This window comes from Brevundimonas aurantiaca, from assembly GCF_904830995.1.
GTDB classification, from domain to species: Bacteria; Pseudomonadota; Alphaproteobacteria; order Caulobacterales; family Caulobacteraceae; genus Brevundimonas; species Brevundimonas aurantiaca.
The window spans coordinates 2,178,693-2,290,605 of record NZ_CAJGVD010000001.1; the positions used below are offsets into that span (position 1 = coordinate 2,178,693).

A 111,913-nucleotide genomic window follows, 5' to 3' on the forward strand; every position below is an offset into this window, starting at 1 on the left:
GGGCGGAACGCCCCGCGACCGGGAACGTTGATCCACCGACGGACGAACGGCTGCGAGGCCGCCGTCGGAAACATCAACGCAGGAGAGCTAAACCCATGATTCGCTGGGCAATTATCTTCCTGGTCGTGGCTTTGATCGCAGCCGTTCTCGGCTTCGGCGGCATCGCGAACTTCTCGTTCGAGATCGCCAAATTCATCGCCGTGATCGCCATCATCCTGTTCGTCATCGCCCTTGTGGCCGGCGGACTTCGCGGACGCGGCGCGCCTCGATTGTAAAGGGCGTCGAGCTTCAAAACGGAAAGGGCCGGAACGCGAGTTCCGGCCCTTTCTTCATGCCGAGGTCCTTATGGGCCGTGGCCGAGATGGAAAGGCGGCGTCAGACCGCCGCCTTTTCCAGCATGCCCGGCGCGTTCGGATCGGGCGCCGTCGCCGCGCGGCGGGTGTCTTGGCGACGCGGAAGCCTCCACACCTGATGCGGCCTGTAGGCCGCGCCGTCCCAGGCCAGGGCGGTGACCGTGATGGTCTTGGCGTCCCACTCCACCTGATTGAAGCCGGGCGGCGATCCCCGCTCCCGATGCGACAAGGTTCCGCAACCCACCGCATAGGAACAGCGATCCGCCAGGTCGATCGCCAGGGCGAAGGGCACATGGACATGGCCCGTCATGATCAGATCCACGCCCGCCTCGGCGAAGATCAGCGCCGCCTCGTCCCCGCGCTTGACCTCACCGGTCATCGGCGCCCCGATCATCTCGATCAGCGGATGGTGACAGGCGAGGATGCGCAGCGCCCCGATCGGCGCCTGCCGCAGGGCCTCGGCCGCGCGCCGGGTCTGGTCCAGATCGATGACCCCCTTTGACCAGTTGGGCCGAGCTTGCCAGCCGCGCGCCGTGACGACGCCGCGCACCATGACGGTCTCATTGCAGAACTGGCCGTCGTGGGCCGGAAACCCGGTCGCCGTCTCGAACGCTTTCCAGGGATGGAACAGCCTTGCGACCGCGTCCCAGTAGGGGACGTCGTGGTTGCCGACGATGACGAAGCGCGGCTCGGGCATGGCGCGCATCCAGCGACCCGCCGCCGCGAACTCCTTGGGATAGCCCTTCTGGGTGATGTCGCCTGTGATCAGGACCAGGTCGTTGGGCGTGGCGTGGGCGTATTCCAGGGCGGCGGCGACCGCCCCCTTGTGCTCACATCCGAAATGAACATCGGAAAACTGGAGAATACGCCCCATTACAGACTGTCCTCGGCGGCGGGGGGTTTGGGCGCCAGGGCGCGAAACGCCTTGGGAATGAACCGCACCGTCGCCTCGGGGCTCAGAAGAAGGGGTTCGCCGTCGATCACGGCGGGAATCTTGGACCGGGCGCGGACGTCGATCCGCTTGGCGGGGCGGGTCGAGACCGCGGGATCATGGCGCCAGTCGCTGAACAGGGCCGTCGCCGCCAGACGGAAGGCCTGGGTGGCGTCCGACGGATCCAGCGCCGCCGCCTCCAGCCCCGTCGGCTCCTCCATCGCCTTGGAGATCATCGGACTGATCAACACCAGGGCTTCGGCGCGGCGACGGCCGCCGCCGTCCAGGCTGAACCTCAATCGGCCGGAAAAGGCTCGCTTCAGCGCCCGTCGAGCATAGGCCCAGGCCAGTCTCAGCTTTCCGGTCCGCATCGCCTCCCGCGCCGGGGCCCACAGGGCCGGCGACCCCAGGATGGCCGCGCAGTAGAAATATTCCCCGCCGACCTCGCCGCCGGACACCGTCTGGGGCTCGCCCTCCTCCAGGGCGTGGCGCAAGGCCGCCTTCCAATCGCCGGTGCCGTAAAGCGCCTTGGGCAACATGTTCATGGTGCCGCCGGGCAGGGGGGCGATCATCGGACCGTCCGGCCTGGCCTTGGCCGCCACCGAACGGGCCGTGCCGTCCCCGGCAAGAACGAAGATGACGTCGGGCGTTGCGGCGAAGGCGTCGGCGATGGCCTGGTCGAAGCCGCCGCCTTGCAACAGCACGACCTGGCTCTCCACCTCATAGTCGGCCAGGATCGCCTCGACCTCTGCGACGGCGCGCGGTCCGACGCCGCCTGACAGCGGATTCACCAGAATGACCAACCGCTTCAGCGACGCATGAGGCGTCAGGACGCGGCCCGCGTCCGGGCGCTGCCCGCCCGCCCCTGTGTCGGGCTCAGAGCTCAGGATGTCGGTCATGTCGGGCCGAACGCCTGCCAAGCCGAGCCGTTCCCCTCAGTGTGGTGCGGACGTCGCTTTGACGCTTCAGCGGCTGGGGCTGGGCGTTCGGTCGATCAAGGCCTGCCCGTGGGCCCAGGCGGTCGCGATCCATCCGTCCATGGTCCGGCCGGCGGTCTCGACTGAACCCGCCCTGATCGACAGAACCAGCGTCAGGGCGCCGATCAGGGCCAGCAGAACCAGAAGGGTGTTGACCAGGGACGCCGCCGAGACTCTGCGTTTGCGTTTGCGAGGCCGCGACCAGATCGGTCCCTCGGCGCCGGTCGAAGCCCGCGTGAGTGTGGAAAATCGCATCGTCCTGCCCCCATAAGCTTGACTGCCGTGCGGCGATTTTAGCCGCTTCAGCGGAACAGTGATAGACAAGGGAACCGGTGCGGGAGTCCAGCGTTCTCGTATTCGGGGCGAACCCAGGATAAAGGAATTCACCATGAACAAGGCCATCATCGCCATAGCCGGCGCCGGTCTTCTGGCTTCGGCCTGCGCCAGCGATCCTTACGGCGGCACCAACCAGACGGTGCGCCAGGGCGCCATCGGCGCGGGCCTCGGCGCCGTGGCGGGCGCGGTCATCGGCAACAATGTCGGCGGCGGCAATGCGGCCACCGGCGCCCTGATCGGCGGCGCCCTGGGCGGTGCGGCCGGCGCGGTGCGCGGCTCTCAGGCGGACCGCAACAACCAGCAGCGTTATCGCGACAGCCAAGGTCGCTACTACTACTGCTACGACAACCGCCAGGACGAATGCTACTGGGACAATGGCCAACGGCGCTATTGAGCCTCTGGGTTTCTGAACGGACGTGAGACGGTTCGCGTCCGTTCAACCGGGCGGCTCGTCGGCGACGGGCCGCCCTTTTTGCGTCTGCAGACGCACAACCGAGGGGGACGGTATGAGATATCTGACGATTTCGGCATTGGGTTTGGCTGCGGCCGTGTCGGCCTGCGCCACCGCGCCTTCGCGAGACGCAATCGTGACGGGGGAATCTCCGTGCGCGCCGGTGCGGTTCGACATCTATTTCCGTGAAGGCGAGGCTCGGCTTACGCCTGCGGCCGATCAGGCGATCACGGCGGCGGCGAATGTGCTGAAGACCTGCGACGTTCGGCGGGTCCAGGTGCTGGGCCTCGCGGACGCCACGGGCGGGTCTGCGGCCAACCTCAGCCTCTCTCAACAGAGGGCGCGGTCCGTGGCCCAGGCCTTGAACACCGCCGGCCTGCCCGCCCCCGTCTTCGATGTCGCAGCCGCGGGGGACGCCGGGGCGATCACCGCCGGAGGCGCAGCCGAGCCCCTGCGCCGACGCACCGAGGTGGTGATCGACGCCCGTCCCCGCTGATACCGCAAAGGCGCCCTGACAGCGGCGGTCTCCCGGCCTAAAAGGCCGATCATGCGCCTTCTTTTCTCCATCCTGTTCAAGGCCGGCCGGCCCCGCGACGGCTTCCAGGTCGCCATGCGCCTGCTGCTGGTCTTGAACCTCGGCCTGCTGCTGGGCCTGGCCGGTCCGGCCCTGGCCCAGGTCCGAAGCCAAGCCCCCGTCGAGACGGGCGCTCAGGGCGCGCAGAACATCCGGGCGGAACTCATTCCTCTGACGCGCTGGGCGGCGCCGGGCTCCACCGCCGTGGTGGCGGTGCGACAGCAGATCGCCGAGGGGTGGCACACCTATTGGCGCAACCCCGGCGATTCCGGGGGCCCCACCACCCTGAACTGGCGCCTTCCGCCGGGGGTCGAGGCCGGCGAGATCGTCTGGCCCCTGCCGACCCGCCAGCGGCTGATGAGCCTGGTCAACTACGGCTATTCGGACGAGGTCTATCTGCCCGTGCCGATCGAGATCCCCGCCTCGGCCCGACCCGGGACCACCCTGCCCCTGGTCGCCGACGCCCTGTTCCTGGTGTGCAGCGACCAGATGTGCGTGCCGGTGCAGATGAGCCTGAGGCTGGACCTGCCGATCCGCGAGGGCGCGCCGCCGCTGGACCCGGATCACGGCCGGGCGCTCCAGGCCGTGCTCGAGGCCGCGCCCCGCCCCGCCGGGATCGAGGCCCGCGCCGCGCTCGAGAACGGCGTCCTGACCCTGTCGGCGGCGGGCGGACCGCTGGCGGAGATCATGGCTGGAAAGCCGGGCGTGACCCAGGCCTATTTCTATCCCTACGACAGCAGCGTGATCGACCATGCGGCGGCCCAGTCGGGCCAGGCCGGCCCCCGGGGGCTGAGCCTGACCCTGACTCCCGGCGCCGGTCTGAAGGCCCAGGGACTGACCCGGCCGGTGTCCGGCGTCCTGGCCACCGACGCCGGCGCCTGGGAGATCACGGCCCGGCCCGGTCCCCCCCTGCCCGGAACGGCCGGCGGCGCGGCCCTCAGCGGCGAGGTCGTCCCCCCCGCCGAAGGGACCGGCGCGGGCCTGATCCTGCAGTCGATCCTGTTCGCCTTAGTCGGCGGACTGATCCTGAACCTGATGCCCTGCGTCTTCCCCATACTGGCGATGAAGGCCGCCGCCCTGGCCGCCTCGGCCCATCAGGCCGGCGAGGCCCGGCGCGACGGCCTGCTGTTCCTGGCCGGGGTCCTGTCCAGCTTCCTGGTTCTGGCGGGCGCCCTGCTGATCCTGCGCGCGGGCGGCGAGGCCATAGGCTGGGGCTTCCAGCTTCAGTCGCCGGCGGTGATCGCGGGCCTGGCCCTGCTGATGCTGGGCGTCGGCCTGAACCTGTCGGGCGTCTTCCATGTCGGGGCGGGGCTGCAGGGGGCCGGCGCCGGTCCCCTGTCGCGGCTGCCCGGCGGCGTGGGGGCCTTCTTCACCGGGGTGCTGGCCGTGGTCGTCGCCGCCCCCTGCACCGCCCCCTTCATGGCCGCCGCCCTGGGCGCAGCCCTCCTGGCGCCCTGGCCCGCGGCCCTGGCGATCTTCCTGATGCTGGGCCTGGGCCTGGGCCTGCCCTATGTGGCGATCAGCCTGTCGCCCGGCCTGTTGCGACGCTTCCCCCGGCCGGGGCCGTGGATGGAGCGGCTGAAGGCCCTGCTGGCCTTCCCCATGTACGGCGCGGCCCTATGGCTGGTCTGGGTCTTTTCGCGCCAGACGGGGCCCGACGCCCTGGCCCTGGTCCTCGCTGCGGGCCTGACGCTGGCCTTCGGCCTGTGGCTGTCCGGCGTGAACCAGGCGCGCCGGGCCCAGGGCGGGACCGCCCTGGTCAGCGCCGTCGCCGCCGCCCTGGCCCTGCTCCTCGCCGTCGGTTTCGCCGCTCTGGCCGCCACCCGGCCGCCTTCTGCGGCGGCGGCCGAGACCGGTTCCCTCACAGCCGCCCCCTGGTCGGCCGAGGCCATCCGCGCCGCCCAGGCGGCCGGCCGCCCGGTCCTGGTGAACTTCACCGCCGACTGGTGCGTCACCTGCAAGATCAACGAGCGCGCCGCCCTGTCCTCGCCCCGCGTCGCCGAGGCCCTGAAGGCGTCGAACGCCCTCTATCTGGTCGGCGACTGGACCCGCCGCGACGACGCCATCAGCCGTGAACTGGAGCGTCACGGCCGCTCGGGCGTGCCCCTGTATCTGTTCTATCCCGCCGCCGGCGGCGAACCCCGCATCCTGCCGCAGTTGTTGACCGAGGGTGTGGTGGTCGAAGCGCTGACGGGACGGTGAAGACGCGGCGAGCGTCGGATGCGGCGGCTCAGTGGCGGATGACCAGCGTCCTCCGGATCTCGACCGCCTCCAGGCGGTCGATGCCCTTCAGCACCACGATCCACGACTGGCCGTCCGGAGGCGTGCTGTCGAAATGGACCTCGGCCTCGGGCCAGCGGTCGTCGACGACCGGCTGCATCTTTCGAACCCGCACCCGGCCCTCGGTCGGCTCTTCCTGATAGACGGTGTTCTTCAGCCGAACGCCCAGCAGCCGATCCAGCGGCAGGTCGGCCAGGGCGCGTCGCGGATCAGCGCAATCTTCCGGCTTGTCCGAACGACACGACAGGGCGAACCCCAGTTCGTCGGGGCCGGCGGCCCGCGCCATCGCCCGCGTCAGCCGGTCGAGCATTCGCAGGGTCGGTTCAAGCTCGCGCTCCGGGGCGCCGATCCAGCCGCCCTCTGACAGACACCCCGCATCAGAGGCGAGGTTCGGATAGGTCGGGGCGTAAAAGACGACGGTCTGAAAAGGCGTCAGCGCCAGCGGCGTGTCGTCGGCCGCCTCCTCCTCGCCCACGCGCGGCGCCCCGGCCGAGGCGACGTGGGAGGTGCGGCGGCACAGGCCGTCCGAATGGACGCTCGGGCGCTCGTCGAAGCGAATGAAATAGCTCTGACCCGGAAGCCACTGTCGCCGGACGAAGCCGCCCTCGATCCGCGCCGCCGTCTCCGGCGGCAGTATCCGCTGCGCCAGGGCGACCGGCTCGGCCCCGCGCACCGCGCCGAGCGGAACGGTCGCGGATTCGACCATTGACGCGGCCATTGATGCGGCAACGGCGATCAGGGGCGCAAGACCAGCCATGGGGACTCCGGAAACGGTTTCCCCCAGCCTGCACCCGCACCGTCACCCCCGCAACCCGCAACCCGCAGAGGTCGGGGTTTCGCTCGCTAGACCTCAGGCTGAGGCGGGGCGGTGATCACTTCGACATTGTCGTTCAGCAGATAGGACAGGTCCGACAGGGCTTCGGCGCGGGCGGCGGGGGGGGCGGCGGCCTGAACCGCCTCAACCTTTTTCGGCATGTCCTCGGAAATGCCGCGCAGGATGCATTTCAGGTCCCCGTCCGTGCCGCGTTCCTTCAGGATCAGATGGCCCTGCATGTCCAGGGCCGCCAGCTGTTCGGCCTGGGCCTTGAAGCCGGCGAAGGCCTGGCTGGTGAAGAAGCCGGCCTCGTCCGCAGCCTTTGACGCCGCCCAGCCGTCGACCATCGCCTTCAGCCTCCCGGACCGGGCCACGATATCGGCGAACAGGGGCTCGGCCGCCACGGACACGGGGGCGCCGGCGGCCGCAGGGGGCTGATCGGCCGCCAGGGCCACGGCGGGATTGGACAGGGTCAGGGCGATCGTGAGAGCAAGGCCGCAGGACATGGGTGACTTCCTGTTTCAGCGTCGGCTAGGACGTTGAACCGGCATACGCTCGACCCGTAAACGAGTGTTTACCTTCCTTGTCTTCCCAAGACTTCCGCTCCCCAGACTTCGCCTCCCGAGGACGACCGATGACCCGCAAAGACGCCTGGACCGCCTTCGACGCCGCCGCCGCAACGGCGGGCAAAGCCCGTATCGTGGACCAGTTCGCCGCCGATCCCGGTCGTCTGGCGCGAATGTCGGTCGAGGCGGCGGGTCTCTATCTGGATCTGTCGAAACAGAGCTGGACCGGGGAAGCCTTCGAGGCCTGTCTCAACCTGGCCCGCGCCTGCGACGTCGAGGGCCGTCGCGCCCCCCTGTTCGCCGGCGAGGCGGTGAACCTGACCGAGGGCCGGGCCGTGCTGCATCCGGCCCTGCGGGCCCCGGCCGGCGCGGACTTCAAGGCCCTGGGCGAGCCGGTCTCGGCCGAGGTGGACGCGGTGCGCGCCGACATGAAGACCTATGCCGAGGCCGTGCGCTCGGGCGCCGAGGCAGGGGCGACGGGCCGCAAGTTCGAGGCCATCGTCCATGTCGGCATCGGCGGCTCGGACCTGGGTCCGCGCCTGGTTTGGGACGCCCTGCGGCCGCTGGAGCCGTCCATCGACCTGCGTTTCGTCGCCAATATCGACCCGCGCGACATGGCCGAGGCCCTGACCGGGCTCGATCCCGAGACCACCCTGGTCGTGGTGGTGTCCAAGACCTTCACCACCCAGGAAACCCTGGCCAACGCCGAGGCGGCCAAGGCCTGGCTGGCGGCCGCCCTGCCGGCCGAAGGCATGACGAAACACTTCATCGGGGTGACGGCGGCGCCGGACAAGGCGGCGGCCTTCGGCTGCGGCCGCACCTTCGCGTTCCGGGACTGGGTCGGCGGGCGCTATTCGCTGTGGTCGGCGGTCAGCCTGTCGTGCGCCATCGCCCTGGGCTGGGAGGTGTTCGAGGCCATGCTGGCCGGGGCTGCGGCCATGGACGATCACTTCGTCTCGGCCCCGCTGGAGCAGAACGCCCCTATCCTTCTGGCCCTGGCCCAGGTGTTCAACGTCGACGGCCTGAACCGGCCCGCCCGCACCGTGGCCCCCTACGCCCACGCCCTGCGTCGCCTGCCGTCGTTCCTCCAGCAGCTGGAGATGGAGTCGAACGGCAAGCGGGTGCATCGCGACGGCGCGCCCGTGACGCGCCAGACCTGCCCCGTCGTCTTCGGCGAGCCCGGCACCAACGGCCAGCACGCCTTCTTCCAGCAGATCCACCAGGGTCCCCAGATCGTCCCGGCCGAGTTCGTCATCGTGGCCAAGACCCATGGAGACGCGCCGGAATCGCCGCTCTGGTCCAACGCCCTGGCCCAGGGTCAGGCCCTGATGCTGGGCAAGACCACCGAAGCCGCCAAGGCGGAAGGCCTGGCCCAGGGCCTGTCGGAAGAAGAGGCGACCCGTTTGGCGACCCACCGGACCTTCACCGGAAACCGCCCCTCGACCGCCATACTGATGGACCGTCTGACGCCCCAGACCCTGGGCGCCCTTCTGGCCCTCTATGAGCACAAGACCTTCGTCGAGGGCGTGATCTGGGACATCAACAGCTTCGACCAATGGGGCGTGGAGCTGGGCAAGGTCCTGGCCAAGGCGATCCTGAAGGACGTCCACGCCGGCGGCCCCTCCGCCGATCTGGACCCTTCGACCGCCGGCCTGATGACGCGGTTGATGGGCTGACGCTCACGCCGGCGCGGCGTCGATCGTCAGGACGCGCCGGGGGGTGCGTCTCCCGGCCGGCGGCGAGCGGTGCAGGACCACCGGCAAGTCCGGCCAGGCCTCCCAGCCCGGCGCCGTGCCCTTCATGACGGCGACGTCGCCAGGGTGAAGGGTGCGGACCCGACGACGCGTGCCGATCAGGCGCCCGTCCAGATCCTCACCGATCTCGCCGGCGAAGGCCCATTCCGGCCCCGGCCCCTCATAGGCGACGATCAGGCGCACCGGCACGGCGTCCTGATGAAACCGCGGACAGGCGCGGCGGGTCACGGTCTCACAACGCGCCCGCCAGGCCTCGCATCCGCTGATCGTCGCCACGATCTCCGCCAATCGTTCGATGTCCTGGAGAAACCACTCGGGCGCCGCGCCCGATAGGGCGATCCAGCGCCCGTCGCAGTCGGCGGTGAAGTCCGGCGGGGGCAAGGCGTCCGGCGGCATGGGACTGGGCCGCGACCAGATCGCCATCCGCACCTGCGGCTCGAACAGGGTGGTGAAGACCGTGGGCGCCTGCCCCTGGACGACTGCGCCGACCGCCATGGAAAACCTTGCTGACTATGCATGTTATAATATAACGTAACTCTCACAGTCGCCGGGCTGTGGTCAAGCTCGGCGCAGCAGCCGTGGAGCGCCGTCATGTCCGAGTTCAAGACCCTGCCCGTCACCGTCCTGTCCGGCTTCCTCGGAGCCGGCAAGACGACCCTGCTGAACCACGTCCTGGCGAACCGCGACGGGCTGCGGGTCGCGGTCATCGTCAACGACATGAGCGAGGTGAACATAGACGCCGCCCTGGTGCGCGACGGGGGCGGGGCGGACCTGTCGCGGACCGAGGAACGGCTGGTGGAGATGTCCAACGGCTGTATCTGCTGCACCCTGCGCGAGGATCTGCTGATCGAGGTCGGCAAGCTGGCGCGCGAGGGGCGGTTCGACTGTCTGCTGATCGAGTCGACCGGAATCTCCGAACCCATGCCGGTCGCCGCCACCTTCGACTTCCGCGACGAGGACGGTTTCAGCCTGTCGGACCTGGCCCGGATCGACACCATGGTGACGGTGGTGGACGCCTTCAACTTCCACCGCGACTATCCCTCGACCGACCGGCTGAAGACTCGCGGCGAACATCTGGGCGAGGACGACGAACGCACGATCGCCAATCTGCTGATCGACCAGATCGAGTTCGCCGACGTCATCGTGCTGAACAAGTGCGATCTGCTCGATGCGACCCAACTCGGGACGCTGAAGGCGATGATGGCCCAGTTCAATCCGCGCGCCCGGATCATCCAGGCAGTGCGCGGCGCCGTGCCCCTGGATCAGGTCGTCGGCACGGGCCTGTTCGACATGGAAAGGGCGGAACAGGCGGCCGGCTGGTCCCAGGCCCTGCGCGGCGAGGTGACGCCCGAGACCGAGGAATACGGCGTCTCAACCTTCGTCTATCGGGCGCGCAGACCCTTTCATCCCCGACGCTTCTACGACCTGCTGCAGCGCGAATGGCCCGGCGTCTGGCGCTCCAAGGGCTTCTTCTGGCTGGCCAGCCGGATGGACTATGTCGGTTCCTGGAGCCAGGCCGGGGCCGTGACCGAACATGAATGGGGCGGACTGTGGTGGGCTTCGGCGCCGCGCGAGCGCTGGCCCGACGACAACGCCGAATGGCTGAAGGCGATCGAGGCCGTCTGGCGACAACCCTATGGCGACCGTCGTCAGGAGATCGTCCTGATCGGCAAGGACATGAACCGCGATCTGCTGACCTCGATGTTCGACGCCGCCCTCTTGACCCGGTTCGAGATGGAGCGCGGGCCCAAGGGCTGGGCCAGGCTGGAGGATCCCTTCCCGCATTGGGGCCCGCGTCGGGACGCGGCATGACAAAAGGGGCGTCTTGATAAGGCGCCCCTTCTGCATTTCACGTCCGCAGTCTACCAGCGGCGATCGTAGCGATAGTCGCGGCGCTCGTCGCGCCGGTCATAGCGCTGGTCGCGGCGCCAGTCGCGATAATCACGGCGCTGCTCCCAGCGCGGATCGCGGCTGTTGATGCCGTGTTCGCGCTCCCAGTGACCCTGGTTCCGGTAGCAGCGGCCGCCGCGGTAATAGCCGCAGTCCGATCCGCGATTGGACGAGGCTGCCGCGCCCAGGGCCGCGCCGGCCAAGGCGCCGCCCGCAATATAGGTTCCGTCGCCATTGCCGTAGACGGCGCCCGCCAGTCCGCCGACGGCGGCGCCGATCAGGGCGTTGCGGGCGGTGTCGTCGCGGTCACGCGACTGGGCCGAAGCCGGGGCGGCGGTCAAGGCCAGGGCGGCGGCGGGGGCGACGACGGCGGCGGTGATTTTCAACAGCTTGGACATGGTCCGTCTCCTCTGAATCGCCTCGCGTCTTCCGGGGATCGCGAGCGTTGAGGTGGTTTTAGCGCGCGCCGTTTGAACGGGTTCGGAGGCCGTGGTTCATCGCGCGTTCATCCGTCGCGGAAGTTTCACACGCGGCGGCGCTTGACGCCCCGCCGCCCTCTGACTAACTCCCGCTCGCGTTAGCACTCTCCGTGGTCGGCTGCTAAAACGGCGGTCGCGGAGAGGCTGACCCATTGTTCAAATCGCCCCATTCGGGGGATCAAGGGAGACAACCGATGGCGTTTCGTCCGCTCGGCGACCGCGTGCTGGTCAAGCGCGTTGAAGAAGAATCCAAGACCAAGGGCGGGATCATCATCCCCGACACCGCCAAGGAAAAGCCCCAGGAAGGCGAAGTCGTCGCCGTCGGCCCCGGCGCCCGCGACGACTCGGGCAAGGTCAACGCCCTGGAGCTGAAGGCCGGCGACCGCATCCTGTTCGGCAAGTGGTCGGGCACGGAAGTGAAGATCGACGGCGAAGACCTGATCATCATGAAAGAGTCGGACGTGCTTGGAGTGCTGAGCTAAGGCTCAGCCCTCAGTGGCGAGTGATCAGTGGCGAGTGGCGAGCAGGTTTCCGGACGAAACCGCCGTCGTCGCCTCAATCTCAGATCCTCGCCACTCGCCACTAACCACTCGCCACTCACACAAAAGGAGCTGCCCGCATGGCCGCTAAAATCGTACAGTTCAACACCGACGCGCGCGACAAGATGCTGCGCGGCGTCAACGTCCTCGCCAACGCCGTCAAGGTGACCCTGGGTCCGAAGGGCCGCAACGTCGTGATCCAGAAGTCCTTCGGCGCCCCGCGCTCGACCAAGGACGGCGTCTCGGTCGCCAAGGAAATCGAGCTGGAAGACGCCTTCGAGAACATGGGCGCCCAGATGATCCGCGAAGTCGCTTCGAAGACGAACGACAAGGCGGGCGACGGCACCACCACCGCGACCGTTCTGGCTCAAGCCATCGTGCAAGAGGGCCTGAAGGCCGTCGCCGCCGGCATGAACCCGATGGATCTGAAGCGCGGCATCGACAAGGCCGTCGGCCTGGTCCTGGAAGAGGTCAAGACCAACTCCAAGCCCGTCTCCAACAACTCGGAAATCGCCCAGGTCGGCACCATTTCGGCCAACGGCGACTCCGAAATCGGCGAGCTGATCGCCCAGGCCATGGCCAAGGTCGGAAATGAAGGCGTGATCACCGTCGAAGAAGCCAAGACCGCCGACACCACCGTCGACGTCGTCGAAGGCATGCAGTTCGACCGCGGCTATCTGAGCCCCTACTTCATCACCAACGCCGACAAGATGGAGGCCGTTCTCGAAGAGCCGCTGATCCTGCTGTTCGAGAAGAAGCTGACCTCGCTGCAGGCCATGCTGCCGATCCTGGAAGCCGTGGTGCAGTCGGGCCGTCCGCTGCTGATCATCGCCGAGGACATCGAAGGCGAAGCCCTGGCCACCCTGGTGGTCAACAAGCTGCGCGGCGGCCTGCGCGTCGCCGCCGTCAAGGCGCCGGGCTTCGGCGACCGCCGCAAGGCCATGCTGGAAGACATCGCCATCCTGACGGGCGGCCAAGTCATCTCGGAAGACCTGGGCATCAAGCTGGAGAGCGTCACGCTCGACATGCTCGGCAAGGCCAAGAAGGTCTCGATCACCAAGGACGACACCACCATCGTCGAAGGCGTGGGTGAGAAGGCCGACATCGAAGCCCGCGTGGCCCAGATCAAGCGCCAGATCGAAGACACCACCTCCGACTACGACAAGGAAAAGCTGCAGGAACGTCTGGCCAAGCTGGCCGGCGGCGTCGCGGTTCTCCGCGTCGGCGGCTCGACCGAAGTCGAAGTGAAGGAAAAGAAGGACCGCGTCGACGACGCCCTGAACGCCACCCGCGCTGCGGCTGACGAAGGCATCGTTCCCGGCGGCGGCATCGCCCTGTTGAAGGCCTCCAAGATCCTGGCCGACGTCAAGGGCGACAACGCCGACCAGAACGCCGGCATCGCCATCATCCGTCGCGCCCTGCAGGCCCCGATCCGTCAGATCGCCGAAAACGCCGGCGTCGAAGGCTCGATCGTGGTCGGCAAGGTGCTGGAGAACAACGACGCCTCCTTCGGCTTCAACGCCCAGACGGAAGAGTACGGCGACCTGGTCAAGATGGGCGTCATCGACCCCGCCAAGGTCGTCCGCACGGCCCTGCAAGACGCCGCTTCGGTGGCCGGCATCCTGATCACCACGGAAGCCGCCGTCGCCGACGCCCCCAAGAAGTCGGGCGGCGCCGCCGCTCCTGACATGGGCGGCATGGGCGGCATGGGTGGCATGGACTTCTAAGTCCAAGCCTTCCGACGCTGAAATGCAGAAGGGCGGGACCGCGAGGTCCCGCCCTTTTCTATTGTCGCGCCCGTTCTGTGAGCGTCTGGATTATCGCGCTCAGAATTCGGAGATCGCCCCCGGCCGGCGCGACCGGCTCTTCAGCCACATGACGCCCAAGAGATCGGCGAAGGCGACCTTCAGCCGGCCCCAGTTGGTGTATTTCGACCGGCCGGTTTCGCGGTGGCGGTGATCGACGTCCAGATACTGGTTTCGGTAACCCTCGCGGATCATCAGGGCCGGCAGATAGCGGTGGATGTGATCGAAATAGGGAAGCCGCAGGAAGACGTCGCGGCGAAAGGCCTTCAGCCCGCAGCCGGTGTCGTCGGCGTCGTCGCCCAGCAGCCGACGACGGATGCGGTTCGCCCAGACCGAGGCCTGGCGTTTGGCGGCGCTGTCCTGGCGCTTGGCCCGTCGCCCGCCGATCAGACCGACGTCTGCGGGGGCCGCAAGCAGGGCGTCCACCAGCCGGGGCGCATCGGCCGGCGGGTTCTGACCGTCGCCGTCCATCGTCACCACCACCGATCCCCGCGCCGCCAGCACCCCGGTGCGCACCGCCCGGCTCTGGCCCGCATTGGTTCCGTGGGCCAGAACCCGCAAGGTCGGCAGTTCGGCCATGGCCGCCTTCAGCTCGGCCAAGGTCGCGTCCCTGGAGGCGTCGTCGACGAAGATCATTTCATAGGACCGGCCGGCGAAGGCGGCCGCGATTTCACGCGCCAGGGGCACGGCGGCGCCGGCCTCGTCGTGAACGGGAACCACGACGGAGATCTGGGGCGCGTCAGGAGCGATTTGGGCGGTCATGCCGCTCCATAGACGAGATCGACGGCTTAGGGGAGACGGCTGACGCCGGCCCGGTCCCCGTGTAAGGAGTCTCTCATGAAGAGCTTCGATCTGGATCGCCGCATCGCCGGCTGGAGAGGCCCCCTGCTGGCGGCCCTGTTGACGCTGGTCGCCGGCCTGCCGGGCCTGCTGCTCCTGCCGCCGCTGGATCGGGACGAAAGCCGCTTCGCCCAGGCCACCGTCCAGATGCTGGAGAGCGGCGACTATGTGGACATCCGCTTCCAAGACGAGCCGCGCTGGAAGAAGCCGGTCGGCATCTATTGGCTGCAGGCCGCCGCCGTCGCCCTGACCTCGGACCCCGAGGATCGCGAGATCGCCCCCTATCGGATCCCCTCTCTCCTGGGGGCCATGCTGGCCGCCTGGGCTGTCGCCTGGGCGGGTTCGGCCCTGCTGGGCGCGCGCGTCGGCTTCTTCGGCGGCGCGATCATGGGGGCGACCTTCCTTCTGTCCACCGAGGCCGGGATCGCCAAGACGGACGCCATGCTGTGCGGCGCCACCACCCTGGCCATGGCCGCCCTGGCGCGAATCTATATGGCGACCCGAGCCGGGGAACGACCGATCCGGCCCCACAAGCTTCTGTTCTGGCTGGGCCTGGGGCTGTCGATCCTGATCAAGGGGCCGATCGGCCTTCTGGTCGTGGCCCTGGCGATCCTGGCCCTGTCGATCTGGGACCGCGACGTCCGCTGGCTGGGCCGGCTGGGCTGGGGCTGGGGCCTGCCGCTGGTGGCCCTGATGGTCGGCCCCTGGGCGATCGCCATCACCATCGCCACCGACGGGGGCTTCTGGCGGGAAGCCATCGGCGGCGACCTGGCGCCCAAGATCGCCGGGGCCCATGAAAGCCATTCCGGCTTCCGGGGGATGTATGTGCTTCTCGCGCCCCTGCTGTTCTTCCCCTCCACCCTGCTGCTGCCTGCCGCCGTCGCGACCGGCTGGTCCCGTCGGGCCGAGCCGGCCATTCGCTTCCTGGTCTGCTGGCTGGTTCCCGGCTGGCTGATGTTCGAACTGGCCCCGACCAAGCTGTGGCACTACACCCTGCCGACCTTCGGCGCCCTGGCCCTGTTGGCCGCCGCCGCCCTGGCCCGGCCGATCGGCAAGGTCTCGCGGATCACCGGCGCGGCCCTGGCGGTATTCGCCGCCGTCCTGATCTGCGGCATCACCGTCTATGGCTTGACCGTCTACGGCACCTCGACGGCCCAGACCTGGGCGGCTCTGACGGTCGGATCGACCCTGGCGGCGGCGGCTGTCGGCGGCTTCCTGCTGTTGAACCGGGCGCCGGCGGCGGCGCTGGTCGCGTCCCTGGCCTTTGGAATCGTGGCCCACGCCGCCTTGTCGGGCACCATCCGCCAACTGCGCCCCCTGGCCATCGCACCGAGACTGGAGAAAACCCTTGAGGCGGCGGACCTGCATCCCCGCCAGGGCCGCACCCCTGGACCGGTCGCCATCACCGGCTTCCATGAGCCGAGCTTCGTCTTCCTGACGGGCCGCGACACTGAACTGACCGACGCCCAAGGCGCGGCCGACGCCCTGGCCGAAGGACGGCCGGCCATCGTCGAGGGACGCGACGCCGACGCCTTCCGCGCCGCCGCCGGGCGGCTGGGTGTGGCGGGCCGGGCGGTCGGCGTGGTGCGGGGCTACAACTATTCCGCCGGAGACGAGGTGAGCCTGACCGTCTATGCGCCTCCGCCCCGCACGGCGGAGCCTGCGACGCAAGCCGCCCCCGCGACGGCGGCGACGCGATGAGCCGCCTCATCCAGATCGTCGAGGTCGGGCCCCGTGACGGGCTTCAAAACGAAAAGGCCGTGCTGGACCCCGCCGTCCGCGCCGAGCTGGTGCGGCGGCTGGAGGCGGCCGGAGCCCGGCGGATCGAGGCCGTCTCCTTCGTCCATCCTAAATATGTGCCGCAGATGGCCGGGGCGGAAACGGTGATGGCGGCCCTGCCTCACGAAGCCGGACGCAGCCGCATCGGTCTGGTGCTGAACGGCCGAGGCTATGATCGCGCCCTGACCACGGCCGTGGACGAGGTCAATGTCTCGCTTTCCGCCACCGACGGCTTCGGCCTGAAGAACCAGGGCCTGGCCGTCAAGGACCAGCTGGCTATGCTGGGCGAGATCGTCGCCCGCCGTCACAACAGCCAGACGTCCGACGTTGTCCCCTCTCTGTCGGCGACCCTGTCATGCGTCTGGGGCTGTCCGTTTGACGGAGAAGTCTCGGTTCAGCAGGTCGGCGACCTTGTGGGGGCGATCGGCGCCTTGGGCGTCGGTGAAATCGCCCTGGCCGACACCATCGGCGCCGGAGATCCCTGGGCGGTGACGCGCAAGGTCGAGGCCGCCCGCCGGGCGGCGCCGGAGGCGCGCCTGCGCCTGCATTTCCACGACACGCGCAACACCGGCCTGGCCAACGCCTATGCCGGCGTGGAGGCGGGGGTGGACGTGTTGGACGCCTCGGTCGGCGGCATCGGCGGCTGTCCCTTCGCGCCCGGCGCCACCGGAAACATCGCCACCGAAGATCTGGTCTATATGCTGGAGCGCGCGGGTTTTCAGACCGGCTATGATCTGGACGCCCTGATCGAAACGGCGCGCTGGATCGGTGCGGTGCTCGGCCGCCCCGCCCCGTCCGCCCTTAGCCGGGCAGGCGGCTTTCCCCGCAGGTGACGAACGGAGGCAATAGGGTTAATCAGACTTAAGAAGCGCAGCCGTTGCGCCGGGGAGAGGAGCCGCCATGCTGATCGCCATACCCCTGCTGCTGATCCCGGTGGTCCTCTACAATATCGTCGTGCTGTTCGGCGCAGACGGAAACGGCGGCATGAGCCAGGCCGACGCCCTGCTGCGTGATCCGCTGTTCTCCATTCCCATGGCGTCAGGGGCCCAGTGGAATGTGGGCTCGGGCGACCTGATCCTGTTCGTCGGCCTGATCCTGCTGTTCTTCGAACTGGTGAAATCGACGTCGAGCCAGAGGGTGGCCATCGTCAATCACGCCCTGTCGATGGTCCTGTTCATCATCGTCCTGGTCGAATTCCTGCTGATCCGCGGCTTCGCCACCTCGACCTTCTTCCTGATCGTGGTGATGATCCTGCTGGACGTGCTGGCCGGCTTCATCGTGACCATCATCGCGTCGCGCAAGGATTTCGACCTAGCCAACTGACGGCCGGTGCGCGGGGCGGCGAAAAGACGATTTAGGAAAAGGCGGTGAAGATCAGCGCCACGACGGCGACGTCGAAGACCTTGGCGGCGAGGCTGAGGGCGGCGGGCATGGCGTGTCCTGGCGGAGGCGTTTCGATACGCCTTCAGCAAGTTCCGTGCCGCCCGACGCCTAACGCCCGATCAGACGTCGGTCTTGGACGCGCGCCCGACCGGCGGCCGTCGCTCGGCCTCGCCCGAATACTCAGCCCCCAAATAGGCGGCGCGCGCGGCGTTCAGAACCGGAGGACCGCCCTTCAGGCCGCGCCTTTGCCCCTTCTGGCCCATCTGCTGGGCCACAAAGGCCGCCGCGCCGGGTTCGCCGGCCGTATGGACGGCAGGTCTTGCCGAGGACCCCGTTGCAGTCTCGGTCAGCGGCGCCGGGACCAGGGCCTTCGCCGCCGCCTGCTGAGCGCGCCGTTCACGCTCGCGCCTTTCGCCTTCGCGGCGATCCACGCGCTCAGGTCCGCTGACCGCCTGGATCCGATCGGTCATTTCGGCTTGGACCCGGCGAGACGGTCGATCTGGGCGCGCATTTCGTCCATCTGGCGGCGCATCTCCTCCAGGGCGTCGCTGTCTGCGGCCGCCTTGGTTTCCGCCGCCGGCGGGGCGGCCGGCTCGCTTCGGCCATAGCCGAAGCCGGGGAACATCTGCATCGCCCGTTCGAACACGGCCATATTGGTCTTGGCCGCCTCCTCGATCAGGGTCGCGCCGGCGCCGGCGCCGAAGGCCCGGCTCATCTGACTGGCGAACTGCTCCTGCTGACGGCTGAAGTTGGTCAGGGACATTTCCAGATAGGAGGGCAGAACGCCCTGCATCGAGCCGCCGTAGAAGCCGATCAGCTGACGCAGGAACTGGACCGGCAGCAGGGCCTCGCCCCGGCTTTCCTCTTCGAAGATGATCTGCGTCAGGATCTGGCGCGTCAGGTCGTCGTTGGTCTTGGCGTCATAGACGACGAACTCGGTCCCCTCGCGCACCATGGCGGCAAGGTCGTCCAAGGTCACGTAGGTGCTGCTGCGCGTATTGTAGAGACGCCGGTTCGCATACTTTTTGATGACGACCTGATCGCCTTCGCCGGTCTTTCCGCCCTTGGTGTTTTCGTCAGCCACGCTTGTTCTCGCGATTTTGCAACGCACCACTATCGTCCGTTGCGGCGCGAAGCGCTAGAGGCTGATCTCAAGGGCGACGGAAGGCCTCAGTGGCTCATGGCCGGAGCCAGGACGACGCCGACCAGGACGGCCGTCCAATGCACCGTCGCCCCGGTGACGACGAAACCGTGCCAGATGGCGCGGCGGAACCGCACCTTCGGGCTGATGAAGACCAGAACCCCCGCCGTATAGATCAACCCGCCCAGAACCAGCAGGGCCAGGGCGACGGGGTGGACCGTCTCCACCATCGGCTTCAGAGCCGCGACGGCCAGCCAGCCGAAAACGACATAGACCGCGCTCCAGAACCGGTCGGATATGCGCGGCGCGAACAGCTTCACCCCGGCGCCCACGAAGGCCAGGGTCCAGATCAGGGCGGTGAAGCCGATCGACCAGAGACCTTCGAACCTCTGGGTGGTGAAGGGGGTGTAGCTGCCGGCGATCATCAGGAAGATGGCCGCCTCGTCCAGGCGACGCAGCACCGGACGGGCCGCGCACGGGTTGGTCCAGTTATACAGGGTCGAGGCGGTCAGCATGCCGATCAGGCACAGGGCGTAGATGGCCGTGGCCAGAACGCCTCCAACCCCCGTATAGACGCCCGCCAGACCCGCTAGAACGACGCCGCCGACGGCCGCCAGCATCAGACCCACCGCATGGACCCAGAGGTCCGCCAGCCTTTCGGCGCGGGTCTGATAGTGCTCGATCATGTCCAGCTCGTCCGGCGTGCAGACATGGGTGACAAGGCGTTTCAGCGTTCCCAGCATGGCCAATCAAATCCAAGATCGTCCCTATCGTTCCGACACAATGCGCCGTCAGGATGACGAAGGACTGAATCCGAGGCGGTGTTTCCTCCGACAGGTGACGAAGCCGCCCATATGCGGCAAAAGAGCCACTCGATAATTCCGCAGAGAGTGAAATCCCATGACCGAGGTCGTCATCGTCTCCGCCGCCCGCACCCCCGTCGGGTCGTTCCTCGGCGCCCTGTCGTCCTTGCCCGCCTCCAAGCTGGGCGAGATCGCCATCAAGGCGGCGCTGGAGCGGGCCGGGGTCGCGGGTGATGAGGTGGACGAGGTGATCCTGGGCCATGTGCTTCAGGCTGCGGCCGGCCAGGGCCCGGCGCGTCAGGCGGCGGTCGGCGCCGGCGTGCGCCAGTCCGCCCCGGCATGGAGCCTGAACCAGATCTGCGGTTCCGGCCTGCGGGCCGTCGCCGTCGCCGCCCAGCAGATCGCCCTGGGCGACGCCGGGATCGTGGTCGCCGGCGGACAGGAGAGCATGAGCCAGGCGCCCCACGCCCAGCAGCTGCGCACGGGCCACAAGATGGGCGACGTCGCCCTGATCGACACCATGATCAAGGACGGGCTGTGGGACGCCTTCAACGGCTATCACATGGGCCAGACCGCCGAGAACATCGCCGACAAATGGGGCATCACCCGCGAGGCCCAGGACGAGTTCGCCCTGGCCAGCCAGCACAAGGCCGAGGCGGCGCAGAAGGCCGGCAGGTTCGCGGAGGAGATCACCCCGGTCGTCATCCCCGGCAAGAAGGGCGACGTGGTCGTGGACCAGGACGAATACATCCGCCAAGGCGCCACCCTGGAGCTGATGCAGAAGCTGCGGCCCGCCTTCGCCAAGGACGGCAGCGTCACCGCCGCCCACGCCTCAGGCCTGAACGACGGCGCCGCCGCCCTGGTGCTGATGAGCGCCGAAGAGGCGAAGGCGCGCGGGCTTGAGCCCCTGGCCCGCATCGCCGCCTCCGCCACCGCCGGGGTCGACCCGTCGATCATGGGCACGGGGCCGATCCCCGCCTCGAAGAAGGCGCTGGAAAAGGCGGGTTGGACGGTCGCGGATTTGGACCTGATCGAATCCAACGAGGCCTTCGCCGCCCAGAGCCTGTGCGTGGTCAAGGAGCTGGGCCTCGACCCGGCCAAGGTCAACGTCAACGGCGGCGCCATCGCCATCGGCCATCCCATCGGCGCCTCGGGCGCCCGCATCCTGACCACGCTTCTGTTCGAGATGAAGCGGTCCGGCGCGAAGAAGGGCCTCGCCACCCTGTGCATCGGCGGGGGAATGGGCGTGGCGATGTGCGTGGAGCGGGCGTGACCTGAAACTTCCTTCTCCCGTTGGGAGAAGGTGGCCGCGAAGCGGACGGATGAGGGCCGGACGGTGGGACAGTCGCACCGCCGCAACCCTCTCCCTTTCGCGCGAGACCGATCGCTACGCTCTCGGGCGCTCAAGCCCTCTCCCAATGGGAGAGGGGATCCGCTTATCAGTCCGCCGGATATTCGTACGGGTCCGTCGGCGTCGGCTCGGTCGGCAGGGGCATGCGCGGCAGGGGCTCGTCGCGGTTGGCCGCGTTCAGCAGGAAGCTGGCCAGGATAATCGCCGCCTGACGCATGTCCTCCGGCTTCAGGTGGTCATAGCTGTCGATACTGGTGTGGTGCAGGCGACTGGAATAGTCGAGCGGATCCTGAATGAACTGATACCCCGGCACGCCGACCGTCTGCATATAGACGTGGTCGGTGCCGCCCGAAGGGCGCAGGGACACGGTGGTCGCCCCCATGCTGGCGAAGGGCGCAAGCCATTCCTGGAAGATCGGGACTGCGGCCACATTGCCCTCGGCGTTGATGCCCCGGATCTTGCCCGAGCCGTTGTCCAGGTTGAAATAGGCGACCAGATCCCGATAGCCTTCGCGCGGCTGGATCGGCCAGCGGCTGCGCCAGGTTCGGTTGTTCGGCAGGTTCGCCAACGCTGGATCGTTCGAGGGCGCGCGAGTGGCCAGATGCCTGTCGACATAGGCCAAAGAGCCCAGGATGCCCTGTTCCTCGCCGCTCCACAGGGCGAAACGGATGGTGCGTTTGGGCCTCACGTTCAGGGTCTTCAGGATGCGTGCGGCCTCCATGACCACTGCGCTGCCGGCGGCGTTGTCCACCGCTCCGTCCGAAGCGACCCAGCTGTCCAGATGGGCGCCCGCCATGACGTATTCGCTGGTTCCCCCGCTGCCGGGGATGTCGGCCAGGATGTTGTAGGCGTTGACGTCCTCGTCATGGAACTGGACCTCGCTCATCAGTTCCAGCGTGGGCGGCGTATCGGTCAGGGCCAGCCGCGCCAGACGACGATAGTCCTCAGCCGCCAGCTCCATGCCCGCCAGCTTGGGCGTCGCGCCGACCTGATAGGTATAGCCCGTGCCGTGCAGCAGGCCGCCGTCCCGCTGGGAAATCCTCACCCAGGCCAGGGCGCCCTGTTCGACCAGGAAGGCGTCGAGCCGCGCCGCGAAATCGGCCGTCTTCAGCTGACGCTCGATCGCAGCGGGCGAATACTGGGGTTGGACATAGGTGTTGCGCTCGGCCAGCTCGGCGCTGGTCCAGCGTTTGAAGGCCGGCTCGGTCGGTTCGGACCCCGTGCCGGGCTGGGACAGCATGACGATCTTGCCCGACAGCTTGCCCCGCCATTTGTCGAAATCCTCGACCTTGGAGATCGGCGCCACGATGACGCCGCCGCTGATCACCCCGTTGGTCGAAGGGGTCCAGGCCACCGGAATGGCCCGCAGGTCCAGCGGTCGCGGCGCCGTCATGCGGGCGCTGGAGCGGACGATGGACCAGCCCCGCCCGAACTCGAACCCTTCGGCCCGGACGTTCGACAGGCCCCAGTCGCGGAACTGCTGTTGGGTCCAGCGTTCCGCCTCGCGCATCTGCGGCGAATTGGTCATTCGCCCGCCGATCCGATCCGTCAAATAGGCGGCCGTCTGCATCACCTGGCTGTGGTTCAGCCCCTGGTCGATGATGCCGTTGACGGTGGTCCGGTTGACGGACTGGGCCGCGACCGGCGTGGCCAGAAGAGCGGCGGCGGAAACGAAGGCGAGCAGACGCGACATAGGACCCCCTGATTGGCTTAGTTTGCTATCTGACGGAATCCTCGACTGAAGTGCAAATCCAAAAGGCCCGGCGCGACGCTCAACCCCAGGGACCGCGCGGTTCGGCCGGCGTGGCGGGCACGCCTGTCGTCAGGCGCCGATGCGTCGCGGGGACCGCCGAGATCGGAACCGCCGGGGCGGACGCGGGCGCCGCCTGGCGCGGCCGCATCCCCATCTTCGCGCCCAGTTCCACCAGAGCCCGAACGCGATTTCCGGTCGCCGGGTGGGTCGAGAACAGATTGTCCGCCCCGCGCCCGGCCAGGGGGTTGATGATGAACAGCTGTCCGGAGGCGGGATTGCGCTCGGCCGTCGGATTGTGGATCCGCTTGGCGTAGGCCTCGATCTTCTGCAGGGCGGAGGCCAGGGCGTGAGGGTCATTGGCGATCTCCGCCCCGACGCGATCGGCCTCATATTCGCGGCTGCGCGAGATCGCCATCTGCACCAGGCCGGCGGCCATGGGCGCCAGGATCATCAGGGCCAGGGTTCCGATAAGGCCGCCCGAACCGCTTTCCTGGCGCTCGCGGTCGTCGCCGCCCTGGAAGAACAGGGCGAAATTGGCCAGGGCGGCGATGGCCCCGGCGATGGTGGCCGTCACCGTCATGATCAGGGTGTCGCGGTTCTTCACATGGGCCAGCTCGTGCGCCATCACGCCGCGCACCTCGTCGCGGGTCAGCATGTCCAGAAGACCGGTGGTGGCGCAGACGGCGGCGCGTTCAGGGTTCCGGCCGGTGGCGAAGGCGTTGGGCTGGTCGCTGGGGATGATCGCGACCTGGGGCTGGGGCAGGCCGGCGTCGCGCGCCATCTGGCGCACGTCGGCGACATAGTTGCGGACCACCGCATTGGGATGCTGCTCATCGACCGGCTGGGCCCGGTACATCTTCATGACGATCTTGTCGGCGTTCCAATAGCTGAACAGATTCATGCCGCCGGCGAAGACCAGGGCGATCGCCATGCCGGTCGCGCCGCCGATCAGATAGCCGAGCCCCGCGAAAAGGGCGGTGAGGGCGGCCAGAAGAATGAAGGTCTTCAGATGGTTCATCGTCGTTCCGGGACCGTCGGCGGCTTTTTGTGGCGTCGCGGCTTTGATCGACTATTTGAGGCCATGAGCCGCCGTCCTCAAGGGAGCCGACCTGTGACCGAACATCCCACCCCCGATCCGGCCGAAGCTGCGGCGGAGGATGGGGAAACCCCCGCCTTCAACCAGGACGTCCCCCACGCCACGCCCGAAAGACCGCTGAGCACGGTCGCCCGCCGCGCCCTGCTGGAGGCGGCCGAACGCCGCATGGCCGAGGAGGGCGCGGCGGCCGCAACCGAATACGGCGGTCCGACGGGGCCTGAACCGACCCGCTACGGCGATTGGGAGAAAAAGGGTCTGGCCGTCGATTTCTGACGGGCGCCGACGGCGCGACAATTGCCGAGACAAGACTCAAGTCAAGGAGTCTGTCCCGCAATGACACAGCCCATCATCGCCGCCGCGTCTGCGGTCCTCCTGCTTTCCGCCGCACCCGCTCTGGCGGGCGGTCCTTCAGGCGCTCACGGCGGCGGCTGTGGAGGCTGCGGCGGCGGGCATCAGGGCGGACACCCCGGCGGCGGTCATTACGGCGGCGGCCACAACAGCAACGTCAATGTGAACGTGAATGCGAATGCGGGGGCCAACGCCTCGGCCTACGCCGGAGCTTCGGCCTATTCGGCGATCAACGCCCGCGCCTATTCCCAGTCGTCCAGCTTCAGCCGTCACGGCGGAGGCGGGGGCGGGGTTGTCTATGTCGGCGGCGGCTATGCCGAGGGCGGCGCCGTCGGCGGGAGCTATGCGTCCGCCCCGGCGGTGGTCTTCGTGGGGCCTGCGCCCGTCAGCGCCCCTGTCGGCTATCCGGTCTATGGCTTCGGTCGCGACTATATCGGCTGGCGCCCCTATCGGCCTCAGCCGCCGATCGACTGCGGCTGCCGCCCGCCGTATCCCGGTCACCACCGCGAGATGCGCTACGAGGATCGGCGCGACCTGAGCCGCCGAGACGCCTATGAGGCGCACGTCTACGAAGAGCGCGCCTATGAAGAGCGGGCCTATGAGGCGGGCGGCTATTATAGGGAGGAAGGGTCCGTTCCGGCGCCGACGCCCTATGTCGAACACCCGCCGATCTACAGGGAGCCTGAACCCCTGCCGCCGCCGCCGCCGCCGCCGCCGACGGACTATTACGGCGACCTGCCGCCGCCCGGCAATGTTCCGCCGCAAGCCCCGCCCCGCCAGTATTACGCCCAGGAACCGGGCGAGCGCGGCTGATCAGATCAGGGCGATGCTTTCGGCGACGGCCAGGGCGGCGGCGCGGGGGTCGGCCGCCGCCGTGATCGGCCGGCCGATCACCAGATGGGTGGCGCCGGCCTGAAGCGCAGCCTCGGGCGTGGCGGCGCGGGCTTGATCGTCCAGGGCCGACCCCGCAGGCCGCACGCCGGGCGTCACGATCAGAAAGTCGGGCCGGCCGGCGGCCTGTGCGACCTCGCGCACCCGGGCCGCCTCCTGCGGGCTGGAGACCACCCCGTCGATCCCCGCCTCGAGCGCCTGCCGCACACGCAGCTCCACCAGTTCGGCCGGCGACAGACTGTGGTCGTCCGCCGCCAGATCCTCGGCCGTCAGGCTGGTCAGAACGGTCACGCCCAAAACCTTGAGCCCTGATCCGGCCACGCCCCGCGCCGCCGCCGCCATGACCTGGGGCCGGGCGTGGACGGTCAGGAGGTCGCAACCCGAGGCCGCCAGATTGGCCGCCGCCTTTTCGACCGTCGCGCCGATGTCGTGCAGCTTCCAGTCCAGAAACACCTTGCGGCCCTCGGCCTTCAGGTCGCGCGCCAGCTCCATGCCGCCGACGGCGAACAGCTGCAGCCCGATCTTGTAGAAGCCCGCCGCATCCTGAACCCGCCCGACCAGGGCGGCGGCCTCTGCGACCGTCGGCACGTCCAGGGCGCAGATGATCCGTTCGTCGGGACCGCGATTGGGGGCGACGGTTTGGACCTGGGTCATCGACGGACTCGCGCTGAGCGGCTATGCCGGGACGCTGAAGGTGCGTCGGCGCGGCCGGCGTGTTGAATTTCAAGAGCGAGGCGAGGCGATGAACGCGGTCGATCTGGGTGTCAACCTGTTCGTGACCCTGTTCGCCCTGTTGGACCCGATCGGCAATCTGCCGATCTTCGCCGCCGCCACCGCCGGGGCCACCCTGCGTCAGCGGATCTCGGTCTCGGCCCTGATCTGCCTGTTCGCCATGCTGTTCCTCAGCTTCTTCCTGTTCACGGGCTTGGGCCTGCTGCAGTTCTTCGGCATTTCCCTGGCGGCCTTCCGCATCGCCGGGGGCATTTTGCTGCTGTTCCTGGGGCTGGACATGGCGCGCGGGGACTTCCTGGCGATGTTCGCCGACAAGGACGCCTTGAGCGACAGCAAGGATGTGCGCGGCTACGCCCGCCGGCGGTTCCAGCGTCTGGTCGTGCCCTTCGCCATCCCGCTGATGATCGGTCCGGGCGCCATCTCGGCCGTGATCATCAATGCGGGCGAGGCCGCTCAACTGGGTTACGCCGGCATGGCGGGCTCGGTCGTCGCCATCGCCGCCGCCTGCGTCGTCTCCTGCATCTGTTTCGCCCTCACCGGCTATCTGAGCCGGGTGCTGGGCGAGGTCGGCATGGCCATCATCGTCAAGGTGCTGGGCCTGATCCTGTGCGCCCTGGCCATCCAGTTCATCCTGCTGGGCCTGGGCGAAGCCATCCCCGGCATGATCTCCGGCGCCGTGACCACCCCCTATCCCGCCGCCTCCTGAAGCTTCAGTCGGCGGCGTCCTCGATGGCGTGGATGTCGTCGTCGGACAGGCCGAAATGGTGGCCGATCTCGTGGATCAGGACATGGGCGATCAGCTCGGCCAGGCCCACGTCGCCGCGCTCGCACCATTCGTCCAGTATGGGGCGGCGATACAGGAAGATCCGCGAGGGCTCGGGCGCCGGCCCCAGGCTGTCGCGCCGCCCGATGTCCACCCCGTAGTAGAGGCCGGTCAGTTCGAAGGGGTCTTCGATCTCCATCTCGGCCAGGGTCTGTTCGTCGGCGAAGTCGTCGATGCGGAACACCACCTCCCCCGCCGCCGCCCTGAACTCGGCCGGCAGGGCGTCGAAGGCCTGACGGGCCAGACGCGCGAAATCGTCCAGGGAGGGGGCGAAAAGGTCGGGAGCGGGCTCTGTCATCCGTCCGCTATCGCCGCGGTCGGCGGGGCGCGCAACGGGGCGCGATGACGCGATCGGAGAGTCTGACTTTTTCGTGCTGCATTGAGGTATGGTAAAGGCGAATCAGGGCGCGGGACTCAAGGACAAGAATGGCCGAGGCCGACATCGCCTATGTCGCCACTGCAGGCGCAGCCGGACTGGCCTTGGGCGTCAGCGCCTGGGCCTTGCGGCTGCGCGCGCGTCTGAGCGCCGCCGTCGCCGCCGCCGAGCGGGACCGTGACGCCGCCCAGGCCGATCTAAGCCGCCACGACAGCATGTTGCGCGCCTTCGACGACGTGAGCCTGGCCTTGACGGCCGAAGGCGAGGCGAGCGGCGCGCCCATCGGCCCCGCCGAACTGATCGCCCGACTGACCGCCTCGGACGCCGCCGCGGGGTCGGGCATGGATCAAGGCGAGGCGGGCGAGGCCATACTGACGCGGCTGAGGTTGAGCCATGCGGTTTCGATCGACGCCCTGGTCGAGGCCGGAAAGGCGTTCGAGAGCTTGATCGATCTCGGCGACGTCGAGCCTTGGCGCGTCGAAGGCCGGGTCGCCGGCGGGGTGGCCTGGCTGCGCCTATCGCCGGCGTCGCGCGTGGTCCTGACCGGAGCCGATGCGACCGAGAGCGGCCTGTCTCTGCTGGGCGACGCCTCGCCGATTCCGACCTGGATCGTGGACGGCGCCGGACGACTGGCCTGGGCCAACCGCGCCTGGTTGAGCGAGATCGGCGCCCAGACGGTGGATGAGGCGCTGGACAAGGGCCTGTCGTTCGACCGCGGGGCCGACGCCCTGATCGCCGAGGCGGGCCGGCTGGGGCTGCGTCAGGAAGGGTTCCGCTGGACGACCGGCGGCGGTCATCGCCGGGCCTGGCGGATCATCGCCGAACCGGCGGCGGGCGGCGCCGTGACCGCCTTCGCCATCGAGGTGACGGAAGCCGAAGAGACCCGCGACACCCTGCGTCGCCATGTCGACGCCCACGACGAGACGCTGAACCACCTCGCCGACGCGGTCGCCATCTTCGGACCCTCCAAGCGGTTGGCCTTTCACAACACCGCCTTCCAGACCCTGTTCGATCTGGACCCGGCCTGGCTGGACGAACGGCCGACCCATGCCGAGCTGCTGGACCGGCTGCGCCAGCGCCGCCGCCTGCCGGAGGTGGTGGACTACGCCGGATGGAAGGCCCGCGAACTGGAATTCTACGGCGCGTCCCAGGCCGCGCCGGACGACAGCTGGTCCCTGCCCGACGGGCGGACGCTCCGGGTCGTGCGCCAGCCCCATCCGCTGGGCGGCATATTGCTGATCTTCTCGGACATCACCGACGAACTGAATCTGCGCAGCCGGTTCAACGCCCAGATCCAGGTGCAAAGGGCGACGCTCGACAAGCTGAACGACGCCGTCGCCGTCTTCGGCTCGGACGGGCGGCTGCGGCTGCACAATGAAGCCTTCGAGACCTTCTGGCGCCTGCCCAGCGATCGGATCGCCGCCTCGATCGACTTCGACGCCCTGGCCGAACTGTGCAAGGCCGTCCTGCCGGACCCGGCCCTGTGGCTGGGACTGAAGGCCCGGGTCGCCGATCCGGACCCCGAAAGCCGCATCGCCATCTCGGGCGAGGGACGCACGATCGACGGCCGCATCGCCGCCTGGCAGACCCGCCCCCTGCCGGACGGCGCCACCCTGGTCGCCTTTTCCGACGTCACGGCCCGTCGGGGCCTGGAACAGGCCCTGGTTCAGCGCGAACAGGCCTTGGAGGAAAGCCAGGCCTTGAAGCGCGAGTTCGTGGGCAATGTCTCCTATGAACTCCGCACGCCTTTGACGACGATCGTCGGCTATTCCGAACTGCTGGAGACGATGGGCGATCTGCCCGAGCGCAGCCGCCAGCATGCGGGCGCCATCCGCGTCGCCGCCGTCCAGCTGGCCCGCTCGATCGACGACGTTCTGGACATGGCCCAGATCGACGCCGGCGAGATGGAGCTGTCGCTGGGCGACGTCCGGGTCTGCGACCTGCTGAACGAGGCGGCCGAAAAGGTCCGGCCCAAGGTCGAGGGGCGCGGCGCCGTCCTGACCGTCGCCTGCGCCGCCGATCTCAGCCCCATTCGGGCCGACGAGCACCGGATCGGCCAGGCCCTGGATCATCTGCTGGAAAACGCCGCCCGCGCCGTTTCCGAAGGCGGGGCCGTCACCCTGACGGCCGAGGCCGGCGCGTCGGAGGTACGGCTGACCGTCTCCGATACGGGGCGCGGCATCCCCTATCATTTGCAAGCCCATGTGTTCGATCGCTTCGTCCGGCGCGAGCGGGGCGGACCGGGCGTCGGCCTGGCCCTGGTCAAGGCCCTGGTCGAACTGCACGGCGGCTGGGCCGAGGTGGAAAGCGAACCCGGAAAGGGCGCCGCCTTCATCCTGCATCTGCCCTATGGCGCGGCCACCACCGCCGCCCCGCCCGAACTGCAGCTGGATCAGCCCCAAGCCGCCGAGGCGGCCGGCTGAGCCGGAGCCGTCTCTCAGCCCTTCGACCCCAACCAGTCGAGCAGGCCGCGCGCCGCCGCGACGCCTGAGGCGAAACTGGCCTGAAGCAGATAGCCGCCGGTCGGCGCCTCCCAGTCCAGCATCTCGCCCGCGACGAAGACGCCCGGCCTGGCGATCAACATCGAGCGGGCGTCCACCACCTCCAGCGCCACCCCGCCCGCCGTGGAGATGGCCCGGTCCAGCCCTTGGAACCCTGTCAACCGAACGGGCGCGGCCTTGATGCGCTGGGCCAGGCTGAGCGGATCGGCCGGCAGGGAACCGGTCTCGCGCAGGAGGGCGACGGCCGATGGGTCCAGTTTCACCGTCTTACGCAGGTGGGTGGCCAGACTGGCCTTGAACCGGGGCCGCGCCAGACGCTCCGTCAGCTGTTCGACCGTCAGGCCGGGCTTCAGATCAAGGTGGATGTCGACCTGACCGTCGGCCTCGATCGCCTCACGCAGGGCCGCGGACAGGGCGTAGATCGCCCCGCCTTCCAGTCCATAGCGCGTGAGCATGACCTCGCCCGGGACCGTCCGATCCTTCAGGCGGACCGAGACAGGCTTCAGGGGCCGCCCGGCGAACCGCGCGCGAAAGGCGACGGACCAATCCACGTCAAAGCCGACATTGGCGGGGCGGAAGGGGGCGACGGTCACACCCTCGGCCTCCAGCCAAGGCTTCCAGTCGCCGTCCGACCCCAGGCGCGGCCAGCTGGCGCCGCCCAGGGCCAGGACGACGGCGTCAGGCCGCTCTCGCCGCTCGCCGTCAGGCGTTTCGAACACTAGATCCGCCCCCGACCAGCCGATCCAGCGCGACCGGGTGCGGATTTCGACGCCCAGCCCTTCCAGACGCGCCAGCCAGGCGCGGAGCAGGGGCGAGGCCTTCATGGCGCGCGGGAAGACGCGCCCGCTGGAGCCGACGAAGGTCGGCTGGCCCAGGCCCTCGACCCAGGCGATCAGATCATCCGGCCCGAAGTCGGCGATCCAGGCCCTCGCTGTTTCAGCCGCCGGGCCGTACCGGCCCAGAAAACGCTCCATCGGCTCCGAATGGGTCAGGTTCAGACCGCCGCGCCCCGCCATCAGCAGTTTTCGCGCCGGAGACGGCCTCTGTTCATGCACCACCACCTTCAATCCCGCCTGGGCCAGGCGTTCGGCGGCCGTCAGGCCGGCCGGTCCGGCGCCGACCACATGGATCGCGGGCTCGGCTTGACGGTCGGATTGGGTCATCGCCCCGCTTTGCCCGCTCGCCGCGACGCTGGCTATAGGGGACGGGATGGTTATGTTCGGCCGATGAGCGTCGCCTTCACCCGAGAAGAAGATCTGGAAGCCACCGCCGCCGACCTGGCGGACCGGCCGATCTCGCCCCACCCCAATCTGGTCACGGCCGAAGGCCTGGCCCAAATCGAGGCCGAACTGGCCTCCGCGCGCGCCGCCTACGCCGCAGCCCAGATCAAGGGGTCGATCGAAAGCGATCGGACCGCCATGGCCCGCGCCACCCGCGATCTGCGCTACTGGTCGGCCCGCAGGGCGTCGGCCCAGCTGGTGGAGCCGGGCGAGACCGACGGGCGCGTTCGTTTCGGCGGTTCGGTCTGCATCGAGCGCGACGACGGGCGATCCCAGACCTGGCGCATCGTCGGCGAGGACGAGGCCGATCCCGCGAAGGGTTCGGTCAGCCATGTGTCGCCGCTGGCCCGCGCCGTTCTGGGCCGGCGCATCGGCGACGAGGTGGTGGTGGCGGGCCGGACGGTGGAGATCACGGCCGTCGGCTGACCGCCTTCAGCTCGGCTTTTCGGCGGCGTCTCCCAGCATCTCGCGGATCATGTCCAGGATCAGCTTCTGATTTCGCAGGGGCAGATGCGGCGCCAGACGGGCGATTTCGACACTGTGTTTGGTCATCCGGGGCTCGTGGTCGAAGGCGGGCGCCTCCTCCTCGCCCACGCCGGCCTGGGCCACGCGAAAGCCCGAAAAGAAGTAGGGAATCTCCACCTTCATGAAGTCGGCCATTTCGAACAGTTTCGAGGCCGAGACGCGGTTCGTGCCCTTCTCGTACTTCTGAACCTGCTGGAAACTGACGCCCAAGGCGCGCGCCAGGGCGCTTTGGGTCAAACCCAGGCCCAGACGCTTCTCCTGAACGCGGCGGCCGACGTGGATATCGACGGGATGGGGCTCCTCGAGTTTTTCGCGCGCCATCCCGATTCCCCTCGTCCCGCTGTCAGCCCCTAAGGCGAAGCCTAGTGGGAGAGGTCAACGGCCACAAGCCGGGACGGCGGCCGGCGAAAAGGGAAATCGCCAGGGCGGCCAGAAGACCCGCGAAAAAGAACGCGTCGCCCCATCGGCCGTAGGGGGTCACCGCCGTCGGGCGCGGCAAGGGCGCATCGATCACCCCGGCGACACCGGGATCAAGCCTTTGATTCTGAACGATCCGGCCCCAGGGATCGATCATGGCCGAGATTCCCGTCGGCGTGGCTCGCGCGATGGGCAGGCCGGTCTCGATGGCGCGATAGCTGGCCAGGTTCAAATGCTGGCGCGGCCCGGAGGTCGCGCCGAACCAGGCGTCGTTCGAGGCGTTGACGATCCAGTCGGGACGCCCGACCGCCCCCGGCGTGAAACCGGGATAAAGGCTTTCATAACAGATCAGCGGCTGGACCGGCGGAACGCCCGGGATGTGGATGGGCGCAGGGATGGGCCCGGCGGAGAAATCGCTCGGCATGTGAACGAGGCTGCGAAGCCCGACCGCCGTCATGATCGAACCCAGCGGCAGATATTCGCCGAACGGCACCAGCCGATGCTTGTCATAGACGGCGGCGATCCGCAGGCCCGGCCCGGCTTCGTCCACCAGGGCGAACAGGCTGTTGTAATAGCGGGCGCCCTCTGGGGCCGTTGGATCAGGTTCGCCCCGCGCCAGCCCCATCATCAAGGTTTGCCCCGGCCGCACGGCGCCGGCGATGGCGGCCGCATCCGCCGAGGCGAAGACGTCATTGGCCGAGGCCGGCAGGGCGCCCTCAGGCCAGACCACCACGTCGGGCGTTCGGGCGGCCGGCTGTCCCGTCAGGGCGACATAGCGATCGACGATGGAGCGATAGGCCTCGGGCGACCACTTGGTTTCCTGTTTAACGTCGGCCTGGACCAGGCGAACCACGGTGTCGGTGACCCGCAACTCGGCCTGGGCCAGCCGCACGGCGCCGAAGAGGCCGACGGCGGCCAGAACCAGAAGGCCCGACCCTGCCGAGATCAGGCGGCCGCGCGCCGCGCCGGGTCCGATCAAGGGCGCCAGGGCGGCGGTCGAGGCCACTGTGATCAGACTCAATCCATAGACCCCGACCACCGAGGCGAACTGGGACATGCCCCCGCCCGCCCGCCAGGTCGCGCCCGCCGGGTTCCAGGGAAAGCCGGTCAGCACATGGCCGCGCAACCACTCGGCGGCGCAGAACAGGGCGGCGAACAACAGAACCCGCACGACGCCTATGGGTGCGAACCGGCGATAGAGGGCGCAGGCGACGCCCCAGAAGAGCCCCAGGCCCGCCGGCAGCAGGCTGGCGGCGAAGGGCGCCATCCAGGCCTGTTCCGGATTGACGAAGAAGGCCTCCGCCACCCACCAGCAGCCGATGAAGAAATAGGCGAAGCCCGCCAGCCACCCCATCCAGAAGGCGCCGCGCGGGGTGTCCGACCGTTCCGACAGGATCATCAGCAGCGGATAGCCCAGGAGGCCGACCAGCACCCCGAACGGCGGATGGGCCAGGGCCGTCCCCGCCCCGGCCGACAAGGCCAGACCGATGCGGATCAGACGCCAGGTCCAGGCGCGACGCTTCTCGGAAAGGGCGCGAACGCGGGCGGCGAAACGGTCGAGCGCGGCGTCGGGAAACATAGTGTCAGTCCTGCCCCTCTACAGAGACATCAGCGGCATAGGGGTCAGCGACGCCCAGTTCGGCCAGGATCTCGCGCTCCTCGGCCTCCATCGCCTCGGCCTCGGCCTCGTCCTCGTGATCGCGGCCCAACAGGTGCAGCACCCCATGGACGACCAGATGGCTCAGATGGTCCGACAGGCTCTTGCCCTGAACGTTCGCCTCGGTCGCGCAGACGCCATAGGCCAGGACGATGTCGCCCAGGTGGGGCGCGGCGTTCTCGGGCGCGGGAAAGGACAGGACATTGGTCGGCTTGTCCTTGTCTCGGAATCGGGCGTTCAGCGCCCGCACAGCCTCGTCGTCGGTCAGCAGGACGACGACGTCGCCCGCCACGGCGCCCAGGGCCGCCGCTGCGGCCCGTTCCGCCACGGCTTCCGCGTCAGGCAGGGCGGCGCTCCAGGCCTCGGCCTCGATTTCGATGTCGATCATTCGGCGTCTTCAAGGTCCGGGGTCGGTCGGGACCGGGCGGCGTCGGCGTCATAGGCGCGCACGATCCGCTCGACCATGGCGTGGCGCACCACGTCCTCGGCCGCGAACCTCAGGATGCCGACGCCCTGGACCCCGTCCAGGATCCGCAGGGCATGGGCCAGGCCGGAATCGCGGGGGTTCAGCAGGTCGATCTGGGACGGGTCGCCCGTCACCACCATCCGCGCCCCCTCGCCGAGACGCGTCAGGACCATCTTCATCTGCAGACGCGAGGTGTTCTGGGCCTCGTCGACGATGACGAAGGCGTGGCTGAGGGTGCGGCCGCGCATGAAGGCGATGGGGGCGGCCTCGATCTCGCCCTTGTCGCGACGGCGCTGCACGTCCTCGGCGCCGAGAATGTCGTTCAGCGCCTCCCAGATCGGAGCCAGATAGGGATCGACCTTTTCGTTCAGGTCTCCGGGCAGAAAGCCCAGCTTCTCGCCCGCCTCGACCGCCGGGCGGGTGATGACCAGCCGGTCCACCTGGCCCCGTCGCAGCAGGGAGGCGCCGTAGGCGGCTGCCAGGAAGGTCTTGCCCGTGCCGGCCGGACCGACCCCGAAGCTGAGCTCGCAACGGCCCAGCATGTCGACATAGGCGGCCTGGGCCTTGGTCTTGGGCACGATGGGGCCGCGCTTGCCGCCCGGCAGGGAGACGCCCGCCGCCGCCAGACCCGGCGCGCCCTTGCCGCCCCGCGCCTGACCCAGGGCGGCGCGCACATCGGCCTCGGTGACCTCGGCGCCGAGGGCGGCGCGCTTGGCCAGATCCTCAATGACGCGGCGGGCGTCGGCCCGGTCGCGCGTACCCCCGTTGACGGAGACCCCGCCGCCGGGCGCCTCGACCAGAACCTTGAAGGCGTCCTCGATCAGGGCGACGTGACGGCTGTTGGGTCCGATCACCGCCCTCAGTTCGGCGTCATTCAGGGGAACGAACTCGGACTCTCTCGCCACTAGGCCGCCTTTTCCTTTTCCGCCGCCCCTGGGGCGACAAGCCGGCCCGTCAGACTGTTCTGCTGACCGGAAATGATTTCGACCGGAACGATCTGGCCGATCAGATGATCCGCGTCGTCGACATGGACCGACTGGAGATAGGGCGAGCGACCGATGGCCTGGCGGCGATCGGGATGGCGGCCCTTGCGGTCGAACAGGACATTCAGGGTCCGGCCCGCCTGGGCCTTGTTGAAGGCCGTCTGCTGTTCGGTCACCAGTTCGATCAGCCGGTGCAGCCGTTCCTTGGCCACTTCGGGCTCGATCTGTCGGCCCATGCCGGCGGCCGGCGTGCCGGGCCGGGGCGAATACATGAAGGCGAAGGCCGAGGCGTATCGGACCTGGCGCACCAGATCGAGCGTCTCCTCGAACTCGCGATCCGTCTCTCCGGGGAAGCCGACGATGAAGTCGCCCGACAGGGCCATGTCGGGCCGGGCTTCACGGATGCGGGCGATCAGATCGAGGTAGGTCTGGCGGCCGTGCTTACGGTTCATCAGCCGCAGGATGCGGTCCGAGCCCGCCTGAACCGGCAGGTGGAGATAGGGCATCAGGGCGTCCAGATCGCCGTGGGCGGCGATCAGCGCGTCCGACATGTCGTTGGGGTGGCTGGTCGTATAGCGGATCCGGTCTAGTCCGGGGATCTCCGCCAGGGCGTAGGCCAGTTCGGCCCGGCTGGACTTGCGCCCGTCCGGCCGTTCGCCGTCATAGGCGTTGACGTTCTGGCCCAGCAGGGTGACCTCGCGCACGCCGCGCCCGGCCAAGGCCCGCGCCTCGTCCAGCACCGCGGCCAGGGGCCGCGACCATTCTGCGCCGCGCGTATAGGGCACCACGCAGAAGGTGCAGAACTTGTCGCAGCCTTCCTGCACCGTCAGGAAGGCGGTCGGCCCCTCGGTGAAACGGGCGGCCGGCAGGGCGTCGAACTTGTCGTCCGGGGCGAAGTCGGCGCCGATCCGTTCGCCCCGGGCCCGGGCCGTGCGGGTCAGAAGCTCGGGCAGCTGGTGATAGGCCTGGGGGCCGACGACGATGTCGACCGCCGGCTGGCGTTTGATGATCTCCTCGCCCTCGGCCTGGGCGACGCAACCGGCGACGGCGATGGTCATGTCGCCGCCCGTCTGGCGCTTGAGGTCGCGCAGTTCGCGGATCTTGCCGAGCTCGGAATAGATCTTCTCGGCCGCCTTCTCGCGGATGTGGCAGGTGTTCAGGATGACGAAGTCGGCCGCCTCGACCTCCTCCGTCACGGCATAGCCCAGCGGCCGCAGCACATCGGCCATGCGCTCGCTGTCATAGACATTCATCTGACAGCCGTAGGTCTTGATGAACAGCCGCTTGGACGGCGTGTTCTGCGCGGCCTCGGCTTTGGGAACCAGGGTCTCGGTCATGTCGGGCTTATGATCGCCCGAACCGGCGAGAACAAGACCGGGTTTCAGCCCGCATCCACGTCTTCGGGCGCCACGCGCGCGGCATGGCGTTTGAAGATGAGCCCTTCACGCTTGGACGGTTCGGCGCCGTCGATCGGCACGCCGTACAGTTCCAGCTTGTGGCCGATCAGTTCGAAGCCCAGCCGTTCGGCGATCTCGGACTTCAGCTTTTCGATCTCGGCGTCGAAGAATTCGATCACCTCGCCGGTCTTGGTGTCGATCAAGTGATCGTGATGGTCGTCGCCGGCCTCTTCATAGCGGCTGCGGCCGTCCCCGAAGTCGTGCTTCTCGACCACGCCCGCCTCTTCGAACAGGCGCACGGTGCGATAGACGGTGGCGATCGAAATATGCGGGTCGATCGAGGAGGCGCGGCGGTACAGCTCCTCCACATCGGGGTGGTCTTCCGCCGAGGAGAGCACCCGGGCGATCACCCGGCGCTGTTCGGTCATACGCATGCCGCGGTCGGCGCAGAGTTTTTCAATCCGGTCCATAGGCCTAGAATAGGGGCTCAGGCCGCTTCAGGGAAGCGGCGCCGTGTCCGGATTCATCGCAAGATCGCGTCCCAGCACCAGGGCGTCGGTTCGACCGCCGTCGGGCCGCGCATAATAGGCCTTGCGTCGCCCGATCGGGCGGAAGCCGGCGCGGTCGTAAAGGGCGCGGGCGGCCGCATTGTCCTCGGCCACCTCCAGAAACAGGCGCACGGCCCCGGCCTGGGCGGCGGCGACGGCCGCCTGACCGACCAGTCTCCCGCCTAGGCCGGCCCGCCGCGCCTCGGGCCGCACCGCCAGGGTCAGGATCTCGGCCTCATCCAGCACGACCCGGATCAGGATGAAGCCGTCCGGTTCGACCACCGCTAAGACGCCGGGCTGGGCCAGCAGGGCGGCGAACTCGTCCCGGCTCCAGGGCGCCGGAAAGGCTCGCGCATGGACGGCGGCCAAGGCGGCGGGATCGGGACGGATCATGGCGCGGTCTGGCGGGGCTGTCCCGGCAGACGGGTGGGCGGCGCCGCATCGGGCGCGCGCAGATACAGGGGCCGGGGCGGATGGGCGGCGGGATCGACTGACCGGGTCAGCCGAGCCAGGGCCGTCGGCGCGGGGGCGACGACGGGATCGGCCGAGGCCAGGCTCAGCTCAGGATAGGCTTCGCTCAGAAGACCGGCCCCGCTGCCGACGGCCTGAACCTTCGTCCCAAGAGCGGCGATGCGGTCGGCGGCCGCCTCCAAGGGCAGGGCCTCTTCCGGGCCGAGGGTCCGGCCGTCCGAGAAGAATTTGGCGTAGACCTGACCCCGCCGGGCGTCGATCAGGGCCGCGACCGGGACGCCCGCCGTCGCCAGGGAATCAGCCAGGGGATCAGCCAGGGCGTCCAGCGTGGACACCCCCACGACCGGCCGCCCCAGGGCGGCGCCCAGACCCTGGGCGAAGGCCAGGCCCACTCTCAAACCAGTGAAGGAGCCCGGCCCGACCGTGACGCCGATCCGATCAAGACGATCGAAACCGCCCCCCGCCTCGGTCATGACGTCGCGCACCAGACCGCCCAGCCGTTCCTGGTGGCCCTTGGCCATCGGTTCGAACCGCACCGACAGGGGCCGGTCGTCCTCAAAAACCGCCGCCGTACAGGCGCCCAGCGCCGTATCAATGACCAAGAGTCTCATGCCGGCCTTCTAGAGGCTGACAGGCGGATGGGAAATCGCTTTGCGGCCTCAACCCGCCCTCAGCCGCCGCTCAGACCGTGCGTCAGGCCGCGCGCGACAGAACCTCGACCAGCTGCGTCAGGGCCTGTCTTACGGAACGGTCCTCAATGGCGGCGAAGCCGGCGGCCATGGCCAGGCCTTCCGGCGTGGCGGCGAGGGTTCGCATGATCGAGAGGTCGGTCGGCTCGCCGGCCTCCGCCCGCGCCGGAAAGAAGGCGCTGATCGGCATGGACAGGGCGATCGCCAGATTGTGCAGCCGGGCGGCCGATATCCGGTTCTGCCCGCCTTCGTACTTCTGCACCTGCTGGCAGCTGACCCCCACCATCTCGCCCAGCGCCGTCTGAGACAGCCCCAGGGCCTGACGCCGAGCGGCGATCCGCGCCCCCACATGCAGGTCCACAGCCTCGACTGAGCGGGCGTTCCGACGGGGAGCGGCGGGGCGGCTGTTCATGGCTCGAAGATGGCGCAACCTGTCCGGGTATGCAACCTTTTCGTTTCATGGCTCGTGGCGCGCCGTGACGAGGCAGAGCTGCGCCACCCGGCTAGGGTCGATGACTTCCTTCCCTTCCAGACGGCCGGCGCCCCGCACGTGCAGGCCGTCGGCGGCCGAGCGATCAAAAATGCGCGCCAGCCGCCGGCCGTCGGTCGTCAGGATTACGCAGCCCTGCCCCGGTCGCGGGCGACCTGGCCGATATTCCAGAACGACGCCGCGATCCGCCCAGGGCGACAGGGCGTCGTCGGCCACTTCAAGCCGATGGGTCCGGGGAATGGACGCGCCGGAGAAGGCGCGACCCCGCGCTTCGAGACCGGCCGCCGGACCGGTCGCCGCCGCGTCCGGACCGCCGGCCGCCAGCAGAGCCAGGGCCTCGGGCGTGGAATCCAGGGCGCCGGTCAAACGCCTCTGGACATCCGGCCGAAACAGGCCCGGCCGACGACCGGCCTCGTACAGGCCCCAACCCTGGCTGGTCATCTCCAGTCGAGCGCCGGCCTCGGCCTGGGACAGGCCGCGTTGGCGACGCAGGGCGGCGAGCGCCTCGCCGAGACGAAGAACATGAGGATCAGGGACGAAGCGCGCCATCAGAAGTTAAAGATGGCGCCTCCTTGCACGTCTGGCGATAATTTAAAGCGGGATCGCCCTAGATCGTCTGCTCGACCCGCGTCACCTCAGGCACATAGTGGCGCATCATCTGTTCGACCCCCGCCTTCAGGGTGGCGGAGGACGACGGACAACCCGAACAGGCGCCGCGCATCCGCAAGGACAGGACGCCGGTGGCCTCGTCGAAGGAATCGAACAGGATGTCGCCGCCGTCCTGGGCCACCGCCGGGCGGATGCGGCTGTCCAGCAGGGCCTTGATCTCGGCGACGATCTCGCTGTCGGCCTCGGCGTTCTGATCGGCTTCGCCAGCCTGACCGCGCGTCAGGGGCGCGCCCGAGACGAAATGGTCCATGATGACGCCCAGGATCGGCGCCTTCATCTCCGACCAGTCCGGCCCCGAGACGCTGCGAACGACGGAAATATGGTCCGCGCCGAACAGGACGGCCTCCACCCCCTCCAGCTCGAACAGGGCTTCGGCGAGCGGCGAGGCGGTCGCCTCGTCGATCGTCCGGTATTCCAGCGTGGCCGACGGCGAGACCTCCCGGCCGGGCAGGAACTTCAACGCATTGGGATTGGGCGTGGGCTCGGTCTGGATGAACATGGGCCGGAGATGCGCATGACGCCGACGGCTTGCAAGTCTTAAACGCTAACGCCGACGCAGGCTTCCCAGAACGCCGCGCAGCAGTTCGCGGGTCAGGGTCGATCCGGCCGTGCGCAGCACGGACTTGGTCAGGGCCTCCATCGGGGTCTGCCGATTGGATGTTCGCTTGCGCGGCGCCGATCGGACGCCGTCCCCGTCGCGGTCCTGGTCGGCCCCTGCTTCCCGCTTGACCCGGCCTTGCGGCTTCGAATTCGCCTGCGCCTGAGCCTGCCGTTCGGCGGCGGCGTGGCGGGCGGCGAGGACTTCTTCAGCGGATTCGCGGTCCAGGACCGGCTCATACCGGCCCTGGACCGGGCTGGCGGCGATTACGGCGGCGCGTTCGGCCTCGGTCGCCGGCCCCAGCCGCGAGGCGGGCGGCCGGATCCTTGTGCGGGCCACGACCGTGGGCGCGCCCTTGTCGTCCAGAACCGACACCAGGGCCTCGCCGACCCCCAGGGCCTGGATGGCTTCGGCCGTGTCGAAGGCGGGGTTGGGGCGGAAACTCTGGGCCGCAGCCTTCAGCCCCTTCTGTTCGGACGGCGTATAGGCGCGCAGGGCGTGCTGGATGCGATTGCCCAGCTGCGCCAGGACGCTGTCGGGAATATCGGCCGGATTCTGGGTGACGAAATAGACGCCGACCCCCTTGGACCGGATCAGCCGCACCACCTGTTCGACCTTCTCCAGCAGGGCGCGCGGCGCGTCGTTGAACAACAGGTGGGCCTCATCGAAGAAGAAGACCAGACGCGGCTTCTCCGGATCCCCGACCTCCGGCAGCTGTTCGAACAGTTCCGACAGCAGCCACAGCAGGAAGGCCGCATACAGACGCGGACTGTTCATCAGCCGGGTGGAATCCAGCACATTGACCTGGCCCCGGCCGTCCAGGCCGACGCGGATGACGTCCTCCAGCTTCAAGGCCGGCTCGCCGAAGAAGGCCGCGCCCCCCTGCTGTTCCAGCTGAAGAATCGCCCGTTGAACGGCGGCGATCGAGGCTGGGGCGACATGGCCGACCTCGCGTCCGATCCGCTCGGCGTTCTCCCCGACATAGGCCAGAAGGCTGCGCAGATCGTCGATGTCCAGAAGCAGCAGCCCCTCCTGATCGGCGACGTGGAAGACCACCGTCAGCACGCCCTCCTGGACCTCGTTCAGGTCCAGCATCCGCGCCATAAGCACCGGGCCGATCTCGGAGACCGTCGTGCGGATCGGATGGCCCTTTTGACCATAAAGATCCCAGAACACCGTGGGCGCCGCGGACGGGGTCAGGGCCAGGCCCATGTCGGCGGCGCGGGCCAGCAGCTTTTCGTTCGGCGTCCCGATCTGGGAAATCCCCGACAGGTCGCCCTTCACATCGGCGCAGAAGACCGGGACGCCCGCGTCCGAAAAGCCCTGGGCCAGGATCTGCAGCGTCACCGTCTTGCCGGTTCCCGTCGCCCCGGCGACCACGCCGTGGCGGTTCGCCCGATGGAACAGAAGGGCCTGGTCCTGGCCTTCGTCGGACTGGCCAAGGAAAAGACCGGCGGGGGTGTCGGACATCGAAAGGTCTCCAGAAGCGGGACGAAGGTCTAGCGCAGTCGCGAGCGGGTCGGAACCGCCGCCTTCAAGGCCGGTTGACGGCGTTCTTCGCCCCACCGACAAGGGTGGCCATGAAGAGCCCCATCACCATGCAGTCTTCGGCCGTCTCGCGAAACGCCCTGGTCTTGATCGCCACCGTCGCGGCCGGTGCGGCCCTCTACTGGCTGCGCGACATACTGACGCCCCTGGCCATGGCCGTTTTCCTGTTGATCATGATAGACGGGGTCAAGCGGTCCGTGGCGGCGCGCACTCCTTTGAACGACCGCTGGGCGGGGACAGCGGCCCTGCTGCTGGTGGTCCTGGCCTTCTTCGCCTCCATCGCCATCATCGTGAACGGCGCCGCCGGATTCTTCGGCGAGGCGTCGGGCGTGTCGCAGAACATCGGGCCGCGCATCGACCAGATCATCCGCGACGTCTACGCCCTGATCCGGCTGAACAATCCCCCCACGGCCCAGGACCTGATCAACGGCGTCGATCTGCGCGGCTATCTGACCTCCGTGGCCTTTCAGGTGCAGGGCATCGCCTCGGGCGCCTTCTTCGTCCTGGTCTATCTCGGTTTTCTTCTGGCCTCGCAGATCGGCTTCCGGCGCAAGATCATCGCCATGTTCCCCCACCGGCATCAGCGCGACGAAGCGATCGCCGTGTTCAACCGCGTCCGCGGCGGGGTCGAGGGCTATCTGTGGGTCCAGACCGTGACCGGGGCCCTGATCTGCGCCGCCGCCTGGATATTGATGCGGGCCGTCGGGCTTCAGAACGCGGAGTTCTGGACCTTCGTCATCTTCATCGTCGGCTTCATCCCGGTTCTGGGCGGGGCTGTGGCGGGTCTGGCCCCGCCCCTGTTCGCCCTGGTGCAGTTCCCCAGCTATTGGCCGGCGCTGATCCTGCTGGTGGGGCTTCAGACCATTCTGTTCATCGTGGGCAATCTGGTCCAGCCGCGCATGCAGGGCGACAACCAGAACATCGACCCGGTGGTGGTCCTGCTGGCCCTGGCCTTCTGGGGCAAGCTGTGGGGCGTGGTCGGCATGTTCCTGTCGACCCCGCTGGCCGTGATGGCCATGGCGATCCTGGCCGAGTTCAAGGGTTCGCGCTGGATGGCCGTCCTGCTGTCGGGCGACGGCGAACCCTATGCGGACGAACACAAGACGGCGCATCACAGGCGGGGCTCATTCTCCAAGGACGACGCTGACGAAGCCTGAAGCCGCCGTGCGGCGTCAGGCCGCAGAGAAACCTGTGACGCCGGCCTCTTGAAACCCGCCCCGGACCGCCCATCTCAGCCTCAACGCCGCGGCCATCCCCCCTCCGACCGCGGCCGAGCGAGGCCGACGCCCCTCCCCTCCCCATGCGTCGGTCCGCGCAGGCCGCCGAGTTCCCCCACTCGGCGGCCTTCTCGTTTGCGGCGCCGCACAACCGTTCCAACGTGAACGCTGTTCATGAGAATCTTCGCCCCTCAGGGGCTTCCCGAGCGATCAGTCCTGGCCTAGTCAGCGGTGTGGCGCTGCGTCGCGCCAGCCCCCAGCGGCCCCGGCCGCGTCGCCCGAGACTGGAAGTCCATGACCGCCCTCGATCCGCGCTCTGCAACGGTTCAGCCGATCACCCCGGCCCTGCTGGAAGCTTCATTCGCGCGGATTCTGGGAACCAGCCCGGGCGAGGCGGAGCGCTCCTTCCTGGCTCAGGCGCACGAGGACTACGCCGCCGACGAAACGCCGGAGCTGGACGGCGAGGATCTGGCCGCCCTGCTCGCCGCCTCCTGGCGCGCCGCCGGCGACTATCCGGCCGGCTCCCCGCCCCTGATCACCGTGGGGCCGTTGTCGGGCGCCGACGGCCAGGCCCTGGACTATGACCTGGTCCGCATCGTCCAGAACGACGCCCCCTTCCTGGTGGACAGCGTCATGGGCGTCCTGGCCGAGGCCGGGGTCTCTGTGCGCGCCCTCTTCCACCCCGTCGTCGCGCTGGACGGACGCCGACTGTCGGTCATCATCCTGGTCATCGATCCCGTGCCCCAGGAACGCCGCGACGCCCTGGGCGAGGGCCTGGCCCAGAGCCTGAGCGACGTCCACGCCGCGGTCGAGGACCACGAGGCGATGGCCGCCCTGATGCGCCAGGCCGTGCAGAGGTTGGAAACCACTCCGCCCGCGGTCGATCCGGCCATACTGGAAGAAAACATCGCCTTCCTGAAATGGCTGAAGAGCGACCATTTCGTCTTCCTGGGCGCACGCGACTACGACTATCCGCGCGGGGCCGACGGCGACTATGAGGCCGAGGCCCCCCTGAGCCAGTCGGGCGCTGGCCTGGGCATTCTGGCCGATCCGGAACGCACCGTTCTGCGCCGCGCCTCCGAACCGGCCGTCCTGACGCGCCAGATGCGCCGCCAGCTGGACTTCAGCGACCCCGTCACCGTGGCCAAGGCCAACGCCCGTTCGCGGGTCCACCGCCGGGCCTATATGGATTATGTCGGGGTCAAGCGGTACGGGCCGGACGGCAAGGCGACCGGCGAAACCCGGTTCGTGGGCCTGTTCACCTCTGAGGCCTATGACCGTCTGGCGACCGAGACCCCGCTGATCCGCCGCAAGGTGGCCAATGTCCTGTCGCGCGCCGACAAGGCGCCGGGCAGCCACAATGAGAAGCGGCTGAAGAACATCCTCGACAACTATCCGCGCGACGAGCTGTTCCAGATCAGCGAGGACGAGCTGCTGTCGATCGCCCTGGGCATCCTGCACCTGTACGACCGCCCCCGCATCCGCCTGTTCACGCGCCAGGATCCGTTCGACCGCTTCGTCTCAGTGCTGTGCTTCATTCCGCGCGAGAAGTTCGACGCCTCCGTGCGCGAGCGGATCGGCCAGATCGTCGCCCGCGCCTGGGGCGGGCGCGTCTCCGCCTGGTATCCTCAGCTTTCGGACGCGCCCCTGGTTCGGGTCCATTTCATCATCGGCGTGACGCCCGGCGAACATCCGGTTCCCGACGCGGCCCAGCTGGAACAGGATGTGGCCGAGGCCGGTCGCAGCTGGATCGAACGGTTCGAAGCCGCCCTGCGGCGGGCCGAGGTGGCTGATGTCGAGGTCGGCCCGCTCAGCGCACGCTGGGCTCGCGCCTTCGGGGCCGCCTATCGCGACCGCTATGACGCCGATGAGGCGGCGGTCGATCTGCGTGAGATGGATCGGCTGAACGCCACCGGCCAGGTCGGCGCCGGCGAGCCCGTGGCGGTCCGGGCCTTCCGCAATCTCGACGACAGCCCGCTTCAGTTCCGTTTCAAACTCTACCGCCGGGGCCCCTCCGTCCCCCTGTCCGACGTCCTGCCGATCATGACAGACATGGGTCTGAAGACGCTGGAGGAATACGGCTATTCCATCCGGCCGATGGGCGAGGAAGAGATTCACGTCCATGAATTCCTGATGGAGGATCCGCGCGGCGAGGATCTGGTCTTTGCGGACGTCAAGGGGCCGTTCGAGCGCGCCTTCGCCGCCGTCTGGAGCGGCCTGACCGAGAGCGACGGCTTCAACCGACTGGTGATCGAACTGGGGATGGAGTGGCGCGAGGCCGCCCTGATCCGCACCCTGGCCCGTTATCGTCAGCAGACGGGTCTGGACCCGTCCCAGGCCGTGCAGGAAGAGGCCCTGCGCGAATATCCCGAGGTGTCGCGCGCCCTGCTGGCCCTGTTCAAGGCCAAGTTCGAGCCGAACGGCGCCGCCGTGGAGACGCGCCAGGAGACCGTCGACGCCTTGGCGGCCCAGATCACCGCCCTTCTTCAGGCGGTGAAGAGCCTGGACCACGACCGCGCCCTGCGTCGCATCGCCGCCCTGATCGGCGCGATCAAGCGCACCAACTACTTCCAGCAGGACGCTGACGGCCTGCCCAAGCGGCACATCTCGATCAAGATCGCCTCCAGCGAGCTGGAAGACCTGCCCCTGCCCAAGCCCTATCGCGAAATCTTCGTCTGGGCGCCGCACGTCGAGGGCGTGCACCTGCGCTTCGGCCCGGTCGCGCGCGGGGGCCTGCGCTGGTCGGACCGTCGCGACGACTTCCGCACCGAGGTCCTGGGCCTGGTCAAGGCGCAGCAGGTCAAGAACGCCGTCATCGTGCCGGTCGGCTCCAAGGGCGGCTTCTATCCGAAGCAACTGCCCCGCACGACCGACCGAGAGGCTGTTCAGGGCGAGGCCATCCGCGCCTATCGCACCTTCCTGTCGGGCCTTCTGGACATCACCGACAACATCGCCGCCGACGGCGCGGTGACCCGTCCGGCCCATGTGGTCGCCTGGGAGCAGGACGATCCCTATCTGGTCGTCGCGGCCGACAAGGGCACGGCGACCTTCTCGGACATCGCCAACGGCGTCTCGGCGTCCTACGGCTTCTGGCTGGGCGACGCCTTCGCCAGCGGCGGTTCGATCGGCTATGACCACAAGGCCATGGGCATCACCGCCCGCGGCGCCTGGGAGGCGGTGAAGCGCCACTTCCGCGAACTGGGCAAGGACATCCAGACCCAGCCCTTCACAATGGTCGGCGTCGGCGACATGTCCGGCGACGTCTTCGGCAACGGGGCCCTGCTGTCGAAGGCGACCAAGCTGGTCGCCGCCTTCGACCATCGCGACATCTTCATCGACCCGGATCCGAACCCCGAAGTCAGCTGGGCGGAGCGCAAACGCCTGTTCGACCTGCCGCGCTCGTCCTGGCAGGACTATGACAAGGGCCTGATCTCGGCCGGCGGCGGCGTCTTCTCCCGCTCGGCCAAGTCGATCCAGCTGACGCCTGAGATCAAGGCGGTTCTGGACATCGCCGAGGACGCGCTGGACCCGGTCAGCCTGATCCGCGCCATACTGAAGGCGCCGGCCGAGCTGCTGTATCTGGGCGGGATCGGCACCTATGTGAAGTCCGCCGCCGAGACCGACGCCCAGGTGGGGGACAAGGGCACCGACGCCCTGCGGATCAACGCCGACGAACTCAGGGTCAAGGTGGTGGGCGAGGGGGCCAATCTGGGCTTCACCCAGGCCGGGCGGATCGTCTTCGGTCAGAACGGCGGGCGCATCAACACCGACGCCATCGACAATTCGGCGGGCGTGGACACCTCGGACCATGAGGTCAACATCAAGATCCTGGTCGGCTCGGCCGTGACCAACGGCGTCCTTCCGGCCGAGGAGCGGACCCCGCTGCTCGCCTCCATGACCGAAGAGGTCGGGCGCAAGGTTCTGGCCCACAACTACGACCAGACCCTGGCCCTGACCCTGCAACAGGCGGAAGGGGCCGGCGCCCTGGACGCCCAGCAGCGGTTCATGCAGAGCCTGTCGGCGCGCGGCAAGCTGGACCGCAAGGTCGAGGGCCTGCCCTCCGACGCCCGCATCAAGGAGATGATGGCCTCGGGGATTCCTCTGGCGCGGCCCGAGCTGGCGGTCCTGACCGCCTACGCCAAGCTGGAACTGTCCGAAGAGATCGTGGCGTCCCAGGCGCCCGAGGATCCCTTCTTCGAGCAGATTCTGGTGCGCTACTTCCCCGACGCCCTGGCCCGGTTCGAACCGCAGATGAAGAGCCACCGTCTGCGGCGCGAGATCATCGCCACGGTCCTGTCGAACGAAGTGGTCAATATGTGCGGCCCGACCTTCCCGGACCGCCTGCGCGGCTCGGCGGAATGCGACACCACCGCCCTGATCATCGCCTTCGAGGCGGCGCGGCGCATCTTCCGGCTGGATGAGGCCTGGGACGCCGTCTCGAACCTGGATCTCAAGATTTCCGCCGAGGCGCAGACGGCCCTCTATCGTGAGATCGCCGTGGTCCTGCGCCGCCAGACCTTCTGGCTGGCGCGCCGCGCCAAGAACGGCGCTTCGGTCCAGGCGCTGATCGACCGCTATCGCCCCGTCGCCGACGCGCTCCAGGCCGAGGGCGCGCCGGTCCTGTCCCGTTTCGAACAGGGACGACTGGACGAACGGGTCAAGACCTTCGCCGACCACGGGGCGCCGGAGGATCTGACCCGGCGGATCGGCGTGATGCGGCCCCTGGTCGCCGCCGCCGACATCGGCGACATCGCTCAGGAGACGGGCTGGCCGGTCGCCGCCATGGCCCGGCTCTACCACCAGGTGGGCGCCGCCTTCGATTTCGACCGGCTGCGCGCGGCCGCCGGCTCGATCCCGTCGGTCGATCATTTCGATCGCCTGGCCGTTCGCCGCCTGATCGAGGATCTGATGACCGAACAGGCGACGCTGACGCGCGCCGTGGCGCGGGCGTCGGACGCTTCGGTGGGGATCAGCGAAGACGCCGCCGAGGGGGCCGTCGACGCGTGGATCGGCTCGAAACTGGCGGTGGTCGAGGGGGTTCGCGCCTCGGTGGACGAGATCGAACAGTCGGGCGCAGGCTGGACCTTCGCCAAGCTGACGATCGCCAACGCCACCATTCGCGACCTGGCCTCTGCGGCCGGCAAGGGCTGAACCGGCTGCGGCCGAGACTTGACGAGGGGGCCGCATCCCGGCCTCCTCCGTCAGGGAAAACCGGCTGGGGAGGCCGTCATGCCGAGAAAGTTCCTGGTCGTCGTCGACGACAGTCCTGAGTTCGAAGCCGCCCTGCGCTTCGCCTGCCGGCGGGCCAAATCCACCGGCGGGCGAGTGGTCATGCTGCGTGTCCTGGCGTCCCACAGCGACGCCCACTGGTCCGGCGCGCGCGAGGAGATCGAGCGCCAGCAGCGCGAAGAGGCCGAGGCCCTGCTGAACCGGCTGGGCGAGGAGGCGATGGAGCGATCGGGCGCGCCGCCGGTCTTCCTGATCGAGAAGGGCGAGCCCCAGGCGGCGATCAAGAAGGTCGTGGGCGACGATCCGGACATCAAGATCCTGGTCCTGGCGGCGGGATCGGGCTCGCGCGGGCCCGGCCCCCTGGTCTCCGCCATATTGAAACAGGGCGCCCATGTGGGGGGCCGCAAACTGCCCGTCACCATCGTCCCCGGCGAACTGACCGAGGCGGAGATCGAGGACCTAGCCTAGCGCCAATCTTGGAGAAGCGCCTCGGACGTTGAAGACTATTCCATTGAGTGTCGGTCTTCGTTCCCGCGTCAGCGGAAGGGACACGTCTGGCGGCGGAACGCCGATTGAGGGCGGGTTCATCACAACGTGCACGACGAGGTCACGGCGGTCACGGCGAGTTCCGACGGCGTCGTGACCGCTGTGAATCCGCCGTGCTCGCCGTGATGAACCCGGTCGCCGCATTAAGGCCCTCTGACGCGGGAAGAGCGGCCTGACCGCAGTAGGCTGAATGTCGATTGAACCTGGAGCCTGATCGGCGCGATTTCCGCCTCAAGGCCGCACCAATTCAGAGACTTGCAGATCCGATCGAGGATCTGCCTGGCGCCCCTTCAGCCGCGCCTATAATGGCGCGTCGGTCTTTGACATCGCCAAGAGGGCAGAGCGCGTCCGACGCCGGACAGTCCGGTCGGTGTCCGACAGTTTCTTCATGGAAATCAAAGGCCGTCGGACAGATCGGACACATCGGACACCTTTTTTCGACCCGACGGACCGCCCAGGCCGAAGCGCGGCGTCCTCAGCCCTTGGGGATCAGCCGCCACATATGCAGGGGATGGCGCACCGTCCCGGCCTCGGCGCCGGCGGCGTCTCCACGACCCATATAGAGGTCGGCCCGCACCGGGCCGCGAATGGCCGACCCCGTATCCAGGGCCATGGCCAGACCGCGATAGGAGGTCGTGGCGCCGCGCAGATTTCCGCCGTCCGCCTCCAGCCAAACCAGGTCGCCGTAGCGCCACTGGGACGGATCGACCGCCACCGCCCGGCGCTCGATCAGGGGCAGGCCCGCCGCCCCGGCGGGATGGCCGTCGTCGTCAGGGTTCAGCCGGAAGAAGATGTAGCGGGGGTTCAGGGCCATGACGGCCTGGGCCTCGGGCCCGCGATGGACGGCCAGCCAGGCGCGGATCGCCTCTCCGGACGTGCCGTTCTCCGGCAGCAGGCCTTGACGCGCCATCGGCCGGGCGATGCCGACGAAGGGCCGGCCGTTGTCGCCGGCGTAGGCCGCGCGGGCGCGGGTTCCGTCCTCGAAGGTCAGATAGCCGGAGCCCTGGATCTGGAGGAAGAAGAGGTCCTCGGCCCGCATCCAGGCCAGGGCCTGGTCGGGGCGGGCGTCGGCCTCGACGGCCGCCCGGTCGCCGGCGGCGCGGGGATCGGCCGGCTTGGGCAGGACAGGCGCCGAGAACTCCGCGTCCGGGGCGCGGCGCGCCGAATATTCCGGAGCGAAATAGGCGGTCAAAAGGCCGGGACGCCCGTCTGAGGTCTGAGCCGGGACCGCGCTGAAATGGGCTTCGAAAAAGGCTCGCGCGTCGGACGGAGTGACGGGAGCGGCCGCCATGGCCTGAGCGCGGCTGCAGACGGCGCGACCGGCCACATCCCGCGCGGCGGCGCAGCCGCCGACATAGGCGCGAAAGGCCGCCAGATGATCCTCGTCGTTCCAGCCGGGCAGCACCGCCGGGCTGACGCCGTCGGCGGGACTGGGCGTGGGCAGATAGGGGCGGGGGGCCGCCTCGGTATCGGGGGGCCGGGGCGCCGGCGGCGTCTGAGGAAGAGGCGGGGTGATCGCCGGCCCCGTGGAGCAGGCGGCCACCGCCAGCAGGGGCCACAGACGCGCCGTCCGCCGGCCGAGCCGGCGCGACACCAACATCAGGCGCTGGCCGGCTCGACGCGGGCCAGGACCCAGTTCGGATCGGCGGCGCCCAGGCTGCGTTCGAAGGTCCAGTGTTCGGCGGTGCGGCGTTCCTCGACCAGGGGCTCGCCGGTCACGGAATCGGCGGTCTCGCCCGAGGCCTTGGTCACGCGGCTGCGCAGTTCGGCCAGGAAACGGACCTTGGCCACGGCCTTGTCGCCCTGGACCGTGGCGCCTTCAAGATCGGCGCGGGGCGGGAAGAGGAATTCGACCGTCTCCGTCTCGCCCCGGGTTTCCCGCGCCGCGATGCCGGCCTCGAACGAGGCCATGACGGTCGGCGTCAGAAGGGGCTTCAAGGCGGCGCGATCGCCGGCGGCGTAGCCGCGCACGATGGTCTCATACGCTTGACGCGCCCCTTCCAGGAACCGGTGCGGATCGAAGGCGGGATCGCGCGCCTTCAAACCCGCGATCGACGCCAGAAGGGCGGCGTCCAGGGCCGGCGTCTTCGAGGCCTCGGGGGCAGTCGGGCTGGGCGTGGCCAAGGTCTTGGCGTCCTCCTGCGGCTGTCGCCCCACCTTCTTGCCCAGCACATTGTAGAGCTGGAACAGGACGAAGGCCGCGATGACGGCGAAGATCACGATCTGGAACTGGACCGGCAAGGGGACTTCCTGAATGTCGGCGCGCGAAGGAGAAGGCGCGAGGAAGACGATTAGGGGCTGATATAGGAGGAAGCAAGGCGCGGCGCGCCCCCCGGCGCAGGTGCGACATTGCGGCCGGCCGCCCCGACGTGTTAGTCGCGGCGCCTTATTCCGGCCCTATCGGCCCTTTTTCGCAATCGAACACGCCCATGACCGACGCCGCTCCGCCCGCCGACACCCCCGCACCGGCCCAGCCTCAGCAGGGTCAACCCGCAGGCCCCGGCTTCCGCATCCTGGCCCAGTATGTGCGGGACTTTTCGTTCGAAAACCCGCGCGCCCCGGAATCCCTGCGTATCGACGGCAAGCCGGCGATCGACCTGGGCGTCGAAATGTCGGCCCAAGGCCGCCCCGACGGTCTGTTCGAACTGGACCTGAAGCTGTCGGTCAAGGCGACCCACGAGAACCAGGCCGTCTTCCACGTCGAACTGGTCTATGGCGGTCTGTTCCAGCTGGCGAACGTCCAGGAGCAGGACATTGAGCCCTTGCTGCTGATCGAATGCCCCCGTTATCTCTTCCCGTTCGCCCGCGAAATCATCGCCCGCGCCACGGCCGACGGCGGCTTCTATCCGCCCTTCATGCTGGACCCGATCGACTTCGCCGCCATCTATATCGCGCGCCAGCAGCAGATCGCCCAGCAGCCGGTCGAGACCGGCCAGGCCTGAGCCGAACCCAAATTGACGAGGGAAGGGCGGTCCTCAGAGGGGCCGCCTTTTTCGTTTCGGCCGAGGCGCGTGGAATCAGGCCGCCGCCTCTTCGTCGGCCCCGACGCCGTAGGCCGCCCAGAGCGACCGGTCCTTCAGGGTCTCGGCCAGGAAGGCTAGATGGTCCGCCTGCTCCTCCGGCGTCGAACGCGGAGCCAGGGGGCGGGGGCGGGGGCCGTAAGCAGCCGCTTGAACAGCGCCGGTCGCGCCGCGGCTCGCCGCCGGGGTCGACGACAGGTCCAGCACCCGCTCCTTGCCGCCGCGCAGCTCCAGATAGACCTCGGCCAGCAGACGGGCGTCGATCAGGGCGCCGTGCAGGGTCCGCTCGACCAGGGACACCTTGAAGCGCTTGCACAGGGCGTCCAGCGAGTTGGGCATGCCCGGGAACCGGGTCTGGGCCAGTTTCAGGGTGTCGATCCACCGCGCCTCGCCGGTGATCGGACGGCCGCAGCGCGCATATTCGAAGTCGATGAAGTTCCGGTCGAAGGCGGCGTTATGGGCGATCATCGGGGCGTCGCCGATGAATTCGATCAGATCGTCGACGATCTCGTGGAATTTGGGAGCGTCCTTGACCTTCTCGTCGGTAATGCCGTGGACGCGGATCGCGTCCGGCGGGATCAGCCGCTCGGGATTGACGAACCGGTGGAAGGTGCGGCCCGTCGGCAGCAGGTCCAGCAGTTCGATACAGCCGACCTCGATCAGCCGGTCGCCCGTCTTGGGGTCGAAGCCGGTGGTTTCGGTGTCCAGAACGATCTCGCGCGCCATCGCGCCTTAATGGCCCCGTTCGTCAGACGGTGAAAGAGCCCCCGCGCGGCGACGGGGAGATATCCACGCCGGATCCAGCACAGTCTGAACCACAGCGGCGACCTCGGCTCGGGCAGGCTCCAGGCCGTGGCCGGTGTCGATAACGAAGTCGGCGCGGGCGCGTTTTTCCGCGTCGGGCAGCTGGCGGGCCAGAACGGCCTCGAACCGGTCGCGGGTCATGCCGGGGCGGGCCAGAACCCGTTCGGCCTGGACCTCCGGATCGGCGGTGACCACGACCACGGCGTCGACATGGGCGTCGCCGCCGGTTTCAAACAGCAGAGGAATGTCCAGGACCGCCAGCCTTACCCCCATGGCCCTGGCCGCCGCCAGATCGCCCGCCCGGCCCTGGGCCACCAGGGGATGGACGATGGCTTCCAGCCGCCGGAAGGCGGTTTCGTCCCGCCCCAGGGCCTCGGCCAGGCGGACGCGGTCCACGGCGCCGTCCACGACCACGCCGGGAAAGGCCGCGCCGACCGGCTCGACCGCCGCGCCGCCGGGGGCGTAGAGGCGGTGCACGGCGTCATCGGCGTTCCAGACCACGGCGCCCAGGTCGGCGAACATGGCGGTCGTCGTCGACTTGCCCATGCCGATGGAGCCCGTCAGGCCGAGCAGGATCATGCCGTCTGATCCATATGGGCGGTCAGCAGGGCGCGCAGATCCAGCGGCGGGGGCGGTCGGCGGAACAGGGCCCGGAACGAGGGCGCCGCCTGGCCGATCAGCATGGCCAGGCCGTCGACGGTCGGCAGGCCCCGCACCCGCGCCGCCGCCAGGAAGGGGGTGGTCAGGGGCTTGTAGGTCATGTCCATCATCACCGTGCCGGGGGCGACGGCGTCGAAATCGAAATCCGGCTGGACGCTGAGGGCGTTGATGACCAGGGCGGCGCCGTCCAGGGCCTCAGACACGGCCATGACGCGGACCGAGGCGCCGAGATCGGCCGCCAGGGCCTCGGCCCGGTCGCGCGAGCGGTTGACGATCCGAACCTGGGCGCCCGCCTCGACCAGGGCGCCGGCCCCGGCCCGCGCCGCGCCGCCCGCGCCCAGGAGGACGACCGGACGGCCCGTCAGCGCCAGATCCGGCGCCTGTTCCTTCAGCCCCAGCATCAGGCCGACGCCGTCCGAACTGTCGGCCGAGACCCGGCCGTCCTCGAAGGTCAGGATGTTGGCGGAGGCGGTCAGCCGGGCCGCCGCCGTGGCCTGGTCGGCCAGGGCGAAGGCCTGTTCCTTGAACGGGGCGGTGACGTTCAGGCCCTGGATCAGACCGGCCCGGCCGGCGGCGACCAGGGCCTCGACCCCCGCCGCATCGGCGGGGGCGAAGGGGACATAGGCGCCGTCGATGTCCCCGGCCGCCAGCCAGGCGTTGTGGATGACGGGGCTGAGGGAATGGGCCACCGGCTTGCCGGCGATCCCGGCGACCAGGGCGGCGCCGGTAATGCGATGACGGCTCATGCGGACAGGACCCCGACGCGACGCAGCTCAGTCAGGACCGGCCAGAGCGGCAGGCCCAGAACGGTGAAATAGTCGCCGTCCACCGCCTCGAACAGCTGGGCGCCCAGTCCCTCCAGCCGGTAGGAGCCGACACAGGCCAGCAGGGCTTCGCCCTCGGCGGCCAGATAGGCGTCCAGAAAGGCGTCGGAGAAGTCGCGCATCCGCATCTCGACCGTGTCCACGCCCGACCAGACGATCTCGCCCTTGACCGCCAGGGCGGCGCCAGAATGGAGATGGTGGGTGCGCCCGCGCATGGATTCCAGCCGCGCGCGGGCGGCCTCGAGCGATTGGGCCTTGGAGACCAGCCCCCCGTCGAAGGCCAGGGTCTGGTCCGAGCCCAGAACCCAGGCGGTCGGATCGTCGCGCGAGACCGCCAGGGCCTTGGCCTCAGCCAGACGCACCGCGAGGGCGGCGGGGTCCAGCTCGGTCGAGACGGCCTTGATCGCCTCCTCGTCCACATCGGCGATGCGGATGTCGAAAGGCACGCCGGCGTTTTCCAGCATGGCGCGGCGGGCGGCGCTCTTGGACGCCAGGATCAGGGTTTCGGCCGTCACCAGCTGGTTCCGATCTTGTGGGTGCGGTGCTCGCTGAGCAGATTGGTGATGGCGGCCGCCGTCTCCTCCACCGAACGCCGGGTGACGTCGATGGTGGGCCAGCCCCGCCGAGCGAAGGCGCGCTTGGCCTTGATCGTCTCCTCTCGGACCGCGTCCTGATCCGTATAGCTGGACGACTGGCTGGCGTTCAGGTTTTCGATCCGGTTGCGGCGGATCTGGACCAGCCGGTCGGGCGAGACGGTAAGGCCGATGACCAGGGGATTCTTCAGCTGGGTCAGGCGCTCGCCGTCCTCCTGGCCCGGCACCAGGGGCACGTTGGCGGCGCGGATGCCGCGATGGGCCAGATAGATGCAGGTCGGAGTCTTGGACGTTCGGCTGACGCCGCACAGCACGACGTCCGCGCCCTCCAACTGCTCCAGGGTGCCCTGACCGTCGTCATAGGCCATGGCGAAATCGAGCGCGGCGATCCGATTGAAATAGTCGTGATCCAGAGCATGCTGGGCCCCGACGCGGGTCGAGAGGGCCGCCGCGCCGAGATAGCGGGACATGGCCCCGACGAGGGGGTCAAGGGCGCCGATCTGGGGCATTTCCAGCCGGCGACATCCCTCCTCCAACTGTTCGCGCAGCTGGCGGTCGACCAGGGTATGCAGCACCACCCCCGGCGCGGCCTCCACCTCCTGCAGAACCCGGTCCATCTGCTTTTCCGAGCGGACCAGGGCGTAGATATGTTCGATCGGAATGACGCCGTCGAACCGCGCCGTCACCGCCTTGGCCATCGCATTCAGGGTCTCGCCGGTCGAGTCCGACACCAGATGCACGTGAAAATAGGTGGCCAGGCGGGCAGGGCCGGGGCGGGCGGCGGCGGGTCGCGCAGGACTCATTCGGGGATCGTCTCTCTGTTGAAGGACGGGTCTCGCCCTGGGGATGGCTGGGGACCGTCCGGGCGCTTTTCTCCTTAGACCCAGACGGCGACGGCGGCGAGCGGGGATGAGGGTGGACGACGAAAACCCTCCGGCCCCGGTTCATCCCAAGGCGGAAAACCGTTTTCAGCTCCTTTGTGGAAAATCCTAATGAAGGGTTAACGCCGATTTACCTCGTTCACAGGCCGAAGGCCCCGCAAAGCCTTTGCCGTTAAGGTTTCATTAGGGATTGTCCACCGGCCGTATAATCCTGTTCCGCATCCCCGACGGCGCCAGGAGGCGGGTGGATATCCGCTTTTGTTCCGCCACAGCCGCCGCATTCATCCCCGCCGTTCCACCGCCCTACCTGCCACTACGAATCTTTTAATTCTTAACTTGATTAGGGATTGAGAGCGGGGGGCTGTGACCTTAATCGTCCGGCATGACCGATCCGACCCAGAACGCTGTTCAGACGCCCCAAGAGGCGCCGATGATGATCCGGGCTCTCCGAGGAGAGACGCTGGATCGACCGCCGGTCTGGTTCATGCGTCAGGCGGGACGGTATCTGCCCGAGTATCGCCGACTGAGGGCCGAGGCGCCGGATTTCATCAGTTTTTGCCTGAACCCTGAAATGGCCGCCGAGGCGACGCTCCAGCCGATGCGTCGGTTCGGCTTCGATGCGGCCATCGTCTTTGCGGACATCCTGCTGATCCCGCAGGCCCTGGGTCAGGACGTGTGGTTCGAGACGGGGGAGGGACCGCGTCTGGGCGCCATGCCCATTCCGGGCCGGATGATGGAGTTGGCCGCCGGAGCGGGCGAGCACCTGTCCGCCGTGGGCGAAACCCTGTCGATCGTGCGCGCGGCGCTCGAGCCGGAGCGGGCCCTGATCGGTTTCGCCGGCGCGCCCTGGACCGTGGCCACCTATATGCTGGACGGCGAAGCCCGGACTATCGGCAAGGGCGAGCGGGCGGCGGCGCGGACCTACGCCTATGCCGATCCCAGGCGGGTGGATGAGACGCTGGAGGTCCTGGTCGAGGCGACGGCCCGGTATCTGAAGATGCAGGCCGACTCTGGCGCCCAGGTGCTGAAGATCTTCGAGAGCTGGGCCGAGGGCCTGCCCGACGATCTGTTCGAAAGGCTGGTCCTGAATCCCCACCAGGCGCTTGTGAAGCGCACGCGGGAGTTGGGCGTCACCGTGCCCCTGATCGGCTTCCCACGGGGCTCTGCAGCCCTGGCGGAGCGGTATGCCCAGGCGGTCGAGGTCGATGCGGTCGCCCTGGACACCGCCTGTCCGCTGGAAGTCGGCAGACGGGTGCAGCAGATCAAGCCGATCCAGGGCGCGCTGGACCCCCTGCTGCTGCGCGCCGGGGGCGAACTGTTGGACCGCCGGGTGGATCAGCTGATGGAGGCCTGGGGCCAGGGGCCGTGGGTGTTCAACCTGGGTCATGGCATATTGCCCGACGTGCCCATCGACCATGTCGAACGGGTTCTGAAAAGGATCGGCGCCCAATGACCCAAACCCTGCCGGGCCGCCGCATCGCGGTGGTGCTGTTCAATCTGGGCGGACCCGACGATCAGGCTTCGGTGAAGCCCTTCCTGTTCAACCTGTTCAATGATCCGGCCATCATCGGCCTGCCGGGGATCGTGCGCACGCCCTTGGCGAAGCTGATCGCCAGCCGGCGCGAGGCGAGCGCCCAGGCCAACTACGCCTTGATGGGAGGCGGGTCGCCCCTGCTGCCTGGAACCCGGCTGCAGGCTGAGGCCCTGGAGGCGGTGCTGAACGCCCGGTTGGCCGGGGACGAGGTCCGGGTCTTTATCGCCATGCGCTATTGGCGGCCGCTGACCGATCAGACGGCGGTCGAGGTGGCGGCCTTCGCCCCCGACGAGGTGGTGCTGCTGCCCCTCTATCCGCAGTTCTCGACGACGACGACCCAGTCCTCGCTGAAGATCTGGAACGAGACCTATGCCGGGTCGGGCGTCAGCCGGACGGTCTGCTGTTATCCTCGCGCCGACGGCTGGGTCGAGGCCCAGGCCCAGGCGATCGCATCCAAGCTTGATGAGGCGGGCGAGGGGCCGGTGCGGGTGCTGTTCTCGGCCCACGGCATCCCGGAGAAGTTGGTCAGCGGCAAGGGCGACCCCTATCAGGAACAGGTCGAGACGACCGTCGCCGCCGTGGTCGCCGCCATCGAGCGCGACCGGGGCCCCATCGACCATGCCCTCTGCTACCAGAGCCGCGTCGGACCGATGAAATGGCTGGGGCCGTCCACGCCTGAGGCGATCGAACAGGCCGGCCGCGACGGGGTCGGGGTGGTCATCACCCCCATCGCCTTTGTCTCCGAACACATCGAGACCCTGGTCGAGCTGGACATCGAATACGGCGAACTGGCCCATGATAAGGGGGTCAGTCCCTATCTGCGCGCGCCGGCGGTCGGCACTGCGCCCGTGTTCATCGAGGCCCTGGTGGCGGCGACGATCGACGCCCTGGGCCGCACGGGGGTCGCTCCCTTCGGTCTGGGCTGTCAGACGGACTGGAAGGCCTGTCCCTGTCGTAACGAAAGGAGCGCAGCGTGAACCTGTACGATCTGGCCCGGGGCCTGCACATACTGGCGGTGATCGCCTGGATGGCGGGTCTGCTGTTCCTGCCGCGGCTCTATGCTTATGACGTCGAGCAGAACGCCAAGCCCGAGCCCCTGCGCGGCGAGATGCAGGCCCTGCTGAGGCTGTGGCAGACGCGGCTGCTGCGCATCATCCTGAACCCGGCCATGATCCTGGCTTGGGGCTTCGGCCTGTGGCTGATCCATATCGACGTCTCGGCGCGGGGGGCGGCGCTTCTGGCCGAGCCGTGGATGGTGGCCAAACTGATCGGCGTCCTGCTGTTGAGCGGCTGGCACGGCTTCCTGGCGGCGCAGCGCAAGAAGATCGCGGCGGGGACGTCGAAATATTCCGGCAAGTTCTGGCGGATGACGAACGAGGTCCCGTTCGTCCTGGCCATCATCATGGTGCTGTCGGTCACCACGGAGTGGACGTTCGGGTGAGCGGCTCCGCTTGACCTGACCTCTCGCCTGTGGTTCCGCTGGTGGTGAACCGTTCGGTCCGTCCAGCGGTCCCTCTCTTTTCGCGACGCCCGCCGGTTCGACCAGCGGGAGACCGTCGTGCCCCCCTTCGGCCGAAAGGCCAGACATTTCCAGAGACCTGACGCCGTGCGGTTCCGTGCGCGCGTCCGCGAGCCTGTATCATGACCGACGTCACCGACACTCCCGAGACCGAAATCGAGGCCGAAGCCCCGACCCATCACGGCGCCGCGCATGAGGCCGGCGAGGCGGCGGGCGCAGACTCGGGCGTGGACACTACGGCGGACGAGGATGAGGACGGCGAGCCCGTGGTGCCGAACGGCCGGATCACCCTGGCCGAGTTGAATGAGAAGACCCCGGCCGACCTGGTCGCCTTCGCCGAACAGCTGGAGGTCGAGAACGCCTCCAACCTGCGCAAACAGGATCTGCTCTTCGCCATCCTGAAGGCCCTGGCTGAGGAAGAGGTCGAGATCATCGCCGACGGCGTGTTGGAAATCCTTCCCGACGGGTTCGGCTTCCTGCGCAGCCCGGACGCCAACTATCTGCCCGGCCCGGACGACGTCTATGTGTCGCCGTCCCAGATCCGCCGCTTCGGCCTGCGCTCGGGCGATACGGTCCACGGCGCCGTGCGGGCGCCGCGCGAGGGCGAGCGCTATTTCGCCCTGCTGAAGGTCGACACCATCAATCTCGAAGACCCTGAGATGGTGAAGACCAAGGTTCTGTTCGACAACCTGACGCCCCTCTATCCGGAGGAGCGGCTGCACATGGAAATCCAGGATCCGACCCTGAAGGACCGTTCGGGTCGGGTCATCGACATCGTCGCCCCCCTGGGCAAGGGCCAGCGCTGCCTGATCGTGGCGCCGCCAAGGGTCGGCAAGACGGTGATGCTGCAGAACATCGCCAAGTCGATCGAGCGGAACCACCCGGAGGTCTTCCTGATCGTCCTGCTGATCGACGAACGGCCGGAAGAGGTCACGGACATGCAGAGGACGGTGAAGGGCGAGGTCGTGGCCTCCACCTTCGACGAGCCGGCCACGCGCCACGTCGCCGTCGCCGAGATGGTGATCGAAAAGGCCAAGCGCCTGGTCGAGCACAAGAAGGATGTGGTGATCCTGCTGGACTCCATCACCCGCCTGGGCCGGGCCTATAACGCCACCGTCCCGTCGTCGGGCAAGGTTCTGACCGGCGGCGTCGACGCCAACGCCCTGCAACGGCCCAAGCGCTTCTTCGGCGCGGCGCGGAATGTGGAGCAGGGCGGGTCCCTGACCATCATCGCTACGGCCCTGATCGACACCGGCAGCCGGATGGACGAGGTGATCTTCGAAGAGTTCAAGGGCACCGGCAACTCGGAAATCGTGCTGGACCGCAAGGTGGCCGACAAGCGCATCTTCCCCGCCATCGACGTGTTGAAGTCCGGCACCCGCAAGGAAGACCTGATCACGCCGAAGGACCAGCTGGCCAAGACCTATGTGCTGCGCCGCATCCTGAATCCGATGGGTCCGCAGGACGCGATCGAATTCCTGCTCGACAAGCTGCGTCAGTCGAAGAACAACGCGGACTTCTTCCAGTCGATGAACACCTGATCCGTCATCTGATGGTTTCACGTGAAACAGTAGGCACGGCGGCATGAAGGTTCAAATCGAGATCGATTGCACTCCGGCGGAGGCGCGCGCCTTTCTGGGACTGCCTGACGTCGCCCCGCTGAACGAGGCCATGGTGGCCGAGATGACCAAGCGGATGGAAGCCAATGTCGCCGCCATGCAGCCGGACGAACTGCTGAAGACCTGGACCAGTTTCGGCCTTCAGGCGCAGGATCAGTTTCGGCGGTTGATGGAAGCGGCGGTGAAGTGAGCGACAGGTTTCTCCGCAGTTGGAGAAGCCCCTGAGACCATGACCCAGGACACTATCTTCGCCCTCGCCACCGCACCCGGCCGAGGCGCCATCGCCGTCTTGCGTCTTTCGGGGCCGGCCGTCGCGCCGACGCTGAAAGCCCTGGGCGCGGGGGGGCTGAAGCCGCGGCTGGCTGCGGTCCGGGAGCTGAATCATGATGGCGTCCCCATTGATCAGGCCCTGGTCCTTCGGTTCGTCGCACCCCATTCCTATACGGGCGAGGACGCTGCCGAGCTTCATCTGCACGGCGGCCGTGCGGTGGTCGAGGCGGCTAGTCGCGCCCTGATCGCCTTGGGACTGCGGCCCGCCGAGCCGGGTGAGTTCACCCGCCGCGCCTTTCAGAACGGCCGGATGGATTTGGCCCAGGCAGAGGCGGTGGCCGATCTGATTGATGCTGAGACGGCGGCCCAGGCGAGACAGGCTCTGGGTCAGCTGGACGGGAAGCTCAGCGAGACCTACGCCGGTTTCCGTCGCGACTTGCTGAAGGCCCTGGCCCTGGTCGAGGCCGAGATCGACTTTCCCGACGAGGAGGTGCCGGACAATCTGGCGCGGACGGCGGGGCCTGTGCTCGAGCAGCTGGCGCGCGATCTGCACCGCGCCGTCGAGGACGGGGCGCGAGGAGAGCGCGTTCGGGACGGCTATCGCATCGTGCTGATTGGTGAGACCAACGCCGGTAAGTCGTCGCTGTTCAACGCCCTGATCCAGCGCGAGGCGGCGATCGTCACGCCGATCGCCGGAACGACGCGCGATGTTCTGGACGCCGAACTGGTGATCGGCGGCTATGCCGTCACCCTGTCGGACACGGCCGGATTGAGAGACAGCGACGACCCGGTGGAGGCGGAAGGGGTGCGGCGCGCGCGGGCGCGCGCAGAGGGGGCGGATCTGAGGCTATGGGTTCGAGCGCCCGGCGATGTGGAAGGCGTGGCCGCCGGCTATGTTCGGCCGGGTGATCTGATCGTGGCCAATAAGAGCGACCTGGGATCGGCCGATGCGGGCTCTGAAGGCTGGGACCAGATCGCCGTAAGCAGTCATACCGGCGCGGGCCTGGGCGAGCTTCATGACTGGATCGCCGCGCGATTGGAGCGGGATCTGTCGGGGGCGGACTTCCCAGCGATCACGCGCGAACGTCATCGGCTGCGGCTGAGCGAGGCTCTGTCGGGCGTACGGACGGGCCTGGCGGCGCTGGAGGTCTCTCCCGAAATGGCGGGCGACGATCTGCGCCGCGCCGCGCAAGCCCTTTCACGCGTCACCGGCGAGATCGGTGTCGAAGAGGTGTTGGGCGAGGTGTTCTCGACCTTCTGCATCGGCAAGTAATACCGGTGTTTCACGTGAAACACCGTAAGTAGGACTACGTTCAGCGAACCCTGTCGTCACCGTCGCACGCTCTCGCCTCTGGCGAAATCTGCTGTTTTGGCCTATGTGGCGCGCATGATCCCCACAAGCGACTATTCGTTCGACGTCGTTGTCATCGGCGGCGGCCACGCCGGCTGTGAAGCCGCCGCCGCCTCTGCGCGCGCGGGAGCCCGAACCCTGCTTCTGACCCAGAAGTTGGAGACCATCGGCGAAATGTCCTGCAACCCCGCCATCGGCGGCCTGGGCAAGGGGCATCTCGTGCGTGAGATCGACGCCATGGACGGGATCATGGGCCGTCTGGCGGACGTCTCTGGCATTCAATTCCGACTGCTGAACCGGTCCAAGGGCGCCGCCGTTCGGGGACCACGCAGCCAGATCGACCGACGCCTGTATCGGGAAGCCATGCAGGCGGAACTGGCTCAAACGGCGAACCTGACGCTGATGGCCGGCACTGCGGAGCGGCTGATCTTGGACGGCGACCGCGTTACGGGCGTCATTACCGGCGTGGGGGAGGGGATTCGGGCCGCTGCTGTCGTCCTGACGACCGGCACCTTCCTGAACGGCGTCATTCATCGGGGCGAGGAGCGTATTCCGGCAGGCCGGCACGGCGAGGCGCCGTCGACGGGTCTGGCCGTTGATCTGCACGCCGCGGGCCTGGCCATGGGCCGGTTAAAGACCGGCACGCCCGCGCGACTGGATGGGCGGACCATCGCCTGGGACCGGCTGGAGATGCAGGAGGCCGACGAAACCCCCAGCGCCTTCTCCTTTCTGACGGATCGGATCACCGTTCCTCAGATCGCCTGCGGTGTCACCCACACGACCGAACAGACCCATCGCCTCATCGCTGAGAACCTGAGCGAGAGCGCAGTCTATGGCGGGCGTCTGTCGGGGCGCGGCCCCCGCTACTGCCCTTCGATCGAGGACAAGGTCGTGCGGTTCGCTGACAAGACCAGCCACCAGATCTTCCTTGAACCGGAAGGTCTGGATGATCCGACCGTCTATCCCAACGGGATTTCGACCTCCGTATCCGAAGCCACCCAGCAGGCCTTCCTGCGGACCATCCCCGGTTTGGAGACTGTTGAGGTCTTCCGTTACGGCTATGCGATCGAATACGACTATGTCGATCCACGCGAACTGACGGCCGCTCTCGAGGTCAAGAAGAGACCGGGTCTCTATCTGGCCGGCCAGATCAATGGGACGACCGGATATGAGGAGGCGGCGGCCCAGGGCTTGATGGCCGGGCTGAACGCCGCTCGGGCGGCGACGGGTCAAGACGCTGTGATCCTGGGTCGTGACCAAGCCTATATCGGCGTCATGGTCGATGACCTGGTGACGCGGGGCGTCACCGAACCCTATCGCATGTTCACCAGCCGGGCCGAATACCGTCTGACGCTGCGGGCCGACAATGCGGATCAGCGGCTGACGCCGCTGGCGATGAAGCTGGGGATCGTCGGCTCCGACAGGGCCGCGCGCTTCTCGGACAAGGCCGACGCCATGGCCTTGGCGAGCCGTGTTTCACGTGAAACGCTTTTTACGCCGAAAGAGGCCAACGCCCTGGGCATTCCCGTGAACGCCGACGGCCGTCGCCGCTCCATGCGTGAACTGCTCGCCTTTCCGGGCGTCACTCTGCAACAGTTCATGCCGACCATTCCGGCCATCGCGGACTGGACGCCTGAAGTCCGCGAGCAGATCGAAATCGACGCCGGCTACGCCAACTATCTCGATCGCCAGGCGATCGACGCCCAGGCCCTGCGCTCCGAGGAGGATCTGATCCTGCCACCCGATCTCGACTATGGCGGCGTCGGCAGCCTGTCCAATGAGGTGCGCGAGAAGCTCAGCCGCATCAGGCCCCGCACTCTCGGCCAGGCGGGGCGTATCGAGGGCATGACGCCGGGCGCCCTGACGGCCCTGCTGGCCCATGTCAAAAAGTCGCCCAAGGTCGAGGCGGTCGCCTGATGCTGGAAGGGGAGATGGCCGCCTTCCAGCGCAAGGCCGGTGCTTCAGAGGAGCAGATGGCCGATCTGGAGGCCTTTCGCCTGCGGTTGGGCGAGGCGAACGCGGTGATGAATCTCGTTGGGCCGGACAGCCTTCCGGATTTTTGGAACCGCCATGCCTGGGACAGCGCGCAACTGCTGCAAATGGCCCCTACGGCGCGCAGTTGGGCGGACCTCGGCGCCGGCGCGGGTTTTCCCGGCGTGGTCCTGGCGATCTTGCTGAAAGGACGATCGGACGCCCGGGTCTGGTTGATCGACAGCCTGGGCAAACGCTGCCGGTTTCTGCAGGAGGCGGTCGATGCTCTGGCCTTGCCCGCCACGGTGATCAACGGTCGCGTCGAAGATCAGACCATAAAATGCGACGTGGTGACCGCTCGCGCCGTGGCCCCAATGGAGCGGCTGCTGGGTTATGCACAGCCCTACTTTGAAAGGGGTGCACAAGGTCTGTTCCTCAAGGGGGAAAGGGTCGAATCCGAGTTGATCGAGGCCCGTAAATCCTGGCATTTCGAGGCTGAACTGGCCCCGTCGCAAAGCGACCCGCGCGGCCGCATCGTGACCGTCCGGAGTGTTCGTCGTGCCCGTTCCAAGCACTAACAAACTGCCTGCCCGTGTTCTCGCCGTCTCCAACCAGAAGGGCGGCGTGGGCAAGACCACGACGGCGATCAATCTGGGAACCGCCCTGGCCGCTATCGGAAAGCGGGTGCTGATCGTCGACATGGACCCTCAGGGCAATGCCTCGACCGGTTTGGGCGTTCCACGTGAAACACGACGGGTCACCATCTATGATGTGGTGGTGGATCAGCGCTCTATCGAAGACGCCGCCGTCCAGACCACTGTTCCGGGGCTCTGGATCGTCCCTGCCGATGCGGACATGTCTGGGGTCGAGATCGAGTTGAGCCAGGCGGATCGGCGATCCTATCGCTTGAGGGACGCTCTTCGGCAGCATGACGACGGCCCTACCGCGTATGACTATGTGCTGATCGACTGTCCGCCGTCGCTGAACCTGCTGACCCTAAACGCCATGGCGGCAGCGGATGCGGTTCTTGTGCCGCTCCAATGCGAGTTCTTTGCGCTTGAAGGGCTCAGCCAGTTGATGCGGACCATCGACATGGTCAAACAGAGCCTGAACCCGTCTCTCGAAATCCAGGGGCTGGTGCTGACGATGTTCGATCGGCGGAGCGCCCTGTCGGGCCAGGTCGCCAATGACGTGCGCGCCCATTTTGGCGACAAGGTCTACGACAGCGTCATCCCGAGAAATGTTCGGGTCGCCGAGGCGCCGTCGTTCGGAAAGCCCGCCCTGATCTATGATCTCAAATGCGCCGGCAGTCAGGCCTATCTGCGCCTGGCCAAGGAAGTGGTGAAGCGCGAACGCCAGCGCCAGAAGCTGGCCGCCTGAACGGCCGCTACACGCCTGATTAGAAGAAGAAACGGAACAGTATTTTGGCTGAACGACAAAGAGGTCTGGGCCGCGGCCTGTCGGCCCTGATGGGCGAGAACATCGAGGCGCCGACGGCGCCCAACGCCGCCATGCCTTCGGGCGTGCAGCGCGTGCCGATCGAGAGTTTGAAGCCCAATCCCGATCAGCCGCGGAAAATCTTCACCCAGGAACAGCTGGATGAATTGACGGCCTCCATCCGTGACAAGGGGGTGCTTCAGCCGATTCTGGTCCGCACCCATCCGAAGGAGGAGGGGGTCTGGCAGATTATCGCCGGTGAGCGCCGCTGGCGCGCTTCCCAGGCGGCCCGGCTGACGGAGGTGCCGATCGTCGTCCATGAAATGGATGACGTCGAGGTTTACGAAGTCGCCATCATCGAGAACGTCCAGCGCGCCGATCTGAATCCGCTGGAAGAAGCCGACGCCTATCGGATGCTGATGGAGCGGTTCGGCCGCACCCAGGATCAGGTCGCCGGCATCGTCGGCAAGAGCCGCAGCCATGTGGCCAACACCCTGCGTCTGCTGCAACTGCCTGAAGAAGTGCTGTGGTACGTACGGAACGGCAAGTTGACGGCCGGCCATGCCCGCGCCCTGGTGACGGCGCCCAACGCCGGCGCCCTGGCCGAGCAGGCCTATAATGAGGGGCTGAACGTTCGCCAGGTCGAGGCCCTGGCTCGCCGCGCCGCCGAGGGCCCCAAACCGGTTAAGGCCAAGCCTGCGCCCAGCAAGGAAGGAACGGCCGACGTCGCCGCCCTGCAACAGGATTTGGCCGACGCCCTGGGCCTGTCCGTTCAGTTGAACGACCGCGCAGGCAAGGGCGAGCTGACCATTCGCTACGGCTCCCTGGAACAGCTCGACGACCTGTGCCGTCGATTGATGCGCGGCTGAGCCCCGCGATGTGCTAGACAGGTGGAATGACCGATAATGTTCCGCCGCCAACCGCCGCCGAAAATCTGAAACAGGCGCTGGCCGCCAAAAAGGCGCGCCGGCAGGGCGGAGCGGGCCAGGGTTTCGCCGGTCCAGCCGGCGCTCCGTCCACCGGCGACGAGCGCAGCGTGGCCGCCCGCAACATGGCCCTGGCCAAGCCCGCCTTCCGCAAGGCGTCAAAGCGAGGCTGAGCCGCAGCAGCCCCGCTCAAAGCCCCAGACGCTTAGCCCGTCCGGCGATCTCCAGCAGCAGGCGTTCGGCGATCAGCTGGTCGGGCATGCCGGTCGTCTTGGTGGCGACGTCGGCGGTGTTGACGCTGTCGAGCACCTCGTCCAGCGCCTCCAGACGCCAGGCGCGGGCCTGACGCAGCATCTCCGCCTCCTGTTTCCAGAAGACGCCCGCCGCCTTGGCCGCCTCCTTGGCGCCGGCCCCGTTGGCCTGAAGAATATTGATCCGCCGCAGCCGCCCCAGATGCAGGGCAGCGGATCGGACGGCCAGGACCGAGGATTCCCCCTCTGCGAAGGCGCGACGCAGACCCGCTTGAGCTGGGCCGGGCCGCCCGCCGAAGGCCTGGAGCGCGGCGTCGGACAGGGAGGCGTCCGGCTCGACCCCAAGATGCTGGTCCAGAAGCTCGCTGTCGATCGTCCGCCCGGAACCGGGACCGATGAACAGGGCCAGGCGTTCGATCTCCTGGCGCATCAGACCCCGCTCACGCGGCAGGCGAGCCACGAAACGATCGAGGGCGTCGGCGGTCAGCCCCACCTTGTCGGCCGCCAAGGCCTCGCGGGTCATTCGGGCCACGTCGCCAGTCTCATCCTCATAGCAGACGATGCCGACGGCCCCATTCTCCTTTTCGGCGGTCTTGCGCAGGGCTGAGTCGCGGCCCAGCTGGTCGGCCTCGACCACCAGCATGGCCTCGGGATTATAGCCGCCCTCGGCATGGATCTTGACGGCGGCGGCCACCGCCTTGTCCACCCCGGGCTTCAGCGCCGACAGCCGAATCCGCACCAGACGGCGCCCGCCCATCAGGGACATGGCCGTCAGCGCCTCTTCCAGCCTGCTTTCGTCGCTGTCGATGTCGCTGTCGGTCAGGACGGTGACGTTGAAGGGGTCGCTCAGGTCCGGGGTGATCGCCCTGCACAGGATCTCGGCCCGTTCGGCGACGCCCGACCGATCCTTGCCGTGGATCACCGCCGCCCGGATCGCCGGATCGGGCGCCTTCAGAAAGCGGTCGATCTCGGGGCGTTTGGCCAGAATCACCGGTTCGACAGGGCCTGCATCAGGTCCAGCCGAATCAGACGCGCCAATTCGGCGGCCGCGCGTTCTTCACCGTCCTGCTGGGCGGCGATGGCGGCATAGGGCTGGTCGTCGGCGGCGTAGGTGGTGGTGACGGTCTCCACCCCGGTCGCGGGTGCGCCTCCAGCGATGGGCGTCAAGGTCCAGGTCGCCTTGACCGTCAGCTCATAGCGGGTGGCGGTGTCGTCGATCCGGCGCCCCAGGGGCCGCCGGTCCTGTTCGACACGGGTCGTCAGCCGGTAAAGCGGCGCCGCAGACCGGTCCCAGGCCAGGGCGTCCTCCAGCTGTTCACGCAGGCGATAGCCCAGTCGGTCGTCCTGGGCCGTCACCGCGATCCGGCGCAGGGGCGAGCCCATGCCCGGCTCGGCGTACATAGGCGTAAAGCCGCAGGCGGCGAGCGCCAGGACGCTTAGTAGGGCAAGACTGGTTGGGACGCGCATCAGCCGGCCACCAGATTGACGATCCGGTCCTTGACCACGACGATCTTCTTCACGCTCAGACTCTCCAGACGCGCCTTAACCGTCTCGTCGGCCAGAACCAGGGCCTCGACCTCGGCCGGCTCCATGCCGCGCGCGACGCGGATTTCCGCCCGACGCTTGCCGTTGATCTGGATGGGCAGAACCACCTCGTCGTCGGCCGCGAGCGCAGCGTCCCACACCGGCCAGGGCGCGTCCAGAACCATCCCGTCCTCTCCCAACCGGGTCCAGCACTCCTCGGCCAGGTGGGGGGTGAAGGGGGCGATCAGGCGCGCCAGGGCCGAGAGGGCCTGACGCTTGGCCTCGCCGCCCGCCTGGGCGCTGTCACGCACCGCGGCGACGAAGGCGTAGAGCTTGGCGATGGCCGAGTTGAAGCGGAAGCCTTCGACCCCCTCGGACACGGCCTTGATCGCCTTGTGGGTCTCTCGCAGCAGTTCGGCGTTGGCCTTGTCCTCGCCGGCGAAGCCGGGGTCATAGGCGTCGAACAGGCTCCAGGTCCGCTGCACGAACCGGCTGGCGCCCTCGACCCCGCCCGGCGTCCATTGCACGTCCCGCTCGGGCGGGCTGTCGGACAGGACGAACAGGCGGCCGGCGTCCACCCCGTGGCTTTCCAGGATTTCCTGAGGCGCGACGACGTTCTTCTTGGACTTGGACATCTTCTCGATGTCGCCGATCGACAGGCGGGCGCCGTTCGACAGGCGGGTGGCGACCCGCTGGCCGTCGACGGTCTCGATGCGGACGTCGGTGGGTTCGACCCAGCGCGGCTTTCCGACCTCGTCCTGGCCTTCGAAATAGGTCTCGTGGACCACCATCCCCTGGGTGAACAGGCCCGCGAACGGCTCCTTCACCGCCAGCATGCCGGCGTCCGAAAGGGCGCGGGTGATGAACCGTGCGTACAGCAGGTGCAGGACCGCGTGCTCGACCCCGCCTATATACTGATCCACCGCCAGCCAGCGGTTCGCCGCCTCGGTATTGATCGGCTCGGCCGCCTTCGGATCGGTGAAGCGGGCGAAATACCAGCTGGAGTCGACGAAGGTGTCGAGCGTGTCGGTCTCGCGCGTCGCATCCTGGCCGCACGACGGGCATTTGACGTGTTTCCAGGTCGGATGACGATCCAGTGGATTGCCGGGCACGTCGAAGGTCACGTCCTCGGGCAGTTCGACCGGCAGCTGATCCGCCGGAACCTCCACTGGCCCGCAGGACGGGCAGTGGATGATCGGGATGGGGCAGCCCCAGTAGCGCTGGCGTGACACGCCCCAGTCGCGCAGCCGATAGATGGTCGCGCCCTGGCCCGTCCCGGCCGCCTCGACGCGGCGGATCGCCTCGGCCTTGGCGGTTTCGATGTCCAGTCCGTCCAGGAAGTCGGAATGGAAGATGGAGCCGGGGCCCGTATAGGCCTCGTCGCCCACGGCGAAGTCGTCACCGGCGCCCTCGGGGCGGACCACCGGGATCACCGGCAGGTCGTATTTGCGGGCGAAGTCCAGGTCGCGCTGGTCATGGGCCGGGCAGGCGAAGATGGCGCCCGTGCCGTATTCCGACAGGATGAAGTTGGCGATCCAGACGGGGATTTCGGCGCCGGTGAAGGGATGCAGAACCTTCAGACTCGTGTCCCAGCCGATCTTTTCGGCCTGTTCGATCTCGGCCTGGGAGGCGCCGCCCTTGCGGCATTCGGCGATGAAGTCGGCGACGCGCGGATCGGCCTCGGCCAGTTGCTTCGAAATGGGGTGATCCGGGGCCAGGCCCAGGAAGCTGGCGCCGAACAGGGTGTCGGGCCGGGTGGTGTAGATTTCGACGCCGGTCTCGTAACCGGCGGGGGCTTGGCCGGAGAAGGCCCAGGTCATCTGCAAACCCTTGGAGCGGCCGATCCAGTTCTCCTGCATCAGCCGGACCTTCTCGGGCCAGCGATCCAGGGTCTTCAGCCCGTCGATCAGGTCGTCGGCATAGTCGGTGATGCGCAGGAACCACTGGTTCAGCTTGCGCTTCTCCACCACGGCGCCGGAACGCCAGCCGCGCCCGTCGATCACCTGCTCATTGGCCAGGACTGTGTTGTCGATCGGGTCCCAGTTGACCACCCCGTCCTTGCGATAGACCAGACCGCGCCGATACAGCTCCAGGAACCAGGCCTGCTGCTTGCCGTAGTATTCCGGGTCGCAGGTGGCGAATTCGCGCGACCAGTCCAGCGACAGGCCCAGCAGCTTCAACTGGTCCCGCATCTGGGCGATATTGTCGTAGGTCCAGCCCTTGGGGTGGATGCCGCGTTCCATGGCCGCATTCTCGGCCGGCATGCCGAAGGCGTCCCAGCCCATCGGGTGCAGGACGTCGTAGCCTTGCGCGCGCTTGGACCGCGCCACCACGTCGCCCATCACATAGTTGCGGGCGTGGCCCATGTGGATGTTGCCCGAAGGATAGGGGAACATCTCCAGCACATAGTACTTCGGCCGGCCGGTATCCTTGGTCACAAAGGCGGCGGCTTCGGCCCAGCGGGCCTGCTGGCGGGGTTCGGCGGTCTTGGGTTCGTAACGGGCCACGGTCGTCCTGAAGTCAAAAGGGCGCTGCCGCCCTCCCGGCTCACTAGCCCGAAGGACGACAGCGCCCAAGCAGATTTGCGCTCAAACCGCCCTCTGAGCGGCGCCAGGCGCAAAAGGGTGCTCAAGTAGCCCGAAGGGCGGTAGCACCAAAAAAGCGCTCAAACAGCCCGAAGGGCGGTAGAACCTACAGGGAAAGCTAAAGCAGGCGTTAGCCTGCTTTAGCCCGCATTAGACAGGTTCAGCTGGCGCGCCTTGGTCAGGATGGCGTTTTCCAGGTCCGCCTCGGTCTGGGCGGCGACCGGAGCGGCGGTCCACTGACCGTCGGCGCCCTTGATCTCCTTGGTCACGGTCACGTTCAGCGCATCGGCGCGCAGGCGAGTGTCCAGGATGAAGACGGTGGCCTTGAAACGCTCGTTCGGCGTCTGGGGGTTGATGTACCAGTCATAGTTGATGACCCCGCCCCACGGATCGGCGGTCAGCAGGGGCATGAAGCTGAGGGTGTCCAGCGAGGCGCGCCAAAGATAGCCGTTGACGCCGATGCCCTGCTGGACGTCCGTCTTGGCCTTCTTCTTGCCGTTTCCGACAAAGGGGAGGCTGGAACAGGCGCTCAGGGCCAAGCCTGAGACCAAGGCGACAGCGACGCCGCGAACCAGGGCCTTGTTGAGGCTCATCAAGGAAGTCTCCGTAAACTCAGGGACGTGAAGGCCCTCGCCCCCACGCGCGCGCGGCGTCGCTCTGACGGTCTGCGCCGTTGCGCTGTTCTATAACACGGGCAAAAGGGGCGATGACAAGGCGAACTCGGCCGTGAGACGTCGCGGGAGCGGTCTCGCGGCGGAGGAGAGGACGGTTTTGGCCAGAATCTCGTGACGCTTGAGCCACATCGCGGTGCAACAATGCGGAGGAACCCCGCCCCGGAGCCAACGTTGCGTTGACCGGAAGCGCCCCCGGTGTCTAATCGCGGCGTTCACGGCCCAAAGCGCCGGGGCAGGGTTGAAGGCGTCGCCGTCGGCGGCGTTCGAAGGGTTTGGAATGCGTTTCGGCGGTTTCTCGGCTGGACTGGTTGCGGCGACGGCTGTGCTTGCCGCCACGCCTGTGCTTGCGCAGAGCGCAGCGTCACGCAGTTCGAGCCTGTCCCTGTCGGAAGCCCAGTCGGCTCAGCGCCACGCCCCCGCGCAGCAGCGTCGCGGCCTGCGTCTGAACGACAGCGGACGCTGGGCCCTGGATTTCAATCTGAACCAGCCTGTGGGCCGCGAGACGGACTGGGGAGACGTCGAAGCCGGCGCCTATTACCGGCTCAACGACCGTCTGCGCGTCGGCGCCGCTGCGGCTGTGGCCTCGCCGGAGGCTGATCCTGCCCGAGCGCCGGAAACCAGCGCCCGCACCCAGCCCCGCGTCCGTCTGGAAACAATCTTTAAGTTCTGACGCCGCCGAAGGCGGACTGGATCGTCTCCACCGCCGCCAGGCCGCAGGCGCCCGATCCCGTCAGCAGCGCAACCCGGTCCGGACGCAATCCACCCAGGGCGTAAACCGGAACCCCGGCGCGTTCGACCAAGGTTTTGAACGCCGCCGCCCCCAGGGCCGGCTTGGTCGCCGACGCGCCCCCAGCCGGAAAGATCGGCGACAGGATCAGGGCCTCCACCCCTGAAGCCGGCGGTTCGGCCCCGTGCCAGGCCGCCGTCAGCCGCCAATCCGGGCGCCGTCTTCGCTCATCGGCGGCGCGATCAGCTTCTCTCTCCGGCAGATGCAGGCCGTCGGCCGATACGGCGTCGGCGAGATCGGCGTCCTTTCCGACCAGAAGTTCAACCCCGGCCTCACGCGTCACGGCGCGCAGACGAAGGCCGATCTCGAGCGCCTGATCGGCGCCGAAGGCGCGATAGACGACGGCCGATCCCGGCGGCAGGCGGGCCGCCGTTTCCCAGGGGCGGGGGGTGCGCGCCGGGTCGGTGAAGAACAGCAGCGGGGGCAGACGCGCCGCCGCCGGGCTGACAGCGGCGGCGGCGCGGTTTAGAGCGGTGGCCGCATCCCAGATCATGCGCGCATCGTCGCTGTAACCGGCCGGCAGGATCATGACCTCTTCTTCTCCCGCTTCGGCGTCTCCGTCCACCGATCCCGCCGCAATCTCCGACAGGCTGGCCGTCGTCCGCGCCCGTATCGCAGAGGCCTGCCGGGACGTCGGGCGCGATCCCGAAACCGTCGTTCTGACCGCCGTCTCCAAGACCCAGCCGCCGGAGGCCATCGCGGCCATGAGGGCGGCGGGCCAGAGGGTGTTCGGCGAAAACCGAGTGCAGGAGGCCCAGGGACGTTGGGCCGAGGGCCTGTACGGCCGCCCCGGCGGGGCGGAGCTGGAGCTGCGTCTGATCGGGCCGCTCCAGACCAACAAGGCCGAAGACGCCGTGGCCCTGTTTGACGTCATCGAGACCCTGGACCGGGTGAAGCTGGCGCGGACCCTGGCCGAGGCTGCGGCGAAACGGGGCCGATCGCCTCGTCTGCTGATCCAGGTCAATACGGGGGCCGAGCCGCAGAAGGCCGGCGTCCTGCCCGACGCCGCCGAGTCTCTGATCGCGACGGCGCAGAAGACCTATGGGCTGACGGTCGAGGGGTTGATGTGTATTCCGCCCGCCGATGAGCCGCCTGAACCCCATTTCCGGCTTCTGGCGCGGTTGGCCGAGGACAATGGCCTGTCGGTCCTGTCCATGGGGATGAGCGGCGATTACGAGACGGCGATCCGCTGCGGCGCGACCCATGTCCGGGTGGGAACGGCGTTGTTCGGGGAACGAAAACCATCCGAAACAGTCTCTAGGCCGTAACTCGACGTGAATTCGCACCCCCAAGCCTTGGCGCGGGGGCCAAGCCTCGCCATTGTCTGTCCATGCCCACGCCCAAGACCATCCTGATCATCGATGACGACGACGACCTGCGCGAGGCCTTGGCCGAGCAGTTGAATCTGCACGAAGAGTTCAAGACCCAGCAGGCCTCGACCGCCGCGGACGGCGTTCGTATGGGGCGCGAGATCCGCGCAGACCTGATCCTGCTGGACGTCGACCTGCCCGACATGGACGGCCGCGAGGCCTGCCGCCTGCTGCGCAAGGACGGGGTCTCCACCCCGGTCATCATGCTGACCGCCCAGTCCGCCGACGCCGACGCCATTCTGGGCCTGGACGCGGGCGCCAACGACTATGTCACCAAGCCCTTCCGGTTCGCGGTCCTGCTGGCCCGCATCCGCGCCCATCTGCGCAGCCACGAACAGTCGGAAGACGCCGTCTTCTCCATCGGCCCCTATGAGTTCCGGCCCGCCGCCAAGGTTCTGATGGACGCCAAGGGCAAAAAGGTGCGGCTGACGGAAAAAGAGACGAACATCCTGAAGTATCTCTACCGCGCCGGCGCCAAGCCCGTGTCGCGCGAGGAGCTGCTGACCGAGGTCTGGGGCTATAACGCCGGCGTCACCACCCACACCCTGGAAACCCACATCTATCGCCTGCGCCAGAAGATCGAGCCAGAGCCGGGCCAGGCCAGGCTTCTGCTGACCGACGCGGGCGGTTATCGGCTGCAGCCCTGAGGGGTTCCGAACAAGGCGCCGTTAGGCTGGACGCGTCGGTTTTCCGCCAGGAAGCGTTTTCCGCCCGTCCTCCTTTCCGACCGTGAACGCCGGAAGGAAGATCTGGACCAGCGGGCCGATGGCGAGGGCGTAGAGGATCGTCCCGACCCCGACCGAGCCGCCCAGGGCCCAGCCGGCGGAGACGACGGTCAGTTCGATGGCGGTCCGCACGGCCTTGATCGGCCAGCCGGTGCGGGCGACCAGACCTGTCATCAGGCCGTCGCGCGGTCCTGGACCCAGGCCCGCCCCGATATAGGCGCCGCTCGCTACGCCATTCAGCACGATCCCCGTCGCCAGGAACAGGCTCCGAACCGGTAGGACCGGGTCCGCCGGAATGTATCTCCGCGCCAGGCCGGCGACCGAGCCGATGACCAGAACATTGGCGATCGTGCCTATTCCCGGCTTCTGGCGCAGCGGAATCCACAGCAGCAGCACGGCCATACCGATCAGATTGACCACCATGCCGAAGTCGAGACCGGCCGGTTCGGCGAATCGTTCGAAAATGCCCTGGCTCAGGACGTCCCAAGGGTCGAGACCCAGATCCGTCCTGACGATCAGGCCGATGGACAGGCCGTAAAGGCTCAGGCCCAGGAAGAGTTGGATCAGGCGGCGGGTCATGAGCGGCGTTTCGCCTAAACTGGCTTTGGAAAAAAGGTCCAGTTCTGTCATTCTGGCCCCATGTCCTCGCGGTCTATCGGTACAGCCTCTCTGATCCGCCACCTGGGCGCTTGGCGCGCGCCGGGCGCCGGCCCGGCCTACCGTCAGTTGGCCGGAGCGGTCAGACTTTTGATCCTGGACGGACGGCTTCCTCTGGCGGCGCGACTGCCGGGAGAGCGCGAAGCGGCGCAGGCGCTGGGTTTGAGCCGTACGACCGTGTCGGCCGCCTATGGACGACTGCGGGATGACGGGTTTCTTACAGGGGGACGCGGCGCCTCGGCGCGGACCAGCCTGCCGGGTGAGGCGCCGACGGGCGGCTCGCGCGGCCTTACTGAAGCCAGAACCTCTTCCCGCGCGGACGAGGTCCTCGACCTGACCGCCGCCGTCCTGCCGGCCGATCCCAGCGTTCACGCCGCCTATGTCCGGGCTTTGGAGAGGCTGCCGACCCGTTTGCCGGGCCACGGCTATGAGGCCTCGGGGGTTGAGGCCCTGCGCGAGGCGGTGGCGGCCGCCTATCGGCGGCGCGGCTTGCCGACCTCGCCCGCCCAGATCCTGATCACCCACGGGGCTCACAATGGACTGGTTCATCTGCTGCGGCTGATGGTCAGGCCGGGTCAGCCGGTCGTCTTCGACCATCCCACCTATCCGCAGGCGCTGGACGCCATTCTCGCGGCCGGCGCGCGTCCCACGCCGGTCGCCCTGCCGGACGACGCCGGGGCGGGAGCGGGGACTGAGGGGTGGGATGTGGAGGGTCTGATCGCCGCCTGTCGGACCAGTGGCGCGCCCCTGGCCTATCTGGTCCTCGACCATCACAATCCCACCGGGCGGATGATGCGGGCGGCGGATCGGCTGCGGCTTCTGGCGGGGCTGAAAGGGTGCGAGACTCTGCTGGTGCTGGATGAGACCTTGGTGGAGCTGACCCTCAGCGGCCCGCCCGCCCTGACGGCCTCGGCGGTCGATGCGCCGCGTGTCGTGCGCCTGGGCTCCCTGTCCAAGAGTGTCTGGGGCGGGGTGCGCATCGGCTGGGTTCGAGCGGACCGGGCGGGGATTCAGCGGCTCGCCCAAAGCCGCGCCAGTTTCGACCTGGGCGCCCCGATCTTGGAGCAGCTGGCGGCGGTCGAACTGCTGGGCGACGGCGGCGCCGGTCTGGCGGCGCGACGGCCTCTGCTGCGAGCGCAACGCGACCATCTGCGGATGCGGCTGGCGGAACGGCTGCCGCAGTGGGTCTGTCCCCGGCCGGCGGGCGGCCTGTCCGTCTGGGCGCAACTGCCGGCGCCGATCAGCTCGGCCCTGGCGGTCCAGGCGGCCGAGCGCGGCTTGAGATTGGCGTCCGGTCCGCGCTTCGGCGTGGACGGCGCCTTCGAACATCGGCTGCGGCTGCCCTACACTCTGCCGGAGCCTGTTTTGGACGTGGCGGTCGAGCGATTGGCTCAGGCGGCCGAGGCGCTGGAGCGCAAGGCCAAGCCGATGTCCGCAGCCCCATCCCGTCGCGTCGCTGTCTACTGAAGGCCGGGTTCGGCTTTCCCGAAACGATAGAGGGCGGCGGATTTGCTCCGCCGCCCTCCTGAGCGTCAATCGACTGGGCCCGAAGGATCAGAAGGTGGCGTTGACGCTGACCTGGAAGACCCGGCCGGTTTCCAGATAGCCGCCCTTGCGGTCGGGCGAGACATAGCGTTCGCCCGCCCCGACGGTCGACCAACGGGTCGGTTCGTCGGTCAGGTTGCGGACCGCAGCCCCCACTTCCAGTCCCGGCGCCAGGGTCAGGGCGACGCCCAGGTTCAGCTCCTTGGACGGCTGAACATAGATGTCGGGCTGGCTGTCCTGAACCGTGTCCAGGCGACGACCGGTATAGTTGTACCAAAGGCTGGCCCGCACCGGCCCGTGCTCATAGCCGGCCTCCAGATTGTACATCAGCTCGGGCGCCTGGGGCAGGTCGCTCTTGCGGGTCAGGGTCGAGGAGAGGCGGTATTCGGCCTCCGTCTGCTGATAGGTCAGGTTCCCGCCCAGCGACAGGCCGTCCATCCAGCCGTCGACCGGCAGGACATAACGACCGCCCATTTCGATCCCGGTGGCGGAGCCGCCCAGGCCGTTGAACGGCTTGATCAGGATGACGCCGTCGCTGGTCTTGCTCGTGCCCGTCCGCAGGGCGGTCGGCACGACGATATTGTCCAGATCCTTGTGGTAGACGGCCAGTTGCAGGTTGGAGCCGACGGCGTACCATTCCAGACCCAGATCATAGCTCCAGCCCTCGACCGGTTTCAGATCGGGGTTGGGCTGGCTGATGCTGATGACGGCGTTGGTGACGGGGTCGCGGCTGACGATGGTCGGCCCGGCCAGCTGGCTGCCCGCAGGCCGGCTGTAGCTGGAACGCGCGGCCGCCCGCACCACCAGGGCGTCGCTGGGACGCCAGGCGGCGATGACGCTGGGATCGACGTGGTCATAGTCCCGGTCTGCGGTGGCGAAACGGGCGCCGTCGGCGTCCTTGACGAAGAAGCGGGCTTCGAAGTGATTGTCTTCGTAGCGGACCCCCGGCGTGATCTCCAGGGCGCCGCCGGCCAGTTTCAGGGTGGCGGCGGCGAAGGCGGCCGTCCGGTCTTCCCGGCTGTCCGACAGGCCCTGGTTCAGCTTCTCTTGCGAAACCACCACGGTCGAGCCGTACAGATCGCGTTCGTTTTCGACGAAGCGGCGATCGACCAGCTTCACCGGGCGCACCGTGCCGTGGTCCATGAAGTCGGGGATCAGGCGGCCGGGCGTCGCGCCGATCGACGGGCCGTCCACGGTTCCAGCCTGCAAGGACGTGCGGAAACGGTAGCGGGTGTCGTCCGGGGCCAGGCTGCGGCCGTCCTGATCGGCCGTCTCGTACAAGCCGCCGACCGAGGCGCTGGCGAGCACGCCGGAACCGGCCCAGGTCAGGTCGCCCTTCACCGTCTTCTTCACCTCCGACAGATAGCCGTAGCCCTGCTGGACATAGATCTGGCTGGGACGGTCCTGGCTGGCGACATAGGCGGTCGCGCCGGCCGACAGCACCGGCATGGGCCAGCGAGGGTCCGACAGGTCCAGCTTCAGCCCTTCGGTCGAGGCGCCGGTATTGCCCGTCGCGCCGTTATAGGCGACGCCTCGCCAGGCGGCCTCGATCGTATTGGGCGAGTCCAGACGGCCGTCGGCATAGGCGGCTTCCAGCGAGGCGGTGAAGTCGCCGAAGCGCAGCTTGCCCCCCGTCTGGACCGACAGCAGCTCCTGTTCGACGTCCTCGACGCGGAAATAGTTGGCCGGATTGATGCCGTAGGGCGTGTAGTCGCCGGCGGCGTTGTAGTTGGCGCCGCCCGGATTGGGATTGGTCTGGCCCGAGGTCCGCTCGCTGCGAAGCCCCGTCTGGTTCATCGTATTGGTGTTGGTGTAGGTCGCATAGTTGACCCGGGCGAACAGGTCCAAGGGCTGGGTGCGATAGTCCAGAGAGGCCGTGGCGCCGTAGCGTTCCACCGTGGAGTTGAAGAAGTTCCACTGAAGACCGTCCGCCGACAGGGCGTTCTCATTCTCGCGGGCCGAGCCGACATTGGCCCTGGAAGTCTTGTAGTCGTTCTGAACAGCGACGCTTTCGGCGGCGCTGTCCTTCTGCTCGTAATAGGCGGAAGCATAGACGCCCAGGCGACCGTCGGCGAAGCGACGCGCCATGTCCACGCCGACTGCGCCGCCCAGGCTGTCCTGACCGCGATCCTGGGCCAGTTCGGCCATCTGGCCGACGGCGCGCAGGCGCAGCATCTGGTCACCGAAGTCGAAGGCGGTCGGCGTGACCAGATTGACGATACCGGCGATGGCGTCGGCGTCGAGCGTCGCATCCGGCGTCTTTTCGATGCCGATGGTCTGGATGGCGAAGGGGCTGAACAGGTTCAGCGAGATCGAGCGGCCGCCGGCCGTCTGGGGCAGGCGCAGGCCGTCCAGCGTATAGGCGTTGAAGCTGGTGTCGAAGCCGCGGATGGCGACGTATTGGGCTTCGCCGGTGGCCGACTGGTTGCGGCCCTGGTCCTGACTGACCGACACGCCGGGCAGGCGCTTGGCCAGGTCGGCGATGGTGGTTTGGGGGTTCAGGCTGACGTCGCCGACGGCGACGGCGTCCACGACGCCGGTCGCCTGGCGTTCCTCGACCAGAACCGTCTGGGCGCGCCGGGTGCCGGTCACGACGATCTCTTGCAAGGTGGCTGGGCCGGTAGCGGTCTCGGACTGGGCCCAGGCCGAACCGCCGGCGCAGAGCGCGGCGAGGCTGCAGGAAACGCCGAGAAGGGCGCGCCGAGTGGACGAACCTGAAATGGTCATTGGAAATCCGATTAATGAGGCCGCGCCCCCATGGGCGGCGCGGGCTCCTTAGTGCGGGTCAATGACAGGCTGCCTAAAGCTATGCGCCTGAAAGGCTAAGCTTGTGCGACGCTTGTGGGACAGTTGTCGGGGTCAGACGGACAAATCGACCGTCACCGGCGCATGGTCGGACGGCCGGTCCCACTCGCGGACGTCATCATGAATCCGGGCCGTGTCCTTGATGACGGCCGGGGTCAGGCCGGGCGAGGTCCAGATATGATCCAGGCGCAGGCCGCGGTTCGACTTGCGGAAGTCGGCGGCTCGATAACTCCACCAGCTGGCCAGCTTCTGCGGTTCGGGGAAACGGTCGCGCAGCACGTCGGCGAAGCCGCCTGTGGCCTGAAGTCGGTTCAGCACCTCCACCTCGATCGGCGTGTGGCTGACGATCTTGGACATGTAGCGGTGGTTCCACACGTCGCCCTCGCCCGGTGCGATGTTGAAATCGCCGGCCATGACCAGGGGGCGAGACCGATCCTGTCGGGCGACGATCTCGGTCAGCTGTTCGTAGAAGTCGAGCTTGTGATCGAACTTGGGGTTCAGCGTCCGGTCGGGCACGTCGCCGCCGGCGGGAATGTAGAAGTTCTGAACGTCGATCCCGGCGACCCGGGCCGAGACGCAACGGGCGTGGCCCAGTTTGCAGACCTGGAAGGTCTCGCTGTCCTCAAGCGGCAGGCGGCTGGCGATCGCCACCCCGTGCCAACCCTTCTGGCCGGCGACACGCATATGAGGCAGGCCCATCTCTTCGAAGGCGGCGCGCGGGAACTGATCCGTCGTGCATTTGATCTCTTGCAGCATCAAGACGTCTGGGGCCCGATCGGTGACGAAACGGGCGACCTGATCGATGCGCAGGCGGACGGAGTTGATGTTCCAGGTGGCGAGGCGAAGGGTCATGCTCCGCTTTAACAGGCCAGGCTCTGGAAGAACCACCCAGAAAAAAGGCCCGACCTCTGCGGGCCGGGCCGATCCAGTTTCGTCTCTCTCGCCGCCGGGGAGGGGGATGCATCCGTGGCGGTAGAGCGGCCGCCGCCGCTCTGTGTTCTAGATGTCACGACCGAAGGAAAAGGTCAAATTGTCACATTTCCCGCTTGGCCGTGATTCTCCGGCAACGGATGGATACCGGTGATTCGCGAATTCCGCGCGTGCAGGCCTTAGTTCCGACCGGGGCGCCGGGTCGGATCTCGCAGTTGGAACAGGCTGGCCGCCAAGCTGGAGGCAGGCTGAAGCGAGGTCAGCTGAGTGCGGGTCCGCGATCCCTGGGCGTCCGAAATGGTCCATTCGTGCAGACGGATCGGATTGCCCGCAAAGGCCAGCACCACCTGGCCGTCGTTGGGCCGATTGGCGTCTCGGGCGGTGATGGCGAAGGCGCCGGACTGCATCCGGGTGACGCGGTCGATCCGGACGCCCTGGTCCAGCCGCACATTGCGCGCGAGGAAGGTCGAAAGAGGCGTCCGTCCCAGAGGAACCTGCTGGAAGTTGTTCAGTCGCGGGTCGTAGCGTTTGACGTTGTAGCCGTCCGATACGACCAGCAGGCCGGCCGGATTGGTGTATTCGAACCGCATCTTGCCGGGCCGCTGCAGATAGAAGCGGCCCTCGCGGCGCTGTCCGCCCGGACCCGTCTCGACGAACGTGCCCTGGGCCGAGGTCAGGCCTTGGAGATAGGTCTGGGCCCTTTGAACCACCGCCCGATCCTCGGCCGATAGATTGGATTGGGCCTGGGCCGCGTCGAACATCCCCAGGGCGGCGAAGCCCGTCACAAGTCCGGCGCCCAGCAGCAGGGCGCGGCGTTGGGAATCGACGGGGGCGTCGATCGGGGCGGCGAGGCTCTCGGCGACGGCGGGGGTGGTCATGAAGTCAGTCTCCCGTTCGGGATGGTCAGCGATGCCGCCGTCTTGCCCGATCGGCTTGGCGTCGGAATGACGCGAGCCTGACCATATTCCGGCGCTCCGATGAAGCCCTGTTCATCGAAATGCTGAAGCTTGGATGCGACGGCGGGGAGGGTAACGCGCCGAAGCTTGATCCGTTGCCTACATCCGGCGCTGTGCGTCATGGTGCGCCCTTATGAGCGCTGATCCTGAACTTCTGGCCCTTTGGACCCGTGGATGGGCGCTGACACGCGGCGTGTCGCCGCCCGTATGGGACGATGGGGGTTGGAGAATCGAAGTGGGCGCGCCTGATCAGGTGCGCCGCTTCGTCCATGCCGAGGCGGACGCCGCCGTCCTTCGGCGGGCTGATCGGATCACCGAACCCAATGTGTTCCTAAAGGTCTGCGAGGATGAGGCGACGACCATGGCCTGCTTGCCTTGCGGTTGGTCAGTAAAGCCGCCCGGCTTCATGATGACCCTGTCGGGCGCGATGACGGCCTCTTCTCCAGATGCCGAAGGCTATAAGGTCTCGTTGGAACAGCTAGGGGCTGTGCTTCATTGCCGTCTCCTCGCCGATGACGTCGAGGTCGCGAGGGGGCGCATTGTGGTGATTGATGGCGCGATCGCCGTTTATGATCGAATTTCCGTTGACCCCGGTCACAGACGGCGGGGTCTCGGTCGTCGTGTGATGCGCACTCTTGAAGGGGAAGTCTCCACCAGAACCGGCGTTCTGGTGGCCACCGCAGAGGGGCGAGCGCTCTATACCTCTCTCGGCTGGACGCTTCATTCTCGCTACACGACCGCCGCCTTTGATGGCTGAGACATCTCCTCCCCCGATCACACCATCGGCGGCGGGCCGGCCAGGACGTCGCGCTTGCCGGCGTGGTTGGCGGGGCTGACCACGCCCTCCTGCTCCATCCGTTCGATCAGGGAGGCGGCGCGGTTGTAGCCGATCTGCAGCCGGCGCTGGACGTAGGAGGTCGAGGCCTTGCGATCGCGGGTGACCACGGCCACGGCCCGGTCGTAGAGATCGTCACCGGAGCCGCCGTTCCCGCCCTCGTCGAAGCCGCCGTCCCCGTCGCCGTCCGGTTCGTCGGTGATCAGGTCGAGGTAGTCGGGCTCGGCCTGGGCCTTCAGGTGTTTGCAGACGTCCTCGACCTCCTTGTCGTCGACGAAGGGGCCGTGCAGGCGGGTGATGCGGCCGCCGCCGGCCATATAGAGCATGTCGCCCTGGCCCAGCAGCTGTTCGCCGCCCTGTTCGCCAAGTATGGTGCGGCTGTCGATCTTGGAGGTGACCTGGAAGGAGATCCGGGTCGGGAAGTTGGCCTTGATGGTGCCGGTGATGACGTCCACCGACGGGCGCTGGGTCGCCATGATCAGGTGGATGCCGGCGGCGCGGGCCATCTGGGCCAGACGCTGGACGGCGCCTTCCACATCCTTGCCGGCGACCAGCATCAGGTCGGCCATCTCGTCCATGACCACCACCAGATAGGGCATGGGCTCGGGACGGATCTTCTCGGATTCGTAGACGGGGCGGCCCTGCTCATCGAAGCCGGTCTGGACCGTGCGCTCGAAATGCTCGCCCTTGGCCTGGGCCTCGCGGGCGCGCTCGTTGTAGCTGGCGACATTGCGCACGCCCAGTTTGGACATGCGGCGATAGCGGTCCTCCATCTCGCGCACCGTCCATTTCAGGGCGACGACGGCCTTCTTCGGATCGGTGACGACGGGGGCCAGCAGGTGCGGGATGCCGTCATAGACCGACAGCTCCAGCATCTTGGGGTCGATCATGATGAAGCGACACTCGGCCGGGCTGTGCCGATACAGGATCGACAGGATCATGGCGTTGACCCCGACCGACTTGCCCGAGCCGGTGGTGCCGGCGATCAAGAGGTGGGGCATGCGGGCCAGGTCGGCGACATAGGGCTCGCCGCCGATGGTCTCGCCGAGCGCCAGAGGCAGCAGGTGGCCCTTCTTGTCGTATTCGGCGCTGGACAGAAGGTCGCGCAGATAGACGGTCTCGCGCTTGGCGTTGGGCAGTTCGATGCCGATGGCGTTCCTACCCTGGACCACCGAGATGCGGCAGGCGCGGGCGGACATCGACCGGGCGATGTCGTCGGCCAGGGCGACCACGCGGCCGTGTTTCACGCCGGGGGCCGGGACCAGCTCGTACAGTGTGACCACGGGGCCGGGGCGGATCTGGTCGATCACGCCACGCACGCCGAATTCTTGCAGCACGCCTTCCAGCATCTTGGCGTTCTGCTTCAGGGAGTCCTCATCCACCGAACCGACGCGCTGGGCCGGCTTGGTGAGGATGCCCAGCGGCGGCAGGTCGAAGGCGCCTTCGGGACGGTCGAAGACGAAGGCCTGCTGATCGACGTCTTCCTTGCGCGGCTTTGGCGCCTTGACCGCGGCCACGCGGGGTTCGACCGCCCGCGGCGCGGCGCGGGCGGCGGGGGCGGGTTCGTCCTCCCAGGGCGGCAGGTCGTCATAGGCCGTCTGGGGACCGTCGGCCTCCTGATCCGGCGCGACGGCGGCGTCCGTGACGGGGGCGGGCGTGCGAACCTCGGGCTTGGGCGCCGCCTTTTCGCGTGCGGGGGCGCGCGGCTTTTTGGCAGCGACGGCAGGCGGGGGCGCGGCGGGGGCGCGCAGCGAGCGGCCCCAGTGCAGGGCGTCGATGAAGTCCATGGCGCGCAAGCCGATGGCGAAGCCCGTCAGCCACAGGCCGCCGCCCAGGAACAGCAATCCGGCGATGATCCGCCCGCCGGGAATCCTCAGGGCGGCCAGGCCCTGGGCGGTCAGGCCGGTCAGGGCGTCGCCCCACAGACCGCCCAGGCCGGCGGCTAAGGGCCAGGCGGCGGGGGCGGCCAGGGCCGCGAGGGCCCCGGACAACAGCAGGGTTCCGGCCGTGGCCGACAGGGCCTTGATCGGGCTGGGTTTCAGACGTTGCTGGATGGCGTCGCCGATGGCGCGGGCCAGGCCGAAGGCGATCGCCAGCAGGGCGGCGGGCCAGGCGGCCAGGCCCAGGGACTGCATGAACAGGTCCGCAAACAGGGCGCCGTTCGCCCCCAGCCAGTTGGTGGTCGGCAGGCTGGAGGCGGCGTTCAGACTGGCGTCCGCCGGATTCCAGGAGATCAGGGCGATCAGCAGCAGGGTCGCCAGCAGGGCCTGAAGCACACCCCGGAAACGCACGACAAAGGGCGCCTCCCAAAGGATACGGGCGCTGATCCAGGCCTGGCGGCCGACGGCGAGGGCGGTGGACATGAAAGGCGAGACCTTCCGGGCGGCTGACGTTCGACCCGCCTTGTCGCATCCCCAGGGTTAAGGGCTCATTTACCAGGCGCCGGAGACAAACCGTCCTCTGGACCTTTTGAGCGTGCGGCGCGACAAGCCTGCCATGGCAGAAACCGAACGCTACGACATCATCATCGCCGGCGCGGGCCTGGCCGGGGCGAGTTTCGCCCTGGCGGCGGCGCAGGGCGGGCTGAAGGTGGTGCTGGTCGATCCCCAGCCGTTCAGCGCCCAGCTGGCGCCGACCTTTGACGGGCGTTCGACGGCGATCGCCTTTTCGACCTTCCGGATGTTGGACGCCCTGGGCCTGGGCGAGACCCTGCGGCCGCACGCCTGCCGGATGGATCACATTCTCGTCACGGACGGCCGTCGGCCAGGCGCGGCCAGCAAGTCGCCCTCGCCGGCCTTCCTGCGCTTCGACGCCGAGGAGATCGGCGGGCGGACCGGGGGCGAGCCCCTGGGCTATATGGTCGAGAACCGGCGGATCCGGGCAGCCCTGGCCGAGGCGGTGACGGCGGCGGGGATCGAGGTGCGGGCGCCGGCCTCGGTGGTCTCGGTCGAGCGGGATGCGGGCAAGGCGACCGTGACCCTGGCCGACGGCTCGATCCTGACCGCCGCCCTGGTGGTGGGGGCGGAAGGTCGGGGCTCGATCGTGCGCCGCGCCGCCGGGATAGAGACGGTCGGCTGGGCCTATGGCCAGAGCGGGGTGGTGGCCACGGTCCGGCTGGGCCGCGACCACGGCAATGTCGCCCACGAATATTTCCTGCCCAGCGGCCCCTTCGCCATCCTGCCCCTGACCGACCAGCGGGCCAGCCTGGTGTGGACCGAGACGACCCGGCGGGCCGAGGCCCTGCGCGGCGCCTCGGACGCGGCCTTCCAGTCGCATCTGATGCGGCGGTTCGGGGCCTTTCTGGACGGGGTTTCGGTCGAGGGGCCGCGCTTCGTCTATCCGCTGTCGCTCAGCCTGGCCGAAAAACTGGTCGCGCCGCGTCTCGCCCTGATCGGCGACGCCGCCCATGGGGTGCATCCGGTGGCGGGCCAGGGGCTGAATATGGGGCTGAAGGACGCCGCCGCCTTAGCCGAGGTTCTTGCCGAGGCCGCGCGCCTGGGCGAGGACCTGGGGGCCGAGACGGTTCTGGAGCGTTACGCCCGCTGGCGCCGGTTCGACAACGCCGCCCTGGCGGCCGGTTTCGACGCCTTCGTGCGGCTGTTCTCCAACGACATCGGCCCGGTCCGGCTGATGCGGGATCTGGGGATGGCGGCGGTGAACCGGATCGGGCCGCTGCGCCGGGCCTTCATGCAGGAGGCGGGCGGGGCGACCGGCGACCTGCCGCGGCTGCTGCGCGGCGAACCGGTCTAATTCAGCCGCAGTCGGACGCGCTCGAAGGTCGTCGATCGACGCGCTTCTTCGACGCCGTCCAGGCCGCGCGCCCGCGACAGGGCCTCCAGTGAACCGGTCAGGGCGCCCTGTTTCTCGCGGGCGGCGGCGACGTCCAGCCAGGGCCGGTGGTCTTCCGGGTCCAGCAGGGCCCGGCGCAGGGCCGAGCGTTCGGCCGCCTCATAGTCGTGGCTGCGGATGGCGCGGCTGAACAGCAGGTTCTGCAGCCGGATCAAGGCCTGACGATCGCTGACCGGGGCCATCAACAGGTCCAGCCGGTCGGCGACGTGCGGCGTCAGACCGGCCCGAAGCGCCCGCCGGGTCAGTTCGCTGGGCAGGACCAGCCGACCCTGGCTGAAGGGATCGAGCGCCACCGGACCCTCGGCCGTCTCGACCCGGACCAGGAAATGGCCGGGGAAGTCCACCCCCGCCGCCTTCAGCCCCGCCGCACGGGCGGCGTGGAGATAGAAGACCGCCAGGGCGGCGGACAGGCCGCGGCGGCGCTCGGCCACCTCGATCAGATCCGTGTTGGCGGGATGGTCGTAATGGAGCAGGTCGCCGTTCAGACGCAGGTCGGCGGCCATGGTTTCCGACAGGGCCTCGTCCGGGCTTTCGCCCCCGACCCGCTCCTTCAGCCTTTCGCAGGCGCTGCGGGCCAGGGTGCGGACGGGTTGGGGATCGCGGAAGGGATGATCGTGGATGGCGCAGGCGATCGCAGCCTCCAGCAGGGGGAAGCCCTCGTCGCCGCCGTCACCGGCCGACGTCAGGATGGCCTCGGCCTCTTCCCGGGTCATGCGATCCCTTCAGTTCCCGCGCCTCTGAACGCCGCGAAGATGACGCGGAAATCGACCGGGAGCCAGCGCCACCATATCAATTCTCAATTCAAGCGGTTGCAGGGCCGGGCGATTGCGCCGGACCGCCTCGCCCGCTGCAACCAGCCGATCATGCTGGGCGGGCTTCAGCGCCAGGACGGCGAGATCGAGCCGGGCGCGGCGCTTGACCTCCACCACGGCAAGGGTTCGCCCGCGACGGGCCAGCAGGTCGATCTCGCCGGAGCGGGTCCTCAGCCGAAACCCCAGGATCTGATAGCCCTTCAGCATCAGCCAGAGGGCGGCGATCCATTCCGCCGCATGGCCGGCCTTGAAGGCGGCGCCCCCCTTGGCCTGACGCCAGGCCGCCTTCGGACGTCGCTCTGGCGTCGGGCGGGGCAGGCGGGGGCTCACTTGCCCTGAAGCTCCAGGGCGCGGCGGTACAGGGTCTTGCGGTTCAGGCCCAGCGCGCGGGCGACTTCTGAGGCGGCTTCTCCGGTCGAAAGCCGGGTCAGGGCGTCGGTCAGGGCCGCGTCGGCGTCGGCCTGGGTCGCCTCCTCCGCCTCGCCGGGGCCGATGACCACGACGATCTCCCCCTTGGGCGCATCCAGTCGGGGATCGACCGCCAGTTCGTCCAGCGATCCCCGCACGCATTCTTCGTACAGCTTGGTCAATTCACGCGCCACGGCGGCCGGGCGAGGGCCGAGAACGGCCGCCATGTCGGTCAGGCTGTCGCGCAGGCGCGGCCCGCTTTCGAAGAAGACCAGGGTCTGGCGCTGGCCTTTCAGCCCTTCCAGGGCGGCGGTCCGCCCGGCGGTCTTGGGCGGCAGGAAGCCGGCGAACAGGACGCGGTCAGCGGGCAGGCCGGCGATGCACAGGGCGGCCAGCAGGCTGGACGGGCCGGGAATGGGGTGGACCGGCAGGCCCTCGGCGATGACGGCGCGGGCGACGACGAAGCCGGGATCGGACACCAGGGGCGTGCCGGCGTCGGAGACCAAGGCCACCACCTCGCCGTTCCAGAGGCGCTCGATGGCCTGTTCGGCCGCACGACCGGAGGCGTGGTCGTCGCAGCGTTCCAGCCTCGCCTTCAACCCATAGGCGGACAGGAGTTTGGCGGTGACGCGGGTGTCCTCGGCCAGGACCAGCTCGGCGGCGGCCAACACGTCGAGGGCCCTGAGCGTCATGTCGCGCAGGTTCCCGATCGGCGTCGCCACCAGATAGAGACCCGGCTCCACCCGCCGGGGCGGGGGGGCGGTGGGCGGGAAGAGGCCGGGTTCGCTCATGATCAGACGGTGGGCGGCACCGCGGTGCTCGGCTTTTCGACCACGGCCGCCGGCGGGCGCGGCGCCGAGGTCAGGCCCGAGCCCTGGAAGGCGGGGCCGGCGTCATAGGCGGCGAAGGTGGCGGCGGTGATGATCTCGCTGACCGAAGCGCCCAGGGAGACGATCTGGACCGGCTTCTCCAGCCCGACCAGCAGCGGTCCGATGACGGTCGCGCCGCCCAAGGCCTGGACCAGCTTGGTCGAGATGGCGGCCGAGTGGATGGCCGGCATGACCAGGACGTTGGCCGGCTTGGTCAGGCGGTTGAAGGCGTAGGCGGGATGGCCCTTCGGATCCAGGGCGACCTCGGGGGGCATTTCGCCCTCGTATTCGAAGTCGACGCCCTTCTTGTCCAGGATGCGGATCGCCTCACGGACCTTTTCGGCCCGGTCGCCGGGCGGATTGCCGAAGGTGGAATAGCTGAGGAAGGCCACGCGCGGATTGCGGCCGAGTTTGCGCACCGTCTCGGCGGCCTTGATCGCGATGTCCGCCAGCTCAGCGGCGTCCGGCAGTTCGTGAATGGTGGTGTCGGCGACGAACAGGGTCCGGCCCTTGGCCAGCAGGATCGACAGGCCGATCAGGGTGTCGTCCACGTCCAGGACGCGCTGGACCTCTTTCAGGGCCATGTTGAAGTTGCGGGTGACGCCGGCGACCATGGCGTCGGCCCGGCCCTTGGCGACCAGGGTGGCGGCGAAATAGTTGCGGTCCTGGTTGATCATCCGCTGAACGTCGCGGCGCAGATAGCCGCGACGCTGCAGCTTCTCGTACAGCCAGTCGGTGTCCTCGACATTGTGGCCGGAGACGCGGGCGTTGGTGATCTCTATGCCCAGATCGTCGAAATTCAGCCCGGCCTCGGCGGCGTTCTGGCGGATCAGATCCTCGCGTCCGACCAGGATGGGGGTGCCCAGATCGGCCTGTTTGAAGCCCCAGGCGGCGCGGATGACGGCCGGCTCCTCGCCCTCGGCGAAAACGATGCGCTTGTTGGGTCCGCCGCGCACGGCCGAGTTGATCTTCTGCATCAGGGCGGCGGACGGATCGACGCGCGAGCGCAGGGCGTTGCGATAGGCGTCCATGTCGTCGATCTGGACGCGGGCCACGCCCGAATCCATCGCCGCCTGGGCGACGAAGGGCGGGATGTACCAGATCAGCCGAGGATCAAAGGGGGTCGGGATAATGTAGTCCGGGCCGAACTTCAGCTTGCGGCCGCGATAGGCGGCGGCGACCTCGTCCGGCACGTCCTCGCGCGCCAGGGCGGCCAGGGCCTGGGCGCAGGCCACCTTCATCTCATGGTTCACCCGGCGCGCCCGCACGTCCAGGGCGCCCCGGAACAGATAGGGGAAGGCCAGGACGTTGTTGACCTGGTTCACATAGTCCGAGCGGCCGGTGGCGATGATGGCGTCCGACCGTACCGACTTGACGTCTTCCGGCGTGATCTCGGGATCGGGGTTGGCCATGGCGAAGATGATCGGATTGGGGGCCATGGAGGCCACCATCTCCTTGGTGATCGCGCCCTTGGCGGACAGGCCCAGCACCACGTCGGCGCCGACCATGGCCTCGGCCAGGGTGCGCAGCGGGGTGTCGGTGGCGTGGGCCGCCTTCCACTGGTCCATGCCGTGTTCGCGGCCCTTGTAGACGACGCCGTCCTTGTCGCAGATGACCGTGTTCTCGGCCTTGACCCCGGCGGCCTTCATCAGGGCGATGGAGGACAGGCCTGCGGCGCCGGCGCCGGCCAGAACCACCTTGACCTCGTCCAGCCGCTTGCCGGCGACATGACAGGCGTTGATCAGGCCGGCGGTGGAGATGATGGCGGTGCCGTGCTGGTCGTCATGGAAGACGGGGATGTCCAGCAGGTCCTGAAGTTCGCTCTCGATGACGAAACATTCGGGGGACTTGATGTCCTCCAGATTGATGCCGCCCCAGGTGTCGCCGATGTTCTTCACCACGGTGATGAACTCGTCCGGATCGGTGGTCTTCACCTGGACGTCGAAGCTGTCCACATCGGCGAAGCGTTTGAACAGGACCGACTTGCCCTCCATCACCGGCTTGGAGGCCATGTGGCCCAGATTGCCCAGGCCCAGAATGGCGGTGCCGTTCGAGATGACGGCGACCAGATTGCCCTTGGAGGTGTATTCGTAAGCCTTGTCCGCATCCTGGGCGATGGCCAGGACCGGCACGGCCACGCCCGGCGAATAGGCCAGCGACAGGTCGCGCTGGGTCGCCATCGGCTTGGTCGGGGCCATCGAGATCTTCCCCGGCGTGGGGATGCGGTGGAAATCCAGCGCCTCCTGGTCGGAGAAGGTCTGTTTTTCTGTCAGATCGGGCATCGGGACGTCCAGGGTTCGGCGCGGCTGTAACCGTTCGTGTCCTAGAGCTTGGGACGCGCCGCGCCAAGCCTTGACGCTCCGGAAGGGGCACACGCCTCAGCGCAAGCTTCCCTTCACGTCAGCGTCACCCCCATCGTGTCAGAAGGGCAGGGCGCCGGTGCGCTCGACCTCGACCGGGCCGGTCATCAGCACATGGTCCGTCGCCGGATCCCAGTCGATCGTCAGCTCGCCGCCGTCGACGACCACGGTGGCCTTGCGGTCGGTCAGGCCGCGCCGGACCGCCGCGACCTGGGCCGCGCAGGCGCCGGTGCCGCAGGCCTTGGTCAGGCCGGCGCCCCGCTCCCAGACCCGAAGCCGGATATGGCCGCGGTCCAGCACATGGGCGAAGCCGACATTGACCCCTTCGGGAAACAGGGGGTGGTGTTCGACCAGGGAGCCGGAGCCGGTCACGAAGGCGTCATCCTGCCGGTCGGTGAAGAAGACGACGTGCGGATTGCCCATGGAGACGGCGCCCGGCGTGTGCAGGATCGGCGCGTCGATGGGGCCGAGCTGAAGCTCGATCCCGCGGGTGTCCATCTCTTCGGCCAGGGGGACTTCGGTCCAGTCCAGCCGGGGCCGGCCCATATCGACCGTCACCCTGTGGTCGCCGGCGCGGGACGCCGTGGTCGGGCCTGCGGCGGTGTCGATGACGACCCGGTCGGAGCCCTTGGCCTCCATCAGCAGCCAGCCCACGCAGCGCAGGGCGTTGCCGCAGGTCTCGACCATGGAGCCGTCGGCGTTCCAGACCCGCATGAAGGCGTCTGCCGTGTCGGACGGTTCGATGGCGATCAGCTGGTCGAACCCTTCCCCCGAGGCGCGGTCGGCCAGGGTCGTGATCTGATCCTGCGTCGGCCGGAAGGGCGCACCCAGGGCGTCGATAACGACGAAGTCGTTGCCGGCGCCGTTCATCTTGACGAAGGATCGGGTCATGGCCGGAATATAGGCCGGCTCCGGCCGTGAGGAAACGGCTCGGCTCTCGGAACCGTTGGACATGGACGGCGGTTCGCGATTGATTGGCCCGCTGCGGCCCGCCCCCTGACACGCGCCGCCGGATGAAAGGCGTCTGAGATCGAACTCGAACCGACGGTCGTTGAAGGCAAGCCCGACAGCCTGCGTCTGCGCGCCCGGCTGCGCTATCTGTATCACGGCAGCCAGCCGCCGGCGGTGCGGTTCCGACTGACCGTCATCGCCGTCGATTTCACCATCATCGCCTTCTTTTTGGCCTCGCCCATACTGAAGAACATGGGGTGGGCCTTTTATGTGCTGGACTATCTGATCGCCGCCCTGCTCGCGGCCGATCTGGCGGCGCGGGCTTATGCCTATTCGGACATTCGCGACTGGCTGAAGAAGCCGATCGTCTGGCTGGACCTGTTCGTCCTGGCGACCCTGCTGTTCCCGATCTGGCTGTTCAACCTGGGCTTCCTGCGGCTGCTGCGGCTGTGGACCCTGCTGAATTCGGACTTCTTCTGGCGGACCGTCGGCTCCCGCTATGACGATACGCGGGTGGAGGCGGTGGTGCGGGCCCTGTCCGGTCTCGTGACCTTCGTCTTCGTCGTGACCGGTTTCGTCTACGCCACCTTCCTGGGGCATGACGGGATCAGCGGCTATGTGGACGCCCTCTATTTCACCGTGGCGACCCTGACGACCACCGGCTTCGGCGACGTCACCCTGCCGGGGTCCGCAGGCCGGCTTCTGTCCATCGCCATCATGCTGGTGGGGATCACCCTGTTCCTGCGGCTGGCCCAGGCCATCATCAAGCCGCACAAGGTCCGCCACCCCTGCGACCGCTGCGGCCTTCAGACGCATGAACCGGTCGCCGTCCACTGCAAGGCCTGCGGCAATCTGCTTTGCATTCCCGACGAGGGCTGAGCGAAGATGACAAAACCGTAAGGGTCGGCCGCCTCGCCTTGCCGCCGGGCGGGCCGTCGTTAAGGTGCCGGTCGTCATTTCGGGGACTGTCCATGATCCGCTCATCCGCCGCCGTGCTCGCGGCCCTTCTCGCCTCCACCAGCCTGACCTCGGTATCCATGGCCCAGACCGCCTCCTCCGCCCCCGCCTTCGCGACCAGCGAGGCGAGCGACCCCTATGTCTGGCTGGAGGAGGTCGAGGGCGAGCGGGCCATGGAATGGGTCAAGGCGCACAACGCCCATTCCCTGGGCGTGCTGCAGGGCGATCCCCGCTATGAAACCCTGCACCAGCAGGCGCTGGAGATCGTCCAGTCGCGCGACCGCATCCCCGCGCCGGGCTTCACCCACGACGGCCATATCGACAACTTCTGGCAGGACGCCCAGCATGTGCGCGGCGTCTGGCGGCGCACGACCCTGGACTCCTACAAGACCGCCGAGCCCCAGTGGGAGACGGTTCTGGACATCGACGCCCTGGCCGAGGCCGAGAGCGCCAACTGGGTCTATAAGGGCTCGACCTGCCTGGCCCCCGAAGAGCGCTACTGCCTGATCAGCCTGTCCAACGGCGGCAAGGACGCGGTGACCCTGCGCGAGTTCGACAGCGTGACCCGCAGCTTCGTCGAAGGCGGGATCTATCTGCCGGAATCCAAGGGCGGGGCGAGCTGGATCAACAAGGACACCCTTTTGGTCGCCCGCGACTTCGGCCCCGGCACCCTGACCAACTCGGGCTATCCGATGGTGGTCAAGCGGATGCGGCGCGGCGAGAACCTGGATCAGGCCGACGTCCTGTTCATGGGTGAGCCGACCGACGTCTCGGTGTCCGGCTATACGCTGCGGGACGCCGACGGGGAGCTGAAGGCGACCCTGATCAACCGGTCGATCGACTTCTATTCGTCCGAGACCTATCGCGTCACCGACGACGGGGCGGTGGTCAAACTGGCCCTGCCGGCGAAGTCGGACATCACCGGCTTGGTGGACGGCCGGCTGGTGGTGTCGCTGAAACAGGACTGGACCGCGCCGTCGGGCCAGGACTTCAAGAGCGGCGACCTGATCGCCTGGCCGCTGGACGCCTGGCTGGAAGACCCCGCCACCCCCGCCGTCCTGGTGCTGCGGCCCACGGAACGTCAGGCGGTCGAGGGGGTGAACGCCACCCGCAACACCCTGGTCGTGGCCCTGTACGACAATGTGCGCGGTTCGGTGCGGGTCTATCGGCCCGGCGAGACGGAATGGACCTATTCGACCCTGGACCTGCCGCAGAACGTCTCCGTCGGCGTCGGTTCGGCCTCGGAGACCGACGACAAGGTCTTCGTCAGCGTCACCGGCTATCTGAACCCGTCCAGCCTGTGGCTGGCGGACGCCGCGACCGGGGCGGTCGATCAGGTCAAGTCCATGCCGGCCAAGTTCGACGCGACCGGCATGACGGTCGATCAGCACGAGGCCCGTTCGGCCGACGGGACCATGATCCCCTATTTCGTGGTCCATAAGGCGGACATGCCGCTGGACGGCTCCAATCCGACGCTGCTGTACGGGTATGGGGGGTTCGAAAGCTCGCTGCTGCCCGGCTATTCGGCGACGGTCGGCAAGCTGTGGCTGGAGCGGGGCGGGGTCTATGTCATCGCCAACACCCGCGGCGGCGGCGAGTTCGGCCCGCGCTGGCACGAGGCGGCCCTGCAGCAGAACCGCCAGCGCGCGCACGAGGACTTCCAGGCCGTGGCCCTGGACCTGATCGCGCGCGACATCACCAGCCAGCCGAAGCTGGGGATCATGGGCGGCTCGCAGGGCGGCCTGTTCATGGGGGCGATGCTGACCCAGCGCCCGGACCTGATCAATGCGGCCGTCATTCAGGTGCCCCTGTTCGACATGCTGCGCTTCCACAAGCTCTTAGCCGGGGCCAGCTGGATCGGCGAGTACGGCGATCCCGAGATTCCGGAGCAGCGCGCCTGGATCCAGCAGTATTCGCCCTATCAAAACCTGCGGGCGGGCCAGCCCTATCCGGAGGTCTTCATCCACACCTCGACCAAGGACGACCGGGTCCATCCGGGCCACGCCCGCAAGGCGGCGGCGCGCCTGGAAGAGCTTGGCTATCCGGTGCTCTTCTATGAGAACACCGACGGCGGCCATGCGGCGGGGGCCAACCTGCAAGAGACGGCGCGGCGGTTGGCGCTGGAATACACCTATCTGTCGCGCCGGCTGATGGACACGCCGGCGAAGGAATAGGGTCTTTTCTTTCCGCTCATCCCGGCGAAAGCCGGGACCCAGTGCTTTCGCGAGGTTCGGCGGCTGGGATCGAGTTCAGTACGAATGGGCGGCGCCGAACGCCCAAAGATCTGGGTCCCGGCTTTCGCCGGGATGAGCGGAGTTTTTAGATGCGTCAACTGATCCTGTCCGCCGCCATTCCGGCGCTTCTGATGGGGGCCTGTGCGGGCACGCCCGTTGAGATCGGTTCAGATGAAGTCGTCGTATCGACCAACGACGCTCCCCCGCCCCACTTCCCGCGCGACCTGACCCCGGCCGGCGTGGCGGCGGCCGACGATCACCTGGCGCTGGAGCAGGTGGACGGGGCCGAGGCCATGGCCTTCGTGGCCGAGGAGAACCGCAAGTCCCTGGCCGTCCTGACCGGCGACCCGCGCTATGAGACCTTCCGGGCCGAGGCCCAGGCGATCCTGACCGCCACGGACCGGATTCCCAGCCCGTCCTTCCTCGGCGACGGCGTCGGCAACTTCTGGCAGGACGCGACCAATCCCAAGGGCGTCTGGCGTCGCACGACGCTAGAGAGCTACCGCACCGCGACCCCGCAGTGGGAGACCCTGCTGGACATCGACGCCCTGTCGAAAGCCGAGGGCAAGGACTGGGTGTTCAAGGGCGCCGATTGCCTGGCGCCGGACGAGACCCGCTGCCTGATCAATCTGTCGGACGGCGGCAAGGATGCGGTGGTGGTGCGCGAGTTCGACCTGACCACGAAACGGTTCGTCGACGGCGGCTTCAACCTGCCCGAGGGCAAGCACCGGATCGAATGGCTGGACCGCGACACGCTTCTGGTCGCCACCGACTTCGGTCCGGGCAGTCTGACGGAGTCGGGCTATCCCTTCATCGTCAAGACCTTGAAGCGCAGCCAGACCCTGGCCCAGGCGGTCGAAGACTATCGCGGCGACGCCTCGGACGGCGGCTACGGCGTCAGCCCGGCCGTCTATCGCGACAAGAACGGACGGGTCACGGCGGTGATCATCACCCGCCCGTTGGACACCTTCCGCTCCGAAACCTGGATGATGGCCCATGACGGATCGACGGTGAAACTGGCCCTGCCGGACCGGGTCAGCGTCTTCGGAGCGCAGGGGGGCCTGCTGATCGTCTCGAATGACGAGGCCTGGACCTTCAACGGCCTCGCCTACAAGCCCGGTTCCCTGCTTTCCATACCCTTGAACCATCTGCGGTCCGACCGCGACGATCTGAGCGTCAGCAACCAGGCCCTTCTGATCTATGAGCCGGCCGCCCGTCAGTCGTTGGGCGACGTGCGGGTGCTGGATCGCCAGGTCGTCGCCTCCCTGTCCGACAATGTGGCCGGGCGGCTGGCGATCTTCGAGAACCGGGGCGAATTCGGCTGGCGCCGCCAGGATGTGGCGACGCCAGAAAACATCGCGGTGGGGCTGGGCGACTCCTCCAAGTCCAAGGGCCAGGTCTTCGTCTCGACCCAGGGCTTCCTGACCCCGCCGACCCTGAGCCTCGCCTCGGTCGGCTCCACCACCCTGACCGAGCTGAAATCCGCTCCGGCCAAGTTCGACGCCTCGACCCATGTGGTGGAGCAGTACGAGGCGACCTCGACCGACGGGACCAGGATCCCCTATTTCATCACCCGCCCGCGCGACATGAGGCTGGACGGGTCGAACCCGACGATCCTGTTCGGCTACGGCGGGTTCCAGGTCAGTCTGAACCCGGCCTACAAGCCCGAGATGGGCAAGCTGTGGCTGGAGCGGGGCGGGGTCTTCGTTCAGGCCAATATCCGCGGCGGCGGCGAGTTCGGGCCCGACTGGCACCAGGCGGCCCTGGACGGAAACCGCCAGAAGGCCTTCGACGACTTCGCCGCCGTGGCGCGCGACCTGGAGCGGCGCGGGATCACCAGCCCGCGTCGTCTGGGCATCTATGGCCGGTCGAACGGCGGGGTGCTGACCTCGGTGTCGATCACCCAGCACCCGGAGCTGTTCAACGCCGCAGTGATCGAGAGCCCGCTGATCGACATGCTGCGCTATCACGAGCTGCCGGCCGGCGCCTCCTGGATCGGCGAATACGGCGATCCGCGCATTCCTGAGGAGGCGGAATGGATCGCCCGATATTCGGCCTATCAGCAGCTGCGGCCGGACGTGGACTATCCGCGCGTCTACATCACCACCAACACCCGCGACGACCGGGTGCATCCGGGCCATGCGCGCAAGTTCGCCGCCCGGCTGGGCGACCAGGGCCACGACCATCTCTATTATGAGGACACGGCCGGCGGTCACTCGAACGACGCCGACCCGGTGGCCAACGCGCGGCGCTGGGCCCGCCACTATGTCTATCTCGCCCAGCAACTGATGGACTGAAGGCCGCCGCAGGCGAGGGTCACGCACTTATGACCCCCGCCTGCGCGCCCGCCGGTTAAGAACGTCGCCATGAGACACAGGATCGGGATCATTGCAGCGACGATCACGGCGGGCGCCGTCCTATGCGCTGGATCGGTCGCCCCGCCCCCCGCCCCGCGGCCGGGGCGGCACGTCGTCCCCGCCGGACCGCCGGTCGTGGTCGAACTGTTCACCGCCCAGGGGTGCGGCGCCTGTCTGGAGGCCAATGCGACGGTCGAGCGGGCGGCGGCGGAGCCGCGCGTCATCGCCCTGACCTATGGCGTCGACTATTGGGACTATCTGGGCTGGACCGACACCTTCGCCAAGCCTGAGTTTTCTCAGCGCCAGCGGGCCTATCGCGCCGCCCTGCGTCAGCGCGGCGTCTCCACGCCCCAGGTGGTCATCGACGGCCGCCGACAGGTCTCGGGCGTGCGCGGACCTGAGCTTGAGACCGCCATCCTCGAGGCGGCGGGCCGCCGCGCTTGGCCGCCCGAGATCGAGTTCCGCCAAGGCGGCGGTCAGGTCGGCGTCGGCTCGGGCCGCGTCCCGGCGGGCGGGGCCGAGGTTCTGGCCGTCACCTATACGCCGGGGGTCCAGGTGGTCGAGGTCGGTCGCGGCGAAAACCGCGGCCGCGAGGTGCGCCAGCTGAATGTGGTCCGCGACGTCACGCGCCTGGGCGACTGGCGGGGCCGGCCGATGTTGTACCCTCTGCCTCAGACGCGGGACGAGGACGCTGTGGTCGTGATGATTCAGGACAAGGCGGATCGGCGTATTCTGGGCGCCGCCGTCCGCAGGCCGACCTCCGGGTTTGGCGGGGCGGATCGAGACGGCTGAAGCCGAGGCGGATCAGGCCCCCGCCTTCTTGGCAAACGTCCAGGCCGCCTCGCTGAGCGGCCCGACCTGGGCGGCCATGCTGCGAGCGTGGGCGCTGGCCGCCGTGCCGTCGCGGACACGGCCGGCGATGCCCTGGCAGATGGCGGCGAGACGGAACAGATTATAGGCGTAGAGCCACTCGAGATCGGCAGGTCGCATCCCAGTGGCGGCGGCGTAGCGGTCCACCGTTTCCTCGACCGAGGGAATGCCCAGGGCCTCCAGATCCGAGCCGGCCAAGCCGTTCCGCAGGCTGGCCGGAATGGCCCAGGCGATCAGCAGATAGGAGAAGTCGGCCATGGGATCGCCCAGGGTCGACAGCTCCCAGTCCAGAACGGCGCGGACGTCCGCCCGATCTTCAGCCAGGATCATATTGTCCAGGCGGAAGTCGCCGTGGACGATGCGGCAGGGACCCTCCGGCGGCAGGCTGGTCGGCAGGAAATCGATCAGTCGGTCCATGGCGGGGACGGCCTCGGTCTCCGAGGCGCGATACTGTTTGGTCCAGCGGCCGACCTGACGGGCGAAATAGTTGCCGGCCTTGCCATAGTCGGCCAGGCCGATGGCGGCGGGATCGAAGGCATGAAGCCGGGCCAGGGCGTCGGTCTGGGCGTGATAGATCGCCCGGCGTTCGGCGGCGCTGAGGCCGGGCAGTTTCAGATCCCAGAAGATCCGCCCCTCGACCTTGTCCATCACATAGAAGATCGAGCCGATGACGCCCTCGTCCAGGCAGAGGGCGTGGGGCCTGGCCACGGGAAAACCCTGAGCGGCCAGGGCGGAGATGACCTGGAATTCGCGATCGACGGCGTGGGCGCTGGGCAACAGCAGGCCCGGCGGCTTACGGCGCAGCACATAGGCGGCGGTCGGGGTGGTCAGCTCATAGGTGGGATTGGACTGACCGCCCTTGAACTGGCGCACCGTCAGAGGGCCGGCGTAGCCCGCGACGTTTTCGGTCATCCAGGCGTCCAGCCCCGCCTCGTCCAGCCGGTAGCGGGGATCGACCTCGCGCGTGCCGGAAAAGGCGGTTTGAGCATCCTGCAGAGGCGCGTCGGCGGCGGAGGCGTCGGTCATGTACAGCCCAGTCGGTTCTTTCAGCGTTTCCCTAGAGCCGCCCGCGTCTTAGGCGCGCTCCGGCGCGGCGATGATGGCGGCCTTGACCGCGCGACGCCAGCCCGAAAGCAGACGGTCGCGTTCGTCGGGCTTCATCCGGGGCTTCCAGCAGGCCGGGGCCTCAACCGGACGGGCTTCGAGATCGGAAATCAGACCCACGCCCAGGGCCGCCAGACGCGCGGCGCCCAGGGCCGTCATCTCCTGGAAGGCCGGACGTTCGACCTCGACCTCGCAGATGTCGGCGACGAACTGCATGGCGAAACTGTTGGCGGTGACGCCGCCGTCCACCTTCAGGGTCTTCAGGGGCGGGGCGCCGTCCTGGGCCAGGGCGTCGAGCAGATCCCGGGTCTGATAGGCCAGGGCCTCCAGCGCCGCGCGGACGAAATGGGCCGGGCCGGAATCCCGCGTCAGCCCGACCACGGTTCCGCGCGCCTCCGGCTCCCACCAGGGGGCGCCCAGGCCGGTGAAGCCGGGGACCAGATAGACCCCGCCGTTGTCGGCTAGGCTCTGGGCCAGGGCTTCGGACTGGCGGGATTCAGAGATCAGCTTGACCCCGTCCCTCAGCCACTGGATCGCCGAACCGGCCGAGAAGATCGACCCCTCCAGCGCATAGGCGGTGCGGCCCTCGGCCTGGTAGCCGAGCGTGCCGAGGAGACGGCGGGTCGAGGCCACCGGCTCGGCGCCGACATTGGCCACCAGAAAGGCGCCGGTGCCGTAGGTGATCTTGGCGTCGCCCGGCGTGAGAGCGCCGTGGCCGACGAGGGCGGCCTGCTGATCGCCCGCCGATCCGGCGATGGGCAGGGGGCGGCCGAACAGCGCCGGATCGGTCTCGCCGATCCGGCCGGCGCAGGGGACGATGGCGGGGAGGGCCTGGCGCGGCACGTCGAACAGGGCGCACAGGTCGGCGCGCCATTCCACCGTCTTCAGGTCCATCAGGGCGGTGCGTGACGCATTTGCGGCGTCGGTGGCGTGAACCCGGCCGCCGGTCAGTTTCCAGATCAGCCAGGCGTCGATCGTGCCCAGCTTGACCTCGCCCCGCGCCGCCCGATCGCGCGACCCGGGCGCGGCGTCCAGCAGCCAGGCGAACTTGGTCGCCGAGAAATAGGGATCGAGGATCAGGCCGGTGGCGGACTGGACACCCGGCTCACGCCCCTCGGCGATCAGGCGGGCGGTCACCTCGGCGGTGCGGCGGTCCTGCCAGACAATGGCGCGGTGCAGGGGCTCCCCCGTCGCGGCGTCCCAGATCACCGACGTCTCGCGCTGGTTGGTCAGGCCCACGGCGGCGAACCGGTCGACCCCGCCCGCCTGGCGCACCACTTCGCGGCAGGTCTGGAGGGTGGCGGACCAGATTTCGCCCGCGTCATGCTCGACCCAGCCGGAGTGCGGGAAATGCTGGGCGAGTTCGATCTGGCTGACGGCGACCGGGCGCAAGTCGTGGCCCCGGACCTCGAAGGCGATGGCCCGGGTCGAGGTGGTGCCCTGGTCGATGGCGAGGATCAGGCTCATTGTCTTTCTCTCCCTGCGCCGTCTTGGGCGACGCCTGCGGTCGGGCTAAGGGGAGCATATGACGACGCACCTGCCCAGCTATGAAGGCGTTCTCGACGCCGCCCGCCAGATCGACGGTGTCGCCGTCCGCACGCCCCTGATCGAGAGCCCCGCCCTGAACGCCGTGGTCGGCGGCCGGGTTCTGATGAAGGCGGAGAACCTGCAAAGGGCCGGGGCCTTCAAGTTTCGCGGCGCCTATAACCGCATCAGCCGGCTGAATGCCGAGGAGAAGAGACGCGGGGTGGTGGCCTTTTCGTCCGGCAACCACGCCCAGGGGGTGGCCGCCGCCGCCGCCCTGGTGGGGACGCCGGCGATCATCGTCATGCCGTCCGATTCCCCAAAGGTTAAGGTCGAGGGGGTGATCGGCTTCGGCGGGGAGGTGCGGCTGTATGATCGCTGGACCGAGAGCCGCGAGGAAATCGGCGCCGCCATAGCCTCAGAGCGGGGCTGCGTCCTGGTGCCGCCGTTCGACGATCCCTTCATCATCGAGGGCCAGGGGACGACGGCGCTGGAGATGATGGACCAGGCCGACGCGCCGATGGATCAGCTGTTGTGCGGCGCCTCGGGCGGCGGGCTGATGGCCGGGATCAATCTGGTCATGGCCGAGCGCAGCCCCGAGACCCGCGTCCTGGTGGTCGAGCCCGACGCCTATGACGACATGGCCCGGTCGCTGGCGGCCGGGGAACGGGTCGGGCGCCCGGCGGGGCCTCCCTCGATCTGCGACGCCCTGATGGCGCCCATGCCCGGCGTCCTGACCTGGCCGATCAACCGCCGCCTGGCCGGCGCCCTGACCGTGTCCGACGCCGAGGTCGCCGAGGCGGTGCGGTTCGCCTTCCGCCATCTGAAACTGGTGGTGGAGCCCGGCGGGGCGGTGTCCCTGGCGGCCCTGCTGGCCGGAAAGGTCGAGGGCGCGGGCCGGACGACAGGCCTGATCCTGTCCGGCGGCAATGTCGATCCCGGGCTTTACGCCGCGATCATCGAGGGGCGGTTCGAGGGTTGACCCTTTTCACTGCTCCGGAGCTGGGTCAAGGTCTTGGAAAATAGAGAGACGGAGGAGAAGACGGCCATGACCCGGACCCAGGATCTTCACGCCTTGATCGGTCAGGAAGTCGGGGTGTCCCGATGGTTCGAGATTGGTCAGGATCGGATCGACGCCTTTGCGGACTGCACCGAGGACCATCAGTTCATCCACGTCGATGCCGAGGCGGCGAGGGCGACGCCCTTCGGCGGAACCATCGCTCACGGTTTTCTGACCCTGAGTCTGGCGTCCGCCATGAGCTATGACGCCGTGGCGCCGCTGGATGGTCTGACCATGGGCGTCAACTACGGTTTCGACCGGCTGAGGTTTCTGGCGCCCGTCCCGGCGGGATCTCGCGTGCGGGGCCGGTTCCGCCTGTTGGATGCAACCGACAAGGGCGAGGGGCGCTGGCTTCTTAAACATGAATTGACGATCGAGATCGAGGGCGCCGACAAGCCGGCTCTGGTGGGCGAATGGCTCGGGATGCAGATCGTTTCCGCAGCGAGCTGAAGGTTGGGCCGGCCCTCGGCGGAAGACGGAAAAACGACGGAACTCGGACGAATCTGCGTGTGAAGGCCAATTTCATCTGTAGCATCAATGGCACGGCGCCTCATTTCAGAGCTTGCGTCGTCAAGTTTCAGCCTCGACCTTCCACGGCAACGCTGATAAGAGCCGCCTAGGCGGTAAGATCCGCCCTAGGTTCTAACAGGCGGAGGGCTATACCCTATGCGTATGAAGACTATCGTGCTGGCCTCCAGCGCAGCGGCCGCCCTGGCCCTGTCGGCTGGCGCGGCCTCGGCAGATCCCAACGGTTGGTATGGCGCGATCGACGCCGGCTACCACATCATCGACGACATCAACGCCGAGTCGTCGACCACCGGCGCGAACTGGAACTATGAAGTGAACAACGGCTGGGCGGCCTTTGCTCGCCTCGGCTATCGCTTCAACCCCAACTGGCGCGTCGAGCTCGAAGGCGGCTACCGCTCGGGCGACATCGGCACGGTGCGCGCCGTTTCGGGCACCCAGGGTCTGTGCAACCTGACCCCGGCGACGGGCGGCTGCTATTCGCCGGAAGGCGACATCGAGTCCGCCACCCTGATGGCCAACGTCATCTATGACTTCGGCTATGAAGCCTGGGGCGTGCGTCCCTTCGTCGGCCTGGGCGCCGGCGTGAACCGCGTCAACGTCGACACCATCGGCAATCTTCGCGCCAACCGCGGCGCCGCGTTCGCCATTGACGACAGCTCGACCAAGTTCGCCGCTCAGGCGATCGCCGGTCTGGCCTGGGCCATTGGCGACCGCGCCAACATCGACCTGACCTACCGCTATCTGACGGGCGACGCCTCGTGGGAATCGACCACGGCCGGCACGGGCGCCGGCGCCACCGCCTTCGGCGAATGGGACGGCGACTACGATCAGTCGCACACCGTGACCCTGGGCCTGCGCTACAGCTTCGGCGCCGAAGAAGCGGCCCCGCCGCCTCCGCCGCCNGGTCCGAGCGATCCCAGTCGAAATAGACCACGAACTGACGCTCGGCCGGTTCCGCAAAAGCCGGCCGAGCGTCAGTTCGTGGTCTATTTCGACTGGGATCGCTCGGACCTGACGGCTGAGGCTCGCTCGGTGGTCGCTCAGGCCGCCAACTACGCCAAGTCGGGCCGTCCGACCCGCGTCCTGATCGTCGGCTACACCGACACCTCGGGCTCGGCCGCCTATAACCTCGGCCTGTCGAACCGTCGTTCGCGCACCGTCGCGGACGCTCTGGTCGCCCAAGGCGTCAACGGCGGCGTCATCGCCCTGGACGGCAAGGGTGAAACCGCCCTGGCCAAGCCCACCGCCGACGGCGTGCGCGAACCGCTCAACCGTCGCGCCACCATCGACATCAACTTCTAAGACAGGCGAAGGATCGACCCGGTTTCACCGGGTCGATCCCGCCGATCTCGAAGCTGAAGAGCTGAACGCCGTCTCCGAAAGGGGGCGGCGTTTCTGTTTGCGGAGGGGGTGTCTGCGACAGGTCGCCCCCCGTGCCGTGTCTTCCAGCATGTGGCGGCGGAAGAGGACGGAGGGGCGGCGCGGCGTCTCAGCCGGCTGTATTGGTCAGAGCCGGAGCTTGCGCGGCGGATGTAGGCAGAGAGGGGGCGAGAAGGGCCTCGCCGGCCGTGATCACGAGGGTGGCGCTCAGGACGGCGCAGATCACAGCGACTGCTGCGAGTGTCAGACTCTTGGCCAGGTCCCGGTCATCCGGCGTCATGGTTCCTCCCCCGACGTCCTTCTGGGAGGATCACGACGCGCGCGGGGATGCAAGTCACGGAACGGTGTCGGGCGGACAAAAGGCGGCGTCGCGAGACGCCGCCTTCCGGATTGCGGATTGTTCTGAAAGCCTCAGCCGGTAAAAGGCCGGATCAGAATCTCGACGCGGCGGTTCTGGGCCTTGCCTTCGGGAGTCGCATTGGACGCCACGGGGTTCCGAGAGCTGGCGCCGGCGACATAAAGGCGCTCGGCCAGGACGCCGCGACGCACGAGTTCCGCCGCCACGCTGCTGGCGCGGCGCTCCGACAGGGGCTGGTTGATCGCATCGCCACCCGAGGAATCCGTATGACCGATCACGTCGATGGTGGAGCGATCATATTCCTGCAGCACCCGGGCGACGTCATCGAGCACGGGCAGGAAGCGCGGGTCGATCGAATACTGGTTGGTGGCGAAGGTGACGTCGGACGGCATGCGGAGCACCAGATTGTCGCCCTGGCGCGCCACGCCGACGCCGGTGCCGGAGAGCTGAGCCTCCATGGCGCGTTGCTGGCGGTCCATATACTGACCGACCGCAGCACCGCCCAGCGCGCCGACGCCCGCGCCGATCAGGGCGTTCTTACGACCCTGTTCCCCGTTGGATGTATTGGTCAGATAGCCGAGCAGGGCTCCGCCCAGGGCGCCCGCGATGGCGCCGGTTCCGGTGTTGTTGCGGACGGGGGTCGAGCGATAGGGGTCGGTGGTGGTGCAGGCCGCCGCGCCCAGTAGGGCGGCGATGGAGACACCGGCGACGAAAATCTTGGCGCGCATGGATTGGTCCTTCCGATTGGCAGTCTGGCGCGAGAAACGCCCCCCTACTGTCTAGGTTCCAAGCTGTACCTTAGGTGAACGGGCGAGCGGTTCTTGCGGGACCGACGGCTTGAACCTGACAGGGGCGCGGAATGGGGGTAAGGAACCGCCGCACATTGTCTGAACAAGGACGACGCCCGTGAGCGCGATCTCGGCCCCAACCGCCGCCTCAACCATCACCCCTGTCTCCATGACCTTGTATGACGAGGATTTTCAGGCGTTCAGCGATGAGCTGGGCGCCTCCTTCACCCGGTTCGGCTTTGGGGTTGTGGCCGACCATGGTCTGGACGAGGCGCGTATCGCCGCCGCGATCGACGCCGCCAAGACCTTCTTCGCCCTGCCGGAAGCCACCAAACGCCAGTACCACCAGCCGGGAACCGGCGGGGCGCGGGGCCTGACCCCTTTCGGGGTCGAGGCGGCCAAGGGGGCGACCGCCGTGGATCTGAAGGAATTCTGGCACGTTGGTCGCGAACTGCCGCAGGACCATTCTTATCGCCGCTTCATGCGCGACAACCTTTGGCCCGAGGAGGTGCCCGGTTTCCGCGACCATCTTTACGGCATGTATGAGGATCTCGACGCGCTGGGGCGGCGCATTCTCCGGGCCATCGCGCGGTACCTCAAGCTGAGCGACGACTATTTTGACGACAAGGTCGAGATGGGCAACAGCGTCCTTCGCATGTTGCACTATCCGCCGGTGCCCGCCGATGCGCCGGGCGTGCGGGCCGGCGCGCACGAGGACATCAACGTCATCACCCTGCTGCTGGGCGCCGAAGAGGCTGGGCTGCAGCTGAAGGAGAAGGACGGCAGCTGGCTGGACATTGCGCCGCCGGCGGGCGCCCTGGTGGTCAATATCGGCGACATGCTGCAACGGTTAACCAACCACGTCCTGCCGTCGACGACGCACCGGGTGGTCAATCCCGCGCCCGAACGTCGGGGCTTCGCCCGCTATTCGACGCCCTTCTTCCTGCATTTCAACCCGGACTTCCCGATTGAGACGCTGCCGAGCACGATCACGCCGGACAATCCCGATCGCTATGCCGGCAAGACCATTCTGGCAGAGGACTATCTGACCGAACGTCTGCGCGAAATCCGCCTGCTCTGAGGCGAGTCGTCCCTAGCGGGAGATGCGCAGCCGGGTGATGTCCCGTCCGATGTCTCGGAAGGCGTCGGAAAGGTCGGTGGAGCTGGACGCCTGGAAAGCCCGGTCGGGGTTGGTGGCGCACCGCGCCATCAGCTCGCCGGCGGAATCGATCGGACCGGTCATATTCTGGGCTGCGCCGATATCGAAGCCGACCGTATAGACGATGACGCCGGCGGCCTTCATGTTTTGACAGAGCCGATAGGCTTGGTCGAAGGAAGAGCCGTTGGTGGCGGGCTGGTTGATATGGGTGTCCGCCCCGCCGCTGCCGACCCCTGCGTCTCCGGCGATCACGCCCCGGAAATAGGGGGTGTTGAACTCCCCGTCGGTCATCAGCACGACGGCCTTCAAGGTCTTGGTCGAGTCATAGGCGGCGGGCGCGCCTGCGCCTGACCACAGGCCGAAGGTCGGCGAAACCAGATACCAGCCCCAAGCCAAACCGATATGGCCCGCCGTCGATCCGACCGCCGACATTCCGTTGATGGCGTCGGTCAGGGTCTTCTTGACGTTGGTCAGGGGGACGATTCGGGAGGCCGGGCAGGCGTTGCCGGTTCCGGCGTAGCTTCGTCCAACCCAGGACGAGGTGGACGGGGCCGCATCCGTATAGGCCTGCGCCCCGGCTCTTTCCGACACGCAGGTCGTTCCGGGAAAGCGCGTCCAGGTTCCTGCCGCATTGACGAAATCTCGGTTCGAACAGCCGTCCACGCCGCAGACCAGCTGGCCGCCCGACGTATAGGCGGCTCCGCCCATGGGGGCGTTCGCCAATTGGGCTTGAGAGGCGTCGAGCGCCAAGGTCGCCGTGGTCGCGCTGACGCCGGCGACGCGGAAACCGATGTCATTCAACTGGCTGAGGCCGCCCATGCCGCTCAGGACAGCGGCGTCCCCATCGGGCGAGAGGCCGTGGCGGGCCATTGTAATGACGATGTTGCAGTCCGCCCGGGCGCATTTGGCGACATAGGCCCGGCCTGAGAAGGCGGAATAGTAGCGGGTGTCCCTGTCGACGAGGCTGAAGGTGTTTGTCGTGGCGTTGCCAACTGTAAGAGCTATGCCGTTCAGGCCCCCCATCGTCTCCGCGCTCCAGATCGTCACGATGTCGCCGTTTTTGAACCCGTGCTTCGAAGCGGTGACCACCGGGGTGTAGGCGCGGGTGATGCTGGTGATCGTCTTGACCGAGCCCGTCAGCCAGGTCGCCGCGGTGATGGATTGGGTGCTGGAGGCGAGCGCTCCGCGCGCCCTATCAGCATAGGTGTCGCCTACATTGACGCCCATGGAATAGGGAGCCAGGGCCACCTTGGAATAGAAGGGCGACTGGTTGTCTTGGACGACGATGTCGATCAGCTCCTTGGCCGCCGACTTCAGATTGTCGATCTTGCGGCCGCTGGAGCAACTGGCGGCGCAGTCGTTCATCGAGCCGGTAATGTCCAGGACCAGGGCCACCTCCACATCGCGCGAGGAGCGGTTGACCTCGGATCGCACCGAGACGGGCAGGGTGTCGTCCAGCAGTTGGCCGTAGGGCGGAAGCACGATGTTGGCGACCAGGGTCTTTACCCGCCCCTGAGCGGTGGCGATGACGACGCTCTTGTCGTTCATGGCGACCTGAACGTCGCCGTCCTGAACCGGCTCGAGCTCAATCCCCTTCAGATTGGCGCGAAGATTGACCAGGGTGATGCTCTTCAGCTCTTCCGGCGTCGTATAGGGAGACCGCGCGGCGGCCAGGGCGGCGGCGTCCAGGGCGTCCTGAAACTGGGCCTTGGCCGTGGTTATGCGGTGAATGTCGACGCCGCCCAGGGCCAGCATGACGATGACGGGCAGGCTGAGAGCGAAGATGATCGCCACATTGCCGCGCCGGTCGCCGCCCAGCCGGAAGGCCAGGGCCCGAAGGCCGCTGAGGACCTTATGGATCGGTTGTGGCGCCAATGTCGTCGCTTCCTTACAGGCGCGCGCCGCCCGCATGAGGCCACAATGGCCTCATGCGGTTAAAGGAAGGCTGACGGATCGCGGTTAACAGACCCGGCCTAAGGACCGTCTTCAGGCCTGCGACCAGCCGCAGTCATGGCCGCGGTTTTGGACCGTCAGCCATTGATTCAAAGGGGCGAAATAGTCGGCGACCGCCGAGGCGTCGTTCCGCGTCTCGCCGGTGAAAGCCTCGAGCGCCTCGGGCCAGGGCTTGGACTGGCCCATTTCCAGCATGGCGTTGAAACGGGCGCCGACGTCCTTGTTCCCGTAAACCGAGCAGCGGTGCAGGGGGCCGGTCCAGCCGGCCTGTTTGCAGGCCGCGCGCTGGAACTGGAACTGGTAGATGTGGGCCAGGAAGTAGCGGGTGTAAGGGGTGTTGCCCGGCACATGGTATTTGGCGCCCGGGTCGAAGGCATTGGCCGGTCGCGGGCCCGGCGGAACCAGGCCCTGGTATTTCAGCATGTCGGCGGTCCAGGCGGCGTTGTACTGGTCCGGCGTGGTCTCGCCCGAGAAAACGCCCCAGCGCCAGCGGTCGACCATCAGGCCGAAGGGCAGGAAGGCGATCTTGTCCAGCGCCATCTTCAGCAGGAAGGGAATGTCCTCTTCCGCCCCCGGCGTCGTCTTCAAAAGGCCGATCTGGTTCAGATAGGTGGGGGTCAGGGCCGACAGGCCGACGAAGTCGCCGATGGCCTCGTGGAAGCCGTCATTCGCGCCGTTGCGGAACAGCATCGGCTGGTTCTTGTAGGCGCGCTGGTAGTAGTTGTGACCCAGCTCGTGGTGGACGGTGTAGAAGTCGTCGCCGTTGACGTTGGTGCACATCTTGATGCGGATGTCGTCGGCGTTGTCGAGATCCCAGGCCGAGGCGTGGCAGACGACCTCACGGTCGCGGGGGCGCACGATCTGGCTGCGTTCCCAGAAGGTCTGGGGCAGAGGATCGAGGCCCAGCGAAACGTAGAAGCCTTCGCCCGTCCTGACCATTTTCACCGGGTCGTAGTCGGCGGATTTAAGCAATTCGGTCAGGTCGTAGCTGGAGGCGCCGCCGCTGGTCGGGGCCACGACATCATAGATATTGCCCCATTGCTGCGACCACATATTGCCCAGCAGATCAGCGCGGATCGGGCCGTGGTCGGGTTGAACGGCGTCGCCATATTTGGCGTTCAGCCGGGCGCGGACATAGCAGTGAAGGTTCTCGTAGAAGGGCTTGACCTGGGCCCAGAGCCGATCGGTCTCCTCGGCGAAGTCGTCGGCGGGCATGTCGTAGCCCGAGCGCCACAGGGCGCCGGTGTCGGAAAAGCCCAGTTCGCGCGCCCCCTCGTTGGCGATCTCGACCATGCGGGCGTAGTCGTTCTTCATCACCGGCGAGATGGTGCGCCAGCCCTCGTACAGGGCCTTGGTTTCGTTCGGGTCGCGGCTGTCGGCCAGGATCAGCGAGGCCTCGTCCAGGGTAATCTGCCGTCCCTTGAAGTCGAACTTGCCGGTCGAATAGGTCGAATCCAGACGGGTGGCGATCTGCGACAGCTCCTCGGCGGCGCCGCGGCGGTTCGGGGCGGGCAGGACGATGCCGAGCCGCAGCAGGTTCAGCTTGCGGCGGACCACCGGATCGACTGCGACGTCGTTGAACTTGGCCGCCTGGTTGGCGAACTGGACCTGGAGCTCGGTCGCCTCGGCGTTGACCTTGGATTCCAGCCACATGGTGTCGAAGGTGATGTTGGTGGCGCGGGCCCACTGCACCCGGGCGGCGTATTCGCCGAAGGTCAGCATCTTGGCCTCGGCGTCGGCGACGAACTGGGTCGCGCCTTCGGCGGTCGTGGGATAGTCGGCCCTCAGGCCCGTGGCCGTGACGGGGGCGGGGGTGAAGGTCTGGGCGCCGGCTTCGGCCTGAAGCGGCAGAGCCTTGTCCGGGGTTGGGGCGGCGGCGCAGCCGGCGGCGAAGGCGAGGGCGCAGACCGCAGCGGCGGTCGTCATCTGACGCTTCATGATGGATCTCCTGAACAGCGGGCGCAGGAGAGGTCAGGGGCGGCGCCGCGTCAAGCGGGGCGGTTGAGCCGGAATCGTTCTGGGCTATCGGCCTTCGGCCTACTTGAGCCGTCGCCGGGCTACCGACCTTCGGCCTGCTTGAGCCGGACGCAGTTATCCAGGCCGTCATTACGCACCGTTCCCATGGCGGCCTGGATGCGGCCGGCGCGGCGACGGACGTAGGGGCCGGGGGCCGCGGCCTGATAGCGGCGCGGCGCCGGCAGGATGGCGGCCAGGCGAGCCGCCTCGCGCCGGCTCAGGTCGGCGGCGTCCTTGCCGAACCAGTGTTGCGCCGCCGCCTGGGCGCCATAGACGCCCGGCGCCCATTCGACGACGTTCAGATAGACCTCCATGATCCGCCGCTTGGACCAGACGGTCTCGATCAGGACGGTGTATCCGGCCTCAAAGCCTTTGCGGACCCAGTCGCGGCCGGGCCACAGGAAGACGTTCTTGGCCGTCTGCTGGCTGATGGTGGAGCCGCCCCGGATGCGCCCGCCCTCGGCGTTGTGGTCCAGGGCCTTCTGGATGGCCTCCATGTCGAAGCCGTGGTGGCTGCAGAAGCGGGCGTCCTCGGCGGCGATGGCGGCGTCGACCAGATGGGGCGAAATCTGCTTCAGCCCGCGCCACTGGTAGTCCAGCCCCTCGCCGCGCACGGCTTGGCGCAGCATCAGGATGGTGGGCAGGGGCGGGAAGAGGGCGACCCAGAGGACGCCGCCGACCGGCACGGTGGTCAGGATGGCGGCGGCGATGACGACCGCCCGGAGCCAGGATGGACGAGGCCACCTCGCCATCAGAGGATCGCCACCCCGGCGGCCCCGTCCTCGTCGGCCCAGGCGACCGCATCAGCCGCCGGGCTGAGGCAGAGGGCGACGATGACCGGGCCCTTGTTGGCCTTGACGAAGTTCAGGCCCTGGGCGGCCGGATGGGCGACCCAGACCCGGCCGTCGGTCAGGCCGGCGGCCAGCAGGCCGTGGTTCACGCGGGCCGAGACCAGATTGATCAGGCTGGCCTCGTCATAGCCGATCTCGGTCGCCTCGCGGCCCATCGGGCCGTTGGAGCCGATGAAGGGCCAAAGCACGGCGCCCTGGGCGCCCGAGGTGGCCAGCAGCTGGCCGTTCGCCAGGAAGGCCAGGGAGCGGACCTTGGATGGATAGCCGCCCATCCGCAGATTCTTGGCGTCCTTCAGCCGCCAGCCGTGAAGCTGATTATCCTGCATGGTGGTGACGACGAAGGCGCCGTCGGGCGAGAAGGCCACGCCGGTGTGCGACCCGGCCCAGCTCAGCCTGGTCGGCTGCTGCTTCTCGATCCGGGCGTACCAGAGGGCCGCGCCGCCGTAGGTCGAGGCGGCGATGCGCCGTCCCTTGGGTTCGAAGGCCACGCCGGAGACGGTGCGTTCATGCTGGAAGTCGCGCCGGAAACCCGGTTCGGACGGATCGATCACCGACAGGGTGCGCCCCCAGGAAAAGGCGATCAGGCCCGACGCTGGCGAGGCGTCCACGGCGTCGATCCACTGGTTCTTCGCCTCGGCCAAGACCGCAGGCTCGACGCCGGGGCGGCTCCAGACCAGCCGACCGTCGTCGCCGCCGGTCACCACCCCTTCGCCGGACGGATGAACCGCGGCGCACAGGACGGCGCCGTCATGCGCCTGGACCGTCGCGCCGTCGGCGAACCGGACCGAGCCGTCGCCGAGGGCGAAGACGGCGCCGGTGTTGTCGAACAGGGCGGCGGTGACCTGGGCGTCGAATGCGAAGTTCATGCGCGAGGCGTTAGCCGGTTGCAGGGGCGGGGGCAAATGGGGGAGAACAAGTCATCCGTTTCTCCCCCCCCCCGGAACGGGGAGAGAGAATGCGGGTGCGCCCTCAGACCGGATCTGTCGGCTTGGGTTCGACCGGGGCCGGGGCGGCCTGGGCTTGGACCGGCTCCTCCGGAAGGGGGATGAACTCCAGATCGTCCTCGCTCGGGAGTTTCATCCGACCGGCCTTCCAGTCGGCCTTGGCCTGGTCGATGCGGGCCTGGCTGGAGGCGACGAAGTTCCACCAGATCAGGCGTTCGCCCACCGGCTCACCCCCCAGGACCATGACGCTGGCCTGGGTCAGGGCCTTGACCGTCGGCTCGGCCGTCGGCTCCAGCACGATCATCTGGCCTTCATGGAAGGTGCGGTCGCCCACTTCGATCGCCCCCTTGGCCACGAACAGGGCCCGCTCGCTCATGCCGTCGGCGCCCTTGCCCGGAGGCGGGGCGGTGCGGACGCCGGGCTGAAGCTCCCAGTGCACATAGAAGAGGGGCGAGGACACCGGCGCGCTCGCCTTGGCGCCATAGGCTTCTCCGGCCACCAGACGCGCGAACAGGCCGCCGTTCTCATAGGAAGGCTGGGCGTCCTCGCCCAGATGATGAAAGGAGGGGTCGATTTCCTCGGCCTCGTCGGGCAGGGCGACCCAGGCCTGCATGCCGTGCATCGGCCCGCCGCGGCTCTTCTTCAGTGGATCGGTGCGCTCGGAATGGACGATGCCCTTGCCGGCCGTCATCCAGTTCACCTCGCCGGGGCGGATGGGCTGGTTATAGCCGAGATTGTCGTGGTGCAGGATCTCGCCCTCGAACAGATAGGTGAGGGTCGACAGGCCGATGTGGGGGTGCGGCCGCACATCAATGGCGGCGGCGCCCGGCGCAAACTCGGCCGGGCCCATCTGATCCAGGAAGATGAAGGGCCCGACCATCCGGCGCGAATGGAAGGGCAGGACGCGGCCGACCTCGAACCCGCCCAGGTCCTTACGGCGCGCGTCGATCACCAGTTCGATCATGTTCGGCATCCCCTCGGCGGAAGACGCCGCCGAACGGTCTTATCCGACGTGAGGGGTCACTATGCCAAGAGGCAGGGCGGTCACATTCTTCACGCCGCGGGTGACGATATGGCTCTCGCAGTCTGAGACGATGCCCAGGGCCAGCAGCTTTTCGCGCAGGAACTTGTCGAAGGCGTGCATGTCGGAGGTGATGATTCGCAGCACATAGTCCTCGCGGCCCGTGATGGTGGCGCACTGGACCACTTCCGGCCATTTGGCGACCGCCGCC

General features: G+C 68.1%; 107 protein-coding genes (1 of these 107 running past the window's edge). 46 read left to right on the plus strand and 61 right to left on the minus strand.

Going from position 1 to position 111,913, the window contains the following annotated elements:
* Positions 1-95 precede the first annotated feature (95 nt).
* Entirely contained in the window at positions 96-275 is a 180-nt protein-coding gene (locus JMT67_RS10700) for a DUF1328 domain-containing protein (RefSeq protein ID WP_008262305.1), read from the plus strand.
* A gap of 100 nt (positions 276-375) precedes the next feature.
* Here JMT67_RS10700 and JMT67_RS10705 read toward each other — a convergent pair whose 3' ends face one another.
* The 3 genes from JMT67_RS10705 to JMT67_RS10715 all read right to left on the minus strand — a co-directional run bounded on the left by JMT67_RS10705 (position 376) and on the right by JMT67_RS10715 (position 2,516).
* A complete protein-coding gene (locus JMT67_RS10705; protein WP_054764360.1) occupies positions 376-1,227 on the minus strand; it encodes a metallophosphoesterase family protein in 852 nt (283 codons plus the stop codon).
* The gene (locus JMT67_RS10710) at positions 1,227-2,183 is read right to left on the minus strand and encodes a diacylglycerol/lipid kinase family protein (RefSeq protein WP_201463447.1); all 957 of its coding nucleotides are present in this window, start codon (positions 2,181-2,183) and stop codon (positions 1,227-1,229) included. Before JMT67_RS10710 ends, JMT67_RS10705 begins: the two co-directional genes overlap by 1 nt.
* Before the next feature lie 66 nt (positions 2,184-2,249).
* Entirely contained in the window at positions 2,250-2,516 is a 267-nt protein-coding gene (locus JMT67_RS10715) for a hypothetical protein (protein ID WP_183216454.1), read from the minus strand.
* A gap of 133 nt (positions 2,517-2,649) precedes the next feature.
* On the opposite strand from JMT67_RS10715, the gene JMT67_RS10720 reads away from it, so the two are divergent.
* The 3 genes from JMT67_RS10720 (at position 2,650) to JMT67_RS10730 (ending at position 5,824) form a co-directional block, all read left to right on the plus strand.
* Entirely contained in the window at positions 2,650-2,991 is a 342-nt protein-coding gene (locus JMT67_RS10720; RefSeq protein WP_054764362.1) for a YMGG-like glycine zipper-containing protein, read from the plus strand.
* Positions 2,992-3,103: 112 nt separating this feature from the next.
* A complete protein-coding gene (locus JMT67_RS10725) occupies positions 3,104-3,544 on the plus strand; it encodes an OmpA family protein (protein WP_191554761.1) in 441 nt (146 codons plus the stop codon).
* A gap of 114 nt (positions 3,545-3,658) precedes the next feature.
* Positions 3,659-5,824, plus strand: a complete 2,166-nt coding sequence (locus tag JMT67_RS10730; protein ID WP_201464040.1) for a protein-disulfide reductase DsbD family protein — start codon at positions 3,659-3,661, stop codon at positions 5,822-5,824.
* Positions 5,825-5,852: 28 nt separating this feature from the next.
* Here JMT67_RS10730 and JMT67_RS10735 read toward each other — a convergent pair whose 3' ends face one another.
* Both JMT67_RS10735 and JMT67_RS10740 read right to left on the minus strand, forming a co-directional pair.
* The gene (locus tag JMT67_RS10735; protein WP_201463448.1) at positions 5,853-6,608 is read right to left on the minus strand and encodes a hypothetical protein; all 756 of its coding nucleotides are present in this window, start codon (positions 6,606-6,608) and stop codon (positions 5,853-5,855) included.
* 137 nt (positions 6,609-6,745) lie between these two features.
* On the minus strand, positions 6,746-7,222 hold the full coding sequence (locus JMT67_RS10740; protein ID WP_201463449.1) for a hypothetical protein: 477 nt from the start codon (positions 7,220-7,222) through the stop codon (positions 6,746-6,748).
* A gap of 128 nt (positions 7,223-7,350) precedes the next feature.
* Here JMT67_RS10740 and pgi point away from each other — a divergent pair, with 128 nt between their 5' ends.
* The gene (pgi, locus tag JMT67_RS10745) at positions 7,351-8,958 is read left to right on the plus strand and encodes a glucose-6-phosphate isomerase (protein ID WP_201463450.1); all 1,608 of its coding nucleotides are present in this window, start codon (positions 7,351-7,353) and stop codon (positions 8,956-8,958) included.
* 3 nt (positions 8,959-8,961) lie between these two features.
* On the opposite strand, the gene JMT67_RS10750 is transcribed toward pgi, so the two are convergent.
* Positions 8,962-9,531 carry a DUF1826 domain-containing protein gene (locus tag JMT67_RS10750; RefSeq protein ID WP_201463451.1) on the minus strand — a complete coding sequence of 190 codons (570 nt, stop codon included), beginning with the start codon at positions 9,529-9,531 and terminating at the stop codon, positions 8,962-8,964.
* A 96-nt stretch (positions 9,532-9,627) separates the two neighbouring features.
* Between JMT67_RS10750 and zigA the strand changes: the two genes are divergently transcribed.
* Positions 9,628-10,848 carry a zinc metallochaperone GTPase ZigA gene (gene zigA / locus JMT67_RS10755; RefSeq protein ID WP_201463452.1) on the plus strand — a complete coding sequence of 407 codons (1,221 nt, stop codon included), beginning with the start codon at positions 9,628-9,630 and terminating at the stop codon, positions 10,846-10,848.
* Positions 10,849-10,898: 50 nt separating this feature from the next.
* Here zigA and JMT67_RS10760 read toward each other — a convergent pair whose 3' ends face one another.
* The gene (locus JMT67_RS10760) at positions 10,899-11,324 is read right to left on the minus strand and encodes a hypothetical protein (protein ID WP_183216438.1); all 426 of its coding nucleotides are present in this window, start codon (positions 11,322-11,324) and stop codon (positions 10,899-10,901) included.
* A 275-nt stretch (positions 11,325-11,599) separates the two neighbouring features.
* Between JMT67_RS10760 and groES the strand changes: the two genes are divergently transcribed.
* Both groES and groL read left to right on the plus strand, forming a co-directional pair.
* Positions 11,600-11,887, plus strand: coding sequence for a co-chaperone GroES (gene groES, locus JMT67_RS10765; protein ID WP_054764370.1), 288 nt, complete (start codon positions 11,600-11,602; stop codon positions 11,885-11,887).
* Positions 11,888-12,024: 137 nt separating this feature from the next.
* A complete protein-coding gene (gene groL, locus JMT67_RS10770) occupies positions 12,025-13,671 on the plus strand; it encodes a chaperonin GroEL (protein ID WP_054764371.1) in 1,647 nt (548 codons plus the stop codon).
* Between the two features lie 99 nt (positions 13,672-13,770).
* Here groL and JMT67_RS10775 read toward each other — a convergent pair whose 3' ends face one another.
* Positions 13,771-14,511: a glycosyltransferase family 2 protein gene (locus JMT67_RS10775; protein ID WP_054764372.1), complete on the minus strand. Its 741-nt coding sequence runs from the start codon at positions 14,509-14,511 to the stop codon at positions 13,771-13,773.
* Positions 14,512-14,586: 75 nt separating this feature from the next.
* On the opposite strand from JMT67_RS10775, the gene JMT67_RS10780 reads away from it, so the two are divergent.
* The 3 genes from JMT67_RS10780 to JMT67_RS10790 all read left to right on the plus strand — a co-directional run bounded on the left by JMT67_RS10780 (position 14,587) and on the right by JMT67_RS10790 (position 17,691).
* Positions 14,587-16,290: an ArnT family glycosyltransferase gene (locus JMT67_RS10780; RefSeq protein WP_201463453.1), complete on the plus strand. Its 1,704-nt coding sequence runs from the start codon at positions 14,587-14,589 to the stop codon at positions 16,288-16,290.
* Positions 16,287-17,201 (plus strand): hydroxymethylglutaryl-CoA lyase, encoded by a 915-nt coding sequence (locus tag JMT67_RS10785; protein ID WP_054764374.1) that lies wholly within the window; start codon positions 16,287-16,289, stop codon positions 17,199-17,201. Before JMT67_RS10780 ends, JMT67_RS10785 begins: the two co-directional genes overlap by 4 nt.
* Positions 17,202-17,268: 67 nt before the next feature.
* On the plus strand, positions 17,269-17,691 hold the full coding sequence (locus JMT67_RS10790) for a hypothetical protein (protein WP_054764375.1): 423 nt from the start codon (positions 17,269-17,271) through the stop codon (positions 17,689-17,691).
* A gap of 179 nt (positions 17,692-17,870) precedes the next feature.
* Here the strand turns inward: JMT67_RS10790 and JMT67_RS10795 are convergent, their stop codons facing one another.
* From JMT67_RS10795 to trhA, 3 genes are all read right to left on the minus strand, one after another.
* Positions 17,871-18,221 carry a hypothetical protein gene (locus tag JMT67_RS10795; RefSeq protein WP_201463454.1) on the minus strand — a complete coding sequence of 117 codons (351 nt, stop codon included), beginning with the start codon at positions 18,219-18,221 and terminating at the stop codon, positions 17,871-17,873.
* Positions 18,218-18,835: a polyhydroxyalkanoate synthesis repressor PhaR gene (gene phaR, locus JMT67_RS10800; RefSeq protein WP_201463455.1), complete on the minus strand. Its 618-nt coding sequence runs from the start codon at positions 18,833-18,835 to the stop codon at positions 18,218-18,220. The genes JMT67_RS10795 and phaR overlap by 4 nt, the downstream gene beginning before the upstream one ends.
* A gap of 86 nt (positions 18,836-18,921) precedes the next feature.
* On the minus strand, positions 18,922-19,635 hold the full coding sequence (trhA, locus tag JMT67_RS10805) for a PAQR family membrane homeostasis protein TrhA (RefSeq protein WP_201463456.1): 714 nt from the start codon (positions 19,633-19,635) through the stop codon (positions 18,922-18,924).
* A gap of 157 nt (positions 19,636-19,792) precedes the next feature.
* Here trhA and JMT67_RS10810 point away from each other — a divergent pair, with 157 nt between their 5' ends.
* The gene (locus JMT67_RS10810; RefSeq protein ID WP_201463457.1) at positions 19,793-20,968 is read left to right on the plus strand and encodes an acetyl-CoA C-acetyltransferase; all 1,176 of its coding nucleotides are present in this window, start codon (positions 19,793-19,795) and stop codon (positions 20,966-20,968) included.
* A gap of 166 nt (positions 20,969-21,134) precedes the next feature.
* Here the strand turns inward: JMT67_RS10810 and JMT67_RS10815 are convergent, their stop codons facing one another.
* Together JMT67_RS10815 and htpX are read right to left on the minus strand one after the other, a co-directional pair.
* On the minus strand, positions 21,135-22,739 hold the full coding sequence (locus tag JMT67_RS10815) for a M20/M25/M40 family metallo-hydrolase (protein ID WP_201463458.1): 1,605 nt from the start codon (positions 22,737-22,739) through the stop codon (positions 21,135-21,137).
* A 79-nt stretch (positions 22,740-22,818) separates the two neighbouring features.
* On the minus strand, positions 22,819-23,817 hold the full coding sequence (gene htpX / locus JMT67_RS10820) for a zinc metalloprotease HtpX (protein ID WP_201463459.1): 999 nt from the start codon (positions 23,815-23,817) through the stop codon (positions 22,819-22,821).
* 93 nt (positions 23,818-23,910) lie between these two features.
* Here htpX and JMT67_RS10825 point away from each other — a divergent pair, with 93 nt between their 5' ends.
* Together JMT67_RS10825 and JMT67_RS10830 are read left to right on the plus strand one after the other, a co-directional pair.
* Positions 23,911-24,168, plus strand: coding sequence for a DUF1674 domain-containing protein (locus tag JMT67_RS10825; RefSeq protein WP_224761134.1), 258 nt, complete (start codon positions 23,911-23,913; stop codon positions 24,166-24,168).
* A 60-nt stretch (positions 24,169-24,228) separates the two neighbouring features.
* Complete coding sequence (locus JMT67_RS10830; protein ID WP_201463461.1) at positions 24,229-25,056, plus strand: hypothetical protein; 828 nt, start codon at positions 24,229-24,231, stop codon at positions 25,054-25,056.
* On the opposite strand, the gene pyrF is transcribed toward JMT67_RS10830, so the two are convergent.
* Entirely contained in the window at positions 25,057-25,788 is a 732-nt protein-coding gene (pyrF, locus tag JMT67_RS10835; RefSeq protein ID WP_201463462.1) for an orotidine-5'-phosphate decarboxylase, read from the minus strand.
* An 88-nt stretch (positions 25,789-25,876) separates the two neighbouring features.
* Between pyrF and JMT67_RS10840 the strand changes: the two genes are divergently transcribed.
* Positions 25,877-26,572, plus strand: a complete 696-nt coding sequence (locus tag JMT67_RS10840) for a MarC family protein (protein ID WP_054766783.1) — start codon at positions 25,877-25,879, stop codon at positions 26,570-26,572.
* Positions 26,573-26,576: 4 nt separating this feature from the next.
* On the opposite strand, the gene JMT67_RS10845 is transcribed toward JMT67_RS10840, so the two are convergent.
* The gene (locus tag JMT67_RS10845; RefSeq protein WP_152949231.1) at positions 26,577-26,987 is read right to left on the minus strand and encodes a metallopeptidase family protein; all 411 of its coding nucleotides are present in this window, start codon (positions 26,985-26,987) and stop codon (positions 26,577-26,579) included.
* A 128-nt stretch (positions 26,988-27,115) separates the two neighbouring features.
* On the opposite strand from JMT67_RS10845, the gene JMT67_RS10850 reads away from it, so the two are divergent.
* Positions 27,116-29,488 (plus strand): sensor histidine kinase, encoded by a 2,373-nt coding sequence (locus JMT67_RS10850; RefSeq protein ID WP_201463463.1) that lies wholly within the window; start codon positions 27,116-27,118, stop codon positions 29,486-29,488.
* A 14-nt stretch (positions 29,489-29,502) separates the two neighbouring features.
* On the opposite strand, the gene JMT67_RS10855 is transcribed toward JMT67_RS10850, so the two are convergent.
* On the minus strand, positions 29,503-30,729 hold the full coding sequence (locus JMT67_RS10855) for a TIGR03862 family flavoprotein (RefSeq protein WP_201463464.1): 1,227 nt from the start codon (positions 30,727-30,729) through the stop codon (positions 29,503-29,505).
* A 63-nt stretch (positions 30,730-30,792) separates the two neighbouring features.
* On the opposite strand from JMT67_RS10855, the gene greA reads away from it, so the two are divergent.
* Positions 30,793-31,272, plus strand: coding sequence for a transcription elongation factor GreA (gene greA, locus JMT67_RS10860; RefSeq protein ID WP_152949234.1), 480 nt, complete (start codon positions 30,793-30,795; stop codon positions 31,270-31,272).
* 6 nt (positions 31,273-31,278) lie between these two features.
* Here greA and JMT67_RS10865 read toward each other — a convergent pair whose 3' ends face one another.
* From JMT67_RS10865 to JMT67_RS10920, 12 genes are all read right to left on the minus strand, one after another.
* Positions 31,279-31,692 (minus strand): helix-turn-helix domain-containing protein, encoded by a 414-nt coding sequence (locus JMT67_RS10865; RefSeq protein ID WP_007390016.1) that lies wholly within the window; start codon positions 31,690-31,692, stop codon positions 31,279-31,281.
* Between the two features lie 22 nt (positions 31,693-31,714).
* Positions 31,715-33,367, minus strand: a complete 1,653-nt coding sequence (gene lnt, locus JMT67_RS10870; RefSeq protein WP_201463465.1) for an apolipoprotein N-acyltransferase — start codon at positions 33,365-33,367, stop codon at positions 31,715-31,717.
* 4 nt (positions 33,368-33,371) lie between these two features.
* Positions 33,372-33,833 (minus strand): rRNA maturation RNase YbeY, encoded by a 462-nt coding sequence (ybeY, locus tag JMT67_RS10875; RefSeq protein WP_183216418.1) that lies wholly within the window; start codon positions 33,831-33,833, stop codon positions 33,372-33,374.
* Complete coding sequence (locus JMT67_RS10880) at positions 33,830-34,816, minus strand: PhoH family protein (RefSeq protein WP_201463466.1); 987 nt, start codon at positions 34,814-34,816, stop codon at positions 33,830-33,832. Before JMT67_RS10880 ends, ybeY begins: the two co-directional genes overlap by 4 nt.
* Positions 34,816-36,231 carry a tRNA (N6-isopentenyl adenosine(37)-C2)-methylthiotransferase MiaB gene (gene miaB, locus JMT67_RS10885; protein ID WP_201463467.1) on the minus strand — a complete coding sequence of 472 codons (1,416 nt, stop codon included), beginning with the start codon at positions 36,229-36,231 and terminating at the stop codon, positions 34,816-34,818. Before miaB ends, JMT67_RS10880 begins: the two co-directional genes overlap by 1 nt.
* 44 nt (positions 36,232-36,275) lie before the next feature.
* Positions 36,276-36,761: a Fur family transcriptional regulator gene (locus tag JMT67_RS10890; RefSeq protein WP_054764392.1), complete on the minus strand. Its 486-nt coding sequence runs from the start codon at positions 36,759-36,761 to the stop codon at positions 36,276-36,278.
* A 27-nt stretch (positions 36,762-36,788) separates the two neighbouring features.
* The gene (gene rimI / locus JMT67_RS10895) at positions 36,789-37,232 is read right to left on the minus strand and encodes a ribosomal protein S18-alanine N-acetyltransferase (protein ID WP_201463468.1); all 444 of its coding nucleotides are present in this window, start codon (positions 37,230-37,232) and stop codon (positions 36,789-36,791) included.
* Positions 37,229-37,921 carry a tRNA (adenosine(37)-N6)-threonylcarbamoyltransferase complex dimerization subunit type 1 TsaB gene (gene tsaB / locus JMT67_RS10900; protein ID WP_201463469.1) on the minus strand — a complete coding sequence of 231 codons (693 nt, stop codon included), beginning with the start codon at positions 37,919-37,921 and terminating at the stop codon, positions 37,229-37,231. The genes rimI and tsaB overlap by 4 nt, the downstream gene beginning before the upstream one ends.
* Positions 37,922-38,003: 82 nt before the next feature.
* Positions 38,004-38,411 carry a helix-turn-helix domain-containing protein gene (locus JMT67_RS10905; protein ID WP_054764395.1) on the minus strand — a complete coding sequence of 136 codons (408 nt, stop codon included), beginning with the start codon at positions 38,409-38,411 and terminating at the stop codon, positions 38,004-38,006.
* Between the two features lie 45 nt (positions 38,412-38,456).
* The gene (locus tag JMT67_RS10910) at positions 38,457-39,038 is read right to left on the minus strand and encodes a helix-turn-helix domain-containing protein (protein WP_054764396.1); all 582 of its coding nucleotides are present in this window, start codon (positions 39,036-39,038) and stop codon (positions 38,457-38,459) included.
* 58 nt (positions 39,039-39,096) lie between these two features.
* Positions 39,097-39,657 (minus strand): NifU family protein, encoded by a 561-nt coding sequence (locus tag JMT67_RS10915; RefSeq protein ID WP_201463470.1) that lies wholly within the window; start codon positions 39,655-39,657, stop codon positions 39,097-39,099.
* A 45-nt stretch (positions 39,658-39,702) separates the two neighbouring features.
* Positions 39,703-41,226, minus strand: a complete 1,524-nt coding sequence (locus JMT67_RS10920; RefSeq protein WP_201463471.1) for a helicase HerA-like domain-containing protein — start codon at positions 41,224-41,226, stop codon at positions 39,703-39,705.
* Between the two features lie 110 nt (positions 41,227-41,336).
* Between JMT67_RS10920 and JMT67_RS10925 the strand changes: the two genes are divergently transcribed.
* From JMT67_RS10925 to JMT67_RS10935, 3 genes are all read left to right on the plus strand, one after another.
* Positions 41,337-42,461, plus strand: a complete 1,125-nt coding sequence (locus JMT67_RS10925) for an AI-2E family transporter (RefSeq protein WP_054764399.1) — start codon at positions 41,337-41,339, stop codon at positions 42,459-42,461.
* Between the two features lie 354 nt (positions 42,462-42,815).
* Positions 42,816-47,672, plus strand: coding sequence for an NAD-glutamate dehydrogenase (locus JMT67_RS10930; RefSeq protein ID WP_201463472.1), 4,857 nt, complete (start codon positions 42,816-42,818; stop codon positions 47,670-47,672).
* Between the two features lie 78 nt (positions 47,673-47,750).
* Positions 47,751-48,218, plus strand: coding sequence for a universal stress protein (locus tag JMT67_RS10935; protein WP_152949247.1), 468 nt, complete (start codon positions 47,751-47,753; stop codon positions 48,216-48,218).
* A gap of 553 nt (positions 48,219-48,771) precedes the next feature.
* Here the strand turns inward: JMT67_RS10935 and JMT67_RS10940 are convergent.
* Both JMT67_RS10940 and timA read right to left on the minus strand, forming a co-directional pair.
* On the minus strand, positions 48,772-49,896 hold the full coding sequence (locus JMT67_RS10940; protein WP_201463473.1) for an MltA domain-containing protein: 1,125 nt from the start codon (positions 49,894-49,896) through the stop codon (positions 48,772-48,774).
* Entirely contained in the window at positions 49,896-50,537 is a 642-nt protein-coding gene (gene timA, locus JMT67_RS10945; protein WP_054764403.1) for a TIM44-related membrane protein TimA, read from the minus strand. Before timA ends, JMT67_RS10940 begins: the two co-directional genes overlap by 1 nt.
* A 188-nt stretch (positions 50,538-50,725) precedes the next feature.
* Between timA and secB the strand changes: the two genes are divergently transcribed.
* Complete coding sequence (gene secB / locus JMT67_RS10950) at positions 50,726-51,238, plus strand: protein-export chaperone SecB (RefSeq protein WP_152949250.1); 513 nt, start codon at positions 50,726-50,728, stop codon at positions 51,236-51,238.
* Positions 51,239-51,313: 75 nt separating this feature from the next.
* On the opposite strand, the gene dnaQ is transcribed toward secB, so the two are convergent.
* Genes dnaQ through JMT67_RS10975 form a run of 5 tightly spaced genes read right to left on the minus strand, consistent with a single transcriptional unit; the run spans position 51,314 to position 55,000 of the window.
* A complete protein-coding gene (gene dnaQ, locus JMT67_RS10955) occupies positions 51,314-52,042 on the minus strand; it encodes a DNA polymerase III subunit epsilon (RefSeq protein ID WP_054764405.1) in 729 nt (242 codons plus the stop codon).
* Between the two features lie 6 nt (positions 52,043-52,048).
* Entirely contained in the window at positions 52,049-52,699 is a 651-nt protein-coding gene (gene coaE / locus JMT67_RS10960; protein ID WP_182714506.1) for a dephospho-CoA kinase, read from the minus strand.
* Complete coding sequence (locus tag JMT67_RS10965; protein WP_201463474.1) at positions 52,696-53,526, minus strand: shikimate dehydrogenase family protein; 831 nt, start codon at positions 53,524-53,526, stop codon at positions 52,696-52,698. The genes coaE and JMT67_RS10965 overlap by 4 nt, the downstream gene beginning before the upstream one ends.
* Entirely contained in the window at positions 53,523-54,119 is a 597-nt protein-coding gene (locus JMT67_RS10970; protein WP_201463475.1) for a Maf family protein, read from the minus strand. Before JMT67_RS10970 ends, JMT67_RS10965 begins: the two co-directional genes overlap by 4 nt.
* Complete coding sequence (locus JMT67_RS10975) at positions 54,116-55,000, minus strand: pyruvate, water dikinase regulatory protein (RefSeq protein ID WP_152949255.1); 885 nt, start codon at positions 54,998-55,000, stop codon at positions 54,116-54,118. Before JMT67_RS10975 ends, JMT67_RS10970 begins: the two co-directional genes overlap by 4 nt.
* A 460-nt stretch (positions 55,001-55,460) precedes the next feature.
* Between JMT67_RS10975 and hemE the strand changes: the two genes are divergently transcribed.
* From hemE to JMT67_RS11030, 11 genes are all read left to right on the plus strand, one after another.
* The gene (gene hemE, locus JMT67_RS10980; protein WP_233455864.1) at positions 55,461-56,531 is read left to right on the plus strand and encodes a uroporphyrinogen decarboxylase; all 1,071 of its coding nucleotides are present in this window, start codon (positions 55,461-55,463) and stop codon (positions 56,529-56,531) included.
* The gene (gene hemH / locus JMT67_RS10985; RefSeq protein ID WP_201463476.1) at positions 56,528-57,589 is read left to right on the plus strand and encodes a ferrochelatase; all 1,062 of its coding nucleotides are present in this window, start codon (positions 56,528-56,530) and stop codon (positions 57,587-57,589) included. Before hemE ends, hemH begins: the two co-directional genes overlap by 4 nt.
* Positions 57,586-58,053 (plus strand): CopD family protein, encoded by a 468-nt coding sequence (locus JMT67_RS10990; protein ID WP_054764412.1) that lies wholly within the window; start codon positions 57,586-57,588, stop codon positions 58,051-58,053. Before hemH ends, JMT67_RS10990 begins: the two co-directional genes overlap by 4 nt.
* Positions 58,054-58,253: 200 nt before the next feature.
* Positions 58,254-59,672 (plus strand): transcription termination factor Rho, encoded by a 1,419-nt coding sequence (gene rho / locus JMT67_RS10995; RefSeq protein ID WP_054764413.1) that lies wholly within the window; start codon positions 58,254-58,256, stop codon positions 59,670-59,672.
* 43 nt (positions 59,673-59,715) lie between these two features.
* Positions 59,716-59,940, plus strand: a complete 225-nt coding sequence (locus tag JMT67_RS11000) for a DUF6489 family protein (protein WP_152949258.1) — start codon at positions 59,716-59,718, stop codon at positions 59,938-59,940.
* 39 nt (positions 59,941-59,979) lie between these two features.
* Positions 59,980-61,293, plus strand: coding sequence for a tRNA uridine-5-carboxymethylaminomethyl(34) synthesis GTPase MnmE (gene mnmE / locus JMT67_RS11005; RefSeq protein ID WP_201463477.1), 1,314 nt, complete (start codon positions 59,980-59,982; stop codon positions 61,291-61,293).
* Positions 61,294-61,407: 114 nt separating this feature from the next.
* Positions 61,408-63,288, plus strand: a complete 1,881-nt coding sequence (mnmG, locus tag JMT67_RS11010) for a tRNA uridine-5-carboxymethylaminomethyl(34) synthesis enzyme MnmG (RefSeq protein WP_201463478.1) — start codon at positions 61,408-61,410, stop codon at positions 63,286-63,288.
* 14 nt (positions 63,289-63,302) lie between these two features.
* Positions 63,303-63,920, plus strand: a complete 618-nt coding sequence (rsmG, locus tag JMT67_RS11015) for a 16S rRNA (guanine(527)-N(7))-methyltransferase RsmG (RefSeq protein ID WP_233455865.1) — start codon at positions 63,303-63,305, stop codon at positions 63,918-63,920.
* 4 nt (positions 63,921-63,924) lie between these two features.
* The gene (locus JMT67_RS11020; RefSeq protein ID WP_054766787.1) at positions 63,925-64,722 is read left to right on the plus strand and encodes a ParA family protein; all 798 of its coding nucleotides are present in this window, start codon (positions 63,925-63,927) and stop codon (positions 64,720-64,722) included.
* A 44-nt stretch (positions 64,723-64,766) separates the two neighbouring features.
* The gene (locus JMT67_RS11025) at positions 64,767-65,648 is read left to right on the plus strand and encodes a ParB/RepB/Spo0J family partition protein (protein ID WP_201463480.1); all 882 of its coding nucleotides are present in this window, start codon (positions 64,767-64,769) and stop codon (positions 65,646-65,648) included.
* A gap of 26 nt (positions 65,649-65,674) precedes the next feature.
* Entirely contained in the window at positions 65,675-65,878 is a 204-nt protein-coding gene (locus JMT67_RS11030) for a hypothetical protein (protein WP_201463481.1), read from the plus strand.
* A gap of 16 nt (positions 65,879-65,894) precedes the next feature.
* Here JMT67_RS11030 and holA read toward each other — a convergent pair whose 3' ends face one another.
* From holA to JMT67_RS11050, 4 genes are all read right to left on the minus strand, one after another.
* Positions 65,895-66,947 (minus strand): DNA polymerase III subunit delta, encoded by a 1,053-nt coding sequence (gene holA / locus JMT67_RS11035; protein ID WP_201463482.1) that lies wholly within the window; start codon positions 66,945-66,947, stop codon positions 65,895-65,897.
* Positions 66,944-67,423, minus strand: coding sequence for an LPS assembly lipoprotein LptE (lptE, locus tag JMT67_RS11040; RefSeq protein ID WP_201463483.1), 480 nt, complete (start codon positions 67,421-67,423; stop codon positions 66,944-66,946). The genes holA and lptE overlap by 4 nt, the downstream gene beginning before the upstream one ends.
* Complete coding sequence (gene leuS / locus JMT67_RS11045; RefSeq protein ID WP_201463484.1) at positions 67,423-69,987, minus strand: leucine--tRNA ligase; 2,565 nt, start codon at positions 69,985-69,987, stop codon at positions 67,423-67,425. The genes lptE and leuS overlap by 1 nt, the downstream gene beginning before the upstream one ends.
* A 218-nt stretch (positions 69,988-70,205) precedes the next feature.
* Positions 70,206-70,658: a DUF3576 domain-containing protein gene (locus tag JMT67_RS11050; protein WP_183216381.1), complete on the minus strand. Its 453-nt coding sequence runs from the start codon at positions 70,656-70,658 to the stop codon at positions 70,206-70,208.
* A 358-nt stretch (positions 70,659-71,016) separates the two neighbouring features.
* Here JMT67_RS11050 and JMT67_RS11055 point away from each other — a divergent pair, with 358 nt between their 5' ends.
* A complete protein-coding gene (locus tag JMT67_RS11055; RefSeq protein WP_152949265.1) occupies positions 71,017-71,409 on the plus strand; it encodes an NtrZ family periplasmic regulatory protein in 393 nt (130 codons plus the stop codon).
* On the opposite strand, the gene JMT67_RS11060 is transcribed toward JMT67_RS11055, so the two are convergent.
* On the minus strand, positions 71,399-72,055 hold the full coding sequence (locus JMT67_RS11060) for a thiamine phosphate synthase (RefSeq protein WP_182714495.1): 657 nt from the start codon (positions 72,053-72,055) through the stop codon (positions 71,399-71,401). The genes JMT67_RS11055 and JMT67_RS11060 overlap by 11 nt on opposite strands.
* Between JMT67_RS11060 and JMT67_RS11065 the strand changes: the two genes are divergently transcribed.
* Positions 72,054-72,794 carry a YggS family pyridoxal phosphate-dependent enzyme gene (locus JMT67_RS11065; protein ID WP_201463485.1) on the plus strand — a complete coding sequence of 247 codons (741 nt, stop codon included), beginning with the start codon at positions 72,054-72,056 and terminating at the stop codon, positions 72,792-72,794. The genes JMT67_RS11060 and JMT67_RS11065 overlap by 2 nt on opposite strands.
* Positions 72,795-72,856: 62 nt before the next feature.
* Complete coding sequence (locus tag JMT67_RS11070; protein WP_054764424.1) at positions 72,857-73,543, plus strand: response regulator transcription factor; 687 nt, start codon at positions 72,857-72,859, stop codon at positions 73,541-73,543.
* A 21-nt stretch (positions 73,544-73,564) separates the two neighbouring features.
* Here the strand turns inward: JMT67_RS11070 and yczE are convergent, their stop codons facing one another.
* A complete protein-coding gene (yczE, locus tag JMT67_RS11075) occupies positions 73,565-74,200 on the minus strand; it encodes a membrane protein YczE (RefSeq protein WP_233455866.1) in 636 nt (211 codons plus the stop codon).
* Positions 74,201-74,260: 60 nt separating this feature from the next.
* On the opposite strand from yczE, the gene yczR reads away from it, so the two are divergent.
* The gene (gene yczR / locus JMT67_RS11080; protein ID WP_201463487.1) at positions 74,261-75,745 is read left to right on the plus strand and encodes a MocR-like transcription factor YczR; all 1,485 of its coding nucleotides are present in this window, start codon (positions 74,261-74,263) and stop codon (positions 75,743-75,745) included.
* An 87-nt stretch (positions 75,746-75,832) separates the two neighbouring features.
* Here the strand turns inward: yczR and JMT67_RS11085 are convergent, their stop codons facing one another.
* The 4 genes from JMT67_RS11085 to JMT67_RS11100 form a co-directional block, all read right to left on the minus strand.
* On the minus strand, positions 75,833-78,550 hold the full coding sequence (locus tag JMT67_RS11085; RefSeq protein ID WP_201463488.1) for a TonB-dependent receptor: 2,718 nt from the start codon (positions 78,548-78,550) through the stop codon (positions 75,833-75,835).
* A 132-nt stretch (positions 78,551-78,682) separates the two neighbouring features.
* Complete coding sequence (locus JMT67_RS11090; RefSeq protein ID WP_201463489.1) at positions 78,683-79,480, minus strand: exodeoxyribonuclease III; 798 nt, start codon at positions 79,478-79,480, stop codon at positions 78,683-78,685.
* Between the two features lie 257 nt (positions 79,481-79,737).
* A complete protein-coding gene (locus JMT67_RS11095; protein WP_183216371.1) occupies positions 79,738-80,436 on the minus strand; it encodes a LolA family protein in 699 nt (232 codons plus the stop codon).
* Positions 80,433-80,636, minus strand: coding sequence for a hypothetical protein (locus JMT67_RS11100; protein ID WP_183216369.1), 204 nt, complete (start codon positions 80,634-80,636; stop codon positions 80,433-80,435). Before JMT67_RS11100 ends, JMT67_RS11095 begins: the two co-directional genes overlap by 4 nt.
* 11 nt (positions 80,637-80,647) lie before the next feature.
* On the opposite strand from JMT67_RS11100, the gene JMT67_RS11105 reads away from it, so the two are divergent.
* Positions 80,648-81,271, plus strand: a complete 624-nt coding sequence (locus JMT67_RS11105; protein WP_183216367.1) for a GNAT family N-acetyltransferase — start codon at positions 80,648-80,650, stop codon at positions 81,269-81,271.
* A gap of 17 nt (positions 81,272-81,288) precedes the next feature.
* On the opposite strand, the gene JMT67_RS11110 is transcribed toward JMT67_RS11105, so the two are convergent.
* The gene (locus JMT67_RS11110; protein ID WP_201463490.1) at positions 81,289-83,712 is read right to left on the minus strand and encodes a DNA translocase FtsK; all 2,424 of its coding nucleotides are present in this window, start codon (positions 83,710-83,712) and stop codon (positions 81,289-81,291) included.
* Between the two features lie 133 nt (positions 83,713-83,845).
* On the opposite strand from JMT67_RS11110, the gene JMT67_RS11115 reads away from it, so the two are divergent.
* Complete coding sequence (locus tag JMT67_RS11115; RefSeq protein WP_201463491.1) at positions 83,846-85,099, plus strand: UbiH/UbiF/VisC/COQ6 family ubiquinone biosynthesis hydroxylase; 1,254 nt, start codon at positions 83,846-83,848, stop codon at positions 85,097-85,099.
* Here JMT67_RS11115 and JMT67_RS11120 read toward each other — a convergent pair.
* From JMT67_RS11120 to dapF, 5 genes are all read right to left on the minus strand, one after another.
* The gene (locus tag JMT67_RS11120; RefSeq protein WP_201463492.1) at positions 85,096-85,911 is read right to left on the minus strand and encodes a transglutaminase family protein; all 816 of its coding nucleotides are present in this window, start codon (positions 85,909-85,911) and stop codon (positions 85,096-85,098) included. The genes JMT67_RS11115 and JMT67_RS11120 overlap by 4 nt on opposite strands.
* Positions 85,912-85,920: 9 nt before the next feature.
* Positions 85,921-86,340, minus strand: a complete 420-nt coding sequence (locus JMT67_RS11125) for a YraN family protein (protein ID WP_201463493.1) — start codon at positions 86,338-86,340, stop codon at positions 85,921-85,923.
* Complete coding sequence (rsmI, locus tag JMT67_RS11130) at positions 86,337-87,209, minus strand: 16S rRNA (cytidine(1402)-2'-O)-methyltransferase (protein WP_201463494.1); 873 nt, start codon at positions 87,207-87,209, stop codon at positions 86,337-86,339. Before rsmI ends, JMT67_RS11125 begins: the two co-directional genes overlap by 4 nt.
* 2 nt (positions 87,210-87,211) lie before the next feature.
* On the minus strand, positions 87,212-89,569 hold the full coding sequence (locus JMT67_RS11135) for an NADP-dependent malic enzyme (protein ID WP_054764434.1): 2,358 nt from the start codon (positions 89,567-89,569) through the stop codon (positions 87,212-87,214).
* Positions 89,570-89,707: 138 nt separating this feature from the next.
* A complete protein-coding gene (gene dapF, locus JMT67_RS11140) occupies positions 89,708-90,538 on the minus strand; it encodes a diaminopimelate epimerase (RefSeq protein WP_201464041.1) in 831 nt (276 codons plus the stop codon).
* Positions 90,539-90,676: 138 nt separating this feature from the next.
* Between dapF and JMT67_RS11145 the strand changes: the two genes are divergently transcribed.
* The 4 genes from JMT67_RS11145 to JMT67_RS11160 all read left to right on the plus strand — a co-directional run bounded on the left by JMT67_RS11145 (position 90,677) and on the right by JMT67_RS11160 (position 96,938).
* On the plus strand, positions 90,677-91,477 hold the full coding sequence (locus JMT67_RS11145; protein ID WP_201464042.1) for a potassium channel family protein: 801 nt from the start codon (positions 90,677-90,679) through the stop codon (positions 91,475-91,477).
* A gap of 92 nt (positions 91,478-91,569) precedes the next feature.
* A complete protein-coding gene (locus JMT67_RS11150) occupies positions 91,570-93,729 on the plus strand; it encodes a prolyl oligopeptidase family serine peptidase (RefSeq protein ID WP_201463495.1) in 2,160 nt (719 codons plus the stop codon).
* Between the two features lie 149 nt (positions 93,730-93,878).
* Positions 93,879-96,086, plus strand: a complete 2,208-nt coding sequence (locus JMT67_RS11155; protein ID WP_201463496.1) for a prolyl oligopeptidase family serine peptidase — start codon at positions 93,879-93,881, stop codon at positions 96,084-96,086.
* A gap of 69 nt (positions 96,087-96,155) precedes the next feature.
* Entirely contained in the window at positions 96,156-96,938 is a 783-nt protein-coding gene (locus JMT67_RS11160) for a DUF1223 domain-containing protein (RefSeq protein WP_201463497.1), read from the plus strand.
* A 12-nt stretch (positions 96,939-96,950) separates the two neighbouring features.
* On the opposite strand, the gene JMT67_RS11165 is transcribed toward JMT67_RS11160, so the two are convergent.
* A complete protein-coding gene (locus tag JMT67_RS11165) occupies positions 96,951-98,042 on the minus strand; it encodes a phosphotransferase family protein (protein WP_201463498.1) in 1,092 nt (363 codons plus the stop codon).
* A gap of 48 nt (positions 98,043-98,090) precedes the next feature.
* Positions 98,091-99,587 (minus strand): glycerol kinase GlpK, encoded by a 1,497-nt coding sequence (gene glpK / locus JMT67_RS11170; RefSeq protein WP_201463499.1) that lies wholly within the window; start codon positions 99,585-99,587, stop codon positions 98,091-98,093.
* Positions 99,588-99,645: 58 nt separating this feature from the next.
* Between glpK and JMT67_RS11175 the strand changes: the two genes are divergently transcribed.
* From JMT67_RS11175 to JMT67_RS11185, 3 genes are all read left to right on the plus strand, one after another.
* Entirely contained in the window at positions 99,646-100,626 is a 981-nt protein-coding gene (locus JMT67_RS11175; RefSeq protein ID WP_201463500.1) for a threonine ammonia-lyase, read from the plus strand.
* A 66-nt stretch (positions 100,627-100,692) separates the two neighbouring features.
* Positions 100,693-101,154 (plus strand): MaoC family dehydratase, encoded by a 462-nt coding sequence (locus tag JMT67_RS11180; protein WP_201463501.1) that lies wholly within the window; start codon positions 100,693-100,695, stop codon positions 101,152-101,154.
* A 222-nt stretch (positions 101,155-101,376) separates the two neighbouring features.
* On the plus strand, positions 101,377-102,534 hold the full coding sequence (locus JMT67_RS11185; protein WP_201464043.1) for an outer membrane beta-barrel protein: 1,158 nt from the start codon (positions 101,377-101,379) through the stop codon (positions 102,532-102,534).
* Positions 102,535-102,721: 187 nt separating this feature from the next.
* On the opposite strand, the gene JMT67_RS11190 is transcribed toward JMT67_RS11185, so the two are convergent.
* Both JMT67_RS11190 and JMT67_RS11195 read right to left on the minus strand, forming a co-directional pair.
* Positions 102,722-102,892: a hypothetical protein gene (locus tag JMT67_RS11190; RefSeq protein ID WP_182715107.1), complete on the minus strand. Its 171-nt coding sequence runs from the start codon at positions 102,890-102,892 to the stop codon at positions 102,722-102,724.
* 131 nt (positions 102,893-103,023) lie between these two features.
* Positions 103,024-103,698: an OmpA family protein gene (locus JMT67_RS11195; protein WP_152949280.1), complete on the minus strand. Its 675-nt coding sequence runs from the start codon at positions 103,696-103,698 to the stop codon at positions 103,024-103,026.
* A 229-nt stretch (positions 103,699-103,927) separates the two neighbouring features.
* Between JMT67_RS11195 and JMT67_RS11200 the strand changes: the two genes are divergently transcribed.
* Entirely contained in the window at positions 103,928-104,839 is a 912-nt protein-coding gene (locus tag JMT67_RS11200) for an isopenicillin N synthase family dioxygenase (RefSeq protein WP_054766791.1), read from the plus strand.
* A 12-nt stretch (positions 104,840-104,851) separates the two neighbouring features.
* On the opposite strand, the gene JMT67_RS11205 is transcribed toward JMT67_RS11200, so the two are convergent.
* The 6 genes from JMT67_RS11205 to JMT67_RS11230 form a co-directional block, all read right to left on the minus strand.
* Entirely contained in the window at positions 104,852-106,792 is a 1,941-nt protein-coding gene (locus tag JMT67_RS11205; protein WP_054764445.1) for a pilus assembly protein TadG-related protein, read from the minus strand.
* 111 nt (positions 106,793-106,903) lie between these two features.
* Positions 106,904-108,808, minus strand: coding sequence for a M2 family metallopeptidase (locus tag JMT67_RS11210; protein WP_201463502.1), 1,905 nt, complete (start codon positions 108,806-108,808; stop codon positions 106,904-106,906).
* Between the two features lie 119 nt (positions 108,809-108,927).
* Complete coding sequence (gene mtgA / locus JMT67_RS11215; RefSeq protein ID WP_183216336.1) at positions 108,928-109,638, minus strand: monofunctional biosynthetic peptidoglycan transglycosylase; 711 nt, start codon at positions 109,636-109,638, stop codon at positions 108,928-108,930.
* Positions 109,638-110,603 carry a WD40 repeat domain-containing protein gene (locus JMT67_RS11220; protein WP_054764448.1) on the minus strand — a complete coding sequence of 322 codons (966 nt, stop codon included), beginning with the start codon at positions 110,601-110,603 and terminating at the stop codon, positions 109,638-109,640. The genes mtgA and JMT67_RS11220 overlap by 1 nt, the downstream gene beginning before the upstream one ends.
* A gap of 103 nt (positions 110,604-110,706) precedes the next feature.
* Positions 110,707-111,645 carry a pirin family protein gene (locus tag JMT67_RS11225; protein ID WP_201463503.1) on the minus strand — a complete coding sequence of 313 codons (939 nt, stop codon included), beginning with the start codon at positions 111,643-111,645 and terminating at the stop codon, positions 110,707-110,709.
* Between the two features lie 39 nt (positions 111,646-111,684).
* Positions 111,685-111,913, minus strand: the 3' portion of a protein-coding gene (locus JMT67_RS11230) for an Lrp/AsnC family transcriptional regulator (protein ID WP_054764449.1). The gene runs 260 nt beyond the window's last position; only the last 229 of its 489 coding nucleotides appear in the window; its start codon lies off the right edge, out of view; its stop codon occupies positions 111,685-111,687.

Coding starts and splice junctions, on each gene's coding strand:
- JMT67_RS10700 (WP_008262305.1), top strand. CDS start 96: ATGATTCGCTGGGCAATTATCTTCCTGGTCGTGGCTTTGATCGCAGCC.
- JMT67_RS10705 (WP_054764360.1), bottom strand. CDS start 1,227: ATGGGGCGTATTCTCCAGTTTTCCGATGTTCATTTCGGATGTGAGCAC.
- JMT67_RS10710 (WP_201463447.1), bottom strand. CDS start 2,183: ATGACCGACATCCTGAGCTCTGAGCCCGACACAGGGGCGGGCGGGCAG.
- JMT67_RS10715 (WP_183216454.1), bottom strand. CDS start 2,516: ATGCGATTTTCCACACTCACGCGGGCTTCGACCGGCGCCGAGGGACCG.
- JMT67_RS10720 (WP_054764362.1), top strand. CDS start 2,650: ATGAACAAGGCCATCATCGCCATAGCCGGCGCCGGTCTTCTGGCTTCG.
- JMT67_RS10725 (WP_191554761.1), top strand. CDS start 3,104: ATGAGATATCTGACGATTTCGGCATTGGGTTTGGCTGCGGCCGTGTCG.
- JMT67_RS10730 (WP_201464040.1), top strand. CDS start 3,659: ATGCGCCTGCTGCTGGTCTTGAACCTCGGCCTGCTGCTGGGCCTGGCC.
- JMT67_RS10735 (WP_201463448.1), bottom strand. CDS start 6,608: ATGGTCGAATCCGCGACCGTTCCGCTCGGCGCGGTGCGCGGGGCCGAG.
- JMT67_RS10740 (WP_201463449.1), bottom strand. CDS start 7,222: ATGTCCTGCGGCCTTGCTCTCACGATCGCCCTGACCCTGTCCAATCCC.
- pgi (WP_201463450.1), top strand. CDS start 7,351: ATGACCCGCAAAGACGCCTGGACCGCCTTCGACGCCGCCGCCGCAACG.
- JMT67_RS10750 (WP_201463451.1), bottom strand. CDS start 9,531: ATGGCGGTCGGCGCAGTCGTCCAGGGGCAGGCGCCCACGGTCTTCACC.
- zigA (WP_201463452.1), top strand. CDS start 9,628: ATGTCCGAGTTCAAGACCCTGCCCGTCACCGTCCTGTCCGGCTTCCTC.
- JMT67_RS10760 (WP_183216438.1), bottom strand. CDS start 11,324: ATGTCCAAGCTGTTGAAAATCACCGCCGCCGTCGTCGCCCCCGCCGCC.
- groES (WP_054764370.1), top strand. CDS start 11,600: ATGGCGTTTCGTCCGCTCGGCGACCGCGTGCTGGTCAAGCGCGTTGAA.
- groL (WP_054764371.1), top strand. CDS start 12,025: ATGGCCGCTAAAATCGTACAGTTCAACACCGACGCGCGCGACAAGATG.
- JMT67_RS10775 (WP_054764372.1), bottom strand. CDS start 14,511: ATGACCGCCCAAATCGCTCCTGACGCGCCCCAGATCTCCGTCGTGGTT.
- JMT67_RS10780 (WP_201463453.1), top strand. CDS start 14,587: ATGAAGAGCTTCGATCTGGATCGCCGCATCGCCGGCTGGAGAGGCCCC.
- JMT67_RS10785 (WP_054764374.1), top strand. CDS start 16,287: ATGAGCCGCCTCATCCAGATCGTCGAGGTCGGGCCCCGTGACGGGCTT.
- JMT67_RS10790 (WP_054764375.1), top strand. CDS start 17,269: ATGCTGATCGCCATACCCCTGCTGCTGATCCCGGTGGTCCTCTACAAT.
- JMT67_RS10795 (WP_201463454.1), bottom strand. CDS start 18,221: ATGACCGATCGGATCCAGGCGGTCAGCGGACCTGAGCGCGTGGATCGC.
- trhA (WP_201463456.1), bottom strand. CDS start 19,635: ATGCTGGGAACGCTGAAACGCCTTGTCACCCATGTCTGCACGCCGGAC.
- JMT67_RS10810 (WP_201463457.1), top strand. CDS start 19,793: ATGACCGAGGTCGTCATCGTCTCCGCCGCCCGCACCCCCGTCGGGTCG.
- JMT67_RS10815 (WP_201463458.1), bottom strand. CDS start 22,739: ATGTCGCGTCTGCTCGCCTTCGTTTCCGCCGCCGCTCTTCTGGCCACG.
- htpX (WP_201463459.1), bottom strand. CDS start 23,817: ATGAACCATCTGAAGACCTTCATTCTTCTGGCCGCCCTCACCGCCCTT.
- JMT67_RS10830 (WP_201463461.1), top strand. CDS start 24,229: ATGACACAGCCCATCATCGCCGCCGCGTCTGCGGTCCTCCTGCTTTCC.
- pyrF (WP_201463462.1), bottom strand. CDS start 25,788: ATGACCCAGGTCCAAACCGTCGCCCCCAATCGCGGTCCCGACGAACGG.
- JMT67_RS10840 (WP_054766783.1), top strand. CDS start 25,877: ATGAACGCGGTCGATCTGGGTGTCAACCTGTTCGTGACCCTGTTCGCC.
- JMT67_RS10845 (WP_152949231.1), bottom strand. CDS start 26,987: ATGACAGAGCCCGCTCCCGACCTTTTCGCCCCCTCCCTGGACGATTTC.
- JMT67_RS10850 (WP_201463463.1), top strand. CDS start 27,116: ATGGCCGAGGCCGACATCGCCTATGTCGCCACTGCAGGCGCAGCCGGA.
- JMT67_RS10855 (WP_201463464.1), bottom strand. CDS start 30,729: ATGACCCAATCCGACCGTCAAGCCGAGCCCGCGATCCATGTGGTCGGC.
- greA (WP_152949234.1), top strand. CDS start 30,793: ATGAGCGTCGCCTTCACCCGAGAAGAAGATCTGGAAGCCACCGCCGCC.
- JMT67_RS10865 (WP_007390016.1), bottom strand. CDS start 31,692: ATGGCGCGCGAAAAACTCGAGGAGCCCCATCCCGTCGATATCCACGTC.
- lnt (WP_201463465.1), bottom strand. CDS start 33,367: ATGTTTCCCGACGCCGCGCTCGACCGTTTCGCCGCCCGCGTTCGCGCC.
- ybeY (WP_183216418.1), bottom strand. CDS start 33,833: ATGATCGACATCGAAATCGAGGCCGAGGCCTGGAGCGCCGCCCTGCCT.
- miaB (WP_201463467.1), bottom strand. CDS start 36,231: ATGACCGAGACCCTGGTTCCCAAAGCCGAGGCCGCGCAGAACACGCCG.
- JMT67_RS10890 (WP_054764392.1), bottom strand. CDS start 36,761: ATGGACCGGATTGAAAAACTCTGCGCCGACCGCGGCATGCGTATGACC.
- rimI (WP_201463468.1), bottom strand. CDS start 37,232: ATGATCCGTCCCGATCCCGCCGCCTTGGCCGCCGTCCATGCGCGAGCC.
- tsaB (WP_201463469.1), bottom strand. CDS start 37,921: ATGAGACTCTTGGTCATTGATACGGCGCTGGGCGCCTGTACGGCGGCG.
- JMT67_RS10905 (WP_054764395.1), bottom strand. CDS start 38,411: ATGAACAGCCGCCCCGCCGCTCCCCGTCGGAACGCCCGCTCAGTCGAG.
- JMT67_RS10910 (WP_054764396.1), bottom strand. CDS start 39,038: ATGGCGCGCTTCGTCCCTGATCCTCATGTTCTTCGTCTCGGCGAGGCG.
- JMT67_RS10915 (WP_201463470.1), bottom strand. CDS start 39,657: ATGTTCATCCAGACCGAGCCCACGCCCAATCCCAATGCGTTGAAGTTC.
- JMT67_RS10920 (WP_201463471.1), bottom strand. CDS start 41,226: ATGTCCGACACCCCCGCCGGTCTTTTCCTTGGCCAGTCCGACGAAGGC.
- JMT67_RS10925 (WP_054764399.1), top strand. CDS start 41,337: ATGAAGAGCCCCATCACCATGCAGTCTTCGGCCGTCTCGCGAAACGCC.
- JMT67_RS10930 (WP_201463472.1), top strand. CDS start 42,816: ATGACCGCCCTCGATCCGCGCTCTGCAACGGTTCAGCCGATCACCCCG.
- JMT67_RS10935 (WP_152949247.1), top strand. CDS start 47,751: ATGCCGAGAAAGTTCCTGGTCGTCGTCGACGACAGTCCTGAGTTCGAA.
- JMT67_RS10940 (WP_201463473.1), bottom strand. CDS start 49,896: ATGTTGGTGTCGCGCCGGCTCGGCCGGCGGACGGCGCGTCTGTGGCCC.
- secB (WP_152949250.1), top strand. CDS start 50,726: ATGACCGACGCCGCTCCGCCCGCCGACACCCCCGCACCGGCCCAGCCT.
- dnaQ (WP_054764405.1), bottom strand. CDS start 52,042: ATGGCGCGCGAGATCGTTCTGGACACCGAAACCACCGGCTTCGACCCC.
- coaE (WP_182714506.1), bottom strand. CDS start 52,699: ATGATCCTGCTCGGCCTGACGGGCTCCATCGGCATGGGCAAGTCGACG.
- JMT67_RS10965 (WP_201463474.1), bottom strand. CDS start 53,526: ATGAGCCGTCATCGCATTACCGGCGCCGCCCTGGTCGCCGGGATCGCC.
- JMT67_RS10975 (WP_152949255.1), bottom strand. CDS start 55,000: ATGAGTCCTGCGCGACCCGCCGCCGCCCGCCCCGGCCCTGCCCGCCTG.
- hemE (WP_233455864.1), top strand. CDS start 55,461: ATGACCGATCCGACCCAGAACGCTGTTCAGACGCCCCAAGAGGCGCCG.
- hemH (WP_201463476.1), top strand. CDS start 56,528: ATGACCCAAACCCTGCCGGGCCGCCGCATCGCGGTGGTGCTGTTCAAT.
- rho (WP_054764413.1), top strand. CDS start 58,254: ATGACCGACGTCACCGACACTCCCGAGACCGAAATCGAGGCCGAAGCC.
- JMT67_RS11000 (WP_152949258.1), top strand. CDS start 59,716: ATGAAGGTTCAAATCGAGATCGATTGCACTCCGGCGGAGGCGCGCGCC.
- mnmE (WP_201463477.1), top strand. CDS start 59,980: ATGACCCAGGACACTATCTTCGCCCTCGCCACCGCACCCGGCCGAGGC.
- mnmG (WP_201463478.1), top strand. CDS start 61,408: ATGATCCCCACAAGCGACTATTCGTTCGACGTCGTTGTCATCGGCGGC.
- rsmG (WP_233455865.1), top strand. CDS start 63,303: ATGGCCGCCTTCCAGCGCAAGGCCGGTGCTTCAGAGGAGCAGATGGCC.
- JMT67_RS11030 (WP_201463481.1), top strand. CDS start 65,675: ATGACCGATAATGTTCCGCCGCCAACCGCCGCCGAAAATCTGAAACAG.
- lptE (WP_201463483.1), bottom strand. CDS start 67,423: ATGCGCGTCCCAACCAGTCTTGCCCTACTAAGCGTCCTGGCGCTCGCC.
- JMT67_RS11050 (WP_183216381.1), bottom strand. CDS start 70,658: ATGAGCCTCAACAAGGCCCTGGTTCGCGGCGTCGCTGTCGCCTTGGTC.
- JMT67_RS11055 (WP_152949265.1), top strand. CDS start 71,017: ATGCGTTTCGGCGGTTTCTCGGCTGGACTGGTTGCGGCGACGGCTGTG.
- JMT67_RS11065 (WP_201463485.1), top strand. CDS start 72,054: ATGACCTCTTCTTCTCCCGCTTCGGCGTCTCCGTCCACCGATCCCGCC.
- JMT67_RS11060 (WP_182714495.1), bottom strand. CDS start 72,055: ATGATCCTGCCGGCCGGTTACAGCGACGATGCGCGCATGATCTGGGAT.
- JMT67_RS11070 (WP_054764424.1), top strand. CDS start 72,857: ATGCCCACGCCCAAGACCATCCTGATCATCGATGACGACGACGACCTG.
- yczE (WP_233455866.1), bottom strand. CDS start 74,200: ATGACCCGCCGCCTGATCCAACTCTTCCTGGGCCTGAGCCTTTACGGC.
- yczR (WP_201463487.1), top strand. CDS start 74,261: ATGTCCTCGCGGTCTATCGGTACAGCCTCTCTGATCCGCCACCTGGGC.
- JMT67_RS11085 (WP_201463488.1), bottom strand. CDS start 78,550: ATGACCATTTCAGGTTCGTCCACTCGGCGCGCCCTTCTCGGCGTTTCC.
- JMT67_RS11090 (WP_201463489.1), bottom strand. CDS start 79,480: ATGACCCTTCGCCTCGCCACCTGGAACATCAACTCCGTCCGCCTGCGC.
- JMT67_RS11095 (WP_183216371.1), bottom strand. CDS start 80,436: ATGACCACCCCCGCCGTCGCCGAGAGCCTCGCCGCCCCGATCGACGCC.
- JMT67_RS11100 (WP_183216369.1), bottom strand. CDS start 80,636: ATGACGCACAGCGCCGGATGTAGGCAACGGATCAAGCTTCGGCGCGTT.
- JMT67_RS11105 (WP_183216367.1), top strand. CDS start 80,648: ATGAGCGCTGATCCTGAACTTCTGGCCCTTTGGACCCGTGGATGGGCG.
- JMT67_RS11110 (WP_201463490.1), bottom strand. CDS start 83,712: ATGTCCACCGCCCTCGCCGTCGGCCGCCAGGCCTGGATCAGCGCCCGT.
- JMT67_RS11115 (WP_201463491.1), top strand. CDS start 83,846: ATGGCAGAAACCGAACGCTACGACATCATCATCGCCGGCGCGGGCCTG.
- JMT67_RS11120 (WP_201463492.1), bottom strand. CDS start 85,911: ATGACCCGGGAAGAGGCCGAGGCCATCCTGACGTCGGCCGGTGACGGC.
- rsmI (WP_201463494.1), bottom strand. CDS start 87,209: ATGAGCGAACCCGGCCTCTTCCCGCCCACCGCCCCCCCGCCCCGGCGG.
- JMT67_RS11135 (WP_054764434.1), bottom strand. CDS start 89,569: ATGCCCGATCTGACAGAAAAACAGACCTTCTCCGACCAGGAGGCGCTG.
- dapF (WP_201464041.1), bottom strand. CDS start 90,538: ATGACCCGATCCTTCGTCAAGATGAACGGCGCCGGCAACGACTTCGTC.
- JMT67_RS11150 (WP_201463495.1), top strand. CDS start 91,570: ATGATCCGCTCATCCGCCGCCGTGCTCGCGGCCCTTCTCGCCTCCACC.
- JMT67_RS11155 (WP_201463496.1), top strand. CDS start 93,879: ATGCGTCAACTGATCCTGTCCGCCGCCATTCCGGCGCTTCTGATGGGG.
- JMT67_RS11160 (WP_201463497.1), top strand. CDS start 96,156: ATGAGACACAGGATCGGGATCATTGCAGCGACGATCACGGCGGGCGCC.
- JMT67_RS11165 (WP_201463498.1), bottom strand. CDS start 98,042: ATGACCGACGCCTCCGCCGCCGACGCGCCTCTGCAGGATGCTCAAACC.
- glpK (WP_201463499.1), bottom strand. CDS start 99,587: ATGAGCCTGATCCTCGCCATCGACCAGGGCACCACCTCGACCCGGGCC.
- JMT67_RS11175 (WP_201463500.1), top strand. CDS start 99,646: ATGACGACGCACCTGCCCAGCTATGAAGGCGTTCTCGACGCCGCCCGC.
- JMT67_RS11180 (WP_201463501.1), top strand. CDS start 100,693: ATGACCCGGACCCAGGATCTTCACGCCTTGATCGGTCAGGAAGTCGGG.
- JMT67_RS11190 (WP_182715107.1), bottom strand. CDS start 102,892: ATGACGCCGGATGACCGGGACCTGGCCAAGAGTCTGACACTCGCAGCA.
- JMT67_RS11195 (WP_152949280.1), bottom strand. CDS start 103,698: ATGCGCGCCAAGATTTTCGTCGCCGGTGTCTCCATCGCCGCCCTACTG.
- JMT67_RS11200 (WP_054766791.1), top strand. CDS start 103,928: ATGACCTTGTATGACGAGGATTTTCAGGCGTTCAGCGATGAGCTGGGC.
- JMT67_RS11210 (WP_201463502.1), bottom strand. CDS start 108,808: ATGAAGCGTCAGATGACGACCGCCGCTGCGGTCTGCGCCCTCGCCTTC.
- mtgA (WP_183216336.1), bottom strand. CDS start 109,638: ATGGCGAGGTGGCCTCGTCCATCCTGGCTCCGGGCGGTCGTCATCGCC.
- JMT67_RS11220 (WP_054764448.1), bottom strand. CDS start 110,603: ATGAACTTCGCATTCGACGCCCAGGTCACCGCCGCCCTGTTCGACAAC.
- JMT67_RS11225 (WP_201463503.1), bottom strand. CDS start 111,645: ATGATCGAACTGGTGATCGACGCGCGCCGTAAGGACCTGGGCGGGTTC.